Here is a 115343-nt window from a genome sequence, read left to right as displayed (position 1 = left end):
CTAAGTGCAACAGATATGTGACTCTTTTTGGAGAGGTAAAGAAAATAGACGGCAACTTCTTATTGATGATACGGGAAGTATGTAATAATGCCTTGCAAAAGGGCAGCAGTGTTATAGCAATGGCTTTAAAAACTTTAGATTATTTTGATAACGTGGATTATGATAGTGAGTCCAAAGAGGGATATATTTTGTTAAGTCTAATTATTCTTGAAAACCTACCAAGAAAAGAAGCTGGGTTCGTTCTTAGGAAGCTAAAAGAGGCTGGTTTGAGATGCCTTATGCTAACTGGGGATATTACTGCGACAGCGCAGCGCATTGCTGAAGAAGTTGGCTTTAAAAATACAGGCAAGTATTTAATTACGGGTAAAGATATAGAAAAAATGAGCATATCCGAAGTCTCTTTACAAAGTGATGATGTTGAATTATTTACAAGGCTTTCCCCTTCTCAAAAGGGAATTGTGGTTGAGGCGTTAAAAAGGAAAGGACATCGTGTTGCCATGATAGGAGATGGAGTTAACGATGTAATTGCATTAAAACTTGCTGATATAAGTATTTCTTTTAAAGAAAAAAGTTCAGTTTTGGCGCAAAAAACCTCGAAAGTGTTGATAAACAACGATCTTAGAGATGTGCTGCAATTGATAATGACAGGGAAGAAAATCGGTAACAAAATAAAGATCACCAATTATTTAAGGATTATTGTTCAAGTATTGCTTTTAGTTTTGGTTTATTATATTAGTATTAGTGTGAATGTTACAAAACCTTTAGCATTAAATTCCCTTAATGTTATAAATTTTACTATGTCGGCCGCTTTTCTAATTATAATATTTTTTTCGATTATATGAGTCCTTGTAGAATAGAAAATAAAATTAAATTATGGACACAGCAAAAGGTTAAAGTTCCCTGCTTTTTGGGCATGCTATGGGAGTGCTTAAGTACCGCCTGCTGGGAATGGGCACTCTCTAAAAAGGCGGAATATAAATAGCCCAGCCGTCTAAACTTGTGCGGTTTGCACAGTTTAGATGAACAGGATTCCGGTATGAAGATTTACGATCTGCCTACACCGGCGTTTCTGGTCAACCTAGATATTATGGAACAAAACATCAAAGAAATCGCAGATTTTGCTAAGAATAACAAAAAACGCCTCTGGCCCATGGTAAAGACCCACAAGAGCGCTGAAATCGCTGCAATGCAGAAGGCGGCCGGTGCCGAAGGTTTCCTAGTAGGGACCCTCTTGGAGGCGGAAAAACTGGTTGAGAAAGGGTTTACAAACATCATGGTGGCATATCCGGTGGCGGGAAAAGAAAATATAAAAAAAGTTGTAAGCCTGGCGAAAAAAGCTCGCATAATACTCAGCTTAGACTGCATAAACGCGGCGGAACAAATCCACGCTTTACTTGAAGAAAATGGGATTACTCTTGAATACTTGCTAATCGTGGATAGCGGCCTGAAACGGTTTGGAGTTATCCCAGAGGATTCGGCAAAACTTGCTAAAAAGCTTTTAGCTTTTAAAAGTTTGAAGCTTATAGGCATAGCCACCCACCCGGGGCACGTGTACGGAGTAAGTAATCCGGAAGAAGTAAGGAAGATAGCGTCAGAAGAAGTAAATGCCTTAAAAACTGCTGCGGAGCTTCTTGAAAAAGAAGGATTTTGTTTGGAGATCATTGCCAGCGGAAGCACGCCTACGTTTAGATATGTTCTAGAGGACGAAAAAATAAACGTCTTAAGGCCGGGTAATTATGTGTTTTACGATTCCATTCAGGTAGCACTTGGAGTCGTGCCTTTTGAAAGATGTGCCTTTTTTGTAATGGGCACCGTAATTTCAAATCCGAGGCCCGGCAACCTGATTGTAGATGTGGGAAGCAAATGTCTTGGCTTAGATCGGGGAGCCCATGGGACATCTCTTTTAAAGGGATACGGCACCGTTGTCGGCCATCCGGAGCTTACTTTGGTGAGCCTTTCGGAAGAAGTGGGCAAATTGGAAGTGGAAGGAGAAACTGCCGTCAAAGTCGGAGAAAAGTTAAGGATAATTCCCAACCATGCGTGCTCTGCGTGCAATATGACAAGCTTTCTTGTAGGTTTTCGGGGTGAAGAAGTGGAGAGAATAATAGAAGTTGACATGAGGAATGGCATGTGCAGGCCGAAAATTAGCCTATAAAAATGAACTAAAGATAGTACATAAAATCCGCAAATTTTGCCATAAGGCGGGTTTTATGTACCTTTTTTTATACAGTAGTTATCGCAATTTCTCCGTATAATAAGGATTTTAAAATATTGTAAAATTGGCATGAGAATTGCTAAATTATATTTTCAAAAATAAAAAACTTAACGAATGCTGAAAGGAGGAGTTATAGTGCCAAAAACATATAAGATAGGCATAATAGGAGCGGGAACGATGGGCAGCGGCATAGCCCAGAAGATGGCTCAAGAAGGATTAATGGTTACGATGGTGGATGTAAAAGATGAATTTGTCGAGAGAGGCTTTAGCAGAATAAGAGAATTATTGCAGGAAGCTATAGAACGCGGGATATTCAATGAAGATCAGGTCAAGGAGATAATGTCGAGGATTCGGGGAACTACAGATATTAAGGAAGTGGCGGATGCAGACTTGGTCATAGAGGCGGTATTTGAAGACGAAAAGTTAAAGTGCGAGGTTTTCAAAAAGCTGGACGAAATATGTAAGCCAGAAACAATACTTGCGACGAATACTTCTAGCTTTTACGTCAAGAACCTTGCAAAATGCACAAACCGTCCAGACAGAGTCCTGGGTATGCATTACTTCTATCACCCGGCCAAAAACCGCCTCCTTGAAATAGTGCCTCACGAGGGGACTAGCAAGGAAACGGTGGAAAAAGCGCTGTTTATTGCTAAGCTCCACGGTAAGACGACAATTGTAGTCAAAGACTCACCGGGGTTCTGCGTAAATAGATTTTTCATTCCATGGTACGTGGAAGCCATCCGGATGCTGGAAGAAGGAGTGGCCAACATACCAACTATTGATGCGGCTTCAAAGAAGGCTTTTGGGATAACACTGGGTGTATTTGAGCTAATGAACGTCAGCGGAGTTCCCATTGGACTCCATGCCGCAAGGACGCTCAGCAGGGAGAAAGGACCGTTTTATGCTCCGCCCGAGACATTGCGCAGACAGGTAGAGGACTTGAAGCAGGACTGGGACCTCAGCGGAGAAGTGGATGAGTCAAAGTTTGATATAATAACGGAGCGCCTGTACGGGACGGTGATGGGAGTTGCTGCACAGCTTGTAGAAGAAGGAGTTGCAAGCATAGAAGATACGGACAGGGGTGCAAAGGTGGGTCTCAGGTGGAGGTATGGGCCTTTTGAACTCATGAACCGAGTAGGCATAGACAAAGCTTACGAACTGGTCAAAAAGGTGAAGGAGCGTCATCCTTATTTTGAAATTCCGGAACTGTTAAAGAAGCAGTATGAAAAGGGCGTGCCCTTTGAATTCAAGTTCGTGGAGCTTGAAGTAAAGGATGGTATAGCATGGATAACGATTAACCGCCCAGAGGCAATGAATGCACTCAATCCCACCGTTATGGATCAGTTGGAAAAGAAATTCGATGAAGCTGAGCGGAACGAAAATGTAAAAGCTGTAGTATTTCGCGGCAGCGGAAAGGCCTTCATTGCAGGTGCCGATATAAAATTTTTCGTTGACAACATAAAAAACAATAGACTAGATAAGACTTACGATTTTACGAAAAAAGGGCACGAACTTCTACTCAGGTTAGAAAATTCGCCTAAAATGACGATTGCGTTGCTAGACGGGCTCTCGTTGGGAGGCGGGAGTGAGGTAGCTTTAGCATGCCAGGCAATCATTGCGACGCCGCAAGGCTCTTTTGGATTCCCTGAGACTGGAATAGGTATTTTCCCAGGGCTTGGTGGTTTGATAAGGCTCGAAAGGCATCTTGGGCCAGAACTGGCGAAGTATTTTATATTTACCGGCAAAACGATAAGCGCCAAAGAAGCCTTGGAACTTGGAATAGTTACGAAGTTGGTGGAGCCTGATGAAATAGAGAAAGCCGTAAATGAAGTGGTAGAAGCAGGTAAATTTGACAAATACCGCCCGAGGCCCATACCCGAAAAATATAACGAGATTAAGATTGCTTTCAGCAAAGAAAATGTAGAAAGAATGCTCAAAGGAGAGCCGATAAAAGGGGTATCGCCAGAACTCGCCAGGGAGATAGCCGATATAGTTTCCAAAAAAGCCCCGATAGCTTTGAGGATGACCCACGAATTGATAGAGGCCCAATCGAAGGTTTCGATAAAAGAAGCTATCGAGATAGAACTTTCGAAGTTGTACGATATCTTCTCCACGCAGGATGCCCTAGCAGGTTTACAGTCACCCGGACGCCCGCCGAAATTTATAGGCGCTTGATAGGGGGGATAAAGGTGCAATTTACCAAAGCTTTTATCCCTTATAAGGGTTATTACAGTTCGCCATTCTGCAAATGGCAGGGGAGCATGCAGCACGACAACGCAATAGAATTGGGAGGCAAGACCAGCAAGAGATGGTTTGAAAGTAAAGGGATTAATCCAAATGAGGTAATCGACTACGTTTATTTAGGAATTACTGTGGGGCAGCACAGGGTATTCCATGGCGCTCAGTGGGCGGCCGTATTGATGGGAGCGCCCGATATTCCTGGAATGACTATAATGCAGGCGTGTTCTACCGCTACTACTTCCGTGTTTACTGCTAGCATGGCGGTTGAGGTTGGAAATGTGGAAACTGCTTATTGCCTCATGGTTGATAGGACATCGAACGGACCCCATACTATCTGGCCCAATCCTCTTGGGCCGGGAGGAGAGGTTATCTCCGAGAACTGGAATATGGACAACATGAAAGCCGATCCCGCAACGGGCCTGGGCATGATAATGACCGCAGAAAACGTAGCAAGGGAGCACGGTTTTACTCGAGAACAGGCAGATGAACTGGTAGTAGTTCGGTACAACCAGTATAAGGAAGCCCTTGCCAATGACAGAGAGTTTCAAAAAAGGTATATGTTTCCCGTAGAGGTTACCGTATCGCGAAAAGAGACTAAAATTGTGGAGGAAGACGAGGGAGTATTTCTCGATACAACGTTGGAAGGATTGAAAAAATTAAAACCGCAGATTGAAGGGGGCATACACACTTTTGGTTCCCAGACTCACCCCGCAGATGGGAATGCTGGTATAATCGTTACAACCAAGGAAAAGGCTAAAGAGTTGAGTGAAGATCCGAATATCCCGATTCAGGTGATTTCTTACGGCTTTGCCAGGGCAAGAAAGGCTTTCATGCCGGAAGCGCCGGTTTATGCATCTAGGATGGCATTAGAAAGGGTGGGGTTAAAGGCAAAGGATATGGTAGCCATAAAATGCCACGATCCCTTTATAGCGAATGATTTGGTACTGGCAAAAGGTCTCGAGATTCCTCCTGAATCCTTTAACAATTATGGCAGTTCTTTAGTTTATGGCCACCCTCAAGCTCCTACCGTTGCGAGGCTATTGATTGAAGCGATAGAAGAAGCGGTAATAAAAGGCGGGGGTTACGTATTAGTTACTGGATGTGCTGCAGGAGATACCGGTGCTACGTTGATATTAAAGGTTGGATAAAAGTTTAATAAAAAAGATTTATAGGGGCTGTTTAAAAAGAAAAAAACAGCCCCTTTTAATTTTTAACCTTTAAATTCTTTTTTCTCTATCCCGTATTCCTTCAGCTTCCGATACAGTACAGTTCTGAATATGCCTAGCTTCTTTGCGGTTACTCCTACTTTACCGCCGCTTTCGCTCAAGACATGCCTGATATACATTTTTTCCACTTTTTTCAGCACATCTTTTAATGTACCGCTTAAACCCAGTAGCTTTACATAATCATATTGAAGTAAGTCTTTACCGGGAGTATCTGGGATATTTGGGATGTCTTCTTCGTTATATTTATTCATATTAATAATTACGCTTCTTTCTATAACATTTCTAAGTTCTCTAACATTTCCGGGCCAATCGTACTCAAGATAGGATTTTATCGTATCTGGGTCTAATTTGAAATCGGTTCCATATTTTTTATTAAAATGTTCAACAAACATCTTCGATAAGGCCACTATGTCTTCCGGCCTTTCTCGTAATGGGGGAATTGTTATAGTAACGACGTTAATCCTGTAAAAAAGATCTCTCCTGAATGTGCCTTCCTCAACCATTTTTTCAAGGTTTTTATTGGTAGCGCAGATAAGCCTGAAATCGACGGTGCGCTCGAGGCTGCTCCCTATGCGCCTTATGGTCTTTGTCTCCAGCACTCTGAGCAGCTTTGCCTGTTGAGGAAGCGGCAGTTCCGAAATTTCATCCAGGAACAAAGTGCCGCCGTTTGCAGCTTCGAACAATCCTATCTTTCCCTTTTCGGAGGAACCCGTAAAAGCCCCTTTTTCGTATCCAAAAAGCTCGGATTCGACGAGTGTCTCTGGCAGGGCTGCACAGTTTACTGCTATGAATGGCCCTTCAGCTCTTTTGCTGTGCTTATGGATGTACTTGGCGAGGACTTCTTTTCCTGTGCCTGTCTCCCCGCAGAGCAATACTACGCTGTCTGTTTGAGCCGCGGTATGGGCAGTGAGCAGTACCCTTTTCATTGTTTTACTTTCTGCTACGATGGCCTCCTCGTTAAATACATAGCTTCGCAAGTAATCTATCTCCCTCTTCTGTCTTTCATCCAAGTCAGGATTTTTGCTAGAATTTTTCTTGTCTCTCTTTGTGCCGCATGTTACGACTATTACGTTACCCTTTCTGTCGAAGACTGGTGTGCTGATGGTATCGTAAGTGATACCCAGGCAGGTGGTTATCTCGCCTCTTACGACTTCTTTTTTCTCCGCTGCCTGTAGGGCGTAAGAAAAATTGTAATAACCATTTTTTATAAGTTCTTTTAAATTGGATTTTAAAAATTGGTCCAGGGAGATCCCCATGGAATAAGCCGTTGCTGAATTGGAAAGCAAAACATTGCCTTCAGAATCGGTTAAAAATATTGGGTCGGGGAGGTTTTCGAGAATTTGTTCGAAATACGAAGGCGAACCGGCGGGCCTATCCCGGCTTTTTTTAACGGGCAAAGTACCACCTCCGGATGATAGAAAATTTTCTGTTATATATAAGATTCCAATATATCAATTCTATAAAAAATCATTGATTCCTCCTCAAAATACAATGTTCTCAAAAAAGTACAAATAAAAAATTAATTCTCTACTCAAAGTACCGCTGCAGGTTCATTGTTTTTAATGCAAAATGATAAAATAGGGACTTCGTAAGAACATCAATTGTGGCATATAATTTGCAATATTTTATATAACAGAAAAATACAAGAATTATAACGAAGGATAAAATAATGCAGCGAGGTGATGATAATGTCAAAAGTTATAACCGCCGAACGGGCTGCTGAATTGATTAAAGATGGAGACATTGTCGGCGCCAGCGTTATGGGACTTGCCGGTTGGCCGGAGGAGGTTGCCATCGCAGTCGAAGAAAGATTTCTAAAAACAGGACATCCAAGAGATTTGACTTTCGTGCACAGTTGTACATGCGGTGACCACAAAAGCAAGGGTGCTACTCATTTTGCTCACGAAGGGATGGTAAAAAGGCTGATATGCGGCCATACCGGGGCTTCCAACGAAATGGCAAGCCTCGTTGAGCAAAATAAGATAGAATGTTATCTGCTTCCGCAAGGAGTAATTTGCCAGCTTTGGAGGGCAATTGCTTCGAGAAAGCCTGGAGTGATAACAAAAGTAGGGCTTGGAACTTATGTGGACCCCAGGCTTCAGGGAGGGAAAATAAGCCCGAGAACTAAAGAAGATATAGTGCATTTGATCGAGTTGGATGGGGAGGAATGGCTTTTTTATAAGAAATTCCCTATTAACGTAGCTTTAATCCGCGGAACTTATGCAGATGAGCACGGCAACCTGACGATGGAAAAGGAAATGGGCATCTTGGAAGCACTGTACCTGGCAATGGCGGCCAAAAACAGTGGGGGAATAGTGATTGCGCAGGTACTTGGGGTAGCGAAAGCCCATACGTTCAATCCAAAAAATGTCAGGGTCCCCGGGGTACTTGTTGACTACATCGTGATAGCAAAACCCGAAAATCACATGCAGACTGAAGTAACGTTGTACAATCCCGCCTTGTCGGGGGAAATAAAAGCTCCTTTGGAGCAAATTCCGTCGCTTCCGCTTGATGCGAGAAAAATTATTGCCCGCCGTGCAGCTATGGAATTGGCTCCAAATACGGTCATAAACTTAGGGATAGGAATTCCTGCGGGAGTGGCAAGCGTTGCGGCGGAAGAGGGAGTTATAGACCAGGTGACCATGACTACGGAGCTCGGGAATTTCGGCGGGATTCCAGCTTACGGGGGGGATTTTGGAGGCTGTTATAACAGTGAGGCGACTATTGACCACGCTTCGATGTTCGACTTTTACGATGGTGGAGGACTGGATGCAACGTTCCTGGGCCTTGCCCAGGTAGACAGGTTCGGAAACGTCAATGTTAGCAAGTTCGGCAAAAGGGTGATTGGCCCGGGAGGTTTCATAAACATAAGTCAAAATGCCAAGAAAATTGTGTTTTGTGGTACCTTCATGAACGGTGCTGAAATTGCAGTTGAAGGTGGTCGGATTAAAATCGTAAAAGAAGGCGAGCAAAAAAAATTTGTAAATGAAGTCGAGCAGGTGACCTTCAGCGGCAATTACGCAAGATCAACCAAGTTGCCGGTTCTCTACGTTACCGAAAGATGCGTATTTTCTCTGGAGTCGGAAGGTCTAACATTGATCGAAATTGCTCCGGGGATTGATTTAGAAAAAGATATACTCTCCATGATGGAGTTTACTCCAAGAATATCGCCAAACCTTAAGACGATGGATGAGGCCATATTTAGAGAAAAATGGGGTATGCTCAAAAAGATAATGGAGAGTAATGTGAAATAATTTTAATTTTAGTTAAAAAAGGAGGATGCATTTTATGGTTGATGGCAATGGAAACAATGTGAGCTGGCCTTACACTTACAAGAAGCTCGACCCTGATGTGGCGGCAAAAAGGGCTTATGAAAATTGCAAGGCGAAAAAATCGTGTAGTTACGGTACTGCAGCGGGCCTTATCGGTTACTTAGCAGAGGAGGTAGGTCATCCTTTCAATCTTATACCGCCAGAAGTCATTCAAGGATTTAAAGGAGGTGTTCCGGGTCACTCATCCATCTGCGGCGCCATAGTAGGTGCTGCCCTGGCTATAGGACTTGTTACGGATGTGAAGACGCAAGATAAACTACTGAATGAATTGATGGTGTGGTACAAAAACTTCGAATTTCCCAAATTCGTTCCAGAAGGAAAAAATGAAATGGTGACGAGTATCAGCAATTCGGAGCTGTGTCTTCATTCCGTAGGCAATTGGTGTAAAGCTTCAGGTTTCGAGCCCTTATCCCCTGAGATGCATGAAAGATGCGCCAGGCTTTGTGCAGATGTAGCAAGGTTTGTCGTTGAAAGACTAAATGAAACGCTTACTTAAAATTTGATAGGCAAAAGGAGGTGTTAATGTCAGTAATTTATGATTTAGTTGAACCTCAGGAAAATTAAAAAAAGCAGGAGGTCATCTGTTATGTCGATAATGAGCGTAGGCTTTGGATTGTGGCCCAACAAAGTAGTAAAGGGAGTAGGTGCCGTAAAGACAGTTGGCAGCGAGCTCAAAGAATTGGGAGCGAAAGAGAGGGTAATTGTTTTTACCGATGAGACTTTGAAGACTTTACCGATGGTTACTGAACTAGTAGAACTTCTTAAAAAGGATGGATTTTCGGTTTCCGTATTTTCCGGGATCAGCCCCAATCCGACGGAAGAACAGGTGATGAATGCGGTTGAAATGATGAAAGACGGAAAACCCGAAGCTGTTGTTGCTATAGGAGGAGGAAGTTCCATTGACGCAGCGAAAGCTGCAAATGTTACATACACCCACGGTGGATATGTAGGAGACTACAGCATCGAAATTGGAGGCATAACGAAGATAGGACCAAAAGTGCTTCCGCTCGTTGCTATTCCAACTACTGCAGGCACCGGTACTGAAGTTACAATGGTTAGCGTTATAACCGATACAAAAAGACACGTGAAATATGGCGTTTTGAGCCCCTTTATAGTGCCCAATGTGTCCATACTAGACCCTGAATTAACGGTGTCATTGCCACCTGCTGCAACGGCTTATACCGGGATAGATGCCCTTACTCACGCCATAGAATCTTACGTTTCAGTGGTGGATTTTGAAGCTGCAAATGGTGCGGCGCTTCAGGCAATTAGGATGATTTCTAAAAATCTCAGGAGAGCTGTAAAGGACGGCAAGGATATAAATGCTAGGGCTGCTATGTTGGAAGCTTCGATGATGGCAGGGTTTGCCTTCAACGTAAACGGACTGGGTTTATGCCACCAAACGGCACACCAACTGAGTGCCCAATTCGGCATACCCCACGGCCTGGCGAATGCCATAATGCTGCCCCATACGATGAGGTTTAACATGGATGCCTGCTATCAAAAATATGCTGATATCGCAATGTTTATGGGAGCAGATATTCGCGACCTTTCTGTAGAAAAAGCTGCAGAAAAGTCAGTAGAGCTTGTGGAGCAGTTGATTTCAGACTTAGGAATTCCTAAATATTTGGATGATGTAAATGTAACAAAGGATAAAGTACCTGCTATGGTTAAGGAAGCCGTTCGCGACAATTCAGGGATGAATAATCCCAAAAAGACCACCGAAGAAGAATGCGAAAAAGTTTATCTTGGTGCATTTAGGAGTTAATATTAGGAGGCTTTTGCCTCCTAATAGAGCCCTCGTAAGTCTTTAAAAAATTTGATGGGGGGTATCGTTTATGGAACAATCTAAAGGCATGGTAAAGCTTGCTATTTTCAGCGTGGGTATTTTGATGATGGGGGCAATGGCCATAGCAAGCGGGCTTGCAGTCATAGGGCAGCACTTCAGCGATGTACCTCAGACTTCCATACAGCTTTTAATCACAATACCTTGCTTGGTAATAATAGTGGCAACGCCAATAATTGGTAAACTTCAGGAGTACGTGCCAATTAAAACTTTAGTTCTAGTGGGAGTACTCTGTTTCTTGGTTGGAGGAATAGTCCCTGCATTTATGAATTCTTTCTCAGCGATACTGGTTATGAGAGCAATTTTCGGGTTTGGAGTAGCGGCAGCGCAGGCTTTATCCCCGGCAATGGTGGCTGCCAATTTCGAAGGTGACGAAAGGGCAAATGTCATGGGGCAATTGACTTCTGCCCAGATGTTAGGTTGCGCAGCAATGGTGTTGATAAGCGGATACCTTGCCATGATGGGTTGGAATATGACATTTTTCGTGCACTTAATAGCATTGATTTCACTTATCTGCGTTGCAGCCTGGCTACCTAATGTTAAGCCGATGAGGGCTGCAGGAGGGCAGGAAGGAAAAGCGCCGGAAAAAGTTAACGTAGCAGGAGCTTATGGTTGGATATTCACGATGTTTGCTTACTTTATTTCGGGAATGATTTTAGCTACTTACCTGGCATTTTTGATTAGCGAAAAGAACGTCGGCACTGCAGCGGATGCAGGTCAAGCTACAATGATCTTCGCTATCGGAGGATTCTTAATGGGATTTGTATTCGGAAAGCTGATGCAGGCGGCAAAGAATATCAGCCTTGCGATAGGATTTTTCATGGGTGTTTTATCGTATCTAATTATAGCTTATGCAAGCAACATTTTCATGGTTTACGTTGGAAGTCTAATTTATGGTTTTGCAGTTACTACTATATTTGCAAGTATAATGGTTGGCACTAGTTCTTCTGTTAACCCGGCTTCCGTTCCAATGGCGATATCTCTGGTTACCGCCGGGCAGAACCTAGGCTCTTTCCTTTGCCCCTATTTTATAACCCCATTGGCTGCTATGTTGGGAAGCAACATTAATACTAACGCATTTATAGTTGGGGCTATCCACTTTGCAATAATGGGATTGATAGCTTTCTTCTGGGGAGTCTCTAAAAATGCAAAAACGAAAGCATCTTTGAAAGTTGATGCTTAACGTTAAATAACTGATTTATCTAGGAAAAAAATTTTAAAAATATGGAGGTAGATAAAAAATGTATGGCGGATACTGGGGCAAGGTTCTTAGGGTAAATTTGACGAACAAAACTTACAAAGTTGAACCGTTGTCCGAAAAAGTTGCAAAGGATTTTATAGGCGGTGCAGGCGTTGGAATTAAATATCTTTACGATGAAGTACCTGCGGGAACGGATCCTTTGAGCCCGGAAAACAAGCTTATTTTTGCTACCGGGCCTCTTACCGGAACCAGGACACCTTCTACCAGCAGATTGGCTTTGGCGACCAAGTCTCCTTTGACAGGGATAGTGTGTTTGTCGCTCTCTGGCGGGCATTTTCCGGTGGAATTCAAAAATACCGGACATGATGTGCTGATAATCGAAGGGAAATCAGAAGAGCCGGTATACCTATATATAAAAGATGACCAGGTGGAATTCAGGCCGGCAGACAAACTGTGGGGCACTACCACCCATGATTGCGAGCATCTCATAAAGACTTGGCTAAATGACCACAACATAAGGGTTGCATCAATAGGCCCGGCTGCGGAAAATATGTCCAAGATTGCTTCGATAATGAATGATAGAAATCGTGCTTTCGGTCGGCGTGGAACCGGAACTGTAATGGCTTCTAAAAATCTGAAAGCCATAGCAGTAAAAGGTACAAAGAAGGTATCAATTGCCTCGGAAGATGCCTTTAAGGAAGTTCACGCAAAAATGTTAAAAGCATTCAAGGAAGCACCAGGTCTTTACCCGGCCCTGGGTCAACACGGAACATCCTCAGTCATAGAAATTCTTTGGGGATTGGGTGCTTGCCCCGCTAAAAACTTCAGCGCTACCGGTGAGTGGAATCCCGTCCCAGGCCTTGGAATAGCTACACTGTCTGCGAAAAAGATAGGAAAAGAGCCTTGCTACGGTTGTCCGGTAGCTTGTACCCAGGTAAGGCTGGTCAAAGAAGGGCGGTATAAAGGGACAGTATCGCCTCCGGAGTATGAAACCGTATTCGCATTAGGAGCACAGTGCGGAATAGACAACGTGGACGCCATTATATACGGAGACAGGCTGTGCAACGAATTGGGGCTTGACAGCATTTCGACCGGTGTAACTATAGGTTTTGCTATGGAACTATATGAAAGAGGAATTATTACAAAAGAGGACACGGGCGGATTGGAATTGAAATTCGGAAATGAAGAAGCGATGCTGGAGCTTATTCGCCAGATGGCTTACAGGGAAGGTTTCGGTGCGGTACTTGCCGATGGTTCGAAAGCGGCTGCAGAAAAAATCGGAAGAGGAGCCGAAAAATACGCTATGATAATAAAGGGAATAGAAATGCCCGGATATGACCCGAGAGCTTTAAAGACCCATGGATTTAGCTTTGCGACGACTTATACCGGAGCGGACCACAACAAGGGTTATGCTTCGCAGGATGTATTTGGTTCGCCGGTTCCTGAGCCTGTAGATAGACTGGACCCGAAGGGCAAGGGAAGGATTACCAAGTGGAACCAGGATGCAAAGGCTGCCTGCTGCGATGCAGCAGTTATGTGCAACTTTGTATTTGACGCTCACTACATGCCCGGGCCATTAGAGCATATGGCAGAACTCTTCAACGCTGTATGCGGCTATGATTTCACCGCCGAAGATGTCATGAAGGTAGGCGAAAGGATAAATAACATTGCAAGGGCATTTAATGTGAGAGAAGGCATAAGCAGAAAGGACGACACTTTCCCTGAAAGGATACTTAAAGAGCCCTTGAAGGAAGGTGGCTCGAAGGGCTCCTACATCCCGCCAGAGCATCTAGATATGATGCTTGATGAATATTATGAGGCAAGAGGTTGGAACAAAAACGGAATTCCCACTGAAGAAAAGCTCAGAGAATTGGGCCTGGAATACGTTGCTGAGGACCTGAAAAAGTTGGGGTGTCTCTAATTGATAAAGATAAAGGTAATTACAGGTTCTGAAATCGCGAAGATCGTAGGTGCTCATGAAAAAATAATTTACTTGCCGGAAGGCGCTACAGTAAATGACTTTTTGACATACTTAAAAACGGAATACGGAGAACCGATGGAAAAATTCCTTTTCAAATCGAACAGGGAGCTTTCCCAGGTCGTAATGGTAAATGGCAAAAATATTGCCTTTTTGGAGGGGAAAGATACAAAACTAAAAGATGGCGACGAAATATTTTTGGTCCCAATAGCAGCAGGAGGATAGTGATTTAAGTAATATAAATAAATGATTTGATTTTAAAATGCCCACTGAGAAATTTATTACGCTCAGTGGGCATATTTTTGTATGAAAAGTTTTATTTACTTTTGAGAATAAAATAAGTTCCAACCGCTTTAGCGGCAATCTTGTTGTTTGCATTTATTATTTCACTTTCTGCTACACAGATATTTTCCCCGACTTTAATTACTTTTCCGTAAGCCTTCACTTTTTCTCCTAGATTTACGGGAATTAAGTAATTGATTTTCATTTCCACAGTGACCGAAGTTTTGCCCAATGTTTTTATTGAAATTCCCATCGCGGTATCACAAAGTGCTGCTGATACGCCCCCGTGTAGTATACCCATAATATTTAATAACACTTTACTCGGTCGGAATTCAATGGCTGAGATACCATTTCCTAATTCGATCAATTTAAAGCCCATTAACTGTGAAAAGGAAGAATTATTAAAATCTCGAATTATTTCTTCGAAGAGCTCTTGTCTTACCCCGTTATTTACTATTGATGCCATTATTTTCACTCCTAACTAGAGTCAGTATATAGCTATTATAATAATATTGTCGCTATGATTTCAATTAATTTATTGTAAAAACAATGAAAAGAAATTAAGTCCGCTGATATTTTTTGGTTATAAATGTGGAAATAAAATGCTAAAATAAAAGGAAGAATTATATTGTGTGACTTTATACAAAAAAGGAGGCTTTCTTATGAATTTTATTTTTTATCCTTTCGAGAGTGTTTTTAAGACGGTAAACTTCGTAATGCTACTTGTGGAGATCTTACTCATAGTTTTGTGGATAGGTTTTGCCGTTAACTCAAAGAGAACGTCCGTTATCGCTTTTACTTCGGCTATATCTGCTGTAATCTTCCTTGCTTCGCTTATGATGGGAAACCCCGTTGTGTCTTTTGTTTTACTTGCGGTGCTAATCTCGTTGATGACAAATACGATTAAAATCGTAAACGAGTACCAGCGGGGGGTTCTTTTGAGGTTTGGCAAATTCGCTTACGTAGTAGGGCCGGGTATAAACGTAATAATGCCTTTTGGGATAGACCGATTGCTGGTGGTCGACTTGAGGACTGCTACCATAGACGTGCCTCGACAGGAAATTATAACCAAGGACAATATCCCAGTATTAATTGACGCTGTCGTTTATTTTAATGTGTTACAACCGGAGCTTGCTGTTTTGAAAGTTCAAAATTACTTCAATGCAACCAGCCTCCTTGCTCAAACCATTTTGAGAGCGATATTGGGAAAATACGATTTGGACGATATATTGGCAAAGCGCCAAGAATTAAATGAAATGTTGAGGGAGGAATTGGACAGGGCAACAGACCCGTGGGGCGTTAAAGTAACAGCGACAGAAATTAAATCTATCGAGCTTCCGGAAGAGATGAAAAGGGCCATGGCAAAGCAGGCTGAAGCTGAAAGGGAAAGAAGAGCCAAGATAATAAGAGCAGAAGGTGAACTTCAGGCGGCAGAAAAGCTTTCGGAGGCAGCGAGTATTATTTCAAAAAACCCCGGAGCACTGCAGCTAAGACAGCTTCAAACTTTGAGCGAAATTGCGGTGGAAAAGAATTCCACGGTAATATTCCCCCTGCCAATGGAAATATTTAAATTTTTTGCGCAGAAGCAGGATGGCAGTGAAGGGTAAGAAAAAATTTTTGGCTCTTGAAATTTGAAAAATAATAATGTATAATAATAGAAAATAGTAATAATTACTATTAAGGAGGATGTTTCATGGAATTAAAAGGTACAAGAACTGAAAAAAATCTGTGGGAAGCTTTTGCCGGCGAATCTCAGGCAAGGAACAAATATACTTATTTTGCCTCTATAGCAAAAAAAGAAGGTTACGAGAAAATTGCCGCTATTTTTATGGAAACGGCAGAAAATGAGAAAGAACACGCAAAAGTGTGGGCAAAATATCTAGGACTCATCGGCGATACTGCCAAAAATTTACAAGAAGCTGCGGCAGGCGAGAACTACGAATGGACCAGCATGTACAAGGAATTTGCAAAAATTGCGAGAGAAGAGGGTTTTCATGAAATCGCCGAACGTTTTGAGAAAGTGGCAGAAGTTGAGAAGGTCCACGAGGAAAGATACCGCAAGCTGCTTTCTGAGCTGAAAGAGGGTACCCTTTTCAAGAGCGAAAAGCCGGTCAAATGGCGCTGCCGAAACTGCGGGTACATACATGAGGGAACAGAACCGCCGGAGAAATGCCCGGCATGCGACCATCCAAAAGGTTTTTACGAGAAGGTTGTCGAAGAATAATGACAAATCCGCTTTTAGGTTCAAGCCTAAAAGCGGATTTTTTTTGAATCAGTGTTTCGAATTATAATCCTCAATAAAAAATTCTATAGACCTATCGTAAGTCTTTTCGGCTTCCTTCGAAAAGTAACATGCGGGCAGTTCTCCATTTCTTCGGTGGTAATGCAAGCACTCGCAGCATCGTCCCTTGCGGGGGCATGGCTCGTAAGTACACGTACATAAAGCTTTATTTTTCGTTATGATGCATTTCAAAACCGTTCACCTCCATAAGAAATTTTAACCGATTTATTGAATAAATCAAGGTTATAACAACATATTGTTAAAATTCTGGTAATAAGTCAGTCCTTCAGCCTGAAATATTTTTTCCTAAAACAATAAGGAATGGTTGTTTTTTATGAAACATTTGTTACAATAATTTATGAAAACAAATGTTGCAATAAGGAGGTATTAAAGTGACCGATAGTGACCGGAAGTGGTTGATGCTTATCTACAGAGTGCCTGTAGAGCCGTCGACCCTCAGAGTAAAAGCCTGGCGCAAGATGAAGGAAATAGGGGCCCTTTACCTTCAACAATCAGCAGCTATATGCCCTTTGCTGGATAGTTTGAAAAAGGAGCTTTTGGATTTTGCCGGGGAGATCAGGTCTGCGGGAGGCGAAGCCCATCTATTCGAGGTAGAGACGGTATCGGAAGGTGACGTCGAAAATCTTATTAAATCCTTCAATGCCCAGCGGAATAAAGAGTACGAGGAGCTCATTGAAAAATGCGGCGACTTTTTTGCGGAACTCAAGAAAGAGACAGACCGGGAAAATTTCACCTTTGCAGAACTTGAAGAAAACGAAGAGGAGCTAGAAAAGCTCCTTCGATGGTTTGACAAAATAAAAGCGAGGGATTTTTTCGGAGCACCCTTAAGTGCAAGAGCACAAGAGATTCTGGAAGAGTGTAGAAGAGAATTTGCCGATTTTGCCCAGAAAGTTTACAAGATGGAGGGATCAATGTAATGTTCAACATAATTCTACTCGGTATTACAAGCCTTTTAACGGACATAAGCACGGAAATGGTCTATCCTTTGCTGCCCTTTTTTCTTACTACCAAGCTAGGAGCTACCCCACTTATTGTCGGGACCATCGAGGGAATTGCAGAAAGCCTGGCGAGTTTGCTGAAAGTTTTTTCAGGTTACTTCTCGGACAGGATAAAACGCCGCAAGCCCTTTGCCATAGCCGGGTACGGCGCTTCAACTTTGGGAAAGATTCTCCTTTACACAGCTTTTTCCTGGCCGGCAGTACTCGCAGGGAGAGTCATCGACAGATTCGGCAAGGGAATAAGAACCGCTCCCCGGGACGCCCTCATAGCCGAATCGTCTTCAGAAGAAACCCGCGGCAGGGCTTTCGGGCTCCACAGGACTATGGATACCCTTGGGGCGACGATTGGAGTTCTACTGGCCTATTACTTCATATCCAGACAGCATGTCGATTTCCGCCAGATATTCCTCTACTCCCTGATTCCGGCAATTATGGGCGTGATGGCTTTATTTTTCGTCCGGGAAAGGGGAGCTGCCAAAATAAGTAAAGAAAAGCCATCCCTTAACTGGAACGCCCTGGACCGCCGGTTGAAATCCTTTCTTGTCCTGATGTTCATATTCACCTTAGGCAACTCCTCGAACCAGTTCCTGCTTTTAAGGGCAAAAGATGTGGGATTTGATGCAAAAACTATACTCCTTCTTTACCTTACGTATAACCTGGTATACAATGCCGCTTCATATCCTGCGGGAGCTATTTCCGACCGAATTGGCAGGAAGGCATTGATAGTGGCCGGATATGTGGTTTACTGCCTAGTATACTTGGGTTTTGCACTGGCAAGCACGCCTGCCTCTATATGGGCGCTTTTTGCTGCTTACGGGCTTTACATGGCGTTTACCGAAGGCGTAGAAAAGGCCTTTATCTCCGATATAGCACCGGAAAACGTAAGAGGGACTATGATTGGGCTCCACGCCACTTTGGTGGGCATAGGCCTTTTGCCTGCTTCTCTAATAGCAGGAGCTTTGTGGAATGCCTTTGGAGCACAGGTGCCCTTTTATTTTGGTGGATTTATGGGGATTTTGGCCGCAGTCGGAATAGCACTTTTAATATAGGTTTTCAGCGAAAGCCTTGAAAACTTGCAAAAAATGGAGCAAAGGTGTAAAATGAATGAAAAGATTGGGAAAACTACCTAAGGAGTTTTGCAGAAAATTCATCGGAGGGGGATACAACACTGAAACTGAAGGATAAAATTCTTGAACTGATGAAAAGTGAAGGATATAGGCCTATGACCGAAGGGGAAATACTGGCAGCGTTGGATCTTGACATAAAGGAGGCGGACCTATTACTTAAGACCCTTCAGTCCATGGAAAAGGAAGGCCTTGTGGTTAAGAACAGAAAGGACAGGTACGGTCTTCCCGAAAGGATGAACCTGGTAGTAGGGCACTTGGAAGGCAACCCCAAAGGATATGCCTTTTTGATTCCGGACAATCCCGAAATGGAAGATATATACATCGGGCTGGAGAACCTGAACGGCGCTGTACACGGCGACCGAGTAATAGTCAGGCCGCTTTTCAAACCGTCCGAAGGGAGACTCGAAGGAGAAGTCGTCCGGATACTGAAAAGGGCGTCCACGAGGATTGTGGGCACTATCGAGTGCGGAAAGCAGTTTGCCTTTGTAACTCCGGACGACAAGAGATTTTACTTTGACGTTTTCGTGCCCAAAAGCGACACGGCGGGGGCAAAATCGGGCCAAAAAGTGGTGGTGAGCATAACAAGATGGCCCGAAGGGCGGCGAAACCCCGAAGGTCGCGTGACTGAGATATTGGGTTACGAGGACGAGCCGGGCATTGACGTGCTGGCGGTTATAAAAAAATACAACCTGCCTATGGAATTCCCGGAGAAAGTCCTTAGGCAGGCCGAACAGATATCGGAAGAAATAACCGATGAGGAACTAAAAGGAAGATTGGACTTAAGAAGCGAAAAAATAGTGACCATAGACGGCGAAGATGCGAAAGACCTTGATGACGCGGTATCGATAAAAAAAATAGCCGGCGGCTATAGATTGGGAGTCCACATAGCCGATGTAAGTTATTACGTAGAGGAAGACACTCCTTTGGATAAAGAAGCAAGAAAAAGGGGCTGCAGCGTGTACCTTGTGGACCGGGTGATACCGATGCTGCCTCCCAAACTTTCCAATGGGATATGCAGTCTAAATCCGAAGGTCCCGCGCCTTACGATGAGCGTAATCATCGATTTTGACGAGAGCGCCAGGGTAAAAAGTTACCAGATAACTCCGAGTGTCATCAGAACCTGCGAGCGCATGACCTATACTGCTGTCAACAAAATTTTGGAGGAAAATGACGAAGAAACCATAAAACGTTATGAGTACCTTCTTGAAGATTTTAAGCTGATGGAAGAACTCGCGGCAAAATTAAATCGTAAGCGGTTTGAAAGGGGAAGCTTGGACTTCAATTTCGAGGAAGCGAAAGTTATCCTGGACGAAAACGGACGTCCTGTGGAAATAAGGAAAGAGAAAAGGCGCACGGGAGAAAGAATAATTGAAGAGTTTATGCTGGCAGCCAATGAGGTCATAGCCGAGCATATCTACTGGCTGAAAGTCCCCTTTGTGTACAGGGTGCACGAGATACCTGACATGGAAAAGATGTACGCCCTGCAGGAGTTTTTGCACAATCTCGGATACTCGATAAAAGGCATAAAAAACATAAAGCCGAAAGCCCTGCAGCAGATTTTGGAGGCGGTGAAGGGGAAGCCCGAGGAGCGAGTGGTAAACACGGTGCTCTTAAGGTCACTTAAGAGAGCTCGTTACAGCGAAGAGAATTTAGGGCATTTCGGACTGGCGTCCCATTATTATACTCACTTTACATCACCGATTCGCCGTTATCCGGATCTGGTCATTCACCGCATCTTAAGGGAGCAACTGGAAGGCAAGTTGGATGAAGGGCGTATGGAGTACTTGAACGAGGTATTGGGTCGGATAGCAAAACATTCTTCAGAAAGGGAGCGGATAGCAGAAGAAGCGGAACGGGAGACCGTGGAACTCAAAATGGCGGAGTACATGGCAGGGAAAATAGGCGAAGTCTTCACCGGCATAATATCCAGCGTCACCCCTTTCGGCTTTTTTGTGGAGCTGGAAAACACCGTAGAAGGCCTGGTCCACGTAAGCACTTTGGAAGACGATTTTTACCGGTTCGACGAAAAATCAATAACCTTAAGAGGCGAAAGGACGAAAAAAGTTTTCAAGATAGGAGATCGTGTGAAAGTACGGGTTGCCAGGGTGAACAAAAATGAACGGCAGATAGACTTTATTTTTGAAGAGAAACTGGACTAGAAGGGGGCGAGAGATTTGAGAGAAAGGGCAAGCCGAGATTTGGTGACCAACCGGAAGGCAAGACACGATTACCATATTCTAGAGACTTATGAAGCCGGCATTGCACTTGCCGGGACTGAAGTAAAATCTTTGAGAGAAGGCAAGGCCAATTTGAAGGACAGCTTTGCGCGGGTGGAAAAAGGGGAGCTTTACCTCTATAACATGCACATAAGCCCGTATGAGAAGGGAAACATACACAACAAAGACCCATTAAGGCCCAGAAAGCTCCTGATGCACCGAAAAGAGATAGACAGGCTCTACGGTCTTGTCAAGGAAAAAGGAGTGACGTTGATACCCCTAAGGGTTTACTTGAATGAAAGGGGTCTTGTAAAGGTCGAATTGGCGGTCGCGAAAGGAAAAACGTTGTACGACAAAAGGGAAGATATAAAGCGCAGGGACGCCCAGAGGGAAATGGAGAAAGCGTTTAAGGAGTATTACAGATAGTTGACTATTAAATGAAAAAGCAAAGGGCAGGTGACTTGATTATGTACCTGCCTTAATGTTTGAACAAAATTATAAAAGAAGGTATAATAGACAACGGTGAGAAGATTATTTCTAAGGAATTGCTGAAAATATCTGAAACAGGGAAATAATAAAATGTGCAGTATAACCGGAAAGGAGTAAGGAGCATGAAGGTCATTTTTAAGATGCCGTTTCGAAAAGAAGTCGAGGTGAAGGGCATAAAAACAGTAAAGCAGTTGGCCGAAGAATTAAACTTCAGCCTCGAATCCAATCTGGTATTGAGAAACGGCAAAATGCTGACACCTGACGAAAAGCTAAACGAGGAAGATGTGGTTGAAGTGCTATCTGCGATATCCGGAGGATAAGGGGGGATTTGAGTGCTCTGCCGTAGGTGCAAGGAAAAGGCAGAAATATACTTGAAAAGGCATAACACGGCTTTTTGCAGCAATTGCTTTCGGATATATTATTCTGAACAGGTAAAGCGGAATGTCAAAAGGGAAAAAATGTTTAAGCCAAAGGACCGGATCCTTGTAGTGGTTTCCGGTGGGAAGGACAGCATGGCTTTATGGCATATATTATTAAAATTGGGATACAACGTAACGGGTATGTACATCAATCTCGGCATATCGGCCTATTCGGACAGGTCACAGGAAGTAGTAGAAAAATTTTCTCAAGCAAACAATGCGCCGGTCATTATAAAGAACATCGAAAAAGAATACGGTTTTAGCATCCCGGCTTTAGCGCGGGAAATCCGCCGCAGCACCTGCTCTTTGTGTGGGACGATAAAAAGGTATCTTTTTAACAAGGTTGCTCAAGACGGCGGATTTGACGCGGTGGCGACCGGTCACAATTTGGACGATGAGGCGGCAACCCTTCTCGGAAATGTACTGAGCTGGCAGGAGGGGTATCTTGCTCGTCAATCGCCAGTGCTTCCGAGCACCCATCCCAAGCTGGTAAAAAAGGTAAAGCCTTTATTCACGTTGACAGAAAGGGAAAATCTAGCCTATGTTTTATTTAACGGTATTGAATTCATCCACGAGGAGTGTCCCCATGCTTTAGGTGCAAGTTCGATATTGTACAAAGAAATTCTCAATAAATTGGAAGATGAAAGCCCAGGTACGAAACAGCGATTTCTTACAAATTTTTATAAGAAAGGAAGAAAATTTTTTGAAAAATATTCGGAGCCCGTTAAATTAAATGAATGCAAGATATGCGGGCAAGTTACCACATCTGAGATTTGTTCCTTCTGCCGTATTAGGCTTATGGTGGAAAAGAAGAAAGCTGATTCAATATTGCAAGAAGGCGATGGCTTTAATCTTATTTGAAAGCGGCGATATGATGGCTGAAGTGCTAACACTTTCGGTCTTTTCGTTTGTACTTATATTTTGCATTGCAAATAAAATATCGGTTTTTATTGCCCTCTTCGCGGGATTGATTCTTTTTGCGATTTATGCTCTATGTCAGAAGTTTTCTCTTAGGGAAGTCATGGTTATGATGCTTGCCGGCGTAAAAGAAGCCCGAATCATCCTCATTGTATTTACTCTAATCGGAATGCTAACAGCCCTTTGGCGAGCCGGTGGCACAGTTCCTTTCATAATCTATTATACAGTATCGGCGATTGACCCAAGATTTTTTATTTTATTTTCTTTCCTTCTGTGTTCGTTGGTATCTTTTCTGACGGGGACTGCATTTGGGACGGTCAGCACCATGGGAATTATCTGCATGATGACTGGAAAAGCCTTGGGCATTCAGGATTTTTATTTAGGAGGAGCCATCTTGTCGGGTGTATTTTTCGGAGACAGATGTTCTCCCATGTCATCAAGTGCCTTATTGGTGAGCGAACTTACTGGGACAAATATCAACAGGAACGTTGCCAACATGATGAAGACGGCAATAATACCTTTTATCTTCGCTGTAATCTTTTATGCCGCAAAAGGAAGCTTTGATGGGAGCTCGAAGATTACTGCAGAAAAACTCTCGTTTTTAGCTCAAACCTTTAATTTAACACCGGTAGTGCTCCTGCCCGCGGCGGTTATTTTATTATTTACAATGATGCGTTTTAACATAAAAGTGACGATTCTTTGCAGCATTATAACAAGCGTCTTGGTATGTATCTTTTGCCAAAAGGTAAGTGGTTACGAACTGATTAGATATATGTTGATGGGGTATCGCTCTGTGAATCCAGGACTCGGCCAATTGATAAACGGCGGCGGAATCATATCAATGTTCAATACGATGCTTATAATAGTTATTTCTTCTTCTTATTTCGGCATCTTCCGCAAGACCAATCTGCTGAACAAAATAAAGCGGTGGAGCTTTGCTTTGGCGCAATGCAGCACCGATTTTGCTGCAGTTTTGGTGGTTTCTGTGATAACAGTAGCTCTGAGTTGTAATCAGACCCTTGCCACTATGCTTACTTACGAGATAACTGAGGGGATGTTCAAAGACCGTGAAAAACTGGCAGTCTTTCTGGCAAACTCGGTAATTGTTATTAGTGCGCTCATACCATGGAGCATAGCTTCTGTTTTTCCTCTAACCACTATAGGTGCACCAAGAAGCAGCATTTTTTATGCCGTATATTTATACGCCCTACCTTTATGGAGTCTTTTTGTATCTTATGTGGATTGCCAAAGGTTTAAAAGCTTGAAAAATCTTATAAAGGCATTAAAGGTGTAAGATGATAAAAATAAAAACCCCCTTTTGAGTTTCCGGACTCTTTAAAGGGGGTTAATCCGTAAAAACCTTGATTTTCAAGCTTTGGTAGCCCTACGGGGACTCGAACCCCGGTTTCCGCCGTGAGAGGGCGGCGTCCTGGACCACTAGACGATAGGGCCATGGCTGCGGGACCAGGATTCGAACCTGGACAACATGATCCAGAGTCATGGGTGCTACCGTTACACCATCCCGCAGCGACTTGCATCAATTATGGTAGCATATTTTTCTCTACTAGTCAAGATACTGCTCCGTTATATTTTTTAGCAAAGATAGAAATGGGATTTTAGATTTTCTTAAAGCTTAATTTATTGTAATGTTCACTTAGGCCTTTCTGAACGACTTTTATCGGAAAGGTATTTGCGCAGTTTCCTCAGCAAAATGGAATCGATCATTCCTTCGATTTCGATTCCTTCGGGTCTGTATTCTTCCCGCTCCACCTTGCCGTTTTCGTAAATATCGTCGAGTAAAAAACCGTATTTGTATGGAATCATAATCGAAGCGTACATGCGGTTTTGAGGCAGAAGTTCGCATATTTTTTTTAGCAGTATATCTACGTTGGTTCCTTTAATGGCAGAAATCTCCACTGTGTTTTTGTCGTTAATTAAGGGCTTTAGTAAGTCTAAATTATCTATTTTATCCATTTTGTTAAGGGCCAGGATGGACGGGATATCCCCGGCTTGGATCTCTTTAAGCACCCTTCTTACGGTTTCAATCTCCTTTTCAACAAAGGAGCTGGATGCATCTGCAACGATTATAAGAAGGTCTGATTCCTTTACTTCTTCTAAAGTAGCTTTAAACGCTTCCACTATTTCGTGCGAAAGCTTCCTTATAAATCCAACCGTATCCGATAGCAGCACCTTCCGACCATCGGGAAGTACCAGTGCTCTAGTTGTAGTGTCAAGGGTGTCGAACAACCGGTCGTTGGCAGATACTCCGGCTCCCGTGAGAGCGTTCATCAATGTGGATTTTCCGGCATTGGTGTAACCGACAAGGCTTACAACTGGGTATTTTCTCGAGCTCCTTAAAAGTTCCCGATTTTTTCTTATCCTTTCAAGCTCCCTTTTTAAATAAGAAATTCTGCGCCGGATATGCCGCCGGTCCGTCTCCAGCTTCGTTTCGCCGGGGCCCCGGGTGCCTATACCGCCGCCTTCCCGGGAAAGTTCTACGCCCTTTCCGGTGAGCCTCGGCAGCAGGTGCTGAAGCTGGGCAAGTTCTACCTGGATTTTACCTTCCAAAGACCTTGCTCTTTGTGCAAAGATGTCCAGGATCAAGGTCGTTCTGTCGATTATTTGCGTCCCTATAATATCTTCGAGATTTCTGACCTGCACGGGGGTAAGGTCGTCGTCAAAGATAACCGCATTTGCGCCCAAGAGTTCCGCCGTTTGTGCAATTCCGCGGACCTTCCCGAGACCCAGGTAGTACGCCGGGTCCTTGCTGGGGCGCTTTTGGGCGACTTTCGCAAGCACTTCGGCCCCGGCAGTTTTAGCAAGAAGTGCAAGTTCCTCCAATGTTTGCTGCTCGGAACCTTCCGATATCAAACCAGCCAGGATAGCTCTTGTTGCGGGTTTTCTTGTTTCCAGAGGCATTTTTGCAAGGCCTCCCTGGATTTTATTTTCATTTAGATTATATCATTTTAGGGCTGTATAGATATACATTGATCCAAATTTATTATATAATCATATCGAATTGAAAAAACTAGGTGGAGGGATCTAAAATGCCGCTTGTTACGTCTAAAGAGATGTTCAAAAAAGCTTACGAAGGCGGGTATGCAATTGGAGCATTTAACGTCAATAACATGGAGATCATCCAGGGGATAGTGGAAGCCGCAAAGGAAGAAAGAGCGCCGCTGATATTGCAGGTATCGGCAGGAGCGAGAAAATACGCAAAGCCCGTTTACCTCAAGAAGCTGGTGGAAGCAGCGGCGCAAGATTCAGGACTTCCCATAGTACTTCACCTTGACCACGGCGAGGATTTTGAAATATGCAAGGCCTGCATCGATGATGGCTTTACTTCGGTGATGATCGACGGGTCTCGGCTTCCATTTGAAGAAAACATAGCGCTTACCAAAAGGGTGGTAGAGTATGCCCACGAAAGAGGAGTTATGGTGGAGGGCGAACTGGGTAGGCTGGCAGGGGTAGAAGATAACGTGAAAGTGAACGAAAGAGAAGCAACATTTACGGACCCGGATCAGGCTGTGGAGTTTGTTGAAAGAACAGGGGTGGATTCCCTCGCCATAGCGATAGGCACCAGCCATGGGGCTTACAAGTTCAAAGGCGAACCATATCTTGACTTTGAAAGGCTGAAAAAGATAACGGAAAAATTGCCGGGATTCCCGCTCGTGCTTCACGGTGCATCTTCGGTCCTGTCTGACTATGTTGAAATGTGTAACAAATATGGAGGTGATATACCGGGCGCTAAGGGAGTGCCTGAAGAAATGCTCAGAAAAGCGGCTACCATGGGAATTTGTAAGATAAACATTGATACGGACTTGCGCCTTGCGGTAACCGCGGTTTTGCGCAAATATTTAGCTGAAAACCCGGCGGAGTTCGACCCGAGGAAGTACTTGGGAGAGGCAAGGAATGCGGTAAAGAAGGTTGTGCAGCACAAAATCAGAAATGTCCTCGGTTGTAGCGGGAAGATATAAAAAGCGGGAGTGAAATCGCATGCGGGAGATAGCCGTGGGAATAGACCTTGGAGGCACAAAAATAGCCACTGGCGCCGTAGACGATAATGGTACTCTTCTTGCGAGGACCGAATTGCCCACCCTTGCCAGAGAGGGTCCCGTAAGGGTCATACAGAGGATGAAAGAGAGTGTGTACGGTGTGCTTCAAAAGTTGAGCCTGTCATTAACCGATATAGCGGGCATAGGCATAGGAGTTCCGGGACCCATGGATGCCCGAAGAGGTGTAGTTAAAAACCCGCCCAACCTTCCGGGATGGGACGACGTACCGCTCCTTTCGATAATGCAGGAAGAATTTAATATAAGGATATGCCTCGAAAACGATGCCAACGCCGCGGCTTTGGGAGAAAATCTTTTCGGTGCAGGAAAAGGTATAGAAAATCTCGTTTACATAACTGTAAGCACCGGCATCGGTGGAGGCGTCATTGCAGAAGGAAGGCTTTTGAGGGGCGATGGCGGGAATGCTGCAGAAATAGGGCACATCACCATAAATTTTGAAGGTCCGGTTTGCGGATGCGGCAACAAAGGATGCTTCGAAGCGTATGCTTCTGGCACTGCAATGGCAAGATTTGCAAAGGAAGGGATACTGTCCGGCAGGAAGACGATATTGAGGAGCTTTTATGAAAAGGAAGAGGTAAAGGCAGAGCATATCTTTGCAGCAGCAAAAGAAGGGGATGAGTTTGCAATGGAACTGGTTGAAAGAGAGGGCTTTTACCTGGGAGTAGGACTTGCAAGCGTTGTAAATGCGTATAACCCCAAGCGCATTGCCATTGGCGGTGGACTTACCAAAGAATGGGATATGTTTTATCAAAAGATGATAGAAGTTATGAGGAAAAGAGCCCTTACAGTCAACGTGGCACGCCTTGAAGTGGTAAAAGCAACCTTGGGATCGGATGTTGGGATAATAGGTGCCGCCTCGTTGATTTTCCAAAAAGAGAAGCCCATGTAACTGCGATGAAAAAGATAAAAAATTATTCTTAAGATAGATAAAACAGCACCATTATAAAAAATTTTTTTTATGGTAGAAGGATTTTATCATTTTGTGTAGAATATATTTTACGAGAGGATGTTAATAACAATGGGAAAAGGGAAGGGAGAAATATTAAAAAACTTCATACCTATCGTTGATTTCATCGCAGGCATTGCGGGTCCATTTTGTGAAGTAGTGCTGCATGATGTGAGCAATGTGGAGTCATCTATAGTGGCTATAAAAAACAATCATATAAGCGGCCGGCAAGTGGGAGGACCGTTGACTGACCTAGGACTTAAGCTTCTAAAAGAGAAGGCTTATAAGGAAAAGGATTACCTCTTGAACTATCCTGCTAAGACTAAGGACGGGAAGGTTCTTCGCTCTTCTACCTTTTTTATAAAGGATGAAAACGACGACATAGTGGGGATGCTGTGCGTTAATATCGACCTGAGCGAAGCTCATGCGGCGAAGAAATTCCTAGAAGATTTTATAATGGGAATAGACGGAAGGTCTGAGGAACAAAATACTGATAAAGACGACAAAGAATTGCCGGAACACTTGACTATATCGATTGAGGACCTGATGCATTCTTTGATCCAACAAACGATGGCAGAGATTGACGTTCCACCGGAGCGGATGTCGCCTAAGGAAAAAATGTGGGTTGTCCATAGATTGAGCGAGAAGGGCGTATTTATGCTAAAGGGAGCAGTGGCCGAAGTGGCCAAGTGCCTCAAGACCTCGGAAAATACCATATACCGTTATTTAAACAAAAAAATCGATGATGTGTAAATAAAAAATTACAAATAAAGAAAGGGGAATGCAAACAATGAAAAAAGTAATCAAAACTGACATGGCTCCTAAAGCTATAGGGCCATATTCTCAGGCTATTATGGTTGGGGATTTTCTATTTGCCTCCGGTCAGATAGCGATAAATCCGGTGACCGGTGAAATTGTGGAAGGCGGCATTGAAGCTCAGACAAGACAGGTTATGGAAAACGTAAAAAATATACTCCAGGCTGCCGGGATGGATTTCAGCAATGTGGTAAAGACTACCGTATTCATCACTAATATGGATAACTTCGGAAAAGTAAACGAAATTTATGCTGCTTACTTTGGCGAAAATCCTCCTGCCCGGTCTTGCGTTGAAGTGAGCAGGTTGCCGAAAGGAGCTTTAATTGAAGTTGAAGTAATTGCGCACAGGTAATATTGCCTGTGCGCTTAAAAATGAGGAGGCGAATACAATGCTGACTCTAGAGCACGTAAAGGAAGCAAAAGAGGTTCTAAAAAACGTCGTATATAAAACGGGATTGGTGCACAATACTACCTTAAGTGAGATGAGCGGCAATAGTGTGTATTTAAAAATGGAAAATCTCCAAAAGACAGGTTCTTTCAAGATTCGAGGGGCCTACAATAAAATAGCCCACCTCACGGAGGAAGAAAAGAAAAGAGGTGTAATTGCTTCTTCCGCTGGCAACCACGCTCAGGGGGTTGCACTCGGAGCAACATCTTACGGCATAAAGTCCACGATTGTCATGCCGAAACACGCGCCCCTTTCGAAGGTTTCCGCTACAAAAAAATACGGTGCCCAAGTAGTGCTGCACGGCAATGTATACGATGAAGCCTACGCAATGGCTAAAAAAATTCAAGAAGAAACGGGGGCGACATTCATACATCCCTTTAACGACCCGTACGTAATTGCAGGGCAGGGTACCATTGGCTTGGAGATTCTCGAAGACCTGCCGGATACCGATGTAATAGTGGTGCCGATAGGCGGCGGTGGCTTAATATCGGGAATCGCATTGGCAGCTAAGAACTTAAAACCGGAAGTCAAGATTATAGGGGTACAGACCCAAAATATGCCATCGATGGCGGTTTCCATTTCAAAAAATGAAGTAACCACCGTGGAAGGAATCCCGACGATAGCGGACGGTATAGCGGTGAAAACTCCTGGTGATCTGACTTTTGATATGGTTCAAAAGTACGTAGATGACGTAGTAACGGTTGATGAAGATGAAATTGCGAACGCCATTTTGATACTGTTGGAAAGGGCCAAGGTGGTGACGGAGGGTGCGGGAGCGGTATCAGTTGCTGCAATTTTAAACAGATTGACTCATGTAAAAAACAAAAAAGTAGTGACGGTTGTGAGCGGGGGCAATATCGATGTAAATATCCTGTCGAGAGTAATTGATAAGGGGCTTGTAAAAAGCGGACGCAAGATATTTGTGGATACCTTCATTCCGGACAGGCCTGGAACCCTGTGGAGGCTATTGAATTTGATTGCCGATACGGGGGCAAATGTCCTGTCGGTAACGCATGCCCGCTCTACCAAAGAAGTGCCTATTGGTTTTGCAAAAGTGGAGTTGGAACTGGAGACGGCCGACGAAGAGCATATACAAAGGCTAAAAGATGTGCTTATAAGGCACAATTACAGTATAAATATTCAATAAAATTCCAAGCACGGGGAGGTGAAAAGGGCAGGAGGTGATAATTTGGACATCTTCGATATCATAGGACCTGTCATGATAGGACCTTCCAGCTCCCATACGGCGGGTGCCGTGAGGCTGGGGAATCTTGCAAGAAAAATCCTGGGTGAGGAACCAAAAAAAGCAAAGATAATTCTTTTTAATTCCTTTGCCAGGACGGGCCGCGGCCATGGGACGGACAAAGCCGTAATTGCAGGTCTTCTGGGATTTACACCCGATGACGAGCGCATAAAAACGGCCTTCGAAGAGGCCCGCAGGAGAGGACTCGCATATCAATTGTTTACAGAAGAGATCGATGAAAGCCTCCATCCCAACACGGCAACTTTCGAACTAGAAGGAACTTCGAAAAAAACCCAAGTTACTGGCTGTTCAATTGGTGGAGGCAGGGTAAAGGTTACTGCGATCGACGGCTTTGATGTCGAATTTTCCGGAGAATATCCCACGATTATTACTGTTCATAAGGATAGACCAGGCATAGTAGCCAGCGTTACCGCTCATTTGGCGCAAGAAGGCATAAATATTGCTCAGATGCGAGTTTCGCGAAAGAAAAGGGGGCAAGAGGCGCTGATGGTAATTGAAACGGACGATAAATTGCCGGAGGCGATGAAAGAGATTTTAGAAAACATTAAAGACATCCACCGCGTAATAACATTTTCTGAATAAAGGTGAAAAAGATGACAAACACGATTGAGGAACTGGTTGTAACGGCTGAAAAACTAGGTTGCAGAATATCGACTTTAGTCAAGGAGCAGGAGGCGAAATCTAAGGGCTGCACCGAAGAAGAACTCTTCCTTAAGATGAAGTCCTATTTGGAAGTGATGAAGCAGGCGGCAAATAAAGGGGTGCAAAGTGAGATCAGCTCCATAAGCGGCATTACAGGCGGCGAGGGGAAAAAGTTGTGGGGCGCTGTAGGCAGGGCCCTTTCGGGAGAAACAGTGGCAAAGGCTGCTGCAAGGGCTATGGCTGTGTCTAACGTGAATGCTTCTATGGGCAGGATAGTTGCTGCACCTACGGCCGGCTCGTGCGGAATTGTGCCTGGGGCTGTTTTGACGGTGGGAGAAAAACTTTCAAAAACTGACGACGAAATTGTAGACTGTCTTTTTACCGCTGCCGCAGTTGGGAGAATAATAGCACTCAATGCCACACTTGCCGGCGCCGAAGGCGGTTGTCAGGCGGAGTGCGGGGCAGCTTCAGCTATGGCTGCCGCTGCTATAGTCGAGCTAGCCGGGGGAAGCCCAAGACAAGTATCGCATGCTGTTGCTATAGCGCTTAAAGCAGTGATGGGGCTTGTATGCGATCCTGTGGCAGGATTGGTAGAAGTGCCTTGCGTTAAGCGCAATGCCATGGGGGCTGCAGAGGCTATTTTGGCTGCCGATATGGCGTTGGCAGGGATTGAAAGCGTCATTCCCGCAGATGAAGTTATTTCGGCTATGAAGGAAGTAGGACGGATGATGTCAGATAAATTAAAGGAAACCGCTATGGGCGGCGTCGCTGCAACACCGACTGGGAAAAAATTGAACGAAAAAATACGCAATTTTTAAAGGAGGTATTTTCTTATGAAAAGCTTTAATCTGGGGTTGCTTCCTAGGCTCATCATAGCGATTATTTTGGGTATACTTATAGGTGCGTACACCCCAGCACCAATTGTTAGAATACTTGCTACTTTCAATTCGATTTTTGGGAACTTCCTTGGCTTTGTGATACCGTTAATAATCGTAGGTTTCGTGGCACCAGGTATTGCGGAACTTGGAAGCGGTGCAGGTAAACTTCTTTCCATAACCGCTGCCATAGCTTATATTTCCACACTTATCAGTGGATTTTTTGCTTACGGAGTTGCTACAAAAATACTTCCGAAGATAATTCATATAAGCAGTGAGATTTCCGCAACCAATCCTGAGGAGGCACTCCTAAAACCCTTTTTCACCATCGATATGCCGCCGCTCTTTGGAGTCATGTCAGCTCTGGTCATAGCATTTATATTGGGCATAGGCATGGCAGCGTTGAAGGAAAAAACTATGTTTAACTTTATGTCCGAATTCCAGCAGATAGTCCAAATGGTTATAACTAAAGTTATAATTCCGCTCTTGCCGGTTCACATCGCGGGTATATTTGCCAACATGACCCATGCTGGGGAAGTTGCGAGGATATTGTCTATCTTTGGAAAGGTTTTCGTTATAGTGATTGCGTCGCATTTAATAATAATATTATTCCAATTTACGATAGCCACCCTCTACAGCGGAAAGAGTTTGATCAAGGCCCTGAAAAACCAGATACCTGGCTACCTTACAGCTATAGGAACTCAGTCCTCGGCTGCCACCATTCCGGTTAACCTCGAATGCGCAAAGAATAATGGCGTATCGGAAGGAGTCCGGGAATTCGTTATTCCCCTGTGCGCCACCATACACCTTTCAGGAAGTACTATAACTCTTACAACCTGTGCCATTGCGGTGATGATGCTCAACGGCATGCCGGTTACCTTAGCTAAAATGGCAGGATTCATATTCATGCTAGGTGTCACCATGGTCGCAGCTCCCGGCGTTCCCGGCGGTGCCGTAATGGCAGCCTTGGGTATACTTCAAAGCATGCTGGGATTCAACGAATCGCAGCTTGCCTTGATGATAGCTCTCTATCTTACTCAGGACAGTTTCGGCACCGCTTGCAACGTATCAGGGGATAACGCGATTGCCTTAATAGTCGATAAAATTTCTCGGCAAATGCAGCTAAAGACCGCATAAAAAGCCTAAATGCCCTTGTTGCCTTCCCCCCGGAATGTTAAAATAATTACCGGGGGGTTTTGCTATGTCTAAAACGGGACTTTTGTCGTTGATTTGGGATGGAGAAAATCTTGAAATGCTGGATCAAAGGCTTTTGCCTTCCGAAATTAAGTACAGCAAAAAAACTACGGTTCAAGAAATATGGGAGAGCATAAGGTCCTTAGAGGTAAGGGGAGCTCCTGCTATAGGAATCGCGGCTGCTTACGGATTTTATTTTGCAGCACGGGAAGCTCCGGATACCGACTTTGAGTCTTTTTGGAAATATTTGAAGGAAAAGTCGGATTACCTGGCCTCCTCAAGGCCTACGGCTGTAAACCTCTTTTGGGCCTTGGAGCGGATGGAGAAAAAAGTGCTGGAGTCGAAGCACCTTCCGATTTCGGAAATAAAAAGATTGGTAAAAGAAGAAGCCGAGGCAATTCACCGGGAAGATGAGGAGATTTGCCGCAAAATCGGTGAATATGGTTTGACGCTTTTACGCGACGGAGTCGGAATTCTCACCCACTGCAATGCGGGACAACTTGCCACCGCACGCTACGGGACGGCTACGGCACCCATTTATCTTGCCCACGAAAAGGGGTGGAAGGTAAGGGTATTCGCCGATGAAACAAGACCCGTGAATCAGGGTTCCCGCCTTACGGCGTTGGAGCTTATGCAAGCTGGCATAGACGTGACCCTTATATGTGATAATATGGCCGCAATGGTGATGTCAAAGGGCTGGGTCGACGCGGTAATAGTGGGATGCGACAGGGTTGCGGCAAACGGCGATACTGCCAACAAGATAGGCACTCTAGGCCTTTCCATCCTGGCAAAATATTATGGCATACCTTTTTACGTAGCAGCTCCGACACCGACAATCGACCTTGGAACAAAGACGGGAAAAGATATTCCGATTGAAGAAAGAAACCCGAATGAAGTGACTTGCAGCTTCGGAAGAAAAACCGCCCCTGAGGGAGTCAAGGTTTACAATCCGGCTTTTGACGTAACTCCTGCCGAAAACATAACGGCCTTTATTACCGAAAAGGGAATCATATATCCCCCTTTTGAAGAAAATATTAGGGATGTGATAAATTGCTAAAAGCAGCAAAAGACCTATAGAAGGTCTTTTTTTTTCAGATTTTTATATGTTATATTAATTATAAAGGACGATATTACCAGCTCATTTAGGGGAAAATAAATCTGTAATGTACTATGGGGGGAATGGTATGGATAAGTATGGGGTTATCATGGCCGGAGGGGGGGGAACCCGCTTCTGGCCTTTGAGCCGGACATCTACCCCGAAGCAGTTTCTGAACATAACGGGCGACGATACCATGATAAATGACACAATAAAAAGGATACGGGACATCATCCCGCCGGAAAGAATCTTGATAGTTACCAATAAGGCTCAAGAAAAGATGTTGAAAAAGGTAATATGCGAGGATATCCCCCGCGAGAATATCCTGCTGGAGCCCGTTGGCAGGAACACCGCAGCCTGCATTGCCTATGCATCCCTGGTGATAAGAAAGAGGAGCGGCGATGCGGTGATGGGCGTTTTTCCGTCGGACCATTATATAAAAAACACCCAGGAATTTCAGAAGGTATTAAACGCGGCGTTTAGCCTTGCGGAAGGCTCGAACAAGTTGGTGACGATGGGAATTACGCCCACCTTTCCGTCCACCGGTTACGGTTATATAAACTTTGACCGGGAAAAGGTCATCCAGGTGGGGGATAAGGTCGCTTACGAGGTGATAGAATTTGTTGAAAAACCGGACGTTCCCAAAGCTAAGGCTTATATAGAAAGCGGGAACTATCTCTGGAACAGCGGCATGTTCGTCTGGAAAACATCCGTCATATTGTCGAACTTCGAAAGGTTTCTCCCCAGACTTTACGGCAAGTTAATCGAAGTGGAAGGACATATAGGTACACCTCAAGAAAAAGAAATTATCGAAAAGGTTTATCCTTCACTTCCGGACATTTCGATTGACTACGGCATAATGGAAAGGGCTGTTGATGTGGCGGTAATTCCCGGCGATTTCGGCTGGAGTGATGTGGGAAGCTGGGATTCTTTGGGCAGCGTGATTCCGCCGGATGAGAACGGGAATATCACAAGAGGAGATTATGTGGATATTGAAACGAGAAACAGCATAATATATTCAAGCGGTCGACTCATAGCGGCAGTGGGGCTCGAAGAGATGATTGTAGTAGAAACTGCCGATGCTATACTGGTGTGTCCAAAGAAAAAAGCTCAGGAAGTTAAAAAGGTAGTGGAACAGCTCAAAAAAATGGGAAGGAAGGACCTTATTTAATAGGCCCCAAGAGGCCTTATATAGCGTATAGGGAAGTGAATGGATGAAAAAAAATATAAAAGCTATATTGTTGGCGATGCCCGCGGTTTTGTTGGTTGCGGGGGTCTGTAGGGTGTATTTTGGGCTGAATATTCCTTATGTGACAAAGATGGTGGAAGTCGAAAGTCCAAGTTTGAAAGAGCCTGACAACACGGCGGTAGAGGAAAGTAAAAGAGTCACGCTGGTTGCCGTCGGCGATGTGATGATGCACATAGGTCAGATTTGGTCGGGATATGACGAAGAAAAAAAGGTATTTGACTATTCCGGATTTTTTGAGAAAGTAAGGGACGTAATAGACGGGGCAGACATAGCCATGGCTAACTTGGAAACAACTATGGCTGGACCGGAAGAAGTTTTTACAGGCTATCCCCGGTTCAATAGCCCGGATGAAATAGCAGATGCCCTGAAATACGCAGGTTTTGACATTATATTCACGTCCAACAACCATTCAATGGATAGAGGAGAGAAGGGTGTTATAAGAACCATCAAAGTGCTGAAAGATAGAGGACTTGTCCCGGTAGGTACGAACGAAACAAAAGAAGACCGGAATAATTTGACTATCAAGGAAGTTAATGGCATAAGGTTGGCTTTTTTGGCATATACTTACGGCACCAACGGGATACCGCTTCCAAAGGAAAAAGCTTTTCTGGTCAACCTTATAGATGAAGACGTCATATTAAAAGATATAAAGGCGGCTAGGGAAAGTGCTGATGCAATTGTGTTGTACTTGCATTTTGGTCAAGAATACTCTAAGGAACCGACGAAAAACCAGAGAATTTTGGCCCAGAAATTAATTTTAGCCGGGGCTGATCTTATTGTAGCAAGTCATCCTCACGTAGTACAGCCTGGTGAGTGGATAGAAATAGAAAACCCCTCAGGAAAATTAACTAAAAAATATATAGCCTTTTCTCTCGGCAATTTTATTTCAGCCCAAAACTTCCCTCACACAGACGAAGGGGTCATACTTAAGGTTACTCTCGAAAAAGGCAATAATGGCGATTCGATTTCTATAGTTGACCTTGAAGAAATACCTACGTGGGTTTCCAAGTACAAAGAAAAGGGGAGGATGAAGTACGTCGTAGAATTAGGTAAAAAACCTTAGGGTCACACCATGAGATAATGTTCCGATTCGCACACTTTCTTTACTTCATCTTTGCATGGAGGCTTTTTACCCCAAGCGCTAAAATCACAGTAACATATCGTGCCGTAACAGGTTTCCTCGCATTTTAAAAACGAACAAGCGGATATCTCTGTATAGTTAGCGTTTTCAGGTAATGTTTCTCGTTTTTGTAACATTAAAAGCACCTCCTTACATTGTCTATCTGGTATTGTCTATCTAGTATAATATTATTACATAATTTCATAAATTGCAATAAATAACAATAGTTCATTTTTTCACATAAAAGAGGTGAAATGAATGGAATTCCGGGACAAATATAAAATTCTACTTGCTGTTCTGATAGGAAGCCTTATGGGTCCGTTGGACGGTAGTGCTGTTAACGTCGCTATGCCTACCTTATCTGAATTTTTCAAAGCGGGGATGACGACTGTAAGCTGGGTTTCGATGGCTTACCTTCTGGTACTCAGCGGGCTACTCTTAACTTACGGTAAATTAGGCGACGTGATAGGCTACAAAAAACTTTTTTTGAGGGGGATGCTGCTTTTTACCATTGCATCAATTTTTTGCGGCATTTCGCCCTTGATAGGTATTTTAATAGCATCAAGAGCCCTTCAGGCAGCCGGCGCTGGGATGATGATGGCTGTGGCCCCCGCCATAATAACCACAACTTTTCCAAGGAATGAAATGGGGAGAGCCTTGGGGTTTAACGCGGTTGCAGTTGCTACCGGTTTATCCATAGGTCCTTCGGTCGGCGGCTTTCTACTTTACGCCTTCGGGTGGAGGGCTATTTTTTTCATAAATATCCCGATAGGCATTGCAGGATACTTTTGGGCGAAAAAGGTGCTGCCTGAAGGGCAGGTGCTAAAAAAAGCGACATTCGATGTCTTGGGAGCGTCGTTGGGCTTTATATTTTTAATGACGATTCTATTTTACATAAGCAAAGGTCAGGAGCTCGGATGGCATTCTTTGACTGCACGTATGCTCATTGCCGTTTCTATAATTGCTTTTATACTTTTTATAATAAATGAGAAAAGGACAAGCGAGCCGATGTTAGAACTAAAGCTATTTTCCAACCGGACTTTTGCTTTAGGGAATTTAAGCTGTCTTTTAAATTTTACTGCCCAGTATATAATGGTGTTTCTTACGCCCTTTTATCTTGAGAAGGCGGGTTTTTTGCCCGGTCAGGTGGGTGCGATCATGACTGCTTTTCCTCTTACGGTGCTCTTCGTCGCTCCGCTGAGCGGAATGCTCTCAGATAGACTAGATTCACTTTTGCTAAGCAGTGCGGGTGCCATTATATGCTCCATAGCCCTGTTTTTGATGGGTAAACTAGGATATGATTCCAGCATTTTTGATGTTGTATGGAGGCTTATGCTTTTTGGTTTGGGCAACGGTCTTTTTCAGACCCCCAACAACAGTTCTGTAATGGGCAGCGCTCCCAGGAATATGCAGGGTGTGGCCTCTGGAGTCTTGGCTACCATGCGCAATGTAGGAATGGTAGTAGGAGTTGCAGTTGGCAGTGGCTTTTTTACTTTTCGCAACAGTTATTATTTAACAATGCTTCCTTATACAGACGGTAGGCTTGCAGATGAAGCGTTTATAAGGGCACTGAGAGATGCTTACTTTTTAGCGGCATTCATAGATATTCTCTGTATGCTGGCTTTATTAGCAAGAGGGAAGAAAAATGAAACATTAAAAAGAAAAATGGAAGTTCACTGAGAAAAATACCGCTCTTGAGTTATCCGGAGCGGTGTTTTTAATTTTTAGCTATAACCACTTGTGCTGCATTGGCGGAAGCGCCTGAGAGTGCGTCGTTTTATTAATAATGCTCATATATCCCCCTTTAAAAAAATATTTTTATTTTAAAGAACACAAAAGAAGGGGGATACATATATGGGGAATAATCGGGGCAAATTTCCCGATTTTAAGGTGTTAATCCTTCTTTTTCTCCTGCTTGCGGCCGGTAATTTTTTGATTTTAAGATCGAGCAAGACTCTCCCTATTTTTTGGTTTTTTACGCCCCTATCGGGAAGGACTGTCGTCATCGATCCCGGACATGGTGGAATAGATGGCGGTGCATACCACAGCGACGGTATTTTAGAAAAGCACATAAACCTTTCGGTAGCATTAAAACTAAAAAGCGTATTAGAAAAAAACGGCGCGAAAGTAGTGTTGACTCGAGCTAAGGACGAATCTTTGGACTACATGAACAATAAAAGCAAATCCAGGCACAGAAGGGATTTAATTGCGCGGGCTGAGATCATAAATGAAGTAAATCCAGACATTTATCTTAGCCTTCACGTAAATGCGGAAAAAAGTTCTCCTGCTACCCGCGGCCCCATGGTTTTTTATCATACCTCGAGTCCGGAAAGCCGGCGTCTTGCCGAGCTAATACAGGCCCGCCTTGAAGAGGCCTATTACTCGGCAGGCCAGAGCGTGAGGAAGAGGAATCCCCTTGCCAATTCCACCCTTTTTCTTCTGTGCAATGCCAGGCCTCCGGGAGTCATAATCGAGATGGGATTTATGACAAATGCGGATGACCGGCGACTTTTGCGGAATCCCGATTTTCAAAACAAATTGGCTAATGCCATAGCGCTAGCCTTGAGAGAATATTTTTGATGGCTTTGTTTTTTTGTGTTATAATAAGTAAGTGCTGTTAAAAACGTTAAAACGGGTGATTGCATGAGACATGATTTAAAAAGAGAAATACTCGATTGGATAAAGTCAATAGCCTTTGCTTTGATAATAGCGTTTGCCATAAGGACTTATATATTTGAGCCCATGATAGTACCTACTGGTTCCATGATACCGACTATCCAAGTTGGCGACAGAATTCTTGTAAATAAATATATTTATAGATTTGAACCGGTAAAAAGAGGCGACATAGTGGTATTTAAGTATCCGGATGACACAAGGCAGACTTTCGTGAAAAGAGTAATCGGGCTAGGTGGCGATGAGATAGAAATTAAAGACGGCAAACTTTATGTCAATGGAAATCTTTTATTGGAGCCGTATTTGAAAGAACCGATGATAGGTGATTTTGGCCCCTATAAAGTTCCAGAAGGTCACTATTTCATGATGGGAGACAACAGGAACAATTCTAAAGACAGCCGCTTTTGGGAAAATATGTACGTTCCAAAAAAGCTCATTATGGGCAAAGCAGTATACCGGATATGGCCCCCTGGAAGGATTGGAAGATTGGAATAAATTCATTTTAAGGGCTTGCATTTTTTTGGGCTTTGGGTTATAATAAATCTTGCGTTCGGCAGAAAGCCAACGCACAAAACTCAGCTGAGAAAAGTGGGGACGTAGCTCAGCTGGGAGAGCGCTACATTCGCATTGTAGAGGCCGTGGGTTCAAGTCCCATCGTCTCCACCAGTAAACGTGGGCGCGTAGCTCAGTGGTATGAGCGCTTGACTCACATTCAAGAGGTCGCAGGTTCGATCCCTGCCGTGCCCACCAGTTGACATTAATAAAAAATTGTGTTATGCTTTTTATGGAGTGGGCGTGTAGCTCAGTTGGGAGAGCACCACAATGGCATTGTGGGGGTCACGAGTTCAAGTCTCGTCACGTCCACCAAATTCTACTCCACATAGTGATAAGGAGCTCAACTAAATTAAGCTGGATATAATATCCGGCTTAATTTATTATATAATAAATTCAGAATTATTACGCATTATTGGAAAAGAAGAATATATAAAGAATAATTAATTTGATAATTAGTATTGTGAATAAAGGAGGGAACACCAATGATAAATCCAATCGCATACAACATCAGACGCCTGAAAAAGTTACACAACATAACATCACGACAGTTAGCCAAGAAGCTCGGACTGTCCAAGGACACCGTAGACAGTTACGCTATAGGTCGCCTCACGCCAAAACCCAACACTCTCCAGAAAATTGCCGAGGTATTCGGAGTACCGGTAGAAGAACTGACCAAGCCACCAGAGGAAACCCTTCGCAGCTCTTACAAGGACTACGTAGAATCTACGAACCAGCTCAAGGCGGTATTCGATAAGCTCATGACGAATCCGGGCAATAAGGCAATATTAAAGGAAATAGAGTCTATTCAGAAGGAAGTGGAATCGAAACGTGCATTCTTCAATAATCTCGTGTCTGAAATTATCCCGGTAAAATACGTGCCGCTGTACGAAAACGCTGTTCAAGCAGGTAATCCGCTGGAATTATGCTCGGAAAACATTGTAAGTTGGCAACCGGTACCGCAGAGCATGGACGTAGACTGTGCGGTGAAGGGCATGGTTAACAGCCTTGCTGAGGCGGGAATCAGCGAAGGTGATGTTCTGCTCGTGAAACAGACTAACGTAGCTAACCAAGGCGACCTGATAATAGCGGCAAGTGACAATGGCTATACTGTAAAATACCTCGTGAAAAATGAGGACACATACCTGTTAAGACCAGCGAATTCAAAGTACAAAGACATCACATGGCAGAATGAAAACGCTAGAATTGTGGGTGTTGTTAAAGGTATCCTAAAGGTATCCTGAAAACTTATACAATCCTCAAAGAGCCGATAATGAAAATGCAGAGAAGTAAGAATCGGACGGACGATGAATAATAATAAATCATCGGGCTGACAAACAAGCGATGGGCAGTACAAATAACAATTAACGGCAAACGTTACTCATTTCGAGAAGGATAGGAAAGAAGCGTTACCAACTCCAGTAAGTATAAGCTTCATATTGGAGGAGCGAATTTCATTGGGCCGTATCCGGCTTTTTCTATTTTATGCGATTTTATCTTACATCTTGAAAATATTCTGCCTTATTGATACAATAAAACAAACTGCTCAATAATAAGCAAATGCTGAAAAATGAGCGTTTATTGGGGCATGAAATATAATTGTAAGGAGGTACATGATGGTAATGGGATGAGGAGTAAGATGCTGCTTTTTTTCTTTGTGGTCTTGCTCGTGCTTTTGTTTGCGATCCCTGCTATGGGAAATGGGGAACAAAAACAGCAACCTGAACATTATGGTTTTTGGTCTATTTTACCTCCTCTTTTGGCCATAAGCCTTTCGATTATTACCAAAGAAGTTTTAAGCTCCCTGGTTGTTGGAATCATGGTAGGTGCCATGATTCTGACCGGAGGCAATTTGATTAAAGCTTTCGAGAAGGCTATGGAGACTTTGATAACCACAGCAGGTGATCCCTCGTGGAATTTCAGGGTATTGATGTTTACTGCTCTACTTGGCTCTATTATAGGTATGATTTCGAGGGCCAATGGTCCGCAGGCTTTTGGACGTTGGGCGGAAAAAAATATAAAGTCGAGGAGTCTGTCGCTTTTCATTACCTGGCTTTTGGGAGTCTTAATATTTATGGATGATTATTTTAACTGTATGACCGTAGGCACCGCCTTGAGGCCGGTAACCGACAGGTTTCGGGTTTCCAGGGCAAAACTTTCTTTTATAATCGATTCGACGGCGGCGCCGGTTTGCACTTTAGTGCCCATTTCTACGTGGGTGGCCTATGTAGCGTCTTTGATGATACCGCTTTTCGAGCAATTTAATTTAAACTTAAATCCGTATACCGTTTACGTTCAGATGCTCCCCTACGATTTTTATCCCTGGCTCATAGTCCTAATGGTTCTCATTACCTCATTTACAAACCTAGAATACGGGCCGATGGCGCATTCAGAATATAGGGCGCTATCCGGTAAGGGTCTCTGGGATGAAAGTATTATGAAGACTCCACCGGGAGATGAGTTCGAGAACATGGAGAAATCGGAAAAAGGTTCTGCCATAGACATGGTTGCTCCGCTTTTAGGGTTAATAATAATAATGCTGGTTTGTATGGCTTACAGCGGTGGATTTTTCGAAGGCAAAACCGGATTTTTTGAAGCGGTAATGAATTCCGATTCGGCGACCGCTCTGGTCTGGGGAGCCACAATCACCCTTATTTTGACAGCGTGTTTTTATTCGCTGAGAGGAATAGTGAGAATTAAGGATTCGATGGAAGCCGTTATACAAGGGGCAAAATCGATGATGGTGGCGCTTTTTGTGTTATCCCTGGCCTGGACAATAGGGAGCATCTGCAAAGAATTGGGTACGGGATTGTATGTTTCTAGTATCATGTCGGATACATTCCCCGCCTGGGCGGTACCGTTTACGCTCTTCATATTGACGGCATTTATAGCTTTTTCAACAGGTACTTCATGGGGAACTTGGGCTATAATGATTCCTATAGCTGTGCCGCTTGCGGTTACCATGAAACTGGACCTGCTGCCGAGCATTGCGGCAGTACTTTCCGGAGGTGTATTCGGAGACCATTGTTCTCCAATTTCGGATACTACCATTATGTCTTCTACTGGGGGCGCATGTCCGCATATAGAGCATGTAAATACTCAACTGCCTTATGCTTTAACAGCGGCAGTCGCGTCAGCCGTAGGATTTTTAGTTACCGGATTTTTTGATAATGCCATAACGGTTTGGCTTTTGACAATTGCGGTGTTTTTTATAGCAGTTTTTGTACTCCACAGGATCTGGGGATGCTCCTCCTTTGCTGAGAAGCAAAAGCAAGAAGTGCAACCTGGGAATTAATGGCGGCTTGATATTTTTTTCCGGTTGTGCTAAAATCTAAGCGAACCGGAGGATTGTCACTAAAGATAATTGGGAGGATATTATGGGTTCCGACGAAGTCAAAAGGGTCTCCCTAGCTGTAATAAGAAGGTTGCCAAAATATCACAAATGTCTGGGAGAGCTTTTGCAAAAAAACGTTGAAAGGATTTCTTCGCAGGAACTTGGTCGGATTTTGGGTTTTACCGCTTCACAGGTGAGGCAGGATTTAAATAATTTTGGGGAATTTGGACAACAAGGATATGGTTACAATGTGGAACAGCTTTACAATGAGATAGCAAAGATTCTCGGGCTTAATACTGAACACAAGATGGTAATAGTTGGGGCGGGGAAATTGGGACAGGCGCTGGCCGGTTACCGCGATTTCGAAAGGCACGGATTTAAAATATTGGCCATGTTCGACGTCGATCCGCATCTTGTTGGTTCAAAGGTGCGTGACGTTCCCGTATACGACATGAATGAGCTCATATATTACGTGAACGAAAACGAAGTCGACATAGCGGTAATTGCAGTACCTCGTGAGAGAGCTCAGGAGGTAGCGGACATCCTGAGTAAAACTTTGGTAAAAGGAATATGGAACTTCGCCCCTGTCGAAGTCGATGCGGGGCCCAACATAATAGTTGAGAATGTGCATTTACTTGATAGTCTTTTGACGTTAAGTTACAGAATGAATGAAAGCAAGTTGATGGACCGCCTTGCCAGGAAAAATGAAAAAAAGTCTGGCCTTGCAAAAATCCCTGCTGAATAGACAGCAGGGATTTTTACATTTCTATTACGGTTTAGTTTTTCGGGAGGATTTGATGAGAAAAAGTCGAAGAATGTTATATCAGGAAGAAGTTGCTACGCAAGATATATAAACTATATGGAGGGAATTTTTAGCATGATTAAAAAAGTAACCTTCGCAGTTTTATTGGTGCTTATTCTTGAAAGTTCAATATGTGTTGCACAACCTGCATCGACTATAGAAATTTACATCAACAACCAAAAAGTGATTTCTGATGTACCTCCGGTCATTTACAAAGATAGAACGCTGGTGCCCATAAGAGTCATATCCGAGTATTTCGGAGCGACGGTCTTGTGGGACGATAAGGAAAAAACGGTGAAAGTATATTTAGAAGGAAGGCAGGTAATTCTTAAAATAAACGATACGAAGGCTCTTTTGGATCAGCAGACTGTAGTATTGGACGTTCCGGCTATGATAATAGATAACAGGACTATGGTCCCGCTCAGGTTTGTAGGCGAAGCCCTGATGGCGGAAGTTTCTTGGAACGAGAAATTGCGAAGGGTGGATGTGAAAAAACAGATTCCCCAGATAGTAGATTTTTCATATACAACGGTGAATAATATACCCGCTCTCCTTATAAAGGGAAATACTCCTTTGGAATATCAAGTTGCTGGTTATGATAGTGAAAGAGTTGCGGTGGATGTAAAGGCCCAGCTCAAAGCATCGAAAAACGTGATTAACGTCGAAGATAGCGTGTTGAAAAGGGTGGTAGTAAGCGAACTCAATGACGGCTCGGGACTTACTCGATTTGTACTGGAAATGGAAAAGGGTGCTTCATTTTACATAATTAAGCCTGACCAAAATTCAATAGCCATAACTATTACTAATGTATTGTCTTCGGTAGAATTAGAGGAAGATGGGACTTTGGTAGCCCGTTTAAAGACGGTTATTCCTGCCACATACAATTGCTTTACTTTAGGTTCTCCTGAAAAAGGCGATTACAGACTGGTAGTGGATATTACAAATGCCAGGCTTTCCGCATCGCTGCCCGTGGTTTTCGATAACGACTATATAAAAGGTCTGCGTGCGAGTCAGTTTACGGTAAACCCCTATGTGGTAAGGGTGGTTTTCGACCTTAAAGGAGATCTAAATTACAGGGTTTTCCAAAACGGCGATGAAATTTCGGTAGTATTCTCTTCCCGTAAGATTCCATCCCGAGGTGATGAAGATGGTTCATTGAAGAATAAAATAATAGTGATAGACCCGGGACACGGAGGCAGTGATCCAGGAGCCGTATACGCTGGCGTTTATGAAAAGGATTTGAACCTTGATATAGCTATGAGACTAAAAAAACTCCTCGAAGAAAGCGGAGCGAGGGTTTTGATGACGAGGGAGAGCGATATCTACGTAAGCCTCTACACTAGAGCTGACATAGCTAATCAGGTAGGAGCCCACCTTTTCGTAAGCATACACAACAATTCCAGCACCAATACCTCCACTTCAGGAACCATGACCTTATATTATCCGTCTCCTGAGAAAAAAGAGTTTGCACAAATACTCCACAAAGCGGTGGTTGAAACTCTGGGACTTCCCGATTTGGGCTTGTCGGAAAGGCCAAATTTAGTGGTTACGAGGGAAACAAAAATGCCGTCGGCCTTGGTGGAGGTAGCCTTTATGAGCAACGCCCGCGACCTTGAGCTGCTCAAGACTGACGAATTCAAGCAAAAAGCTGCTGAAGGGATATATAAGGGAATATTGAGGTATTTTTCCGCTATATGAGCCTTATTGACATAAAAACCCGGGTTTGATATGATACACTTGAATCATATCTGGGAGGTCTTGGCTTGGACGTATTTCTCGGTTATTTTTTCATTTTTATTGCTCGAGTTTGCGATGTATCTCTGGCTACGATACGAACTTTAATGGTCGTCAGAGGTAACCGGCTACAGGCGGCTACCATAGGCTTTTTCGAAGTCATAATATATATAACGGCCTTGAACCAGGTGGTAAATAAATTGGATAATCCTCTAAATTTAATCGTATATGCGTTTGGATTTGCTACAGGGAATTACGTAGGTAGCTTTCTCGAGGAAAAATTGGCGTTGGGACTTACTACGGTGCAGGTGATAACAAAAAATCCGGAACTTTCGGAAAGGGTTAGAAGTCTTGGATATGGAGTGACGGTGCTCAACGGTTCTGGCAAAGAGGGCAGTCGCCACGTACTCGTAATTTCCCTAGCGAGAAAAAACGTGCCAGACCTGATAAGTTATATAGAAAACGAAGACGAGTCGGCATTTATCACCATAATGGATACTAAATCGGTCAAGGGGGGATACTTTAAACAAGCTAAGTAACCCTAAAAGGCATAAAACGCCCCTTTTTTAAAATATCTATATAAATAAGAATTTAAAAGGGGGTTGTTTTATGCTTAAGAGAATCATGGAATTATTTATAGGGGCCCTTTTTGTTCTTGTTTTTTTATCGGCTTGTAGATTTTTGGGCGAGAAAGTCAAACCTTTATCTGAGGCATCTGATTCCACAAGAGAAACACAAGCTAATATGCGAAAGACCGTATTTTATTTTGTAAATGAACAAAATCTCTTAGTTCCGGTGGCAAAAGACATACCGTGGGTGGAAGGAATAGGCAAGGCTGCTTTGGAAAATTTAGTATATACACCGGAAAAGGAAAGGGAGCTGGAAGATAAGGGTCTAAAACCTCCTTTGCCTCCAGGGACTAGGGTTTTAGGTATGACTATAAGGGATGGGCTTGCAAAGGTAGATTTCAGCAGAGAGTTTTTGGATCTGACAGACAGGTTACAGGAGGAAAATGCCGTAAAAGCTGTGGTTTACACCCTTACCGAATTTCCAACTGTTCAACGGGTGCATTTAATGGTGGAAGGCAAACCGTTGAAAAGGTGTCCGAACGGAACTGTTTTAAGCGATGAATTAATGCGAGAAATGATAAACCTTGAAGAGAGGACAGTTGCAAAAACTAAGATCCCCGTGACATTGTATTTCACATCATCAAGCAAGACCGGGGCATTTTCATATTTTGTCCCGGTTACCCGAATGGTTGAAAAAAGTGACAATATAATGAAGACTGCTTTGGAAGAATTGATCAAGGGTCCGAAGGAAGGAATGGGCTTGAGCGCTGTTATCCCACCTGATACAAAGGTGCTGAATGTAAGTAGATACGGCAATGAAGTGATAGCAAATTTTTCCAAGGAAATAGAAGGTTACGGCGGGGGTGTTGAAATAGAACAGGCTTTGGTAAATACGATAGTTTTGACTCTTTACGAGTTTCCGGGAGTGGAGAAAGTTACTCTGCAGGTGGAGGGTGAAAGCGGGGTCTTACCTGAGGGCACAATGCTGGATGTTCCAATATTAAAGCCTGCTTACATTAACCCCGTCAATATCTAAGATCGGAGAGGATGATATTTTTGGCAAGGGTTGATGGTAGAGAATTCAACGAGATAAGACGGGTTAAGATAACAAGGCATTTCAACAAGTATGCTGAAGGTTCGGTCCTAATTGAAGCGGGAGATACCAAAGTAATATGTACAGCCACTATCGATGAAAAGGTCCCTCCTTTTTTAAGAGGTAAGGGACAAGGGTGGATTACTGCTGAATATTCCATGCTGCCTAGGGCTACGGAAATGCGCAATGTAAGAGAAACGTTGCGCCCGAGCGGCAGGACCATGGAAATACAAAGATTGATAGGAAGGGCCTTAAGGTCGGTCGTGGACCTTGCAGCAATGGGAGAAAGAACGGTTTGGCTGGACTGCGACGTGATACAGGCCGACGGAGGGACTCGCACAGCGGCTATAACCGGGGCTTTTGTCGCCCTAGTAGACGCTTTTAAGTTTATGAAAGATAAAGGGATTTTAGAGGTGATTCCTGTCAACAGTTTTGTTGCGGCAGTGAGCGTTGGAATAGTAGAAGGGCAGAAGTTGCTGGATTTAAATTTCGATGAAGACAGCAGAGCCCAGGTGGATATGAACGTGGTAATGACCGACAGGGGACAGATAGTCGAAATTCAGGGGACTGGCGAGGCCTTTCCCTTTACCCGCCAGGACCTAGACGAACTTCTTGACCTGGCGCAAAAAGGCGTGTTCGACCTCATTACCGTCCAAAAAGAGGTTCTGAAGGATATCTTGGGCGAGGTAGAAAAATAATGCGAAGTATAGTCATCGCTACCAAAAACCGAGGCAAGTTGAAGGAATTCAAAGAAATGCTTTCCGATATCCCCGTGGACATCCTTTCGCTTTGCGATTTTCCGGATATAGAAGTGGAAGAAAACGGAAAGACATTCGACGAAAACGCACTAATTAAAGCGAAAAAAGTTGTTCGACTGACCAAAGCCGCAGCTCTAAGCGACGATTCGGGGCTGGAAGTCGAGGTCTTAGGTGGGAGGCCTGGGGTGCACACTGCGAGGTTTGCAGGGCCATTTGCCAGCGACCGTGAAAATATCGAAAAATTACTAAATGAACTAAAAGGTGTTCCGGCGGAAAAAAGGAAAGCGAGATTCGTTTGCTGTCTATGCTTTGCTATGCCCGATGGGGGGGTTATTATCGAACACGGCTATTTGGAAGGGTTTATCACTTATGAGCCAAAGGGCACCATGGGATTCGGATACGATCCTGTTTTTTTTGTACCGGAGCTTGGGAAAACCTTGGCTGAAGCCACGCTAAAGGAGAAAAACGCCGTAAGCCATCGGGCCAGAGCTATGCAAAAAATGAAAAAACACCTGCTGCAATTTGTAAAAAGTGCTTTTGGAAGCGGAGGGTCAAGTATTGAGGATAGCGGTATTTAGCGATACGCACGGCTTTTTGCAGTTAATAGATAATGCTTTGGAAATTGCAGGTCCTGTAGATCTGGTGTTTCATGCAGGGGACGTATCACCGGACGCCGATTACATAAGGGAAGCGTATAGATACAGGGTTTATGGAGTTTTGGGAAACTGCGATACCTTTTCGGACTACCCGGCTGAACGGCTTATAAAGCTGGAAGGAAAGAAAATACTCCTTACCCACGGCCATGCGTACCGCGTGAAGTACGGATACGATAAGCTCTTTACCAGGGCTAAGGAACTTTCCGCCGATATAGTGGTCTTCGGCCACACCCACTGTCCCGAAAACGGCTGGAATAGCGGTATTCTTATTTTCAATCCGGGCAGCCTCGCCTTTCCCCGCTGCGGGAAAAGGCCTACTTTCGGCATTCTCGAAATAAATGAAGGTGAAATAAAAAGCTCGATAAATGAGCTTTGAAACCAGGGGGTGTTCTGAGGTCATGAAAAAAATCTTGTTTGGGCATAAAGTTTCCGAAAAACATCTCCAAAAAACAAAAGAAATTGCCCCCGATTGGAATGTAGTGATGAGCGAAGACCCGGAAGATAAATTAAAAGAGATAAAGGATGCGCATATATATGTGGACTGGGGTTTCAATATCGAAAGGCGTTTTATTGAAGCGGCAGAGCATCTCAGATGGATACAGGCCTTGACTGCGGGGGTTGACGGGCTTGCTTTTGACCTAGTAAGGGAAAAGGGCATAATTGTAACGACTACCAGCGGAATTCATAAAGTGCCGATTGCGGAGCTGGTGTTCGGCTACATGCTCATGTTTGCACGAGGGCTTACCCGGTTTTATGAACAGCAAAAAAAGAAGGTCTGGGACAAAAATGTAAGGACCGCGGAGCTTTTCGAAAAGACTCTGGGAATTGTGGGGGCAGGGAATATCGGAAGCGAGATAGCAAGGTTGGGCAAAGCCTTCGGCATGAGGGTTTTAGGCCTTAACAGAAGCAGCAGAATTCAGGGGAACTATTCGCAAATGTATGACGAAATGTACGGCATCGGCTCCCTCGTCGAGCTTCTTTCGAAATCCGACTTCGTGGTGTGCGCCGTCCCCCTTACCGCCGAAACCCGTCACCTGCTTAGGGAAGAACACTTTAAGGCGATGAAATCCACTGCTTACTTCATAAACATAGCCCGAGGCGCCGTAGTTGACGAAGAGGCCCTCATAAAGGCGCTGAAAGAAGGATGGATAGCAGGGGCGGCCCTGGATGTATTTGAAAAGGAGCCCCTGCCTCCGGAAAGTCCCCTGTGGGAAATGCCAAATGTTATAATAACCCCGCACATAGCAGGCAGTTCCGACCGTTACATGGAAAGGGCCATGAAGGTAGTGAACGAAAACCTGCGAAGGTACCTGCAGGGTGAGCCATTGATAAATATTGTCGACCCGGACAGGGGATACTGATTACAAAATTACAGTTTCACGAATACAGCATCTTTGAGATCCTCGATGGCCTTGATCTCCTTCAGCACGCTTTCCGGGATTTCTTCGTCCACGCTGAGGGCCATTAAAGCGTCGCCACGGTATGATTTCCTCCCCAACTGCATTGCTGCTATATTTATATCGTTCTTTCCGAGGATGGTACCGACTTTTCCAACTATTCCCGGTTTGTCCTTGTGGTTTGTGATGAGGACGTACCCTTCGGGGATTAGGTCAATTTTATAATCGTCTATCTTTGTAATTCTGGGGCTATCCTTTTCTAAAACGTATCCCGAAATAATCCCTACCTCTTTATCTGTCGTAACCCTCATGGTTACTGTGCCGGGTGCGTCCTCATCTTCTTTTATTTTCTTTTCAGTTATCTTTATTCCTCTGTCTCTTGCTATTATCGGCGCGTTTATAAGGTTAGCAGGTATCTGCAAAATATTAGACAAAAGCCCTTTTATGCCTGCTGTAGTGACCAGTTTAACGTCCGTATTTGCGAGTCTGCCGCCGTAAATCATCTCCACTTCCTGTATCCTGCCGTTTTTAAGCTGGGTGTATAAACACCCCATTTTTTCCGCAAGCCTTATATAGGGCAAAATAAAGCTGTATTCTTCTGGCCTTACGGACACCATATTTACGGGATTTTTTACGATTTCGCCCTTCAAAGCCCTTATGATGTCTTTGGCTACTTCTTCGGCCACGACGATTTGGGCTTCTGCGGTGGAAGCGCCCAGGTGAGGAGTCGCAATTACGTTATCCAGACTTAAAAGCGGGTTGTCTTCCGGTGGTTCCTTTTCAAATACATCTAACGCGCAACCTGCCACCTTGCCCGAAACGAGGGCGTCGTAAAGCGCCTTTTCATCTATGATTCCACCCCTTGCACAGTTTATTATATATACTCCGTCTTTCATAATCTTGAATTGTTCTTCTCCGATCATCTGGCGCGTGGTTTTGGTGAGAGGAACGTGGAACGTTATGAAGTCAGAAGTGCGCAAAACTTCATTTAGATCTGTGAGCATAATATTAAGATTTTCCACATTTTCTCTAGCAATATATGGATCATACCCGACCACGTTCATGCCGAGGGCCAAAGCCCTTTTTGCTACTTCTTTTCCTATACGCCCGAGGCCCACGATGCCCAGGGTCTTGCCGGAAAGTTGAACTCCGGTGAATTTGTTTCTTTCCCATCTTCCTGACTTAAGACTTGTTACGGCCTGGGGAATTTTGCGAGCCATGGCGAACATCATGGCAATGGTATGCTCGCAGGCGGCGATGGTATTTCCCTCAGGGGCATTTACAACGAGTATTCCCTTCATCGTCGCGGCTTCCACATCTATGTTGTCGACGCCCACACCTGCTCTTCCTATGACCTTTAAGTTGCTGCAATCGATTATTTCCTTCGTAACTTTTGTCTGGCTCCTCACGACTAGGGCATCGTAATCTTTGATAATTTCCTTCAGTTGCTCTGAAGTCAAATCCGTCCTTACATCTACTTCAAATTCGGACTTCAGAATGTCAATGCCTTCCTTTGCGATTTTATCCGACACCAGCACCCTCATAATGTTATACCTCCACTCCCTCATTAAAAACTTTTTCGGCAGCTTTTACTCCCTTTCCAAAAAGCTCCTCATCTGCCAATATCATTTCTATGGCGGAGAGCACGTTTATAATATCTAGTTCATCCACGTAACCGACATGACCTATTCTTATGATTTTACCTTTTAGCTTTTCCTGTCCGCCTGCTACCGTTATGTTAAATCTATTTTTCAAAGCTTTAGAGAAATTGATTTTTCCCTGGAAGTCCGAGATGTCTACTGCAGTAACCGTCGGCGATGCCCAGGAATCTTGTGCAAAAAGCCTGAATCCCAGATTTTTAAGACCTTCTCTTAAAGCCTTTGCCAGTAATTTGTGCCTCATTATTATATTTTCAAGCCCCTCATCAAAAATCTGTTTTAACGACTCCTCAAGGGCATATACCAGCGAAACCGCGGGGGTGTATGGTGTTTCACCCTTTTCCAAGCTCTTTTTTGCATTTTTAAAGTTCCAGTAATATTTGGGCATCTTGGAATCCTCTACAGCTTTCCACGCTCTTTCACTCACTGAAACAAGCCCGAGGCCGGGAGGAATCATCAAAGCTTTCTGCGAACCTGCGACTACCACATCTATTTGCCATTCATCGGTGTTAAGTTCCACGGCTCCTAGAGAACTTATGGCATCAACTATCACGAGTGCAGGGTGGTCTCCAACAGCTTCTCTTAGGCTCTTAATATCGTTGAGGACGCCTGTAGATGTTTCGTTATGGGTAAATAGCACCCCTTTTATTTCTTTTTTAGTATCTTTTGAAATCCTTTCCCTCACTATTTCATAGGTCACTGGTCTTCCCCATTCGACCTTGATTCTTTCTACTCTTGCACCAAAAGCTTCGGCTATGTCTGCGAATCTGTCGCCGAAGACTCCGCAACTGAAAGAAACTATCAGATCTCCGGGAGAAAAGAGGTTTGCAATAGCTGCCTCCATTGCTCCCGTTCCTGCAGAAGGGAATACCAACACGTCATTTTTTGTTTGAAAAACCTCTTTTATCTCTTCCGAGACTTTTTTAAACAGCGAGGTAAACTCCTCGCCCCTGTGGTTGATCATGGGGGCCTGCATAGCCCTTAGAACCTGTTCAGGGACCTCGGTTGGACCTGGAATCCTTAGATGATGCTTTTTCATTATAAAGCGGCCTCCTTTTGAATTTTTTTATATTTTTATATACAAAAAACCGCCCCATGAAGGGGCGGTTTTGTCCGCGGTGCCACCCTAAGCAGCAAATTTAAGTCCAAAGACTCATTTTTGTAACGGGCATCGCCCGGCCTGGCTCATCGCCGGCAGCTCTGGGGCGGAAATAAAGGGTTCCTGCCGGTTTGCACCGACCACCGGCTCTCTAAAAGGAATTCCCTTTAATTTTCCCCTTCACGGCTTGTTTGCGCAACAAATAATTTTCTTCACATTTTAAAACAATTTAGCGAAGATGTCAACACTTAAAATTTTAAATTATCCAGCCCTAAGGGGTTGTTTTTTTAACTATTTTGCGGTATAATGTCTCCCATCGATGTAAAAATGTATTTTTTACAAAGACGCCTAAAACAAGGGAGGGGTCAATAATTTGACGGGAGGCAGGGGATTTTACATAGTCAAGGAGGAGATTTTGCCTGAGATATTAAAAAAGACGGTAAAGGCCAAAGAGCTTTTAAAAAACGGTAAGGCAAAGACGGTAAACGAGGCTACAAAAATGGTCGGTATGAGCCGAAGTGCCTATTACAAATACAAGGATTATGTATTCCCTTTTTATGAGGCCAGTATGGGCAAGATAATTACAATATCTTTAATTTTGGAGCATAAACCGGGGGTTTTGTCATCAATTTTGGATGAAATAGCAAAAGCTAGAGGAAACATACTTACGATAAATCAAAATATTCCCCTGCAGGGTCTTGCAAACGTGACAATTTCTTTTGATACTAGCCAGATGACGAGAAATGTCGAAGAAGTGCTTGAAATCGTAGAAAAAAAGCAGGGAGTGGCGAAGATAGAAGTATTAGCTCAAGAGTGATAAAAGCTAGGCTAAGGGGAGGGAAAAATCATGATTAATATTGGGATTTTGGGGCTTGGCACAGTCGGAACAGGTGTGGTGGAGCTTCTTGAGAATAACCGTAAAGTGATAAAGCAAAGATTGGGTGAAGAGGTAAACGTTAAAAAAATACTGGTAAGGGACCTTTCAAAGAAAAGGACTCCTTACGCAGATGGTAAATTGACCGTGCAGGCCGATGATATATTGGATGATGAACAAATAAACATAGTCGTCGAGGTTTTGGGAGGGGAAGAACCGGCACTGAGCTATATAAAAAAGGCTTTGCAAAATAAAAAACATGTGGTTACGGCGAACAAAGAGGTAATATCTAAGCATGGAAAAGAACTTTTCGAGCTTGCTGAAAAGTCAGGAGTAGGCCTTTACTTCGAGGCCAGTGTGGGTGGGGGAATTCCGATAATAAGGCCAATGAAGCATTGTTTGGCTGCCAACCGCATCCTGAGAATTTCTGGGATACTAAATGGCACCACAAATTACATTTTAACACAAATGCAGGAAAAGAGAAGGAATTTTGAAGATGCTTTGCGTGAAGCGCAGAGGCTTGGATATGCGGAAAGCGACCCTTCAGATGATATTAAGGGTTTCGATGCAGCAAGAAAGCTTGCAATACTTTCTTCAATAGCATTCAATACGCGTATAACTCCAGATAAAGTCTACGTCGAGGGCATAGAGAATATAGAGCTCGAAGATATAAAATATGCTGGTGAATTGGGGTACACGGTAAAATTAGTGGCATCGGCTCGGAAAGTGGGAAAAAGCGAAGTAGAAGTCTTGGTGGCGCCAACGATGCTCAGTAAAAATCACCCTTTGAGTGCCGTAAGGGATGTCTATAATGCCATTCTTGTCGAAGGAGATGCAGTGGGAGAAGTCATGTTTTTTGGTCAAGGGGCAGGGAAGATGCCGACAGCCAGTGCGGTAGTGGCAGATATAATGGATGCAGCTCGCGAAGGGAAAAGGAGAATCTATTGCACTTGTTACGATGAATTGAAAGTTATAGATGTAGGTTCGTCGACAAGCCGGTTTTACATCCGCTTGAAGGCAAAGGACAAGCCTGGAGTGCTTTCTAAGATTAGCGGAGCTTTTGGGAGGAATGATATAAGCCTCCACATGGTAATACAAAAAGATGTAAAAGGTGATGTAGCAGAAATAGTAACGGTAACTCATCAGGTTCATTTCAACAACCTTAAAAAAGCCATAAATGAGATAAGGGATTTGAAGGATGTTGAGAGGGTAATCAATGTCATAAGAGTGGAGGAGGTATCTTCTAATGGCGTACATGGGGATAATTAGTAGATATTTCGATTTATTGCCAGTTAAAAGGAAAGAGTGCATCGTTACTTTGAAGGAAGGAAATACGCCGCTTATAAGGGCATACAATTTAGAGAATTACCTAGGATTAAACTTTGAATTGCACTTGAAATACGAAGGCGTCAACCCCACAGGTTCTTTTAAAGACAGGGGTATGACAGTGGCGGTTTCAGCGGCTCTGGAAAAGGGGTCTACTGCGGTAATTTGCGCTTCTACCGGAAATACTTCCGCTTCTGCGGCAGCTTATGCGGCAAGAGCCGGTTTAAAATGCGTAGTCCTCATACCGAAAAATGCCATTGCCGTGGGAAAACTTGCTCAGGCCATAGCTTATGGAGCTAAAGTTGTGGCCGTAGAAGGGAATTTTGACGATGCTCTGAAGATAGTGAGGGAATTTTCCAAAAAGCATCCGGTAACCCTGGTCAATTCCATAAACCCCAACCGCATAGAAGGTCAGAAAACGGCGGCTTTCGAAATATGCGACGAATTTTCCGCTGCCCCCGACTACCTTGCGATTCCTGTCGGAAATGCTGGGAACATCACGGCGTACTGGAAGGGTTTTAGAGAATACCATTCCATTGGGAAGATATCGAAGTTACCGAAAATGCTGGGGTTTCAGGCGGCTGGAGCGGCGCCGATAGTAGAAAAAAGGGTGATAGAAAATCCTAAAACAATAGCAACTGCCATTAGAATAGGAAATCCAGCGAGTTGGAAGACCGCGGAAGCTGCTGTAACTGAATCCGGTGGGCTCATAGATAAGGTGACCGACGAAGAAATACTAAATGCGTATCACCTTTTGGCAGAAAAAGAAGGTATTTTCGCAGAGCCGGCTTCGGCGGCGTCGTTGGCTGGAGTCATAAAGCATTTTAAGATGGGGTATTTTAAAGAAAATTCAAAAGTTGTATGCGTTTTAACAGGGCACGGTTTGAAAGACCCGGACACTGCGATAAGAACGGGCGTTTCTCCAGAGGTCATTCCTCCGGAAATTCATGCTTTAGAAAGAGTAATATACGGCAGGGAGTGAAGAATTTGGTAAGAGTCAGAGTTCCAGCGAGCATAGCCAATTTCGGCCCCGGTTTTGACTGTATTGGGACGGCGGTGAATTTGTATAACTTCATCGAAATGGAATTTTCTGACATTCCCAAAATAGAAGTGTCGGGTGAGGGCAAGGGGAAAATATCCTTGGGGGAAGATAACCTGGTGTACAGAGCAGCCAGCACTATTTTAAAGAAAGTGAACATCGAAAAAAAACTTTATATAAGATTGAAAAATGAAATACCGCTTGCGAGGGGATTGGGAAGCAGCGCCGCGTGTATTGCCGGTGGCATGATTGCTGCAAACTTGCTTTTGGGAAGCCCGTTCAGCAGGGAAGAAATAATAAATTTTGCCACCGAAATGGAAGGGCACCCGGATAATGTGGTCGCTGCCATCTTAGGAGGATTTACCATATCAGTAAAAGTAAATGACAGGGTTTTATATAAAAAATTATCCATGCCGCCTGATTTGAAGTTCGTAGTGGCAATTCCAGAATTCGAACTTAAAACTGAAAGAGCAAGGCAAGTGATTCCCAAAAATGTGAGCTTGGAGGATGCAGTATTCAACATAGGCAGGATAGCGCTGCTTGTGGCGGGTATAAGCGAAAGAGACCTTTCCGTGCTTCAAGTAGCAACCCAGGATGTTCTACATCAGCCGTACCGAATGTCGCTTGTGCCCGGATTGGAGGAAATATTGGAAAAAGCGCCGAAAATGGGCATGCTTGGCTGCTTCTTGAGCGGTGCTGGTCCTTCGGTGGTGGGAGTTGTGCTGGAAGAAAAATCGAAGGAAACAGGCGAATTTATGGTTGGTGTTTTCAAAGAAAAAGGGATAAAATCGCAATATGTAATTTTGGAATCTTGCAATGATGGAACTATCATAACGTAAAGTGTTTGAAAAACAGCAGAGGATTGTGTTAAAATAATCTTGACTCGAAGGTTAAATTAATGTATACTATACAATGTCCTGAAGACCGTGGCGAGGCATGGCGCAGTTTGGTAGCGCACATGGTTTGGGACCATGGGGTCGGGGGTTCGAGTCCCTCTGCCTCGACCATGCGGGCGGGAATAGCTCAGGTGGTAGAGCACCAGCCTTCCAAGCTGGGTGCCGCGGGTTCGAGTCCCGTTTCCCGCTCCATTTGCGCCCGTAGCTCAGCAGGACAGAGCAACGGACTTCTAATCCGTGGGCCAGAGGTTCGAATCCTCTCGGGCGCACCATTTGTGCGTGGTGGATATAGTTCAGATGGTTAGAACGCCAGATTGTGGCTCTGGAGGTCGTGGGTTCGAATCCCACTATCCACCCCAATTATTTTTTGTTGGGGCGTAGCCAAGAGGTAAGGCACGGGACTTTGGATCCTGCATCGTAGGTTCGAATCCTACCGCCCCAGCCAGAGAAGGGCCATTAGCTCAGGCGGTAGAGCACCTGACTTTTAATCAGGGTGTCGGAGGTTCGAGTCCTCCATGGCTCACCATGCGGGCGTGGCGGAACTGGCAGACGCGACGGACTTAGGATCCGTTGGGTTTCCCGTGGAGGTTCAAATCCTCTCGCCCGCACCAAAATCTTTCGAAAAAAAGCCTCGGTATTCAAGCCGGGGTATTGTTTTATTATCTATTTTTTTATGCTATAATAAAATGGCAAAAAAGGTTTAGCGTGTTTGTGAGGAGGAGCATAATGAAAGTTAATGTGGAAAAAATAGAAAATAATGTGGCGACTTTGAAAATCGAAGTTGAAGCTGGAGAATTTGAAAAGGCTGTAGAGCAGTCTTACAGAAAAAATGTAAGAAGGTTCAACATTCCAGGTTTCAGGCGGGGCAAGGCCCCAAGGAGTCTAATTGAAAGGTATTACGGCCCCGAAGTTTTCTATGAAGATGCAGCGGAGATAGTGCTTTCCGAGGCCTACAAAAAAGGAGTAGAAGAAAACAGTTTGGAGCCGGTGGACCACCCGCATTTTGACATAGACAAAATAGGAAAGGATATAGGGGTTGTCGCTACTGCCAAAGTGACGGTAAAACCTGAAGTTAAGTTGGGACAGTACAGGGGTTTAGAAGTGGAAAAAATGGTGTACAATGTTACCGAGGAGGATGTGGAAAAAGAGCTAAAAGATTTGCAGGAGAAAAATTCGAGACTTGTGTCCGTAGAACGACCTGCACAAAAGGGCGATGTGGTGTTGGTTGACCTCGAGGGTTTCGCAAACGGGGAACCTTTAAAGGATGCGAAGGTACAAAATTACCCCCTGGAGTTAGGTTCGAAAGTTCTGGTAGAGGATTTGGAAGAGAAGATAATCGGAATGAAGCCTGGTGAGACCAAGGAGGTTGCGGTTACATATCCTGCTGAACATCCGAACAAGGACCTGGCGGGAAAGGAAGTACTCTTTAAAGTTTCGCTAAAAGAAGTTAAGGAAAAAGAACTTCCGCAGTTGGATGATGAGTTTGCAAAGGACGTAAGTGAATTCGAAACCTTGGAGGAATTAAAGCAGGATATTAAGAATAGATTGGAAGAAAGGGCAAAATCGCTTTCCGAAAGCTCTCTTAGAGGCGCCATCCTCAAAAAAGTTGTGGAACAGGCTGAGGTCGACATTCCGCAGGTAATGGTAGATAGAGAGATAGAAAGGTTAATTATGGATTTTGCTTTCCAACTCAGGTTAAGAGGATTGGATTTAAAACAGTATCTGGAGATTTCCAAGCTTTCGCCTGAAGAGTTCAAAGGGAGGTTCCAGGAAAGGGCCTACAACAACGTAAAGACATCGCTGGTCCTGGAGGCTTTGGCAAAAGCAGAAAATATACAAGTCACCGATGAAGAAGTGGAAGAAGAGCTGACCAAGTACGCCGAAGCAGCTCAGAAGTCTTTGGCTGAATATCAAAAGAATCTGAAAGAAGAAGACTTGGAGCACATAAAAGACCACATACTCACGAGGAAGATATTCGACTTTTTGATATCCCAGGCGAAGGTCAACGAGAAAGTCGTGGAGAACGTTTCCCAAGGCGAAGAGGATGAAGAAGAACAAGCTTGATAAGGAGGGGCAAATTGATGAATCTCGTTCCTATAGTGATAGAGCAGACGAATCGGGGGGAGAGGGCTTACGATATATATTCAAGGCTGCTCAAAGATAGGATAGTATTCATAGGAACTCCCATCGACGATACGGTGGCAAGCCTTGTGATAGCTCAGCTATTGTTTTTAGAATCGGAAGACCCTGACAAAGACATCTACCTTTACATCAACTCGCCAGGCGGTTCCGTGACGGCAGGCCTTGCCATATACGACACCATGCAGTACATCAAACCGGATGTGGCCACAATATGTATCGGCATGGCGGCCAGCATGGGTGCGGTGCTCCTTGCGGGAGGGGCTGAAGGCAAGCGCTATGCTCTGCCGAATTCCAGGATAATGATACACCAGCCGTGGGGAGGTGTGCAGGGCAAGGCTCTGGATATCGAGACCCAGGCTAAAGAAATATTGAGGTTGCGGGAGGTACTAAACGACATTTTGGTAAAGCACACCAGGCAGCCGCTTGAGAAAATCGAGCGGGACACGGAAAGGGACTTTTTCATGTCGGCATCAGAAGCGAAAGAATACGGGCTCATCGATGAGGTGATATACAAACGGGTGAAAGCCGAAGAAAAGAGGTGATATTATGTTTAAATTCAACGACGAAAAAGGCCAGTTGAAATGCTCCTTTTGCGGCAAAACCCAGGACCAGGTGAGAAAGCTGGTTGCAGGCCCCGGTGTATATATCTGCGACGAGTGCATTGAGCTTTGCAACGAGATAATAGAGGAAGAATTCAGCGAAGAGGCAGAAATGGATTTTAGCGATATACCAAAGCCTAGAGAAATAAAGGAAATTTTGGATCAATACGTCATAGGTCAGGAGCAGGCTAAAAAGATACTTTCGGTTGCGGTGTACAACCACTATAAACGCATAAACTCCAATGTAAAATCCGATGATGTGGAACTCCAAAAGAGCAACATAATAATGCTGGGGCCGACGGGTAGCGGCAAGACCCTGCTGGCCCAGACTCTTGCAAAAATTTTAAATGTGCCTTTTGCTATCGCAGATGCTACTTCTTTGACTGAGGCCGGTTACGTAGGTGAAGACGTGGAAAATATACTGTTGAAATTGATTCAAGCTGCCGATTACGATGTGGAAAAGGCTGAAAAGGGCATAGTGTACATCGACGAAATAGACAAGATTGCAAGGAAATCCGAAAATCCATCGATAACCAGAGACGTATCCGGAGAAGGAGTGCAGCAGGCGCTTTTGAAAATCCTTGAAGGGACCATAGCCAGCGTGCCGCCTCAGGGGGGACGCAAGCACCCGCATCAGGAATTTATCCAAATAGATACAACCAACATCCTGTTCATCTGCGGAGGTGCCTTCGAAGGAATAGAAAAAATTATAGCCAACCGCATCGGGAAAAAATCCATAGGCTTTGGCGCAGAGATCCGAAGCAAGGAAGAAAAAAACGTAGGTGAACTCCTGAGGCAAATAATGCCGGAAGACCTTTTGAAATTTGGAATGATACCGGAATTTGTAGGAAGGGTGCCTATCATTGTAACATTGGATGCCCTTGATGAACAGGCTCTCGTAAGGATCTTGAAAGAGCCGAAGAACGCACTCGTAAAACAATATCAGAAATTATTTGAAATGGACAACGTGCAGCTTGAATTTACCGATGAGGCTTTGCAGGTTATTGCACAAGAAGCCTTGCGGCGAAAGACCGGAGCTAGGGGCTTAAGGGCGATACTGGAAGAAGTGATGATGGACGTAATGTACGAGATACCTTCGAGAAACGACATCACAAAGTGCGTAATAACCAAAGATGTGGTGTTGAAGCGGGAAGAGCCGATTATCGTAACTTCCGACAGGAAAAAGACAAAGAAAAAAGAAGTGACGGCTTGATGTAAAAGTGCAGCAAAACGCTGCACTTTTTTACTACCCTTTCCAGGATAAATTGAGGGCTTGGGGTAATAATATAAAAAGCCGAATCTGGAAAGGGGGGAATTTTGACTGTGACGGTAAATATTTTGAGCTTGATCCAGATAGCCTTGGCCATCGTTGTAGGGCTTTACTTTATAAATATGATGAAAAATCAGCAAGGAAGCAGGATGGTGGTGGACCGGGAGTCTAAAAAGGAATTGGAAAAATTGAGGAAAATGAGGGAGATATCCCTTACCGAGCCACTGACGGAAAAGACACGCCCCACTAAGTTCGAGGATATAATTGGTCAGGAGGAAGGAATTAAAGCTTTACGGGCGGCACTATGTGGACCTAACCCCCAGCACGTTATAATTTACGGTCCTCCAGGCATAGGAAAGACCGCAGCGGCTCGCCTGGTTCTGGAAGAAGCTAAAAGGACGCCGGGTTCTCCTTTCGGGCCAGATGCGAAATTCGTAGAAGTTGATGCTACTATAGCAAGGTTCGATGAAAGGGGGATAGCCGACCCACTCATCGGCTCGGTGCACGACCCGATATACCAGGGAGCTGGTCCTTTAGGTATTGCGGGAATACCGCAACCCAAACCCGGAGCGGTGACTAAAGCTCACGGCGGGGTGCTTTTTATAGATGAAATAGGGGAATTACATCCGGTGCAGATGAATAAACTTTTAAAAGTGTTGGAAGATAGGAAGGTCTTTTTGGAGAGCGCGTACTACAACAGCGAAGACCCCAACATCCCCCTTTATATTCATGAAATTTTTCAAAAGGGTCTTCCGGCTGACTTCAGGCTGATAGGTGCTACCACTAGAATGCCTCAGGAAATCCCTCCGGCCATTCGCTCCCGCTGCGTGGAGATTTTTTTTAAGCCCCTCACTCCGGAAAATATCGGGAAGATTGCAAGAAATGCAGCTTACAAAATTTCCTTCGATATCGAAGAAAGGGCTGTAGAGACGATAAAAAAATACGCCACAAACGGGCGGGAAGCGGTCAATATACTGCAAATGGCAGCGGGACTCGCACAAATAGAAAAAAGAAAAAAGATAGAGGCCAAGGATGTGGAGTGGGTGGTAAACAGCGGCCAGTATTCGCCGCGTCCGGAAAAGAGGGTGCACTCCTGTCCACAGGTAGGATGTGCTAACGGCCTTGCCGTTTACGGTCCCAACATGGGCACTCTGATAGAAATAGAAGCCATAGCAATACCCGTGGAGAAAGGGAAGGGCAAGCTCACTGTAACGGGAATTATGGAAGAAGAGGAAATGGGAGGAGAAACGCACAAACTGAGGCGAAAGGCTACCGCAAGAGGAGCTGTGGATAACTGTCTGACTGTACTTAAAAAGTATCTCGGATTGAGGCCGGAAGATTTCGACATACACATTAATTTTCCTGGAGGTACTCCCATAGACGGGCCGTCGGCTGGAATTACGGTAGCTACGGCTATATACTCAGCCATAACCAATATTCCGGTGAATAATTTGGTGGCTATGACAGGAGAACTGTCCATTCGGGGTTATGTAAAGCCGGTAGGTGGAATCGTGGCGAAAATAGAAGCTGCAAAGAGGGCTGGTGCGACGACTGTAATAATACCCCGGGAAAATTGGCAGGACCTTTTCAAAACTTGGGATGTGCGGATTATAGCCGTGGACAGGGTAGAAGAAGTGATAGAATATGCCCTGGTGAATTCGGAAGAAGAGCCGAAGAATGACGAAAAAATGGCCTTTGCGTTCGGAAGGAATTAAAAAGATTTTATCGAATAAGAAGTTAGGGAGAATATAACCCAATTATGTGAAAATATGCAGGGGGAAATTTTGTGAAAAGGGAAAAGAACATAAGAATCTTGCCGCTTCTGCCCCTTAGAGGCCTTCTGGTTTTCCCGAAAATGATACTTCATTTCGACGTAGGCAGGGACAAGTCCATCGAAGCCCTGGAAGAAGCTATGGTGGCTGACGAAAAAATTCTCCTTGTCGCCCAGAAAGATGCAAGAGTAGACTTCCCTGTGCCGGAAGACATATATGCGACAGGGACTGTGGCCAAGATAAAGCAGCTTTTGAAAATGCCGGGAGATACTATAAGGGTGATGGTGGAGGGGCTCAACCGGGCCCGAATAGAAGAATATATAAAGACCGAACCCTTTTTCAAAGTCAGGGTTACCGAAATATTGGAAGATGATATGGAGATTAGCCCGGAAGAAGAAGCTCTCATGCGAAGCATGATGAACCTTTTTGAAAATTACGCTGAATTAAACCACAAGGTGAGCCCGGAAGCTTTGATTTCGATAGGCAATATAAAAAATCCCGGCCGTTTTGCCGATGCCGTAGCATCTCACCTCAATCTGAAAATCGAAGACAAGCAAAAGATATTAGAGACTGTAGATGTTAAAGAAAGGCTCAGAATCCTCTTCGAGATTCTAACAAGAGAAATAGAAATCCTTGAGCTGGAAAAAAAGATTAATAACCGTGTGAAAAAGCAACTGGAAAAATCTCAAAAAGAATTCTACCTCAGGGAACAGATAAAAGCTATACAGCAGGAACTAGGGGAACAGGACGAAAAAACGCAGGAAGCCAACGAGTATCGAAAAAAGATAGAGGCTTTAAATCTTCCGGATGACCTTGAGCAAAAGGTATTAAAGGAAGTGGAAAGACTCGAGAGGACTCCTCCGGTGTCGGCGGAAGTGGCGGTCATAAGAAATTATCTGGACTGGATTGTCGCCCTTCCCTGGAACAACTTTACAGAGGACATCTTGGATGTCAAATCGGCACAAAAAGTATTGAACGAGGGCCACTACGGGCTTGAAAAGGTAAAGGAGCGAATTCTGGAATTTCTTGCGGTAAGAAAGCTCGCGGGAGCCATGAAATCGCCCATACTTTGCCTTGTGGGTCCTCCAGGTGTAGGCAAGACGTCCCTTGCCAAATCCATAGCGAAGGCCATGGGAAGAAAATTCGTAAGGGTGTCGCTCGGCGGAGTCAGGGATGAAGCAGAAATCCGCGGACACAGGAGAACCTATGTGGGGGCGCTTCCGGGCAGGATAATTCAAGGGATGAGACAGGCGGGGACCAAAAACCCCGTGTTCCTGCTCGATGAAGTCGATAAGATGAGCGCGGACTTTAGGGGAGACCCGACCGCTGCTTTGCTGGAAGTGCTTGACCCGGAGCAGAATCACAGCTTTTCCGACCACTACATAGAAATTCCTTTTGACCTTTCGAAAGTATTGTTTATAGCGACCGCCAATACATTGTTTAACATTCCGAGACCTCTCCTTGACCGCATGGAAGTCATATCGATTCCGGGGTATACCGAGTACGAGAAACTTCAAATAGCGAAGTTCCATTTAATTCCCCGGCAGATCGAAGAACACGGTCTAAGTGCCGAGAATATGGTGTTTTCCGATGAAGCCCTAGTGCACATTATCCGCAACTATACGCGAGAAGCCGGCGTGAGAAATTTAGAGCGGGAAATAGCAAGTATATGCCGCAAAGTTGCCAGGTCAGTGGTGGAAGGGGAAAAAAAGTCTGTAGATGTAGATGTTGAGATGGTCGAAAAATTTTTAGGAACTCCCAGGTTCCGGTATGGAGTCGTCGAGGAAACCGACCAAGTAGGGGTGGCGACCGGCCTTGCCTGGACGGAAATGGGGGGCGACATACTGAGTGTCGAAGCTACGGTCATGAAGGGAAAGGGAAAACTGATACTCACCGGTAAGCTAGGAGATATCATGCAGGAATCGGCACACGCGGGATACACCTACGTCAGATCTAAGGCGGCTGAGTTGGGGATAGATGAGGATTTCCACGAAAAGTACGACGTTCACATTCATGTGCCCGAAGGAGCCATACCGAAAGATGGTCCTTCTGCGGGAATAACCATGGCTTGTGCCTTGATTTCCGCCCTTTCAGGACGTCCTGTAGACAGGATGGTAGCCATGACGGGAGAAATAACGCTGCGGGGGAGGGTTTTGCCGGTCGGGGGAATAAAAGAAAAGGTATTGGCAGCCCACCGTGCTGGCATAAAGACCGTGATACTTCCCGAGGAAAATATAAAAGACCTTGAAGAAGTGCCTCAAAACGTAAAGGAAGACCTTTGTTTTGTCTTTGTAAAGACTATGGATGAGGTGATAAAAAGAGCGATAAAACCCATGGGCGATGGCATTACTCCGATGCGGGAAAGTGCGGAAAAAGCAGACGGCCTTTTTATTTCTCAGTAGACTTAGCGTGTTTATTGCTGAAAGTTTTATAATCATAGTATAATAGAATATAGAAGATAATTACACAGAACGAAAGGGGTTTGCCCATGGGTATTATTTTTGACCCCTCGGTGGAGCACAGGATTATGGTGTGCGTGACTCCACAGAAGAGCTGCGAAAGGTTGATAAAAAGGGGGGCGGCAAGGGCAAGAGAGCTAGGAGGGGAGTTTTGCGTAGTATACGTAAATAAATCGGAAGACTTGAACAAGGATTTAAAGCAGCACAAAATATTGTTGGAGCTTTTCGAAATGGCAAAGAATCTGGGAGGAACGGTTTCAATATTGGCAGGGAAAAAGGTATACCAGACTTTGGCAGATTACGCGAGAAATAATAGAATAACCCACATAATCGTCGGCAAATCCCTGCAATCAGCTTTTGGTGTGCAAAAAAACGGCGAAGTAATCAATCCCTTGATAAAAGCCGTTGAGAAGAAAGGCATAATGGTGGAAATAGTGGAGTAGGGGGTCGCCTTTTTTGAGAAGTTTCCTGGGTAAAATTATTGAGGGATTTCATCAAAAGGATAAAAATCTTTTTATGTACCTGAATCAAAGGATAAAATGCAGGCCTTTGGATGCGATAATGCCGCGCATAACCCATCTCGGCGGTGCCACATTTTCAGTGCTTTTGTGTGCCTTTCTTTATATCTTTGGCAAAGAGGAAGCTAGGATAGCTGCAAGCGAAGCCTTTTTCGCCCTCACGGGAAGTCAGGGAATAGTCCAAATCTTCAAAAAGAGCATTTACAGAAAAAGGCCGTATATGGTTTTGCCCAACGTGAACACATTTTGGAGAAAGCTTCTAAAAGACCATTCCTTTCCTTCCGGGCACACGGTTGCGGGCTTTTGTCTGGCTGTAGTATTTTCCCTTTATTTTCCTGCCTATAGGTATGCCATATATTCGCTGGCTACATTGGTGGGATTTTCCAGGATATACACAGGGATGCACTACCCATCCGATGTGCTCAGCGGTGCTTTTCTGGGTACTACATTTGCGTTATTGACGCATGCCATAAAGAAACTTATAGTAAGCTGAAGTTAATTTTTTTATCGCTTGTTAAAAAGGGAGGGGTTTTATTTATGAACATTGAAAAGGCCATAGAACTTAATGGGAAGTCTCTGATAAAATCGGTTTGCGAAATAATCAGGATACGGAGTGTTGAAGAACCGCCGCTTGAAGGGAAGCCTTTCGGAGAAGGAGTGGCACAGGCCCTTGATTATGCTTTAAACCTTGCCAAGAGTTTCGGCTTCAGGACCAAAAACCTGGACAACTACGTGGGATGGGCCGAGTGGGGCGAAGGAGACGAAATGGTGGGGATACTGGTTCACCTGGATGTGGTGCCGGAAGGCTCGGGCTGGACCTACCCTCCCTACGGCGGGGAAATCCACGATGGAAAAATCTACGGCAGAGGGGCATCTGACAACAAAGGGCCTGCCATGACGGCTCTTTATGCTTTAAAAACGTTGAAGGATGCGGGAGTGAAATTCAACCGGCGGGTTAGAGTGATATTCGGTACCAACGAGGAAAGCGGAATGAAATGCATAAAATATTACTTGGAACACGACGAAGAGCCCACCATGGCTTTTTCGCCAGATGCGGAATATCCGATTATAAACGGCGAAAAGGGCATCCTTACATTCTCTTTGACGAGCGATTTTGAAAATGACAGGAAAGCGAAAGAAGGAGGAGTAACGCTCGTCTCCTTGAAAGGCGGCCACAGACCCAACATGGTGCCGGATTATGCTGAGGCAGTTTTGAAGGGTGATACCGCATACATAGAAGAAAGGTTCAGACAATTCAAAGAAAGAACCGGGTACAATATGGAGCTTTCAAAGGTCGATGACAAGTATGCTATTAAATCTCACGGCGTTTCCGCCCATGGAAGCATACCCCACAAGGGGAAAAATGCGGTAATGCAGCTCATAACTTTTCTTTCGGAACTCGACATCGATGATGAAGGACAGCGGCGATTCATTCTTTTCCTGAACGAGAAAATAGGCCTTGATACTACGGGCAGGGGATTGGGAATCGATTTTTCCGACGATACATCAGGGCCGCTTACCTTTAATGTGGGAGTAATCCGGATGGATGAAAAATCCGGCGAGGTCGTCGTAAACATCAGGTATCCCATAAAGTATAAAGGGGAAGAGGTGATTTCGAAAATAAGGGAAAGTCTCATCGAGGGAGTTCGAGTTGAAAAGATATCCGACAATCCGCCCCATTACGTCCCTGAGGATAGCGCTATAGTTAGGAGCTTGAAAGCGGCTTACGAAAAGGTTACCGGAGAAAAGGCCTACTGTTTTTCAATAGGCGGCGGAACGTACGCGAGGATGTTCAAAAACGCGGTGGCTTTCGGACCTGGTTTTCCGGGGAAACCAGAAGTTGCCCACGAAAAGGACGAGTACATCGAGATTGAAGACCTTTTGAAAAACTTGAGGATTTATACCAATGTGCTTTTAGAACTCGTAAGTTAAATTTTTTAATTGTGGAGTGATAAAATGCAACTCCAGAGGTTGGCCGACCCGGCCATTGATAGGCTCTTTGAAGCAATAGCGCTTTTGAGGACGAAAGAAGAATGCTATCGCTTTTTCGAGGATATTTGCACCATTGCAGAAGTAAAGGCCATGGCCCAGCGGCTTCAGGTGGCCGAGATGCTGGAAGCCGGATTTACATATAGCGATATTGCCGAAAAAACGGGAGCCAGCACTGCCACCATAAGCAGGGTCAAGCGTTTTTTGAACTACGGCGCCGATGGCTATAAGATGATTTTGGAAAGATTAAAGGAGCTTGATGAGAAAAAAAAGTAGCGTGGAACCCACGCTACTTTTCTGTAGGAGGTAAAAATGAATTTTTTATCCGAACTAAACGAAGAGCAAAGGAAAGCCGTGACACATCCGGGGGGCCCTCTTCTTGTCCTGGCGGGGGCGGGAAGCGGCAAGACCCGGGTGTTGACATACAGAATTGCTTATCTGATTGAATACAAAGGTGTGGACCCGAGCAGCATAATGGCCATAACCTTTACTAATAAAGCTGCCGAGGAAATGAAAGAAAGAATCGAAAGGCTTATCCCCTGGGCGAAGGGGATGCTGGTCAGCACCTTCCATTCGGCGTGCGTCCGCATTTTGAGGTCAGACATTGAGAGATTGGGCTACAACAGGAACTTCGTAATATTCGACACCCAGGACCAGCAGGTTGTGGCAAAGGATTCCATTAAAGCTCTGGGGCTTGACGACAAAAAATACTCGCCTCAGGCAGTTTTGAATTTTATAGGAAGGGCCAAGGACAGGCTGCTTACGCCACAAGAGTGCTACGACAGGGCAAAGGACATAAGGGAAAAGACTTTGGCTAAGATATACGAACTTTATCAGAAAAAATTGAAAGAGCGGAACGCTCTGGATTTCGACGACCTCATAATGAAGACGGTCGAGCTTTTCAGAGAATGCCCCGAAGTTCTTTACCATTACCAGACGAAGTTCAAGCACATACTGGTAGATGAATACCAGGACACAAATAGAGCACAATACGTTCTGGTGAAGATGCTGGCCGAAAAACACAGGAACCTGTGCGTTGTGGGGGACGACGACCAGAGCATATACAGCTTCAGAGGTGCGGATATCCGGAATATCCTGGACTTTGAAGAGGATTTTCCGGATGCTACTGTCATAAGACTCGAACAAAATTACCGTTCGACTCAAAACATTCTCGATGCGGCAAACAACGTGATAAGCCACAATTTGGGCCGGAAAAAGAAGAATTTATGGACCGAAAACGGCAAAGGTGAAAAAATTTATCTTGTCACGCTGGAAAACGAGCATGAAGAGGCGTTCTTCATTGCCCGGGAAATAGAAAAGCTGGTCAACGCGCGGAAATTCAACTTTAAAGATTTTGCGGTGCTCTACCGAACCAATGCCCAGTCCCGCGTGCTGGAAGAGATGATGGTTAAGATGGGACTCCCCTACAAGATAGTGGGAGGTCTGAAATTTTATCAGCGGAAAGAAATAAAAGACCTACTGGCATACCTGAGGGTTGTGGCAAATCCTTCGGATGATGTGAGTCTTTTGAGAATTATAAACGTGCCTCGAAGGGGTATAGGCGAGGCTACAGTCTACGAACTGAAAAGGGTAGCGGAGGAAAATGAAAGGTCCGTATATGACATAATAAAAGAGGAGGCTTACAATTTCTCGTCGAGAGTATCTGCAAAACTTAAGAATTTTGTGAGCTTAATTGATGATTTTATAGAAAAACAAAATTCGCTTTCTATTCCGGAATTGATAGCTTATATTCTTGAAAAAACGGGATACATCGAAGAACTTGAAGCCGAGAATTCACCGGAGGCCCAGAGCAGGATAGAAAACCTGAAAGAAATGGTAGGTGTGGCCGAAGAATTTGAGAGGAAATATAAAGGAGCAAGCCTCCAGGATTTCCTCGCCGAAATTGCCCTGGTCTCCGATGTGGACGAGCTTGACGATAACAAAGATGCGGTGGTTTTGATGACACTCCATAGTGCGAAAGGCCTCGAGTTTCCCGTGGTTTTCTTAAGCGGCATGGATGAGGGTATATTCCCGCATTCCAGGTCGATGTTCAATGAAGATGAGCTGGAGGAAGAGCGAAGACTTTGCTATGTAGGGATAACCAGGGCCAAAAAAAGGCTTTACCTGACAAGAGCGTGGAGGCGAAATCTCTACGGCAACACCTCATTTTATTCGGCGTCAAGGTTCATCGACGAGATACCGGCAAGGCTTTTAAAGGAAATCGGTTCTGAAGATGATACTTTAGAGGAGGATAATGGAAAGACAAAAAAAGCAAAAACTGTGGTGCACTTCAAGCCTGCGATAAAACAATCATCAGAAACAGAGAAGCGAAAGGAGTTAAAATTAAACCCCGGCGACAGGGTGAAGCACTCCAAATGGGGTGAAGGTGTGGTAACTGCCGTATACGGTAAGGGAGAAGATGCGGAAATAGCGGTGAATTTTGCATCGGAAGGGACAAAACGCCTCATATTAAAGTACGCTCCTCTTGTGAAGATATAAAATGACAAAATGAAATTCTTCTATGAGAGGATGGAGTGTATGAAAAAGTCAGAAGCCGAAAAAAGGATAAAGGAATTGAGGGAGCTCATAAACTATCACAACAAGCAGTACTACGTATACGATAGCCCCGTGATTTCCGACGCGGAGTATGACAAATTGATGAGGGAACTAGAAGAGCTCGAAAGAAAGTTTCCCGAACTGGTAACGCCTGACTCTCCCACCCAGCGGGTTGGGGGAGAGCCTCTTCCCTATTTTACACAGGTGGTTCACCGCGTCCCCATGATGAGCCTTTCCAACGCTTTCGATGAAGGGGAACTGAGGGACTTCCACAGGAGGGTTACGGAAGTTGTAGGAAATGACGTGGAATATGTGGTGGAACTTAAGATAGACGGACTTGCGGTTTCGATAACTTACGAAAACGGCATCTACAAAACCGCTGCCACCAGGGGTGACGGCGAAGTAGGGGAGGATGTAACCCAAAACGTAAAGACTATAAAAAGCGTACCGCTTAAGCTTGATTTTCCACCCGATAAAAGCCCGGCTATTCTTGAAGTAAGAGGCGAGGTGTACCTGCCGAAAGAGGACTTCAGGAAATTGAACGAAGAGAGGGAAGAACAAGGGCTTGCGCTCTTCGCAAACCCTAGAAATGCGGCGGCGGGCTCTTTGAGACAGCTTGACCCAAAAGTTACGGCCAAAAGGCCCCTTTCCATTTTCATATATGGCTTGGGTTATGTAGAAGGGATAGAATTTAAGACCCACTATGAAGCTCTCCAGTTCTTCAAAAAGATAGGCCTGCGGGTAAATCCTCACATAGTGCTTTTCGATAAATTCGACGACGTCGTGGACTACTGCGTCAGTTGGAACGAAAAGCGCCACGAACTGCCCTACGAGATTGACGGGATGGTCATTAAAGTTAATTCCCTCGAGCAGCAAAGGCTCTTGGGTTCGACCGCAAAAAGCCCCCGTTGGGCTATAGCTTATAAGTTTCCTGCCGAACAGAAGACAACGGTGATTAAGGACATAATCGTAAGGGTTGGCAGGACGGGAGTGCTGACCCCCACCGCGGTTTTGGAGCCAGTAAGGATAGCCGGGTCTACGGTGAGCAAAGCCACATTGCACAATGAAGACTACATAAGGGAAAAAGACATAAAGATAGGTGATACAGTCATAGTCCACAAGGCCGGCGATGTGATTCCCGAAGTGGTGGGAGTTGTAAAAGAAAAGCGCACGGGGAAAGAGCGGGATTTCGAAATGCCCAACCGCTGCCCTGAGTGCGGTTCAGAAACAGTCAGGCTTCCGGGAGAAGCAGCGTACCGCTGCACCAACAGCGCCGGCTGTCCAGCCCAGATAAAAAGGAGCATCGAGCACTTCGCCTCCCGGGATGCCATGGACATAAGGGGGCTCGGCCCGGCCATAGTTTCACTACTGATATCGCAGGGGCTTATTAAGGATGCCGCTGACCTATACTACCTGAAGCGGGAGGACCTCCTTCCCTTAGAGCGCATGGGAGAAAAATCTGCCGCCAATCTGCTTTCTGCTATAGAGGAAAGCAAAAAAAGGCCTCTTGACCGGGTGATATACGCTCTTGGAATCCCCTTCGTGGGTTCCAGGACGGCGTCGCTTCTGGCCGATGCCTTCGGCTCGATGGAGGAGCTTGAAAAAGCTACCTATGAGGACCTGATAAAAGTTCCCGAAATAGGCGAGAAGATAGCAGAAAGTATCCTGGCGTTTTTCAGACAAGAGCAGACAAAAGCTCTCATTTCCCGCTTGAAAGCCGCCGGGGTCAACATGGAAGCAAAAAAGAAGAAAGAGGGGCCAAAGCCTTTAGAAGGACTTACCTTCGTCCTTACCGGGGCCTTGGAGAAATATACAAGGCAGCAAGCTACCGAACTAATAGAAAAACTCGGCGGTAAAGTAACCGGCAGCGTGAGCAAAAAGACCGACTATGTGGTAGTAGGAAAGGACCCGGGGTCCAAATACGAAAAAGCTCTGAAGTTGGGAATAAAAATCCTGAATGAGGCAGAGTTCGAGGAACTTCTAGAAAAAGGGAGAGAGTGATTAAAAAGAGCCATCTAGCTTATGGATGGCTCTTTAATTCTTTCTATCTCCCTTAATTCCTATTTCCACCATGTTCAGCGGTATATCTTTCCCGGAAAGATTTAACGCTTCTTCAGCAATTTTCACCAGACCGTAGCAGCAGGGTACTTCCGCATGGACAACGGTTACACTTTTTATGTGGTTGCGCTTGAAAATTTCTGCAAGCTTTTTTACATAGTAGTTGCCGTCATCGAGTTTGGGGCAGCCTATGACCACACTTTTGCCCTTTAAAAGTTCCAGGTGATAGTTGGGGTATGCAAAAGGCACGCAGTCTGCGGTTACCAAAAGGTCGGCCCCGTCGAAGTAAGGAGCGTCCACGGGCACCAGCATGAGCTGGACCGGCCAGTTCGAAAGCTGGGACTTGATTCTAATGGAGATATCGCCTTCGGAAAAGGATTTTTCCGGGACTTTTACGTTTTCTTTTGCGTTGGAACTTTGTTTTAAATCTATCACCCGGCTTCCAGGGCATGAAAATCCGTGATGGATATGGGTATGCACCTGGAATTCAGATTTGTTGCGGGAAAGGTGTTTCTTTACTGCCTCTTCGTCAAATTCTTCGGCTTCTCTTTCGATGATGGTAATGGCGCCCCTCGGGCACTCGCCAAGGCAGGCACCCAGCCCGTCGCAATACTTATCCGAGACGAGCCTTGCCTTTCCGTCTATAATCTGTATGGCACCTTCGGCGCAGGCCGGAACGCAAAGCCCGCAGCCGTTGCACTTTTTTTCATCGATATGAACTATTTTCCTTATTGCCATGTTCGAAACCTCCCTAATATCACGTGAATTTAATTTTATAATAGCAGGTTCTGTAATGTAATTCTGTGATTTAACTCACATTAGCTTTGACTAAACCTGATTATCTGACGTGATTTAACTAAATGCGTCGCACTAAAATCATTGAACCAATCTTCAAATACAACAAGTACAAAACTGCTTCGGCAAATACCCTGACTAGAGAAATCAATGTGCCGCATTTGATATTGCAATTTAACACCTGCTTTTATAAATGTAAACGTAAAAAATTTATTGAAATTTACACTTGTATATATTATAATATTGGCAAAAGTGATTACTTGAACAATTAATTTCCAGATACAGCCCATTTAACTAGCGGGCTGTATCTAAAAAACATTAAAAAGGGGGTCTTGTATGAATAAAAAATTATTTGCTGTAGCCCTTTTGGTACTCACCGCATTTATCGTATCTATTGTTGCACCGGTGCAGGTAGCAAAACTTTTCAAAGTTGACGCAGTATCGGCTGCTACTGATTCGTCGAATGATAAGCCTGCAGAAAATAAAACGCAAACGATGCCTGCCAAAACCAGTCAACCTGCAGCGGCTAAGACTGCCACGACTAAAACGACCTCCACTGCGGTGACTAGTGTAACTGGAATCAAAAGGCTCTTAGCTTACGGCTCTGTAGGACAGGATGTCAAATTGCTGCAGACATTGCTCAACCAGCATGGTTATAAGTTAAAGGTAGATGGGATATTTGGGCCTAAGACATTAGCTGCTGTAAAGGATTTTCAGAAAAAGAACGGACTTAAGGTGGACGGAATAGTAGGTCCCAAAACTTTAGCAAAATTGGCTCCCAAAGTAGCTGCATCAACTGAAAAACCGGCAACTCCACCTGTCCCGCAAGTTCCTGTGCAGACCCAGAAAGTTGCAGTAAAAATAGGGAAGGTTGATTATGCAGCCCATGGAACCAAGTGCTACACAGTTGCAGTAGCAGCTGTGGCTGGCGACAAGATAGTGGCTGCCTATATAGACGACTATCAGTTTATGAGCAAGGACGTAGCTAAAGGAGTACCCAATATGGATCAGGAATTTGGGACTTACGTGAAGGAAGGGTATGTACTCGCATCGAAGCTCACGAATGCTGATTATTACAGCAACAACATGAGGACGAGGGGCGGCGCGACTAAGACCGTAAGTGAGAACTTTGGCGGAATAGTGAAGTTTGTAAAGGGCAAGACCATAGCTGAACTCGAGGCTATGCTCGCGAGCAACGATAAGGAACAGATGAAGGAAAAAGTCGATGCAGTAACCGGAGCTACGCTCGAAGATACTTATGGCTACGTGAAGGCTATAGTCGAAGCTGCGAAAGTAGCAAATGCAGCGCCCGATGCGGATGCGATGCTGGTGGAAGAAAAAGATTTGGCAAATTTGAAGATCGGTAAGATAGATTATGCTGCTCATGGAACCAAGTGCTTCACCTTTGCGACTGCAGTTGTTTTGGGCGACAAGATAGTGGCTGCCTACATAGACGACTATCAGTTTATGAGCAAGGACGTAGCTAAAGGAGTACCCAATATGGATCAGGAATTTGGGACTTACGTGAAGGAAGGGTATGTACTCGCATCGAAGCTCACGAATGCTGATTATTACAGCAACAACATGAGGACGAGGGGCGGTGCGACTAAGACCGTAAGTGAGAACTTTGGCGGAATAGTGAAGTTTGTAAAGGGCAAGACCATAGCTGAACTCGAGGCTATGCTCGCGAGCAACGATAAGGAACAGATGAAGGAAAAAGTCGATGCAGTAACCGGAGCTACGCTCGAAGATACTTATGGCTACGTGAAGGCTATAGTCGAAGCTGCGAAAGTAGCGAAATAAAATCAGTCGGGAAATGAGAAAAGGTGGTTGATAGGCTTAAGCCTATCGGCCACCTTTTTTTATTTTATACTTTTCAGCTTTTGCCTCGAAGTATTGGAACGATGATGAGAGCCGGTGTATATCATTAATATAGGAAAACATAGATAAAATCTCAGACTTTATGAAAGCAAAGGATGGTGACAGCATGATTAAAAGTGATAATAATTTACGCCCACTTCCTCTAAATCCACGGCTGCTCATTATGCCAGGCTTTACTGAGCGCCAAATCCTTGAACATTACGAAGTGCTGTATAAAGGCTATATCAACAGGGTAAACGAGATCAGAAAACTTCTTCTTTCAGCCGACCGGAAAGATGCTAATGCGACTTATAGCTATTTTCGCGGGTTAAAAAAAGGGGAAACTTATGCAATAGACGGGGTTTTACTTCACGAACTTTATTTTGAAAACCTTGGTGGTCCCGGTGGGATGCCTCATGGAGAGCTAATGAGACAGATAGCGAAGGACTTTGGTTCTTATGATGCATGGCTCGAGGACTTCAAAGCTACAGGTATGGCAGCTCGAGGGTGGGCTGTTTTAGTTTACGACAGAAGGAGCGGTAAGCTTATCAATTATCTTTTAGATGCCCATGACCACGGTGTTGTTCAGGGTGCGGAGGCTGTTTTGGTTCTAGACGTTTACGAACATGCATATTTTATTGATTATGGAACTAGAAAAGCCGATTATATAAGGGCATTTATGAACAATGTAGATTGGAAAGTAGCGGAGAATAGATTTAATAGAATAAAAAATCTCCTGTAAATATGCGAGGACATCCCCGCATTTTTTTATATAAATAATAATGCACGAATTGTATTATAAAAATTAAAAAATAGATATATAAGAATATCTTGACATTTTACAATAGTATATATATACTAAAAGTACCGAGACTTGTATATACATATATAAAAGAGGGGGGTTTACTATGATAGATTTAAATGAATTGATCAAAGCCATAGGAGAACTAGATGAAAACACCGCGATAAAAATTCTGGAAGATTTCATCTCTGGCAATCCCACACAAGAAGAGGCTCAGAGAGTAGTGGAGGCGTGCCAAAGAGGAATGGAGATAGTTGGAGAAAAATTTGAATCAAAGGAGTACTTTGTGGGAGACTTAATTTTCGCGGGAGATTTGCTTGCAAGGGCTATAGAGATGCTAAAGCCATACATAGGCACAAAAGGCAAAAAAGGCTCGGGGAAAATAGTTTTAGGGACGGTGCAAGGGGACCTTCACGACATAGGCAAAAACATATTCAAAAGCATGGCGGAAGCTGCAGGATTTGAGGTTCATGACCTTGGAATAGACCAGCCTCCTGAAAACTTTGTAAGTAAAGTAAAAGAAGTAAAACCTCAAATAGTAGGGTTAAGTGGACTCCTTACGCTGGCTATCGAGTCTATGAAAAAGACCGTGGATGCCCTATCGGAAGCGGGGCTTAGAGACGGCTTAAAAGTTATAATTGGTGGAAATGCGGTAAATGGCGAGGCCTGTGCGTACATAGGGGCTGATGCATGGACCATCAACGCCGCCGAGGGTGTAAAGTTTTGTAGGGAGTGGGTCGGCTAAGGGGATTATTTTGTTAAGATGTACTTTTTAAAAACTAAGGGGGGTACTTTATGCTCGGTGGCCAAGGGGCGGTACCTAATAAGGTTATAAATAGTTATGCGTTAGTAGATTTTACTTTCAACCTAATGATGATGGTTGCAGTCACCTATTATGCTTATTTTTTGACCGATGTTGCTATGATTGAAGCAGCCTTTATGGGAACTATCCTTCTCATCGCCAGGATTTGCGACATGATTTCTGTTCCAATAACTGGGGGAATCATACAAAACTCCCATCTAAAATGGGGCAAGTATAGGTCGTGGATTTTAATAGCACCTCCTTTTACCGCCACTTTTTTCATCCTCATGTTCACAAACCCTCCATTAAATCAGATAAGTAAGGCCGTATTTCTCGGAGCGTGTTATGTTGTTGCCCATGTCTGCGTGAATTTTGCCTACAACGGCCACATAAGCATGATGAGCATTCTAGGAAGAACCCCGCAAGACAGGCTCAGACTCTCCCAACGAAAAATGCAATTCATGACAGCATCCAGTCTCGTTTTTTCCTTAACCTGCATGCCCTTAATAAATTTATTAGGAAGGGGCAATGAAGGAAGAGGATTTTTCCTCACCGTAGCTTTGTTTGCCTTGATACAGGTGCTCGGATATTGGAACTTATTCCGCCAAAGTGAAGGCTACGATGTCTATGAAAAAGACAAAGCAGCAATTAAGGGTAGCACTAAGGCTTCGGCAGGAGAGATGTTTGTGAACATGCTTTCCAATGGTCCGCTGATGGCGCTTTTTGTGAGCGGGATCATCGGAAATACCAGCTTGTTTGTCATCTCTTCGCTGCTCACTTACTATTACAAGTATGTTGCCGGGAATCTGGGCATGATAACGATCCACCTTACGAGTCAGTCTGTGTTTAGCTTTTTGGGAAGCTTAATAGCTCCGTTTATTGTGGCAAAACTTGGGAAAAGGTCCACATTTATATTTGCTTCCTTGTTAAACCCGGTCCTTTACACAATACTTTTTCTCTCGGGAGGAAGAAATCCATACTTGTTTATTGCTTTAAGCAGCATTGGCGCTTTTTTAGGAGCAAGCAGCATGTCGATAGGCCCTGCGCTTTATGTAGATACTGCTGAATACGGCAAGTGGAAAACAGGGAAAGACCTTACTGCTTTCATAATGTCCATGTCTGCAATGCCTATAAAAATTGGGGTTGCTTTGAGTGGCGCTGTAGTGGGTTATGGCCTTGCTATAATTGGATATAATCCCCTTGCTGAACCTACAGAAGCTTTGATACGAGGGATTATAAACCTTGTGACTTTAATACCTATATCCTGTGGGTTAACTGCTGCTATAATTTTCATACTCTTTTATAAGCTAACCGATGAGAAGGTAATGGAAATTATGAGTGCAAACCAGGTGAGATAAATTATTAAGAAGGCAGAGGGGGGCCATTTATGGATGCCAAGAAATTGAGAGATTACCGTGAAAAGCTCTTTAGAGACGTATATTCCGGCGTTATTCCCGATAGATTTCCTGTCAGCGACGGTCTGAGCCCCGAGTTTTTGATTGAATACGCAGGTAAGGACTTTTTGATTACCCAGTACCAGTACACTGCAGAACTCTTGATAGAAATTGGCGAAAAAGCGATGGAGCTCGTTCGAGGCGACAACTTTGCGATGGCTTGGGCGAGGAATCCCATCTCACTTATGTTTCAAAAATCAAAGTCATTTGTGATGAGCAAGACAGGAATGATTCAGCACCCCGAAATATCGGGCTTGGAAGAAGAAGAATACGATGAGTTCATCAAAAATCCCTTCGATTTTATTGTAGAAAAAATCATGCCCCGCTATAACGCCGCCCTGGATGCGGACCCGGTAACAAGATCCATAAATTTTACGAGGATAGTCTTTGCGCAGATGGATCAACAAAGGGCTTTTGACATAGCTAACAATTACCTTATTGAAAAATACGGATTCTTTTCACCTCCACCTGGTACGATGGGGCTTCAGATGATACCCTTTGATTTTCTTGCAGATTTCTGCAGGGGCTTTACAAAGATCGTACTAGATATAAAGCGCTGTCCTGAAAAGGTCCTCGAGGCTGTGGAAGCATTGATGCCTATGGCGATTTGGATGGGAATGACGCCTGAAGTCTCTATATTTGGTGCAAACATGATAATGACGCACATGCCTACATTTTTAAACCAAAAGGACTTTGAAAAATTTTACTGGCCGACCTTTTATAAACTATGTTACATCTGTGCTGAAAGAGGGCAAGCAGTTTGGATATTCTGCGAGGACGATTGGACACGCTATATAGATTATCTCCAGGAATTGCCACCTGGCACGCGCCTGCACATGGAATACGGCGATCCGAAACTATTTAAGGAAAAGTTAGGCAAAAAAATGGTATTGAGCGGTTTTTATCCGATAACATTATTGAAAACCGGGACTAAGCAGCAATGCATAGATAAGGCTAAGGAGCTCATAGATATATTGGCTCCGGGCGGCAACTACATCTTTGGATTTGATAAACACGCAATGAGTATCAACGACATTAACCCTGAGAATTATGTAGCAGTTATGGAATACGTACTGGAAAATGCCAAATATGAAAATCCAGGTCGGCCGGTTACTACCGAAAAGAGAGAAGATGCAGTTAAAAAGTTTTCCCATGAGTATCCTCCCTTTAAGTCCAAATATATTGTCCCATTTGAAGAATTTATAAAGGACTACCCCGTTGTAGATGAAAGAGTTGTTCCATACATGAAAACTGCTTACGAAAAGTATACCGGCATGGTCATACCGTATTTGTTCATCCTATGAATTAAAAATATAAAATTTTATGACAGGAGGTAATTTAGGATGACGAAAGACCCAAAAAAACTTGCTGAAGAAAGACTTGCTCGTTTCGAGGCGGCCATTAACCTTCAGGAACCAGACAGGGTCCCGTGTTCAGGAATAGGCGGAGACATCATACCAAAATATGCGGGAATTACCCAATATGAAATGTGCTACGACTATGAGAAAGCAATGAAAGCATCGGAAAAATTTATGAGGGATTTTCCGTTCGACATGGCCATGGCGGGTACCCCTGGGCTGGATGGAAGGGTATTTTGCCTTGCTTTTATAGAGTTCCCCGATATATCTCCTGCTCTGACCTTAATAACTGGCCCACTGCATGATATATTGGGTGACAAATACTACAGATATCCAGGAAGAGAAATTAGCGAGAACACCTCGCCGCAGTTTATAGGAGGAACTTTCATGGAAGCCGACGAATACGATAAGCTCATAGAAGACCCTGTAAAATTTGTGGCTGAGACTGTCCTTCCGAGGGCTTGCAGGAATCTGGAGACTCCTCGCAAGGCTATGGCTACTTGGGTGCGGTTGGGGATGGAACTTTCAAGAAGTGCCGGGTATGCCTTTCAATTCGGAAAAATAGCCGCTGAACTTGGTTACCCGGCCATACCCATGGGCTGGGGCTATGCGCCTCTTGACATGATTGGAGACTTCTTGAGAGGGGTTGAAAACTTAATATTGGATATACGAAGGTATCCGGATAAAGTTAAAAAAGCTGCTGAAGCGCTGGTTGAACCTTTGATAAACTACTCGTTGTCTTTTAAGGCTATGGGAGCAAAATATGCCATGTTCCCTCTCCACCTCAATGAATACCTTTCGCCCGAACTTTACAAGGAGTTTTACTGGCCGTACCTAAAGGCCATTATACTCAAGCTGTTAGATGAAGGCATTAAATCATGGGTGTTTTTCGAAGGACGTCATGATGCCCATCTAGAAACGATTTTGGAACTGCCTAAAGGATGGGGAATAGCTTATTTTGAAAAAACCGATGTGGTAAAAGCAAAACAACTCCTCAAAGGTCATACCTGCGTGATGGGTGGAATTCCCATAGGACTGCTGGTTGGAGGAACCCCAGATAGTATAAAGGAATACATTAAAAACTTGCTTGAGCAGGTAAAACCCGGAGGAGGCTTCATACTAGCAGCAGGAGTGGCTTCTGCACCGGCAGATACTCCGGTGGAAAACATTAAAGCGGTAATAGAAGCTGTTGAACTGTATGGTTGATTTAGAAAGGCGCTGACAGCAAGTCGGCGCCGATTTTTTTCTTCTAAAATAAACTTTTGAAAAATGATTTTTAAGAATATAATCTATATTCGAGGTGTATATTTTGAAGGCAATCTTTGGAGATGAGGTAAAAAAACAAAATATATTTTATCAAATCGATGGTCGCGTAAAGTTAATCTCAGCAATTACGTACATTCCCATTTTGACTACCATCGGTATATTGGCCCAAAACTTTGAGTGTTTTGCAAGAGAGCTTCTTATAAATAGTTTGGGCCTCCGAGAGAAATTTTCATTGTTTTTTTAACTGAAAATAGTATAATAGTATGGCAGGATTAAAATAAAAACAAGAAGTTTAAAAACAATTATAAATTTTTAAGAAATGAGATGGAGGCACATTTTTATGTCTGAAATTGTAAGGCCGAGATATGAGTATATTGCTTTTGATATTGCTAAAAGAATTGTAGAGGGAGAGTTTAATGAGGATGAGAGATTATACGGTAGGTCAAATCTTGCAGGGCTATACAAAGTTTCACCTGAAACAATACGGCGTGCTATTTCCCTTTTACAAGACATGGGAGTAGTTGTTTCAGAACAAGGTAAAGGGGTAATTGTTAAATCGAAAGAAGCGGCACGAAGATATATAAATCAATTTAATGAAAAAAAAACCTTAGAGGTCTTAAAAAATGAATTGGTTAAAATCGTCGAAGAAAGAAAAAAACTTGATGAAAGGTTGGAAAATATTTTGCTAAAATTTATAGAATACGCTAATAGATTAAAAAATATAAATGACTTTAATCCTGTTGAAATTCGCGTTAATGAGAAAAGCGATGCTGTAGGTAAGACTTTGGCTGAGTTAAGATTTTGGGATGTTACAGGTGCAACCGTAATAGCTATAAAGAGAGGAGAAGACGTAATTATTTCTCCTGGTCCCAATGAGAAAATTAAAGGTGGAGATTATTTAGTTCTTATAGGAAGTAAGGAGGCTTTCAAAAAAAGTATATCTCTAGTCGATAACTATACTGATATTAATTTTCCCTAGCAACAACAATAGTTGCTAGGTTTTTTTGTAATCTCTTTTATTGACACACTGACAACTTTATTATATAATATGGGTTGTCACCTGCAAGGAGGTGTGGGAGTATTGATAAGATTTGAAAATATAGTTAAAACATATGGAGAAACTGAAATACTAAAAGGAATAAATTTAGAAATAAAAGATAACGAATTGGTGGTTTTGATAGGACCGAGTGGTTGTGGGAAAACCACTTCGTTGAAAATGATAAATCGCTTAATTAAACCAACTTCTGGTAAGATATTTATAAACGGCCAAGATATTTCTCAGATAAATCCAATCCAACTTCGCAGGAATATTGGATACGTGATTCAGCAAATTGGTTTACTTCCCCACATGACAGTTGGGCAAAATATAGAATTAGTTCCTTTGCTTAAAAATTGGCCAAAAAAGAAGAGAATTGAAAAAGTAAAGGAATTAATGCATCTTGTAGGAATGCCTCCAGAAGAATATATGAATAGATACCCAAAAGAATTATCCGGTGGACAACAACAGAGGATAGGAGTTGCACGGGCTTTGGCTGCAGATCCACACATCATTTTAATGGATGAACCTTTTAGTGCACTGGACCCTATTACAAGGTCTCAGTTACAAGAAGAACTTTATGAATTGCAGCAAAAGTTGCAAAAAACCATTGTATTTGTAACTCACGATATGGATGAGGCGTTAAAATTAGGTGACAGGATCTGTATAATGAAAGATGGAAAAGTAGTGCAATTTGATACTCCCGAAGAAATATTAAAAAATCCGGCAGATGAATTTGTGGAGAATTTTATAGGAAAAAGACGAATGTGGATACAATCAGAGTATGTTTTAGCAAAAGATATTATGATTACCAATCCAATAAAGGCTCTTCCTTCCAGGACTCTTGCACAAGCAATAGAAATTATGAGTAATAGTGGTGTTGATAGTATTTTAGTGGTAAATAAAGAAAATCAACTTTTAGGCATAGTAACAGTGGAGGATATAAGGGCTAATAAAAACACTGCAAAACGGATAGAAGAGATTTATACTCGAAATGTTTATACAGTTAAACCTGATGATTCAATTTTAGATGTCCTTAAATTGATGGCGCAAAAAAATATAGGTTATGTACCAGTAGTGGATGAAGATAGTTTGCTCCAAGGTTTGATTACGCGAAGTGCCCTGGTAAATTATTTAGGTGCAAATTATGCAGAATAGGAAGGAGGACTTTTAAATAGTGTTGGTAGAGTATATAAATTTTATGAAAGATAGAGCTGACGATATTTTAGTTTTAACAACTCAGCATATTCAATTATCTGTTATGGCTCTGATTATAGCTATAGCTATAGGAGTACCATTAGGTATCTTGATTGCAAAATTTCCTAAAACTTCTTCATTTATCATTGGGTTAGCCAATGCTGTACAGGCAATTCCTAGTTTAGCTTTATTGGGATTTTTAGTGCCTTTTTTAGGTATAGGTTCAACTCCTTCAATAGTTATGATAGTTATGTATACGTTACTACCAATTATAAAAAATACCTATACTGGTCTTGTCAATATAGATAAAGCTATTCTCGAAGCAGGTAAAGGTATGGGAATGACGGAGGTACAATTAATGAGGATGGTACAACTGCCATTAGCTTTACCTGTTATAATGGCAGGTATTCGAATAGCAGCTGTGACAGCCGTTGGATTTACTACTTTAGCAGCGTTGATTGGAGCCGGTGGTTTAGGACAATTGATTTACAGAGGTATATCTATGGTGAATAACCATATGATACTAGCAGGTGCAATACCGGCAATGATTTTGGCGCTTTTGATAGACTATATTTTACTCTTAGTTGAGAAACTAGTGACTCCAAAGGGGATAAAGTAAAGGAGGAGATTTTAAATGAAGAGAATTTTGTTATTCGGTTTGGTTTTTATTTTAACTGTTACTTTCGTGACATCTTGCGGTGTTGGAAATTCTCAAAGGGATGCAAGTGATACTATAGTTGTAGGATCAAAAAATTTCACAGAGCAAATTATCGTAGCTAATATGGTGGCTGACATGATTGAAGCACATACTAATCTAAAAGTAGTACGAAAACTAAACCTTGGCGGTACAAATGTAAACTTTGAAGCGATAAAAAGGGGAGGTGCGAATAACGGAATAGATATTTATGTTGAATATACAGGGACAGGCTTGGTGGACATATTAGGGATGGGACCTACTACTGATCCAGAAAAAGCTTATGAAACAGTGAAGAAAGAATATAAAGACAAATGGAATATAGTATGGTTGAAGCCCTTGGGATTCAATAATACCTATACATTAGCTGTTAAGGATGAATTGGCAAGGCAATATAATTTGAAGACTTTTTCAGATTTAGCTAAAATTAGCGATAAATTTATTCTGGGAGCTTCAATGGAGTTTTTGGAAAGACCTGATGGCTATCCTGGTTTACAAAAAGTGTATGATTTTAAGTTTAAAGATGCAAAATCCATGGATATAGGTATAAGATATACAGCGATAGATAATAACGAAGTCCAGGTTATTGATGCTTTTGCTACTGATGGATTGCTGGTATCTCATAAACTAAAAATACTAGAAGATGATAAACACTTTTTCCCGCCTTATTATGCTGCACCAATTATTAGGCAAGATGTGCTAGACAAACACCCTGAATTAGAGTATGTTCTCAACAAATTGGCAAATAAGATTTCTGATGAAGAAATGCAAAAACTTAATTACAAGGTCGATGGTGAAGGACAAGATCCCGCGAAGGTAGCAAAAGAATTTTTAAAAGAAAAGGGATTAATTTAGCGGCATAAATGCAAAGCTTCCTGAATCCTTGGTCAATCAGGAAGCTTTATTATGTGTGCCCAACAGCGATAACTGGGCGATGGGTCTTGGATAGTTTCATCAAAGGAAGAAAATAGCCTTATTTTATCAAGTTCTTTATTCAATTCGGTATCATCAGATTTGATCATGTATTTACTTTTACGGCGAAAGCAGGTATTACGGGGACTTTAATCACCCTGGCTTTTGCATGGGGATGTATAAAGCTAATTGCTAAGAGTGAGAAATGTACAAGGGAATAATAAGCAAACACTTGAAAAAAATACTTTGTATTTTAAAATAGTACTGAAGGATTTTGAGGAGGGATAAGAAGATGGATTGTGAAAACGAAAAAGAAATAGAAACCTTGCGGGTTTTACTCGCACATTGGATTGAGCACAATCGGTCTCATGAAGAAAACTTCCGCAGTTGGGCAGAAAAGTCAAGAAGGCTCGGCAAAATGGAAGCTTCTGAGATGATTGAAAAAGCGGCTGATGCCTTAAAAACGGCTGGTGAATTTCTATTTGAAGCTAAAAAGTTAATATAGGGAGTGAACACTGTGTGTGAATCGAGGGTGTACCTTTACGAAAAGGGCGAAGAAAAGGAGATAATGGACAATGTGATTTTTATAGAGCCACAGGGTGACAAAATCTTTATGTATAATCTCTTGGGAGAACAAAAAATTCTAGATGCCCAAATAAAAGAAATAAAGCTCCTGGAACATAAGATTATACTGGAAAGCAGGAAAGATGAAAAATGATAATAGCAGTTGTGGATGGGATGGGGGTGGTATAGGTAGCCAAATTGTATCGTTGTTAAGGCAGGATTTGCCTCCTGAACTAAAAATATACGCCTTAGGGACCAATTCAGTCGCAACTTTGAGTATGATGAAAGAAAAAGCTAACAAGGGTGCAACAGGGGAAAACGCAATCCTCTACAATATAAATAAAGTTGATGTGATTGTAGGCTCCTTGGGAATAGTAATCCCGAATTGTATGATGGGAGAGATAACGCCTAAAATCGCGGAAGCCATAGCATCCTGCAGGGCAAAAAAAATCCTGATACCCCTTATAGACAATGAAGATATAACTGTTCTAGGAATAGAAAAAAAAGCCGCTTTTTCTTGCTATTAAGGAGGCTATAGAAAAAAATAAAAGGACTTTTAGAAATGGAAAAATGAGGCCCCATATAAGGGGCTTGTTTTACAATTTTGAAAGGGGATACGAGACATGTTAAAAATTAGTGTACTTCAGATGGATGTGGTTTATGGGGAGCCTGAGGAAAACCGAAAAAAAGTTGAGAAATTGCTTAAAGAAGCTTTAAAGGTAAAGGTGAAACCTGATATCATTTTACTTCCGGAAATGTGGAATACCGGCTATGCTCTGGAAAGGCTCTCGGATATAGCCGACAGGGAAGGAAATCCCACTATAGATTGGATGAAAAAAGTTGCAAAGGAAAACCGCATTAATATAATAGCCGGCTCGATAGCAGACATAAGAGGTGAGGGATCTGATGAGGTTAAAAGGGTTTACAATACGGCTTATGCAATAAATAGAAGCGGAGAGGTAGTGGCGCGCTATGATAAGGTACATAGGTTCAGGTTAATGAATGAAGAAAAATACTTTTCACCGGGAGAAAAGGTGGTAACCTTCGAATTAGACGGAATAAAGTGCGGAATTGCTATATGTTACGATATAAGGTTTCCCGAATTTATAAGGAAAATTGCCCTGCTCGGGGCCCAAATCCTTTTTGTGCCGGCCCAGTGGCCTAAGCCTCGGGAGATGCACTGGAGGCTTCTGAACATTGTGAGGGCCATAGAAAATCAGTTTTTCGTGGTGGGAGCAAACCGGGTAGGGAGGGAAGGCAAAGCAGAATTTCCCGGGTGCTCCATCGTCGTTGACCCCTGGGGTGAAGTGCTGCTGGAAGCCGACGAAAGGGAGGGCGTTTTCGAGGCTGTAATTGACCTGTCGGCGGTAGAACAAGTGAGGAAACGCATACCCATTTTTGAAGATCGAAGGCCCGATGTATATTAATGGCAAATGAGCAAAATATATAAATGCCGGGGAAGGGCTGGGGGATGAAGGGAGGATTTTTGGTGAATTCCAAAACCATAATGGCCATTTTACAGGGGAATAGGAAAGTTTCTGCGCCTAAAGTCCAGGAGGTGCTGACAAAATACGGTGACAACATAAAAATGAGGCTCGGGATTCACGACACCGATGAAAACCATTCTTCCGATGAAGGACTCATTATCCTCCAGCTCTGCGGCTCCGATGAAGAAACAGGGAGACTAGAAATGGAGCTGAATTCCATAGAAGGTGTCAAGGCGAAAAAAATTATCCTTTCATTCAGCGATGAAGTCGAACAGTTTATACAAAATATAGAAGTGTAGCGTCCGGGAAGTATTCCCGGATTTTTAATTCAAAGAATTCCTTGAGTTCCCTCATCTTGTCAGGAGGGTACACGTATTTTCCGTAGCCGAACTGGCCGAATTTGAAAACTCTTTCTTCCTCATCGAGGGGAACCTTGGTTTTTGGAAAAACGGCAAGTATGTTCTTTTTTGCCCTCGCCGTGAACCGGTGGGTTATAAGTTCAAATTCTATTGCTTTTTTTGCACTTTCCGAAAGTCCCAGACTTAATTTTTCAAGCATTTCGCCATAATCGTATTTCCAACCGGGGTAATAAAAAATTGGGCCGATGATAAAGCCTAAGTGATAGTCGGCAAGGGCTACCTTTTTGGCAGCTCGAATTCTTTCTTCCAAGGGCGGGGTATTGTGCTCAAATTTTTTTATTATGTTTTCGGAATTGATGCTAAAACGAAAAGTGGTTTTCCCGCCGTGCTCGGCATCGAGTAGCGAATCTATATTAGTAAATTTTGTCACGAACCGAAAAAAGCCCTTTTCCTGTATAGCGAAAAACTCGATGGTTTTTTTAAGGGCGCCGGTATAAGGTTCTACAGGCAAAGGGTCCGAAGTGGCAGACCCTTCGAAGATGGTGACCTCAGGTGACCTTTCTTCTATATATTTTTTCGCCCGTTCCAGGATTTCGTCCAGGTTCACATAGACCCTTAAGTAAGGCTTTTTACCAAGAGTGGTGTTGAGGTAACAATATTCACATTCACCTATGCAGCTAGTCACGAGCGGCAACTGGTAATGGGCGGAAGGTTTACATGTTTCAAATTCTAAAGTTTTGCGCACACCTACTACCAGGGTCCTTTTGGCTTCCATGTAAGCTTCCTGGGGCGTTTTACCGGGGATGCCCAAAACTTTGTTGTGGGAAGTAGTGAAGTTTACGTCAACACCCATCTCCTGAAGTTTGTAGTAAATATTCCTGCCTAATGGATAATTTAAAGCTTCGCGCTCAAAGTAGGCCCTTTTGGGGATAAAGGGTAACATTTTCATCACCTCTTTATTTATTTTTCCCAAGAAAGGGTTTTAATTGGGATGTCCCGTTGAATAGGAAGGGCTTGAAATGATAGACTTATGATATGAAAACTTGAAACGAAAAATACAATTAGGATGATTAATAAAAAAAGCAATAAGCAAAAATGGTTTATATAATTGATTGATTGGAGCGTGAAGTTCGATGAAGGAAAAATTAAAACTTGTATCGACAAATTGCTATTCTTTTACTAATAGCGAAACGAACGTTGAAATCAACGTATACCTCAACCCCAGGCTGTTTCAGGATTTTGTGGAAGATGAGGCCATAAACCAGCTTTACAATGCGTCGCTACTTCCCGGAGTGGTAAGCCCGGTTATAGGGATGCCAGACATCCACACCGGGTTTGGGCTTCCTATTGGAGGCGTAATGGCTACCGATTACGAAAAGGGCGTGGTTTCGGCAGGGGCCGTCGGGATGGACATTAATTGCGGCGTAAGGCTTATTACTACAAAGATTGATGCCAACGAAATTGATAAGGAGAAAATATCAAAAATATTAAACAAAATTTCTTCTCGGGTACCTTCGGGAGTTGGCAAATCTAGTGCTCTTAAGTCTTTGCGAAAGCCGGATTTAGATGCAATTGCAAACCTGGGTGTGGAGTATTTTCTTAGGGCGGGTTACGGCAGGAAGGAAGATCTTGAAAGGATAGAGGATAAGGGTTGCATAAAAGGGGCAGATGCGGGGGCTATACCTAAGTCGGCCCGCGAAAGAGCTGACCAGCTTGCAACCATCGGCGGCGGGAATCACTTCATAGAAATCGGAAGGGTTTCAAAGGTTTTCGACGAGGAACTATCGTCGCGTTTCGGACTTTTTAAAAATATGATGTATGTGCTAATTCACACCGGCAGCCGAGGACTAGGACACCAGATTTGCACCGATTACTCGAGGATTATGTGGGAACATTCGGAGAAAAACGGAACCAGGGCACCGGTGAAGGGCCTTGCCTGCGCGCCGGTTTTTTCGGAAGATGGTCAGAACTACCTGAAAGCAATGGCATGCGCTGCCAATTATGCTTTCTGCAACCGCCAACTCATAACCCATTTCGTGCGGGAGGCATTTGTGGAAATCTTGAAAAGGCCCGAATCGGAACTTGGTCTGGACCTTCTTTACGATGTGGCCCATAATATTGCGAAAAAAGAAAAGCACGGCAAAAAATGGCTCCTGGTCCACCGTAAAGGAGCCACCAGGGCGCTTCCCGCTGGGCACGCTGATAATCCTACTTGTTACCGCGATACAGGCCATCCGGCCATAATTCCGGGCAGTATGGGCACAGCTTCCTACGTGCTTGTCGGCCTTTCTGAAATATATCGAACGTTCTGTTCGGTAAATCACGGGGCTGGCAGGGTTATGTCCCGGCGAAGAGCGAAAAGCGAATTTACAAAAGAGGAGCTTCTCGAGCAGACCAAAAACGTGGTAATAGCGTCAAGCAATCTGAAAGCCCTGCTCGATGAAGCCCCCCTGGCCTATAAGGACATCGACGAAGTGGTATTTACATTGGTTGATGCAGGACTTACAAAGCCCGTGGTGAAATTAAAACCGATGGGGGTTTTAAAAGGAGAGGGCGAAGAATCATAAGAATTTGCCGCTTTAAAATATAACTAATTTTGTACGACTATTATGTGTTATAATAAAAATATAAAAAATACTTTTTTCGGGTGTGATTTTATGAAAGAGACTGTCAGGGCGTTATTGAACAAAAAAATAATAAAAACGGCAGATTGCGAAGCTTCAAGGTATATGGGCGACAATTCAATATATTGCGATTATATAATTGAAACAAAAAACGGCAGAGCAGGAAAAATCTATGATGCAAAAAAATGCCGGGTTATAGAAGATTTTGTGGTTGTCAGAGAAGAAGAAATTGTAAATCTGGAAAATTATAATGGTGAAACATTTCTCGCAGTAAATGAAAAGGGCGAAATCGTAGGAGTTATATCAATAAGAGAAATAATTTCTTTCATGAACGAATATATAAAGAACCTGAGAAATGAACTAGATATGGTAAAAACTGACTTAGAAGCATTTATGGCGTGTTCTGATGACCTTGCCTGCATTACCGATGGTTCAGGGTCAAAGGTGAGGATAAGTTCATCGTGCGAGAAGATATATGGAGTAAAGCCCGAAAGCCTGATAGGCAAAAACGTAAAAGACCTCGAGAAAAATGGGATGTATTTTCCATCGGCAACGAGGATGGTTATTGAAGAAAAAAAGCCTGTGACGATAACGCAAAAGACCAAAACAGGTCGGAAGCTGCTTGTCATGGCAACGCCGGTTTTTGACGAAAACGGCAGGATAAAAAGGGTAGTGAGCATATCAAAAGATATTACCGACGAGGAAAAACTCAAAGCAGAACTTTATCATACCAAAGAACTTCTGCAAAAATACGAGAGGGAATTGATTGCCCTGAGAACGGCCAATACCGCTAACTCCCACATAATTTACAGGAGCAGGGCAATGGAAAAATTGATGGAGACGGTAAACAAAATAGCCATGGTGGAATCTACGGTCTTAATATATGGGGAAACGGGTGTAGGAAAGGAAGTTTTAGCAAAATACATCCACAATATAAGCGGAAGGAGCGAAAGACCATTTGTAAAAATAAATTGCGGTGCAATTCCTGAAAACCTTCTTGAAGCAGAGCTTTTCGGATATGAAAAAGGGGCATTTACTGGAGCAAGAAGCGAAGGTAAGCCTGGACTTTTCGAAGTAGCGGATGGAGGGACGCTGCTGCTCGACGAGATCAGCGAGCTTCCCCTGCCGCTGCAGGTTAAGTTATTGAGGGTCTTGCAGGAAAAAGAATTTATTAGGGTTGGTGGAATTAAGACGATCAAGGTAGATGTGAGGATAATCGCTGCTTCAAACAAAGACTTAAAGGAACTGGTAAAAGAGGGAAAATTCCGGCAAGACCTCTATTACAGGCTCAATGTGGTCCCGATTACAATACCGCCGTTGAGGGAAAGGACCGAGGATATACCCATTCTTGCTCATCATTTCCTGAACAAATACAATGAAAAATACGGCCGTTCAAAGCAATTGACCAACGAAGTAATAGAAGCATTCTTGAAATATTCTTGGCCGGGTAACGTGCGCGAGCTAGAGCACGTTATCGAAAGGCTGGTCGTTATTTCGGAAGAAAATTTGATTACAAAAAAGGACCTCCCTTCCGAATTGTTAAACGGTGAGGGCACTTATGATTCTGAAGGCGTCTATGTAGCAGAAATCATGCCTTTGAAGAAAGCAAGTGCCCTTGTAGAATATCAATTGATAAAGCGCGCGATGGAAATTGGGGGAAGCACCTATAAAGCTGCAGAAATGTTAGGGGTGGATCAGTCCACGATAATAAGGAAGCTCAAAAAGTATGAGGCGCTGATGGATGCAGAGGATATGAGGTAATGCAGTTTTGCATCGGATATTCTTAGAATTGCATACGGAAACTCGATTTGCCATTTAATGTAAAAAGCCTGGAAACCTGCAAAAATCAAGGAGGAATAAGCCTTGCGATTTTATCGCAAGGGCTTATTTTTTTTTGGCACGAAAGTTGCTCTAACTTTTTCTCCAAAAGAAGAGGATTAATAGTGAGGGGGTTTTCTAAAAAAAATGAATCGCAATATTTATAAAGAAAGCGCTATGGAAAGACTTGCCGCTTTATCGGAAAAAATGGAACTTTGGTGGGATTCAAATCCGCTAATCTTCGAAAATTGGCGCGACGATTTTGTGGCTTCTGTAGAAAATGATTTAAAAGAGATCTTCGATATTCAGCTCAAGAAATTATGGGACGAGAAGGCCGACCCCGATGAATGGGTCTTAAAAGGCGTTACCACCAATCCGCCACTTACAAAGGCTGTATTCGATATTTTAAGGCCGGAATGGGAGAAAGTGATAAAAGATATAATTAAGGCAAATCCGGGTATGGACTATAAAGAGATGACGTGGGAAGCCTATAAAGAAGCGTGTAAAAGAGGGGCGGAAAAGTATCTTCCATTGTTTGAAAAATCAAATTACAAATATGGTTATGTGTCTGCCCAGGTAGATCCGAGGCTTTTTACTGACGAAAAGGAAATGTTAAGACAGGCTCTGGAATTAAAAGCGCTACAGCCCAACATAATGGTAAAAATTCCGACTACGAGGGCAGGGGTTTTGGCTATCTTTATACTTACATCTCTCGGAATTCCCACAAATGCCACGCTTTGCTTTACACTTCCCCAGATAATGGCGGTTGCAGAGGCAGTAAAGAACGGAAAGGCAATAGGTGAAAAGTACGGCGTTGACTATACTAGGTGGAGATCAGTCATAACCATTATGATAGGTAGGTTTGAAGATGCCAAGGTTTTCGAACAGCAGGCAAAAGAAAGAGGCATAGAACTTACCGAAGAGATGAAGAGATGGGCAGGAATAGCAGTTACCAAGAAGGCATGTAAGATTTTAAAAGAAAGGAATTATCCGAGCAAGATGCTGGTTGCATCCAGCAGGGTAAGCCCGAAGATAGATGGAGTTCAATATATATGGCACATTGAAAAGCTGGCAGGATGCGACCTTGTTTATACGATGAATCCGGAACTCATTAAATCCTTCATGACGCTTTATTTAGATAGGCCCGTGGAAAATAAATGCAGTGAACCTGTGCCTGATGATGTTATGGAAAAACTGCTCAAGATACCTTATTTTGCGGAAGGATATGGAGAGGATACGATAAGACCCGAAGACTTTGAAAAGTTGGAACCAACACTTACGACCTACAACCAATTTTCAAAAGCAGTGATGGAACTTGAGGAATATGTAAAGTCGCTTTTTTAGAAAAAGGGAGTGAGCAATTTGAATCTAACCGAGGATAAAATTGGCGCTATAATGAAGGCAGCTGAGAGAATTCGCAAGGACTGTATCTGGATGAGTACAAGAGCCGGGACCGGGCATCTGGGGCCCGCTTTATCGATAGCAGATATACTTGCAACCTTGTATATAGGGGTAATGAAAGTAGATCCCAAAAACCCAAAATGGCCCGACAGGGATCGATTGATACTAAGCAAAGGCCATGGTTGCCTTGCTCTCTATTCTATACTTTCGCAGGTTGGATTTTTTGACAGGAAATATTTAGGAGATTTCTGCACCAAATGCGACACTTTGCTTCCCGGGCATCCCGAATTAAAACTTCCGGGAGTGGAGGCAAATACGGGGTCTTTAGGACACGGTATTGCAATTGGAATGGGAATGGCTTTGGCTGCAAAACTGGATGGAAAGCAATACAGAGTTTTCGTGGTAACCGGTGATGGAGAATTGCAGGAAGGCAGCAACTGGGAGGCGGCGATGGCGGCAGCTCACCACAAACTGGACAATTTAGTGGTAATTGTGGATAGAAATAGACTGCAGCTTGGGGATCTTACAGAGAATATAAGCAAACTCGAGCCTCTTGAAGAAAAATGGAAGTCTTTCGGATGGAGAGTAAAGAGCATCAACGGCCATGATATAAAAGAGCTGCTTTCAACATTGAATGATGTTCCTTTTTCGATAGGGAAGCCTACTGCTATTATAGCCCATACTGTAAAAGGAAAAGGACTTAAAATTGCTGAAAACAAGGTAGAATGGCACTATAAGGTTTTAACGAAAGAACAATACGAAGAATTGAAAGAAGAATTGGCACTGGAGGAACTTCAAGATGAGTGAATTTAAAAAATCTACGAGGACATCTTTTGCAAAAGCTATTGTAGAGGTAGGGAATGAATATAAAGATGTGGTGGCCGTTGCAGCGGATTCGGCGTCTAGGTATGGAGATTTTGTAAAGAAATTTCCGGAAAGATGTTTTAATGTGGGGATAGCAGAGCAGACGATGATTGGTGTGGCTGCTGGTCTTGCGCTTTGCGGAAAAATTCCTGTAGTAACTTCTTATGCAAATTTCCTTGCATTTCGCGCCATAGAGCAAGTGCGGGTAGACATAGCAACGGCAGGCTTGAATGTAAAAATGGTGGGGACAGATACGAGTTTCTCTTCGGCGTGGTTAGGGTTTACCCATCTAGCCTTGGAAGATATAGCAGCTATAAGGTCGATACCCAATATAGTAATAATAGACCCTGCAGATGCTACAGAAGCGTATTTGGCGACAAAAGCGATGTTCGAATACAACGGGCCTGTGTACATGCGCTTACGCGGCAGGAAAGATGAGCCGGTATTGTTTGGCAAGGATTATGTTTTTAAGATAGGTAAAGGGAACGTTTTAAGAGAAGGGAAGGATGTGTTGATCGTCTCTTCGGGAAGCGCTGTATACGAGAGTTTGATTGCCTGGGAGATCTTAAGACAAAAAGGGATAGCGGCAGCAGTTGTGAATATGGCGACGATAAGGCCCTTGGACGAAGCCCTGCTTCTAGAAATGACCTCTTTAACAAAAAAAGTGGTTACTGTTGAACACCACAACATCACCGGTGGATTAGGGAGCGCTGTAGCAGAACTTCTTGCAGAAAAAAGGCCGAATGTAAAATTACTGAGAATGGGTGTGAAAGATACATTCGGAACTGCAGGCTCGGAGGAAATGTTAAAAGGCTATTTTGGCCTTGATGCAAAGGCGATAGCTGAAAGGGTGGAAAGCTTTTTAAAAAATGATTATAAAAGCGAGGTGAATTGACCGTGAAGGTAATAATTGGGAGCGATCATTTCGGATTTAAGTTGAAGGAAGTCATAAAAGAGCATATAGAAGCTAAGGGTATAGAGGTTGTCGATATAGGGGTTTATGACGAAAGCCCTGTTGATTATCCAGACGTTGGAGTAGCGCTGGCGGAAAGGGTTGCTTCAGGGGAATTCGAAAGGGGAATACTGATATGCGGGACCGGAATAGGTATGGCAATAGTTGCCAATAAAGTTCCGGGAGTTAGGGCTGCCGTTTGCCATGATGTATATTCTGCGGAAAGGGCGAGGAAGAGCAACGATGCCCAGGTCATGGCGATGGGTGCTCAAATAGTGGGCCCGGAACTTGCCAAAAAACTGGTAGATATATGGCTCGAGTCCGAGTTTCAGGGAGGAAGGTCACTGCCCAAAGTAGAAAAAATTAATAAGATAGACGAAAAATACAGGTGCAAGACTGCTTAAATTGGCAAAACCAGGAAGGAAGGGAAAGGTGGTGTGGGATGAGGTACGATTGCGATTTACACTGCCATACCGTGCGCTCCGACGGATACGATACCCCCGAGGAACTGATAATTAATGCAAAAGAAGCGGGGTTGAAAGTTGTAGCGATAACCGACCACGACATACAGCCGCCTCTTTATGTAGAAACTGATGGGGAAAAGCTTGATATAAGGCTGTACGCCAAGAAGTACGGGCTCGAGTTGGTTCTGGGATATGAATTTTCCTGCGACACTTACGTAGACGATGTTCACATCCTGGGATACAAAATGGATTTTGAAAGCCCTCTCTTACAAGAAGAAGTGGAGAGGGCAAAAAGGAGTAAGTCCGATGCTTATAGGGAACTTTGCGAGATTCTGACGTCAAAAGGCATGCCTATAGATTACGAAAATGAGATACTTAGGTATACGGACGAAGAAGGAAACGTACGGTACAGAGATCCGGATGAGGTTCAGAGAAAACATATTTTTGAGGTAATGGCTAAAAAAGGATACGCTCCTACCTGGCAGGAAGCGAAAATACTGGTCAGAGATGACCCGGAGCTTAACGTGAGGAGAAAAAAGATAAGTCCTTTTGATGCGATAGATTTGATTAAAGCTTGCGGAGGCACAGCGGTACTTGCCCACCCATTCCTCATAGATGAAGTCATAACATACCCCGATGGCAGGAATTTGACCAGGAAGGAGTATATAGACAGGTTGGTAAAACATGGATTGGACGGAATAGAGGCCTGCTATACCTACAGCAAGACCAGCTATAAAGGTTCTTTAAGTGATGACGAGATCGAAAGAATTGTAAAAGAAGAGTATAAAGGGAGGGTAAAATTCTTTACTGGCGGTTCTGATTACCACGCTGACCACAAAAAAGGAGTGGAAAACCCCAGGTATTTGGGAGAGCGAGGGATTTCCTTAAGGGAATTCGAAGAAATAAGAGATTACCTTGTTGGAGAGTGATATTATGCCTCTAATAGATAGCAAGGGCATGTTAATATATGCCATGGAAAATAAGTTTGCTGTGGGCGCTTTTAACGCCAACAACCTCGAGACAGCACAGGCGATAATTGAGGCTGCAGAGGAAGAAAATGCGCCCGTAATAGTCCAGATAAGCCAGGGTGCCATTGATTATGCGGGTGAAGATTGTTTCTTTGCCATAGTTAAAACTCTTGCGCAAAAAGCGTCGGTTCCCGTGGTGTGCCACTTGGACCATGGTGTGGACTTCGGCACGGTAATTAGGGCATTGAGGGCCGGATTCACTTCTCTTATGTTCGACGGTTCTTCACTGCCTTTTGAGGAGAATGTGAAGATTACGAAGATGCTTGTAGAGATAGCCCACGCCTCAGGAGTCCCACTTGAAGCGGAGATAGGCAAGGTCCCGGATGCAGCGAAAGGTCCTCTTTCTCCGGAAGAGGTCAAAAAATACCTGACAACTCCGGAAGAAGCACAAGAGTTTTGCGAAAAGACGGGTGTTGACTCGCTGGCAGTAGCAGTGGGGAGTGCCCACAGGATGAAAGTCCAATCGGTAAGACTTGACATTGAAAGGATTGCGAATATAAGAGAGCGAGTTGGGGTCCCGTTGGTGTTGCACGGAGCATCGGGGGTAATGGACGAATCGGTAATAGAGGCGATTAAAGCGGGTATCAGCAAGATAAACTTTGCAACAGAGCTTAACAAGGCTTTTACGAATGCGATAAAAGAAAAATTACAAGCAGAGCCGGAACTCGTGGACGTAAGAAAATACGGTGCTTATGCAAGAGAACGGGTGAAAAAAGTGGTGAAAGAAAAAATAAAGCTGTTAAATTCCACGGGGAAAGCTGAAGAAATAATGGATTTTATAAATAAGAACAGGTATTTTGAGAAAAAGAGCGATACATCGAAAATAGTAGAGTAATTAAGCGATTATCGGGGGATAAGAAATGCTGAAAAAGGAAGAACTCGTGTATCTAAAAGAGATGGCAAAAAAGATAAGATGTCACATAATTGAGATGATAGCCGAGGCAGGGTCTGGCCATCCTGGAGGCTCCCTTTCTTGTACAGATATACTAGTTGCTCTTTATTTCCATGAGATGAGAATTGACCCCTCAAATCCAAATTGGCAGGATAGGGACAGATTCGTGCTTTCAAAAGGACACGCTGCCCCTGCCCTGTATGCAGTTCTAGCCGAAAGGGGATATTTCCCAATGGAAGAATTGAAAACTTTAAGAAAAACTGGCTCAATGCTCCAAGGGCATCCGGATATGAAAAAGACGCCGGGAGTTGATATGACTACCGGTTCGTTAGGGCAGGGGCTTTCGGCGGCCAATGGAATGGCTATAGCCGGAAAGCTAGACGGCAAGGATTATCGCGTATACGTGCTTTTAGGCGATGGAGAACTGGAAGAAGGCCAGGTATGGGAAGCGGCTATGGCTGCAGCCCACTACAAACTGGATAACCTGACAGCTTTTGTAGATCACAACGGCTTGCAGATAGATGGCCCTATAACTGATGTAATGTCGCCAGAAATAATACAGGAGAAATTCAAAGCTTTTGGATGGCACGTTATTGAAATAAATGGACACGACTTCGAAGATATAATCAGTGCAATAAAGCAGGCAAAGAAAATAAAAGGCAAACCGACGGTAATAGTAGCAAATACGGTAAAGGGGAAAGGCGTCCCATATATGGAAAACAAAGTTGACTGGCACGGCAAAGCACCTACGAAAGAGCAGGCACAGGAAGCTCTAAAAGCTCTTAGAGGCTAAATTAAACCAATAATGTCATAAAAGAGTGGAGGTAATAAAATGGCAAAGATTGCAACGAGAGAAGCTTACGGGGAAGCTCTTGCCGAGCTGGGAGAAGAGATGAAAGACATAATAGTTTTGGACGCGGACCTGTCGAAATCTACAAAGACGAGTGTTTTTGCAAAAAAATTTCCGGAACGATTTTTCAATGTAGGAATAGCAGAGCAGAACTTGATGGGCACCGCAGCGGGTCTTGCTACATGCGGGAAGATACCTTTTGCCAGCACCTTTGCAGTATTTGCCTGCGGGAGGGCTTTCGAACAAATAAGAAACTCTATATGCTATCCTAATCTGAACGTCAAAATTGCAGCGACTCATGCAGGGATCACCGTAGGAGAAGACGGGGCTACGCACCAATCCGTAGAAGATATAGCTCTTATGAGGTCGTTGCCCAACATGACCGTGATTAGTCCTGCGGATGCAGTAGAGACCAAAAAAGCGGTGCGCGCTGCAGCAAAGCTCAAAGGGCCGGTTTATCTGCGACTGGGGAGGCACCCTGTAGAAACAATATTCGATGATAGTTATGAATTTGAAGTAGGAAAGGGAGTCGTATTGGGGGATGGCAGGGATGTTGCATTGATAGCGACGGGAATAATGGTAGGTGAGTCGCTTAAGGCGGCGGAAATTTTGGCCAAAGAAGGCATAGATGCTATGGTAGTAAACATCCACACAATAAAACCTATAGATGAGGAAGCGATATTAAAAGCTGCAGAATGCGGTGCTATAGTTACTGCAGAAGAGCATACAGTCATAGGCGGGTTAGGGAGTGCAGTGGCGGAGATAATTGCCGAGAAAAAGCCTGTTCGGATGAAAAAAGTAGGTATTAGGGATGTGTTTGGGATGTCAGGCAAGCCGGAGGAATTGATGAAAGCTTACGGCATAACTGCCGAAGATATAGTAAATGCTGCAAAATCGCTTTTATCGACTGACTAAAATGCATTTTTGCAATACACTTATAAATTATTTATGCAATTATGCATTATAATACTTAGCTAAATTAGAGTGACATTGAGGGAAATCGGAAGATTTTGTGATGAGATTTTTTGGTATAAATCTTGCTAATGAAAAAATTTTGGAGTTGCTTTCTGTGAAAGGAGAGCATTTACAGTGAATATTTTATCTGTAGATTTTGGAACATCTTCAGTTAAAATGGCTATTCTAAATAAAAATTTAGAAGTACTTGCAACTACAAAATTTGAATATAATTACGAAGTTATAGAAAAATTCAAGATACAATTAGATGCGGAAACGATTTTCAAAGCATTTTTAGAAGGTCTAAAGTCTTTTGAAAATTACCTTAAGAAAATAGATGTATTAGTTTTCTGTGTTTTTTCTCCGTGTTTGATAGCTATGGACAAGGAAGGTAGGCCTCTATATCCGGCCATAATTCATTTAGATAGGAGGAGTTATCCTCAATCAAAATATGCAATAAAGGTAGTAGGAAAAAATAACTTTTTGAAAATCAATGGGAATCTGCCGTTCCCTGGAGGAATTTCATGTACTAGCATTTTGTGGATAAAAGATAACTGTGAAGATATATACAAAAAAACTTATAAATTTGGGCATTTAAATACATTTATACATCGGTGTTTAGTAGGGAAGTGGATAATTGACCCCTCAAATGCTTCTTTTACAGGTCTCTATGAAACGTTAAAACTGAACGGTACTTGGTCAGATGATATTTGTAATGCATTAGGTATAGACACGAATAAGTTGCCAGACGTTGTCCCTTCGTTGAGCATAGCTGGAAAGTTGTCAAAAGAAGCGGCCTCACTTACTGGCCTGCGAGAAGGTATACCAGTTGCAGTTGGCGCGAACGACACTACAAGTGCTGCCTACGGTGCAGGTGCGGTTGAAAAAGGGGATATATTGAATATTTCGGGTAGCAGTGAAATCGTGACGATTACGACTGATGATCCTAAGCCCCATGAAAAGTATTACGTAAGGGTTTCTATGGAAAACGGGAAATGGCTTTATCTTGCTATTACTGTGGGAGGATTCGCTCTAGAGTGGTTCAGGAAAGAGTTTTATAAAGAAATGGATAAAAAATATTTCTACGAAGTATATTTGCCGGAAGTTTTAAAGAAAAATATCAAGACTGATGTAAAATTTAAACCCTATCTTGCTGGGGACAGGCACAGTTTAGCGAAGAAAAAGGGTGCGTTTACCGGACTTACGTTTGATACGACGAGAGAAGATTTTCTGATAGGTCTACTCATAGGGACATACGAGCCCGTATTTAATGCAATAAATATATGCAAAAAACAGATGAAACTCAATACTACAATATATTGGACTGGCGGTATGATAAGCGATGCTTATCTAGAGTTCAAAAAAAGGATATTTAAGGGATTTAACTTCGACATGAAAAAAGATTGCACAATAATAGGAAACGGTAAAGTAGCATTAAAGCTATTATGCTAAAAGTCGAAAATCTATAAATAGAAAGGATGTTGCTCAAATGTCTGAAATAAAAAACAAATTGACAGGTGTTTTCATTCCCGTAGTGACGCCTTTCGTTGACCAAAAAATTGATTATAAGGGCTTTGAAGAAAATATAGAAAAGTGGAATAAAAGCAAAGTAAAAGGATATATGCCTTTAGGAAGCAACGGAGAATTCAGAAGTTTGACAGACGAAGAGGCTTTAAAGTTGGTAGAAATTATTGCTAAAAAAAGAGCAAAAGACAAGACACTAATAGTAGGCGCAGGGCGAGAATCGGCATGGGCGACAATAGAGTTTATAAAAAAGATAGCGGAATTTGGGATAGATTTCGCAAGTGTCATAACTCCTCACTATTTTGCATCCAAGATGAATGATGAAGCTCTGATACGGTTCTATACAGAAGTGGCCGATAAATCGCCGATTCCTGTTATGATATACTGCATACCAAGGTCGGCAAATGGCGTGCTGATATCGCAAAAGGCTATTTCTGCTCTATCTTGCCACCCAAATATTGCTGGCATTAAGGACTCTTCTAAAGAAGATATAGGTATGTTTGTAAATGCAGTGCCTGAAGGTGCAGAATTCTACGTATTGTCTGGCTCTATAAACAAATTTTTAGATGGACTGGAAAAAGGGGCGATAGGCGGAGTCCTTTCGATGGCCAACTACCTGCCGGACTTATGCTGCAAGATACAGGAACTGTTTGATGCCGGTAAGATTGATGAGGCAAAAACGCTGAGCGACAGGCTATGTAATATAAACGAAAAAGTATCCGGGCATGGCGGGGTTGCAGCAGTAAAGGCGGCTATGGATATACTGGGGTACTTTGGAGGGGAACCGAGGATACCTTTGCTTCCGTTGAAAGAAAATGAAGTAGAGGAAATAAGGAAAATTTTGAAGGAAGAGGGACTGTTAAATGATTAAGGTGCTGCTTTCTCAGGAAATCCATCCGGAAGGAAGAAAACTGTTAGAAGGCAAGTTTGATGTTAGGATTGCTCCAAGTGCCGCTGAAGCCGATTTGATAGAAGCCGCAAAAGATGTTGAAGCGATTATATTGAGGACTAACGCAAAAATAACGAGAAAAATAATAGAAAGCGCCCCAAAACTAAAGATTATATCTAGAACAGGTGCAGGAGTCGACAACGTAGATGTAGATGCTGCAACTGAAAAAGGTATTCTTGTCTGCAATTTGCCTGCTGTAAACAATGTATCGGTAGCAGAACATGCTGTAGCCCTAATAATGCACCTAGCAAAGCAACTTAGCGCTATGGATAGAGCTGTACGTGAAGGCAAATGGAGTATCAGAAATTCAAATATAGCGGTAGAATTGGAAGGTAAGATCCTCGGAGTAATAGGGATGGGAAGCATTGGAGCCCTTGTGGCGAAAAAGTGCCATGATGGATTGGGGATGAAGATTTTAGCCTACGATCCCTATACTAAAGAAAAGTTCAAAGACTGCGACTACGAATTTGTAGGTGATTTAAAAGAGTTGTTCAGGCGGGCAGATTTTGTGACGCTCCACTGTCCCGACACTCCGCAAACGCGGGGCATGGTCACAAGGGATTTGATATATTCCATGAAGCCTACAGCTTATATCGTTAACACTGCAAGAGGAACTTTGATAGATGAAAAGGCGTTGATTGATGCCCTTAAGGAAAGAAGTATTGCAGGGGCGGGGCTTGATGTATTCACTGAAGAGCCTCCTGATAAAGACAATGAATTGCTGAAATTGGACAACGTAGTGCTTTCGCCTCATTCTGCTGCGATGACAAAAGAGGCAACAACCCGAATGTCCACAGAGGCTGCTCAGGCAGTGGTCGATTACTTTGAAGGAAGACAGCCGAGATATATTTTCAATATCAAGGGACTAATAGAAAAAGGCGTTGAGTTATCTTATAAATCACGATTTTAAAACAGGAGGAAAATGATGGATAAATACGGTCTTAAGATAGATTTTGAACCCATTATAAATTTGGTAGATGATGTAATTATACCCAAGATGTATAAAATCAGACAGCATTTTGAGACTCCGAGGCTTACGGATCCGATAAAGAAATTGCATAAAGAACTTCTAAGAAAAAGTGACCAGTTAAAAAGCCTAAGGGATAAAAGAGTCTGCATAGCGGTGGGAAGCAGGGGTATAAACAACATTTCGATATATGTCAGAGAACTTGTAAAGCTTGTTACAGAATATGGGGGAAAGCCGTTTATTATACCCGCCATGGGAAGCCACGGCGGTGCTACCCCGGAAGGGCAAAGGAAAGTATTAGAAGAATTGGGAATAACAGACGACGAGGTAGGGGCACCCGTTATATCTAATCTTGATGTGGAATACTTGGGGGATACCGAAGAAGGAATTCCGGTTTATACGAGCCTTGATGCGCTCAATTCTGATGCTGTAATTCTCATAAACAGGGTCAAACCCCATACGTCCTTCAGAGGCGATATTGAAAGCGGATTGATAAAGATGGCTGTCATCGGGCTTGGAAAACAAAAAGGAGCAGACCTTTGCCACAAAATGGGGTTTTACAGATTTGCTGATAGGTTAAAATCGATGGCGAGGATGGTACTTTCAAAAGTTCCGGTGGCCTTCGGAGTAGCCCTCCTGGAAAACGCTTACGATGAAACGGCGGATATAAAGGTACTCTTGCCGCAAGAGTTTTTTGAGGAAGAGCCCAAACTTTTAGAAAAAGCAAAATCGTGGATGCCGAGGCTCCCTGTAGATAACATCGACGTCTTGATAGTAGATGAAATCGGTAAAGACATTAGCGGAGACGGAATGGACCCAAATATAACCGGCAGGTTTGCCTCGGAATTCGTAAAAGGAGACAAGAATGTCAACAGGATAGTCGTCCTTCGTTTGACCGAAAGGACAAAAGGAAATGCCAATGGAATTGGCGTTGCTGATGTTACGACTCTAAAAGTCCTTGGAGAGTCGGATTTGACAAAAGGCTATATAAATTCAATAACCGCGGCAATACCGCCGACAGTAAGGATACCTATGGTGATGCCTAATGATTATTATGCGATAAAAGCGGCGATAAAGACGGCAAACAACCTGGACTATAGTGGCGAAAAAACGCGTATTGTGAGGATTAAAAACACTTTACAGCTTGAATATTTATATATATCTAAGGCATTAATAAGTGAGATAAGAGACAATAGTGATATTGAAATAGTTGAGGGGCCGATAACTTTTAAATTTGACATTAATGGAAATCTATTGACGTGGTGGTAATAATTTGGATGAAAATTATTAGCATGAATAAATAAAGTTATACTCTAAAAAGTTTAACTAGGGAGGAAATATTGTGTATATATTTTCAGTAGATTTTGGAACGTCATCATTGAAAAGTGCAATTATTGATGAAGATATGAATATAATTGCAACTGCAAAAAAAGATTATGAACTTAAAGTTACTGAAGGAGACAAGGTTGAGTTAGACCCTGAACAGATTTTCAAATCTTTTGTTAAGGCTGCTCAAGAATTAAATAAATATATGAACGATGTAGAAATCATAGCTTTTGATCATCTTTCTCCTTCTGTGATGTTTTTAGATGATGAAGGGAATCCATTGTATCCAATAATTACTCACCTTGATAGGCGGAGTTTAAAACAAACGCAAGAAATTGTTAGTAAGATGGGAGAAGATGAATTTCAGAAAATTACAGGAGTGCTTCCTTTTGCAGGTGGAGTGTCAATAACTAGCATATTATGGATAAAAGAGAATTTACCGGAAATATTTAAAAAATCTTATAAAATAGGTCATTTTAATACATATTTTTGCAAAAAGCTTACGGGTAAATGGGCTATAGATCCTGTTAATGCATCTATGATGGGGTTATATGAAACAATAACAGAGAGTGGATGGTCTAAGGAAATAACTAGTATATTTGGTATACCAGTTGAGAAACTACCCGAAATTATGCCAGCTGGAACCATATTAGGAGGATTATGCAGAGAAGTCTCAAATTTAACTGGCTTAAAGGAAGGTATTCCGGTAATTTTAGGATCTAATGATGCTGCTACTGCTCAAATCGGAGCTAATAATGTAAACGCGGGAGATGTATTAAATATTTCAGGAAGTAGTGAAATACTATCAATTATTACGGATAAACCAATATTGAATAAAAAATACTACATTAGAAAGGCAATAAACCCTGGAAAATGGCAGGTATTTGCGATTGTTACGGGGGGCTTTGCAATAGAATGGTTTAGAAAGGAATTCTGCCGTGAAATGGATATAAATGAGTATTATAATGAGTATATTCCTAATTTAATTAAAAATAGAGCAAAAAAAGAAGAAGTTGAATTTTTACCATATTTAACTGGTGATAGACATAGTCTTGAAAAAAAGAGGGGAGGGTTTATAGGTTTAACCTTAGATACAACTAGAGAAGATCTATTGCTCTCAATATTATATGGTATACACAACCCTCTTATCGAAGTTTTTAAACTGGCAGGAGAATTTTTAACCCTAAACAAAACGATAAAAATAACTGGAGGATTAACGAAAGATGATAGTATTATTCATTTAAAAGAAAAGATTTTTAAAGGATTTAATTTCGAAATAGTTAACGATTGTCCGTTAATAGGGGCAGCGAAGTTAGCCATGAATTCTTTAAAAGGCAATTAAAATAGAGGTGGGAAAGATGTCAAAAAATATAGTAATAATGAATGCAAAAGATAATGTAGCGACAGCAATTAAAAATATAAGTAAAGGAGAAAAATTGTTAGAAGAAAAAGTTTTAGACGTAAAAACAAAGCAAAATATTCCCTTTGGACATAAAGTAGCTTTAAGAGATATTAAAAAGGGGGAAATTGTTATAAAGTATGGAGACCCTATAGGGGTAGCGATTAAAGACATTTTAGTAGGTGAGCATGTTCATATCCATAATATGGAAGGACTTAGAGGAAGAGGAGATAAAAAGGGAGGAAAAATTAAAGAATGTTATGGGGATTTTTAAGACAAGATGGACAGGTAGGAATTAGAAATTATTTATTAATAATATCGTCTGTGGTGTGTGCCAATAGAGTGACAGAACTTATAGCACAAGCGGTGCCTGGTGCAATACCAATAACTCATCAGCATGGATGTGCACAAATTGGCGAAGATATGGAAATAGTATTCCGAACATTAGAGGGAACGGGGAAAAATCCTAATGTAGGAGCAGTTTTGGTTGTTGGTTTAGGTTGTGAAAGCGTAAATGCAGAAGAGCTAGCGATAAAAATTAGTAAAAGCAACAAGATGGTTGACTGTGTTTCAATACAAAAAGTAGGAGGCACTGCAAAAGCAATTGAAGAAGGTATAAAAAAAGCTAAGAAAATGTTACAGGAATTAAAAGTTATCAAAAGAGAACCTTTTGGGTGGGAGAAAATTATTTTGGGTACTGAATGTGGAGGTTCTGATACGACTTCTGGAATTGCTGCAAATCCAGCAGTAGGTCGTGTGGCAGATAGAATTGTAAAATTGGGGGGTACTGTGATCTTATCAGAAACTACTGAAATTATTGGAGCAGAACATATATTGGCAAAACGTGCTGTAACTAACGAATTAGGGGAAAGACTAATAGATTTGATAAAAAGAGTAGAAGAAAGATATTCGAAGTTGGGTGTGGATTTCAGGGGGGGTAATCCTGCGCCGGGAAATGTAGAAGGTGGGATAACAACATTGGAAGAAAAATCACTTGGAGCTATACATAAGGCAGGCACAAGTATATTTCAGGAAATATTAGATTATGCTCAAAAACCATCAAAAAAAGGTTTAGTTATTATGGATACTCCTGGACATGATGTTGAATCGATGACTGGTATGGTAGCAGGGGGCTGTCAAGTGATTCTCTTTACAACGGGCAGGGGGACTCCAACAGGACATCCAATTTGTCCAGTTATAAAAATTACAGGAAATCCTCAAACATGGGAAAAAATGCAGGATGACATTGATATAAATGCAAGTCCTATCGTTTTAGGGGAGAAAACATTGGATGAAATCGGGGAAGAAATTTTTAAATATTTAATTGATGTTATAAATGGTAAATTAGCAAAAGCGGAGGTGATGGGACATAGAGAATTTGGAATAACAAGAATATCGATGTCTTTATAAAAATTAAAATTTGAAGGAGGTATATTTGTGAAAAATCAAGAGAATAAAAGAGAAGTGGTTATTACTTATCTAGAACCGCCAGAAGATTTAAAAGAAGGCAATTTTCTTAAGCTGTTAAAATATTTTGGCCCTGGTGCAATACTCACTTCAATTACTATTGGTAGCGGTGAAGTGTTTTTCTCATCAAGAGGTGGAGCTGTATTTGGCTATAGTATTTTATGGTGTTTCATTTTAGGAGCTATAATGAAATGTATTCAGACTTACGCTGCAAATAGATATATAACACTTACTGGAGAACACCCGATGACACGTTGGGCCTATATGTTTCCTGGTCCTAAAGGATGGTTCCCGCTACTATTAGGCGTAATTAGTATAATGTGTTTCCCATTCTGGGAAGGGGGAGTTTCTGGGCTTTTGGCGAATATGCTTTATAACAATACAAAAATTTTAAGTCAAGCAATCTGGGCTACTATACTAATATGGGGAGCTTTTGCGCTGTTTATGGCTGGTGGATATGATACAATGGAAAAAGCTCAGACAGCGATAGTAGGGACAATGGTTGTATGTATATTGGCTGCAGTAGTTGCTTCAAAGCCTGATTGGTTGCAAGTAATAATTGGTAGTCTAATTCCTCGCATACCTTCGTATGAACCGTGGATTGCAGAAAAATATCCTAGTATTGCAGCACGTCCAATTTGGGTAGAGATAATCACGTATATGGGTGCTATTGGTGGTGGAACATACGATTATATTGGGTACACGGGAATGCTGCGAGAAAAAGGATGGGGGACCTTAGGTAGAGAGGATTTGGATGAAATAAGAGAATACCTTGTTAGTTTAAAAAATGAACGCATTCCTTTGAGCGAAGATCCTGCTGAAGTTAAAAAAGGGCTGGCATGGGCAAAAGCTGCATTTATGGACAACATAGTTTCGTATGGGTTACTTGTTATTTTTACGATAGGGTTCATGGTAAATGGAGCTGTTATATTACATCCGGCTCATTTAGTACCTGCTGATAATGAAATGTTAACTCATCAGGCTAAGTTTTTAACAGTGATACATCCAATGCTGGTTTATCTATACTATGTTGCAGTTTTCTTTGCGCTGTTCGGTACAGTGTACGGTATTTATATGGGCTATGTTTATACTACTTATGAAACTTTGTCACCTGTTATAAGAAAAATTAGAGAAATAGGACCATCAGGATTAAAATTACCTGTTGCTCTCTATGTTGCAATAGGTGGAACCATAGCTGTTTGGACAAAACTTAATCCTACTGTTATCATCACTCCGGCTTCTATAATCGGTGGAGTATTGACTGGTGGAATTTGGTGTTTAGCTATGTATTGGACTGATAAAAAAATGCTTCCGAAGCCTTATCAACTTAGTCCTATTGGCTCTGTACTATTAATTGTTTCAGGTGTTGTTATGACTTTTATGGGACTGGTTGCAGTTCTCCAATTCTTTAAAGTTATATAAAAAGTCTTTAGGGCAAAAGTCAATAAAAATGTCAATATTGGCTTTTGCCCTACTAATTGAATTTTTTTAATCGAAGACATGAAAAGGAGTAATTTTTTATGAGGTGGAATAATCTAATTGCAAGTGTAAGTCTATTTATACTATTATATATAAAAATTGTTCAAGGGAAAATATGGATGTCAATAGTATTAGGGTTCCTTGGAATTTTTTATTTGTTTAGGTTTTTCAAGTCTATCGTAATAAATAAAAAGAATTATAATTATAAAAGACAAGTTTCTCAAAAAAAGCCGGGAAAGGAAAAATTGTTGGAATATATTAAACTAAATGAGAAATTAGCTAAAAATTGGCTCATACTATCTGTAAGTGCTGGTGTATTTGGAATTGTAGGGTTTTCAATTTTAAAGTATCCTCCTTTTAGTTTACTTATGATTATAATAGGTCTATATTGTACAATTCGTTATAGGAAAATTGTTAATATAATTAAAAAAGGAAAATTTGCATTAAATATTAACAAAGAATAAAGAGGAGTAATTATGAAGAAAGGAGCGAAATAAACAATGATTAACGGTAAGATTCAAAACGCAAAAAAAGTAAGAGATATTTGGCCACAATCAGATGCTTTAAGGTTGGGAACTAATTGGAGCGAAGAAGATCTAGATAAATACCAAATATTAGTAGATGATGTTTGGGGAGAAAGTCATCCCGGTAGCATACATCTGAATCAACTAAGCGAACAGGCTGCAATCGGTATATGGGAAAGTGGAGCAAGACCTGCACATTTTCATGTAACGGATATATGTGATGGATGGGCTCAGGGTCATGATGGAATGAATTATGTTTTGGCGTCTAGAGAGATAATGGCTGATATGGTAGAAATTCATGGTTCAGTGTGGCCGTGGGATGGTATCATACTTATTTCTTCTTGTGATAAGTCTATTCCAGCACACTTAATGGCTGCTGCCAGATTGAATCTTCCGGCGATACATGTCCCTGGAGGAAGTATGCGTCCAGGACCTAGAATGAGTAATACAATTTTAGGAGATTGTTCTATCAAGAAAAAAGAAGGAAAAATAACAGACGAAGAAGTAAGAAAGTTGCAAAGGACTGCAGCGCCAACATGTGGAGCATGTCAATTTATGGGTACAGCGAGTACGATGCAGTGTATGTCGGAGGCTTTAGGTATGGCTTTGCCAGGAAGCGCATTGGCACCAGCAACAATGAGTGTTATACAACATATAGCTAGGAAGTCGGGACAGGCGGTTGTAAATTTAGTAAAAAAAGGAATAAAACCTTCGGATATTTTAACTAAAGAGGCATTCGAAAATGCTATTGCAATTCATGCTGCAATCGGAGGTTCCACAAATGCATTATTGCATTTACCAGCAATTGCAAGAGAATTAAACATTGAAATTTCTTTAGATGTTTTTGATAAATACAATCGAATTATACCTCATCTAGCTTGGGTTCAACCAAATGGCCCGTATCCAAGCGAGTTGTTTTGGTTTGCTGGAGGAATACCATTAGTTCAATGGTATCTTAAGGACTATTTGCATTTAGACGTAATGACAGTTACGGGCGAAACATTAAGAGAAAATCTAAATAAACTTAAATCAAGTGGATTTTTTGATCAATATATAGGATTTTTAGACAATTATAATGTATCTAGGGATGAAATAATAAATCCACCTGAAAAGGCGACGATGATGGGTTCGATAGCAGTGTTATTTGGCAATCTAGCGCCAAAAGGAGCAGTTGTAAAGTATTCGGCAGTTAATAAAGAAATGCTAATACATAAAGGTCCTGCTCGTGTATTTAACAGTGAAGAAGAAGCTTGTGACGCCGTGGTTTCAAATAAAATAAAACCTGGTGACGTTGTTATCATTAGATATGAAGGTTTTTTGGGCAGTGGGATGCCAGAAATGCTTATGACAACGGAAGCATTAGCGCTAAAACCTGAATTGTCAAAGACCACAGCTCTTGTGACTGATGGGAGATTTTCTGGAGGAACTAGAGGGCCTTGCATTGGTCATGTATCGCCTGAAGCAGCCGAGGGTGGACCAATTGCGCTAGTGGAAAATAATGATATCATTGAAATAAATATTCCTGAACGAAGATTGAATATAGTTGGAATTGAAGGTAAGTATTTAAACGAAGAAGAAATAATTAAATGTTTAAATGAAAGAAGGAAGAAATGGGAACCTCCAAAATCAAGATTTAATAAAGGCGTTATGAAAAAGCTTAGAGGTAAAAATTAATATTAAACTTTACTTTTTGAAAAAATTATCAACTGTTGGATTTGTAGCAGGAAAGCCAGAAGAAATAGCTGAAGTTATATTTTTCTTAGCCTCAGAAAGGGCGAGCTATATCACGGGAGCCAACATCATGGTCGATGGAGGATGGACGGCATTTTAGTTAGTAAAGAGGGGTGCCAAAATGACAAACAAGGTGCCTCTCTTTTTTAATCGCTTTGATATCAAAATAAAGGACTTTTTTTCTTAATGAATGTTCTCAAATTAAATGATAAAATAAAAACTATATATAATATTTTTATCATTAACCGAAAGGAGAACAGTAAAATGGAAATGTTACCTCCAGCGAATATAGGGAAGATGGCTCTTTTCCTTGCGCTAACTTCTACTGCTGAAGAAGAGGAGAAACTGAAAAGAGAATATAAAGAAAGTGGATATCTTTGTGGGGTAACTGGTATAGGCGGCGATTGCGATGAACTAAAAAGGAAAATTAATATTGCAGCCATCGGGGCGTGCTTAAATAATAATATAATTAACAAAACCCCAAAAGAGATTCATGCTGTAATACATGCTTCGCTTGAAGCTAAAGAAGGATTATTGCTCAGCGCTCCGAGTGGAGGAAACTTTGCAGGCAAGATAGCCGTAGTGAGATACGGTGATTGGTTAGCTGTTGCGATATACGGGCACTCGGCTATGCATGCGATGACAAATCACGAAAGAGTCGGATTAGGAATTATGCACGTATGAATAGCATGACAAGATTATATTAATTGACGGGCAACAAAAGGAGTGGCGATGTAATTGGAAGGGAGAGGTTTTTTACATCTAAGGGATGAATTAAATCTTTTAGAAAAATACCTGGAAATTGAAAGGACAAAAACTTATATTTTAGAAAGCATACTTATGGATAGTCCTGAAGGTATAATTGTAATTGATGCCGAAGGCTATGTTGCGTTTATCAATAGAGCTTATATCCTGTTGTCATGTAATAGGATGAAAGATGCTATAGTTGGAAAGAGAATAGATGAAGTTTTTAAAGATTCGCGATTGATAAGTGTTATAAAAACTGGGAAAGGGGAAATTGTCGAAGATTCTAACATTATAAAAGTAATTGAACCAATTTTGAAGGAAGGAAGAATAGTTGGGGCAATAGAAAGGCTCATAGATAAGAAAAGGATTTGTGATTTTAAAAGCAATCCTCTTAATGAAAATAAAGGTTTGGTTTTATCAGAAAGCCTAAATTATGAAAAGGGATTAATTGATCCTTTAGATAAAATAATAGGGTGTAGTAATGTTATAAAAGAATTAAAAAGTAAAATTGCAAAAATAGCAAATACTGATTCTACGGTCCTAATTACTGGGGAAAGTGGTACAGGGAAAGAAGTGGTGGCAAATGTAATTCATGAATTGAGTCCAAGAAAGGGAAATAATTTAGTAAAAATAAATTGTGCGGCAATACCAGCTAATATTTTAGAATCTGAATTATTCGGATATGAAGATGGCGCTTTTACAGGAGCCAGAAAAGGAGGCAAAGCAGGTAAATTTGAGTTAGCGGATAAAGGAACAATCTTTTTAGACGAGATCGGCGAAATGTGCGTCGAGATGCAAGCCAAATTACTTAGGGTTTTGCAGGAAAGGGAGATAGAGAGGATTGGGGGGAGTTCGCCTAAAAAGGTGGATGTCCGAATAATTGCAGCAACAAATCAGGATTTAGAACAGAAGGTCAGCAAGGGAGAATTTAGAGAAGACCTTTACTACAGGTTGAATGTAGTAAGAATTCACCTCCCACCGTTGCGGGAAAGGGTTGAGGATATCCCGTTGATTTGTAATCATCTATTAAAAAAGTACAGTAAAAAGTTCGGCAAGAAGGTAGATGGGATAGAAGAAAAGGCCATGGAATATCTTAAAAATTACAGTTGGCCGGGAAATGTTAGGGAATTGGAGAATGTGATAGAAAGGGCCTTTAATTTTATAGAAGAAGGCACAATAAAGTTAGAGCACTTGCCGGAATATATTTTGAAAGGAATGCTTTTAAATTGTATAAAAGTGAAAAGCAAGGACTATAACCACACAACCTTAAGTGAGATTGAGAAACAGAGCTTAATAAATGCTTTGAAGGTATGTAACGGCAATAAAAGTAGAGCGGCAAGAATGCTGGGTATAAGCAGGGCGGGCTTATATCAAAAGTTAAGAAAATATGGCATAGAAATGTTATAAAAATAGACAGTGTAAATAATATATACAATAATGAAATTGGCTTTATTCATGGCGAAATGATAAAACCTATCTATGTAATATGTAAAAGAGATTAACACTTATAAGAATTAAAATTCCCAGATTTATTCCATGATCGAACTTGGCATGTAAATTGCATAATTGACCTAATAAGCAAAATCAATATTGATAAATTTGAGTGAATGAGTGAGAGAGTGGGCCGTTCCAATTAAAGGCTCATTTTTCTTTTAATGGGACTAGAAGTTTATTTGGAGGTGATAGAAAATCTTAAAGCTTTGTTTTTACGTTTTTTAACAACATAATTCTGGGAGGTAGAAAGATGAAGCCACTAGAAGGATTAAAAGTTTTGGACTTATCACGAGTTTTAGCGGGACCTTTCGCTACAATGATATTGGGAGACTTGGGAGCAGAAATTATTAAGATTGAGATTCCTGGAGTGGGAGATGATTCTAGGAGTTTTGGTCCCTTTATAAAAAATGAAAGCGCATATTTTATGAGTATCAATAGAAATAAAAAAAGTATTACTTTGAACTTGAAGAAAAAAGAAGGAATAGAAATCCTAAAAAAATTGGTTGAAAAATGCGATGTATTAGTTGAGAATTTCAGGCCTGGGACTATGGAAAAGTTAGGAATAGGTTATGATGAATTAAAGAAGATAAATCCTAGGATTATATATGCAGCTTGTTCGGGATTTGGACATACCGGACCATATAGCCAGAGACCTGCCTATGATGTAATAGTTCAGGGGATGGGGGGAATTATGAGCATAACCGGCCAACCCGGTGGGCCACCCACGAGAGTTGGAGCATCGATTGGAGATATAACTGCGGCACTTTTCCTTGTGATAGGTATTCTGGCTGCACTAAATGTTAGAGAAAAAACAGGTTTGGGACAGAAAATAGATGTGGCTATGTTAGACTGCCAAGTTGCAATTCTTGAAAATGCTATTGCCAGGTATTTTGTAACCGGAAAATCTCCTCAACCTATAGGCAATAGACATCCTTCAATCACTCCGTTTTCTTCGTTTAAAACGAAAGATGGTTTTGTTATAATAGCAGTGGGAAATGACAATTTGTGGGCTAAGTTTTGCAATGTCGTAGGAAGGTCAGAATTAATTGACGACGAGAGGTTTAGGACCAATCCTGACAGGACAAAAAATTGGGAAGAGTTAGAGCCGATTTTAAACGAAATCTTCAGCGAAAAGACTACTGATGAATGGCTGGAAATTTTAGAAAAAGCAGGTATACCGTGTGGACCTATAAATAACATAGAAAGGATCGTAAACGACCCACAGGTAAGGGCTAGAGAAATGCTCGTAGAGCTTGAGCATCCCGTGGCAGGAAAAATGAAGGTTCCAGGAATTCCCATTAAATTCTCCGAAACACCGGGTAAAGTTGAAAGTCCTGCACCTCTGTTGGGGCAGCATACCAAGGAGGTTTTAAAAGAAATGTTAGGCTTTACTGAAGAGCAGATAGAAACTCTGAGGGCAAATGAAGCGATTTGAGAAAGGAGTAGATTGTATGGAGATATATGGACTTGGGATTATTGCCTTTTGCATGTTTGCAGGTACTTTTATAGGAAACCTGCTAGGGGAATTATTGGGAGTCAAAGGAGATGTAGGTGGCGTAGGAATTGCAATGTTATTTCTGGTGCTTATAAGCAACTACCTTGAGGCGAAAGGAAAGCCCTTTCCAGAAAAAACTGCAAAAGGCATAGAGTTTGTGAGTTCACTTTATATTCCAATAGTGGTAGCTATGTCCTCAATCCAAAATGTTGTAGCGGCTTTTTCTGGAGGTGCAGTAGCATTCCTTGCAGGGGGACTTGCGACAATTGGTTCGATGCTCTTGATCCCCCTTATTTCAAAAATCGGGACGACTCAAGAGAGCAAGAAATAAATAAAAGGAGCTGAAAGAGTATGGTTGCTAACATAATCACCAAACTTTTCACGTCTTATGGTTTGGTAGGGGCTATAGGCATAGTAGCGCTTATAATGTTCATCGCATATTCCATAGCAGATGCCATTGGGCAAAAGAGGATGGGTTCAGCATTTGCCATAATAATCGGTCTTATTTTGGCTTATATTGCTGGCAAGTATACTGGAGGGGAAAAAGGTCTATCCGATATAAAGCTTTTTGCAGGCCTTGGACTCTTAGGCGGCGGGATGCTTAGAGACTATGCCATAATCTCTACTGCTTACGGTGTAAAGCTTGAAAACTTAAAAAAAGCGGGACTTGTAGGCGTTATTTCCTTATTGGTTGGTGTTGCCTTCTCATTCGTGGTTGGGGCTATTGTTGCTGTTGCTTTAGGATTTAAAAATCCTGTGGATATAACTACTATAGGAGCGGGAGCAGTGACGTTCATAGTTGGTCCGGTAACGGGGAGTGCCCTTGGAGCAAGTTCTGAAGTAATTGCGCTTTCAATAGCAGCCGGAGTTGTAAAATCAGTGTTAACAATGATCATTACGCCTATAATAGCGCCAGTTATAGGTTTGAATAATCCAACGGCAGCCATGGTATACGGAGGACTTCTTGGAACGACTAGCGGCGTTGCAGGAGGGCTTGCTGCTACTGATCCAAAACTGGTACCTTATGGTGCAATGACGGCTACTTTTTACACGGGTTTAGGAACTCTTCTTGTTCCATCCGTAGGCTTTCTTATAATAAGAGCTATATTTGGTTAAAAATAAATAATTAATAGCGGGCGTAGTGTATGAGTGTTTTTGTGAGGGCCCTAATATAGATGGAGATTAATCTATTAGGGCCCTCATGCTTTGATTGAATATTGTGAAGTTTAAAAGGAGTGGGATGCCATGGAAACGATGGAACAAAAACTTGAAGAGCTAAGGCAAAGAAGGGAACAAATAAGGCAAGGCGGCGGAGAAAAGAGGATAAAAAAGCAGCACGAAAGCGGAAAACTTACAGCAAGAGAAAGGATAGAAAAACTGCTCGACGAAGGGAGCTTCGTGGAAATCGACGCCTTTGTAGAACACCGCTGCATAGACTTCGACATGGCCCAAGAAAAAGCCCCCGGCGAAGG

At 42.9% G+C, this 115343-nt stretch carries 108 protein-coding genes, 12 tRNA genes and 1 pseudogene (1 of these 121 running past the window's edge); 110 read left to right on the top strand and 11 right to left on the bottom strand.

Annotation, left to right across the window (positions count from 1 at the left end; translation table 11 throughout):
- The 4 genes from BUB66_RS03295 to BUB66_RS03280 form a co-directional block, all read left to right on the top strand.
- Nucleotides 1-842, top strand: the final stretch of a protein-coding gene (locus BUB66_RS03295; protein WP_073254607.1) for an HAD-IC family P-type ATPase. 1036 nt of this gene lie to the left of the window's left edge; only the last 842 of its 1878 coding nucleotides appear in the window; its start codon lies beyond the left edge, outside the window; its stop codon occupies nt 840-842.
- Nucleotides 843-1036: 194 nt separating this feature from the next.
- Nucleotides 1037-2155 carry an alanine racemase gene (locus BUB66_RS03290; RefSeq protein WP_073254602.1) on the top strand — a complete coding sequence of 373 codons (1119 nt, stop codon included), beginning with the start codon at nt 1037-1039 and terminating at the stop codon, nt 2153-2155.
- Nucleotides 2156-2350: 195 nt separating this feature from the next.
- Entirely contained in the window at nt 2351-4390 is a 2040-nt protein-coding gene (locus BUB66_RS03285) for a 3-hydroxyacyl-CoA dehydrogenase/enoyl-CoA hydratase family protein (protein ID WP_073254599.1), read from the top strand.
- 14 nt (nt 4391-4404) lie between these two features.
- Nucleotides 4405-5604, top strand: a complete 1200-nt coding sequence (locus BUB66_RS03280) for a thiolase family protein (RefSeq protein WP_073254596.1) — start codon at nt 4405-4407, stop codon at nt 5602-5604.
- A gap of 62 nt (nt 5605-5666) precedes the next feature.
- Here the strand turns inward: BUB66_RS03280 and BUB66_RS03275 are convergent, their stop codons facing one another.
- Nucleotides 5667-7079: a sigma-54 interaction domain-containing protein gene (locus BUB66_RS03275; RefSeq protein WP_073254593.1), complete on the bottom strand. Its 1413-nt coding sequence runs from the start codon at nt 7077-7079 to the stop codon at nt 5667-5669.
- A gap of 291 nt (nt 7080-7370) precedes the next feature.
- Here BUB66_RS03275 and BUB66_RS03270 point away from each other — a divergent pair, with 291 nt between their 5' ends.
- The 6 genes from BUB66_RS03270 (at nt 7371) to BUB66_RS03245 (ending at nt 14264) form a co-directional block, all read left to right on the top strand.
- On the top strand, nt 7371-8936 hold the full coding sequence (locus BUB66_RS03270; protein WP_073254590.1) for an acyl CoA:acetate/3-ketoacid CoA transferase: 1566 nt from the start codon (nt 7371-7373) through the stop codon (nt 8934-8936).
- 34 nt (nt 8937-8970) lie between these two features.
- Nucleotides 8971-9510: a C-GCAxxG-C-C family protein gene (locus BUB66_RS03265; protein WP_073254587.1), complete on the top strand. Its 540-nt coding sequence runs from the start codon at nt 8971-8973 to the stop codon at nt 9508-9510.
- A gap of 90 nt (nt 9511-9600) precedes the next feature.
- A complete protein-coding gene (locus BUB66_RS03260; RefSeq protein ID WP_084098671.1) occupies nt 9601-10782 on the top strand; it encodes an iron-containing alcohol dehydrogenase in 1182 nt (393 codons plus the stop codon).
- Between the two features lie 70 nt (nt 10783-10852).
- Nucleotides 10853-12043, top strand: a complete 1191-nt coding sequence (locus BUB66_RS03255; RefSeq protein WP_073254584.1) for an MFS transporter — start codon at nt 10853-10855, stop codon at nt 12041-12043.
- A gap of 58 nt (nt 12044-12101) precedes the next feature.
- Nucleotides 12102-13982, top strand: coding sequence for an aldehyde ferredoxin oxidoreductase family protein (locus BUB66_RS03250; protein ID WP_073254581.1), 1881 nt, complete (start codon nt 12102-12104; stop codon nt 13980-13982).
- Nucleotides 13983-14264: a MoaD/ThiS family protein gene (locus BUB66_RS03245; protein WP_073254578.1), complete on the top strand. Its 282-nt coding sequence runs from the start codon at nt 13983-13985 to the stop codon at nt 14262-14264.
- A 91-nt stretch (nt 14265-14355) separates the two neighbouring features.
- Here the strand turns inward: BUB66_RS03245 and BUB66_RS03240 are convergent, their stop codons facing one another.
- Nucleotides 14356-14787 (bottom strand): PaaI family thioesterase, encoded by a 432-nt coding sequence (locus tag BUB66_RS03240; protein ID WP_073254575.1) that lies wholly within the window; start codon nt 14785-14787, stop codon nt 14356-14358.
- Nucleotides 14788-14983: 196 nt separating this feature from the next.
- On the opposite strand from BUB66_RS03240, the gene BUB66_RS03235 reads away from it, so the two are divergent.
- A complete protein-coding gene (locus tag BUB66_RS03235) occupies nt 14984-15928 on the top strand; it encodes a slipin family protein (protein WP_073254572.1) in 945 nt (314 codons plus the stop codon).
- An 86-nt stretch (nt 15929-16014) separates the two neighbouring features.
- Complete coding sequence (rbr, locus tag BUB66_RS03230) at nt 16015-16545, top strand: rubrerythrin (RefSeq protein WP_073254569.1); 531 nt, start codon at nt 16015-16017, stop codon at nt 16543-16545.
- Nucleotides 16546-16593: 48 nt separating this feature from the next.
- Here rbr and BUB66_RS12490 read toward each other — a convergent pair whose 3' ends face one another.
- Nucleotides 16594-16794, bottom strand: coding sequence for a DUF6485 family protein (locus BUB66_RS12490; protein ID WP_073254566.1), 201 nt, complete (start codon nt 16792-16794; stop codon nt 16594-16596).
- Between the two features lie 200 nt (nt 16795-16994).
- Between BUB66_RS12490 and BUB66_RS03220 the strand changes: the two genes are divergently transcribed.
- The 7 genes from BUB66_RS03220 (at nt 16995) to BUB66_RS03190 (ending at nt 24084) form a co-directional block, all read left to right on the top strand.
- Complete coding sequence (locus tag BUB66_RS03220; protein WP_084098668.1) at nt 16995-17540, top strand: Chromate resistance protein ChrB; 546 nt, start codon at nt 16995-16997, stop codon at nt 17538-17540.
- Nucleotides 17540-18670, top strand: coding sequence for an MFS transporter (locus tag BUB66_RS03215; RefSeq protein ID WP_073254563.1), 1131 nt, complete (start codon nt 17540-17542; stop codon nt 18668-18670). The genes BUB66_RS03220 and BUB66_RS03215 overlap by 1 nt, the downstream gene beginning before the upstream one ends.
- Nucleotides 18671-18789: 119 nt before the next feature.
- Entirely contained in the window at nt 18790-20907 is a 2118-nt protein-coding gene (gene rnr / locus BUB66_RS03210; RefSeq protein ID WP_073254560.1) for a ribonuclease R, read from the top strand.
- A 15-nt stretch (nt 20908-20922) separates the two neighbouring features.
- Nucleotides 20923-21390, top strand: coding sequence for an SsrA-binding protein SmpB (smpB, locus tag BUB66_RS03205; RefSeq protein WP_073254557.1), 468 nt, complete (start codon nt 20923-20925; stop codon nt 21388-21390).
- A 185-nt stretch (nt 21391-21575) separates the two neighbouring features.
- The gene (locus BUB66_RS03200; protein ID WP_073254554.1) at nt 21576-21773 is read left to right on the top strand and encodes a MoaD/ThiS family protein; all 198 of its coding nucleotides are present in this window, start codon (nt 21576-21578) and stop codon (nt 21771-21773) included.
- A gap of 12 nt (nt 21774-21785) precedes the next feature.
- Nucleotides 21786-22733 (top strand): PP-loop family protein, encoded by a 948-nt coding sequence (locus BUB66_RS03195; RefSeq protein ID WP_073254551.1) that lies wholly within the window; start codon nt 21786-21788, stop codon nt 22731-22733.
- Entirely contained in the window at nt 22714-24084 is a 1371-nt protein-coding gene (locus BUB66_RS03190; protein ID WP_159431496.1) for a Na+/H+ antiporter NhaC family protein, read from the top strand. Before BUB66_RS03195 ends, BUB66_RS03190 begins: the two co-directional genes overlap by 20 nt.
- Before the next feature lie 82 nt (nt 24085-24166).
- On the opposite strand, the gene BUB66_RS03185 is transcribed toward BUB66_RS03190, so the two are convergent.
- The 3 genes from BUB66_RS03185 to hflX all read right to left on the bottom strand — a co-directional run bounded on the left by BUB66_RS03185 (nt 24167) and on the right by hflX (nt 25709).
- Nucleotides 24167-24242: transfer RNA gene (locus BUB66_RS03185), tRNA-Glu, on the bottom strand.
- Between the two features lies 1 nt (nt 24243).
- A tRNA-Gln gene (locus BUB66_RS03180) sits at nt 24244-24317 on the bottom strand.
- 123 nt (nt 24318-24440) lie between these two features.
- Nucleotides 24441-25709 carry a GTPase HflX gene (gene hflX, locus BUB66_RS03175; RefSeq protein ID WP_073254548.1) on the bottom strand — a complete coding sequence of 423 codons (1269 nt, stop codon included), beginning with the start codon at nt 25707-25709 and terminating at the stop codon, nt 24441-24443.
- 128 nt (nt 25710-25837) lie between these two features.
- On the opposite strand from hflX, the gene fba reads away from it, so the two are divergent.
- From fba to BUB66_RS03120, 11 genes are all read left to right on the top strand, one after another.
- The gene (fba, locus tag BUB66_RS03170; protein WP_073254545.1) at nt 25838-26767 is read left to right on the top strand and encodes a class II fructose-1,6-bisphosphate aldolase; all 930 of its coding nucleotides are present in this window, start codon (nt 25838-25840) and stop codon (nt 26765-26767) included.
- A gap of 19 nt (nt 26768-26786) precedes the next feature.
- Nucleotides 26787-27752, top strand: coding sequence for an ROK family protein (locus tag BUB66_RS03165; protein ID WP_073254542.1), 966 nt, complete (start codon nt 26787-26789; stop codon nt 27750-27752).
- 129 nt (nt 27753-27881) lie between these two features.
- Nucleotides 27882-28562: a helix-turn-helix transcriptional regulator gene (locus BUB66_RS03160; RefSeq protein ID WP_073254529.1), complete on the top strand. Its 681-nt coding sequence runs from the start codon at nt 27882-27884 to the stop codon at nt 28560-28562.
- A 37-nt stretch (nt 28563-28599) separates the two neighbouring features.
- Entirely contained in the window at nt 28600-28977 is a 378-nt protein-coding gene (locus tag BUB66_RS03155) for a RidA family protein (RefSeq protein WP_073254526.1), read from the top strand.
- A gap of 37 nt (nt 28978-29014) precedes the next feature.
- A complete protein-coding gene (gene ilvA / locus BUB66_RS03150; protein WP_073254523.1) occupies nt 29015-30220 on the top strand; it encodes a threonine ammonia-lyase in 1206 nt (401 codons plus the stop codon).
- 42 nt (nt 30221-30262) lie between these two features.
- On the top strand, nt 30263-30919 hold the full coding sequence (gene sdaAB / locus BUB66_RS03145) for an L-serine ammonia-lyase, iron-sulfur-dependent subunit beta (protein ID WP_073254520.1): 657 nt from the start codon (nt 30263-30265) through the stop codon (nt 30917-30919).
- 11 nt (nt 30920-30930) lie between these two features.
- Nucleotides 30931-31797: an L-serine ammonia-lyase, iron-sulfur-dependent, subunit alpha gene (gene sdaAA, locus BUB66_RS03140; protein ID WP_143156191.1), complete on the top strand. Its 867-nt coding sequence runs from the start codon at nt 30931-30933 to the stop codon at nt 31795-31797.
- A 15-nt stretch (nt 31798-31812) separates the two neighbouring features.
- Entirely contained in the window at nt 31813-32991 is a 1179-nt protein-coding gene (locus tag BUB66_RS03135; protein ID WP_073254514.1) for a dicarboxylate/amino acid:cation symporter, read from the top strand.
- A 64-nt stretch (nt 32992-33055) separates the two neighbouring features.
- A complete protein-coding gene (gene mtnA, locus BUB66_RS03130) occupies nt 33056-34105 on the top strand; it encodes an S-methyl-5-thioribose-1-phosphate isomerase (RefSeq protein WP_073254511.1) in 1050 nt (349 codons plus the stop codon).
- A gap of 127 nt (nt 34106-34232) precedes the next feature.
- Complete coding sequence (locus BUB66_RS03125; RefSeq protein ID WP_073254508.1) at nt 34233-35315, top strand: mannose-1-phosphate guanylyltransferase; 1083 nt, start codon at nt 34233-34235, stop codon at nt 35313-35315.
- A 43-nt stretch (nt 35316-35358) separates the two neighbouring features.
- A complete protein-coding gene (locus BUB66_RS03120) occupies nt 35359-36456 on the top strand; it encodes a CapA family protein (RefSeq protein WP_073254505.1) in 1098 nt (365 codons plus the stop codon).
- A gap of 2 nt (nt 36457-36458) precedes the next feature.
- Here the strand turns inward: BUB66_RS03120 and BUB66_RS03115 are convergent, their stop codons facing one another.
- Nucleotides 36459-36650, bottom strand: coding sequence for a hypothetical protein (locus BUB66_RS03115; protein WP_073254502.1), 192 nt, complete (start codon nt 36648-36650; stop codon nt 36459-36461).
- Between the two features lie 121 nt (nt 36651-36771).
- Between BUB66_RS03115 and BUB66_RS03110 the strand changes: the two genes are divergently transcribed.
- The 16 genes from BUB66_RS03110 (at nt 36772) to BUB66_RS03035 (ending at nt 50045) form a co-directional block, all read left to right on the top strand.
- Entirely contained in the window at nt 36772-38193 is a 1422-nt protein-coding gene (locus BUB66_RS03110) for an MFS transporter (protein WP_073254499.1), read from the top strand.
- A gap of 174 nt (nt 38194-38367) precedes the next feature.
- Nucleotides 38368-39093: an N-acetylmuramoyl-L-alanine amidase family protein gene (locus BUB66_RS03105; RefSeq protein WP_073254495.1), complete on the top strand. Its 726-nt coding sequence runs from the start codon at nt 38368-38370 to the stop codon at nt 39091-39093.
- A 63-nt stretch (nt 39094-39156) separates the two neighbouring features.
- Nucleotides 39157-39681 carry a signal peptidase I gene (gene lepB, locus BUB66_RS03100; protein ID WP_073254492.1) on the top strand — a complete coding sequence of 175 codons (525 nt, stop codon included), beginning with the start codon at nt 39157-39159 and terminating at the stop codon, nt 39679-39681.
- 95 nt (nt 39682-39776) lie between these two features.
- Nucleotides 39777-39852, top strand: a tRNA-Ala gene (locus BUB66_RS03095).
- 8 nt (nt 39853-39860) lie between these two features.
- Nucleotides 39861-39936 (top strand) — tRNA-Val (locus tag BUB66_RS03090).
- Nucleotides 39937-39977: 41 nt separating this feature from the next.
- Nucleotides 39978-40053: transfer RNA gene (locus BUB66_RS03085), tRNA-Ala, on the top strand.
- Nucleotides 40054-40223: 170 nt separating this feature from the next.
- Nucleotides 40224-40982, top strand: a complete 759-nt coding sequence (locus tag BUB66_RS03080; protein ID WP_073254489.1) for a helix-turn-helix domain-containing protein — start codon at nt 40224-40226, stop codon at nt 40980-40982.
- Between the two features lie 395 nt (nt 40983-41377).
- Nucleotides 41378-43033: a Na+/H+ antiporter NhaC family protein gene (locus tag BUB66_RS03075; protein WP_159431495.1), complete on the top strand. Its 1656-nt coding sequence runs from the start codon at nt 41378-41380 to the stop codon at nt 43031-43033.
- An 82-nt stretch (nt 43034-43115) separates the two neighbouring features.
- Entirely contained in the window at nt 43116-43817 is a 702-nt protein-coding gene (locus BUB66_RS03070) for a redox-sensing transcriptional repressor Rex (RefSeq protein WP_073254486.1), read from the top strand.
- 132 nt (nt 43818-43949) lie between these two features.
- A complete protein-coding gene (locus BUB66_RS03065) occupies nt 43950-45572 on the top strand; it encodes an N-acetylmuramoyl-L-alanine amidase family protein (protein WP_073254483.1) in 1623 nt (540 codons plus the stop codon).
- Between the two features lie 65 nt (nt 45573-45637).
- Nucleotides 45638-46147, top strand: a complete 510-nt coding sequence (locus BUB66_RS03060; RefSeq protein ID WP_073254480.1) for a DUF2179 domain-containing protein — start codon at nt 45638-45640, stop codon at nt 46145-46147.
- Between the two features lie 70 nt (nt 46148-46217).
- Nucleotides 46218-47213, top strand: a complete 996-nt coding sequence (locus BUB66_RS03055; protein ID WP_073254476.1) for a GerMN domain-containing protein — start codon at nt 46218-46220, stop codon at nt 47211-47213.
- Nucleotides 47214-47233: 20 nt separating this feature from the next.
- Complete coding sequence (gene rph, locus BUB66_RS03050) at nt 47234-47968, top strand: ribonuclease PH (protein ID WP_073254473.1); 735 nt, start codon at nt 47234-47236, stop codon at nt 47966-47968.
- Complete coding sequence (locus BUB66_RS03045; RefSeq protein ID WP_073254470.1) at nt 47968-48606, top strand: XTP/dITP diphosphatase; 639 nt, start codon at nt 47968-47970, stop codon at nt 48604-48606. Before rph ends, BUB66_RS03045 begins: the two co-directional genes overlap by 1 nt.
- Entirely contained in the window at nt 48587-49060 is a 474-nt protein-coding gene (locus BUB66_RS03040; protein ID WP_073254467.1) for a metallophosphoesterase, read from the top strand. Before BUB66_RS03045 ends, BUB66_RS03040 begins: the two co-directional genes overlap by 20 nt.
- 22 nt (nt 49061-49082) lie before the next feature.
- The gene (locus BUB66_RS03035; protein WP_073254464.1) at nt 49083-50045 is read left to right on the top strand and encodes a D-2-hydroxyacid dehydrogenase; all 963 of its coding nucleotides are present in this window, start codon (nt 49083-49085) and stop codon (nt 50043-50045) included.
- 8 nt (nt 50046-50053) lie between these two features.
- Here BUB66_RS03035 and serA read toward each other — a convergent pair whose 3' ends face one another.
- Nucleotides 50054-51625 carry a phosphoglycerate dehydrogenase gene (gene serA, locus BUB66_RS03030; protein ID WP_073254461.1) on the bottom strand — a complete coding sequence of 524 codons (1572 nt, stop codon included), beginning with the start codon at nt 51623-51625 and terminating at the stop codon, nt 50054-50056.
- 4 nt (nt 51626-51629) lie between these two features.
- Entirely contained in the window at nt 51630-52778 is a 1149-nt protein-coding gene (locus BUB66_RS03025) for a pyridoxal-phosphate-dependent aminotransferase family protein (RefSeq protein WP_143156190.1), read from the bottom strand.
- Nucleotides 52779-53211: 433 nt separating this feature from the next.
- Between BUB66_RS03025 and BUB66_RS03020 the strand changes: the two genes are divergently transcribed.
- From BUB66_RS03020 to ligA, 22 genes are all read left to right on the top strand, one after another.
- Nucleotides 53212-53655: an ACT domain-containing protein gene (locus tag BUB66_RS03020; RefSeq protein WP_073254455.1), complete on the top strand. Its 444-nt coding sequence runs from the start codon at nt 53212-53214 to the stop codon at nt 53653-53655.
- A gap of 33 nt (nt 53656-53688) precedes the next feature.
- Complete coding sequence (locus BUB66_RS03015; protein WP_073254892.1) at nt 53689-54981, top strand: homoserine dehydrogenase; 1293 nt, start codon at nt 53689-53691, stop codon at nt 54979-54981.
- A complete protein-coding gene (thrC, locus tag BUB66_RS03010; RefSeq protein ID WP_073254452.1) occupies nt 54959-56020 on the top strand; it encodes a threonine synthase in 1062 nt (353 codons plus the stop codon). The genes BUB66_RS03015 and thrC overlap by 23 nt, the downstream gene beginning before the upstream one ends.
- Before the next feature lie 5 nt (nt 56021-56025).
- Nucleotides 56026-56916, top strand: a complete 891-nt coding sequence (gene thrB, locus BUB66_RS03005) for a homoserine kinase (RefSeq protein WP_073254449.1) — start codon at nt 56026-56028, stop codon at nt 56914-56916.
- 91 nt (nt 56917-57007) lie between these two features.
- Nucleotides 57008-57084, top strand: a tRNA-Pro gene (locus tag BUB66_RS03000).
- 5 nt (nt 57085-57089) lie between these two features.
- Nucleotides 57090-57165, top strand: a tRNA-Gly gene (locus BUB66_RS02995).
- 3 nt (nt 57166-57168) lie between these two features.
- Nucleotides 57169-57245, top strand: a tRNA-Arg gene (locus tag BUB66_RS02990).
- A gap of 10 nt (nt 57246-57255) precedes the next feature.
- Nucleotides 57256-57332: transfer RNA gene (locus tag BUB66_RS02985), tRNA-His, on the top strand.
- Between the two features lie 12 nt (nt 57333-57344).
- Nucleotides 57345-57418, top strand: a tRNA-Gln gene (locus BUB66_RS02980).
- Nucleotides 57419-57423: 5 nt separating this feature from the next.
- Nucleotides 57424-57499: transfer RNA gene (locus tag BUB66_RS02975), tRNA-Lys, on the top strand.
- A 1-nt stretch (nt 57500) separates the two neighbouring features.
- Nucleotides 57501-57584 (top strand) — tRNA-Leu (locus tag BUB66_RS02970).
- 115 nt (nt 57585-57699) lie between these two features.
- Nucleotides 57700-59037 carry a trigger factor gene (gene tig / locus BUB66_RS02965; RefSeq protein ID WP_073254445.1) on the top strand — a complete coding sequence of 446 codons (1338 nt, stop codon included), beginning with the start codon at nt 57700-57702 and terminating at the stop codon, nt 59035-59037.
- Between the two features lie 17 nt (nt 59038-59054).
- Nucleotides 59055-59657, top strand: a complete 603-nt coding sequence (gene clpP / locus BUB66_RS02960) for an ATP-dependent Clp endopeptidase proteolytic subunit ClpP (protein ID WP_073254442.1) — start codon at nt 59055-59057, stop codon at nt 59655-59657.
- Between the two features lie 4 nt (nt 59658-59661).
- Entirely contained in the window at nt 59662-60927 is a 1266-nt protein-coding gene (gene clpX / locus BUB66_RS02955) for an ATP-dependent Clp protease ATP-binding subunit ClpX (protein WP_073254439.1), read from the top strand.
- A 104-nt stretch (nt 60928-61031) separates the two neighbouring features.
- Complete coding sequence (lonB, locus tag BUB66_RS02950) at nt 61032-62699, top strand: ATP-dependent protease LonB (protein ID WP_073254436.1); 1668 nt, start codon at nt 61032-61034, stop codon at nt 62697-62699.
- Between the two features lie 140 nt (nt 62700-62839).
- The gene (gene lon / locus BUB66_RS02945; protein WP_425291865.1) at nt 62840-65158 is read left to right on the top strand and encodes an endopeptidase La; all 2319 of its coding nucleotides are present in this window, start codon (nt 62840-62842) and stop codon (nt 65156-65158) included.
- Nucleotides 65159-65244: 86 nt separating this feature from the next.
- On the top strand, nt 65245-65658 hold the full coding sequence (locus tag BUB66_RS02940; protein ID WP_073254430.1) for an adenine nucleotide alpha hydrolase family protein: 414 nt from the start codon (nt 65245-65247) through the stop codon (nt 65656-65658).
- A 73-nt stretch (nt 65659-65731) separates the two neighbouring features.
- The gene (locus tag BUB66_RS02935) at nt 65732-66226 is read left to right on the top strand and encodes a phosphatase PAP2 family protein (protein ID WP_073254889.1); all 495 of its coding nucleotides are present in this window, start codon (nt 65732-65734) and stop codon (nt 66224-66226) included.
- Between the two features lie 44 nt (nt 66227-66270).
- Nucleotides 66271-67665, top strand: coding sequence for a dipeptidase PepV (pepV, locus tag BUB66_RS02930; protein WP_073254427.1), 1395 nt, complete (start codon nt 66271-66273; stop codon nt 67663-67665).
- A gap of 24 nt (nt 67666-67689) precedes the next feature.
- Nucleotides 67690-67998 carry a YerC/YecD family TrpR-related protein gene (locus tag BUB66_RS02925; RefSeq protein WP_073254424.1) on the top strand — a complete coding sequence of 103 codons (309 nt, stop codon included), beginning with the start codon at nt 67690-67692 and terminating at the stop codon, nt 67996-67998.
- Between the two features lie 36 nt (nt 67999-68034).
- Nucleotides 68035-70221 carry a DNA helicase PcrA gene (gene pcrA, locus BUB66_RS02920; protein ID WP_073254405.1) on the top strand — a complete coding sequence of 729 codons (2187 nt, stop codon included), beginning with the start codon at nt 68035-68037 and terminating at the stop codon, nt 70219-70221.
- 39 nt (nt 70222-70260) lie between these two features.
- Nucleotides 70261-72279: an NAD-dependent DNA ligase LigA gene (gene ligA, locus BUB66_RS02915; RefSeq protein ID WP_073254402.1), complete on the top strand. Its 2019-nt coding sequence runs from the start codon at nt 70261-70263 to the stop codon at nt 72277-72279.
- Between the two features lie 33 nt (nt 72280-72312).
- Here the strand turns inward: ligA and BUB66_RS02910 are convergent, their stop codons facing one another.
- Entirely contained in the window at nt 72313-73074 is a 762-nt protein-coding gene (locus tag BUB66_RS02910; RefSeq protein WP_073254399.1) for an ATP-binding protein, read from the bottom strand.
- Between the two features lie 393 nt (nt 73075-73467).
- Between BUB66_RS02910 and BUB66_RS12600 the strand changes: the two genes are divergently transcribed.
- The 15 genes from BUB66_RS12600 to BUB66_RS02835 all read left to right on the top strand — a co-directional run bounded on the left by BUB66_RS12600 (nt 73468) and on the right by BUB66_RS02835 (nt 86862).
- Nucleotides 73468-74934, top strand: coding sequence for a peptidoglycan-binding domain-containing protein (locus BUB66_RS12600; RefSeq protein ID WP_073254396.1), 1467 nt, complete (start codon nt 73468-73470; stop codon nt 74932-74934).
- A 184-nt stretch (nt 74935-75118) separates the two neighbouring features.
- A complete protein-coding gene (locus BUB66_RS02900) occupies nt 75119-75733 on the top strand; it encodes a superoxide dismutase (RefSeq protein WP_073254393.1) in 615 nt (204 codons plus the stop codon).
- Nucleotides 75734-75899: 166 nt separating this feature from the next.
- Nucleotides 75900-76538, top strand: coding sequence for a cobalamin B12-binding domain-containing protein (locus BUB66_RS02895; protein ID WP_073254390.1), 639 nt, complete (start codon nt 75900-75902; stop codon nt 76536-76538).
- A 50-nt stretch (nt 76539-76588) separates the two neighbouring features.
- A complete protein-coding gene (locus BUB66_RS02890) occupies nt 76589-77953 on the top strand; it encodes an MFS transporter (RefSeq protein ID WP_073254387.1) in 1365 nt (454 codons plus the stop codon).
- Nucleotides 77954-77982: 29 nt separating this feature from the next.
- The gene (locus tag BUB66_RS02885; RefSeq protein ID WP_073254384.1) at nt 77983-79353 is read left to right on the top strand and encodes a uroporphyrinogen decarboxylase family protein; all 1371 of its coding nucleotides are present in this window, start codon (nt 77983-77985) and stop codon (nt 79351-79353) included.
- Between the two features lie 39 nt (nt 79354-79392).
- A complete protein-coding gene (locus BUB66_RS02880; RefSeq protein WP_073254381.1) occupies nt 79393-80613 on the top strand; it encodes a uroporphyrinogen decarboxylase family protein in 1221 nt (406 codons plus the stop codon).
- Nucleotides 80614-81013: 400 nt separating this feature from the next.
- On the top strand, nt 81014-81652 hold the full coding sequence (locus BUB66_RS02870) for a GntR family transcriptional regulator (RefSeq protein WP_073254373.1): 639 nt from the start codon (nt 81014-81016) through the stop codon (nt 81650-81652).
- Between the two features lie 102 nt (nt 81653-81754).
- Nucleotides 81755-82867 carry a betaine/proline/choline family ABC transporter ATP-binding protein gene (locus BUB66_RS02865; protein WP_073254370.1) on the top strand — a complete coding sequence of 371 codons (1113 nt, stop codon included), beginning with the start codon at nt 81755-81757 and terminating at the stop codon, nt 82865-82867.
- A 19-nt stretch (nt 82868-82886) separates the two neighbouring features.
- Nucleotides 82887-83525 carry an ABC transporter permease gene (locus tag BUB66_RS12290; RefSeq protein ID WP_244269730.1) on the top strand — a complete coding sequence of 213 codons (639 nt, stop codon included), beginning with the start codon at nt 82887-82889 and terminating at the stop codon, nt 83523-83525.
- Nucleotides 83526-83540: 15 nt separating this feature from the next.
- Nucleotides 83541-84455: a glycine betaine ABC transporter substrate-binding protein gene (locus tag BUB66_RS12285; protein WP_198409337.1), complete on the top strand. Its 915-nt coding sequence runs from the start codon at nt 83541-83543 to the stop codon at nt 84453-84455.
- 349 nt (nt 84456-84804) lie between these two features.
- Complete coding sequence (locus tag BUB66_RS02855; protein WP_073254367.1) at nt 84805-85017, top strand: DUF8180 domain-containing protein; 213 nt, start codon at nt 84805-84807, stop codon at nt 85015-85017.
- Nucleotides 85018-85029: 12 nt separating this feature from the next.
- A complete protein-coding gene (locus BUB66_RS02850) occupies nt 85030-85230 on the top strand; it encodes a CooT family nickel-binding protein (RefSeq protein WP_073254364.1) in 201 nt (66 codons plus the stop codon).
- The gene (locus BUB66_RS11880) at nt 85220-85603 is read left to right on the top strand and encodes a DUF3842 family protein (protein ID WP_244269729.1); all 384 of its coding nucleotides are present in this window, start codon (nt 85220-85222) and stop codon (nt 85601-85603) included. Before BUB66_RS02850 ends, BUB66_RS11880 begins: the two co-directional genes overlap by 11 nt.
- A 96-nt stretch (nt 85604-85699) precedes the next feature.
- Nucleotides 85700-86503: a carbon-nitrogen family hydrolase gene (locus BUB66_RS02840; protein WP_073254361.1), complete on the top strand. Its 804-nt coding sequence runs from the start codon at nt 85700-85702 to the stop codon at nt 86501-86503.
- Between the two features lie 62 nt (nt 86504-86565).
- Complete coding sequence (locus tag BUB66_RS02835; protein ID WP_198409336.1) at nt 86566-86862, top strand: CPF_0552 family protein; 297 nt, start codon at nt 86566-86568, stop codon at nt 86860-86862.
- On the opposite strand, the gene splB is transcribed toward BUB66_RS02835, so the two are convergent.
- A complete protein-coding gene (splB, locus tag BUB66_RS02830; RefSeq protein WP_073254355.1) occupies nt 86840-87865 on the bottom strand; it encodes a spore photoproduct lyase in 1026 nt (341 codons plus the stop codon). The two genes, BUB66_RS02835 and splB, sit on opposite strands and share 23 nt — an antisense overlap.
- 190 nt (nt 87866-88055) lie before the next feature.
- Between splB and BUB66_RS02825 the strand changes: the two genes are divergently transcribed.
- From BUB66_RS02825 to BUB66_RS02695, 27 genes and pseudogenes are all read left to right on the top strand, one after another.
- Nucleotides 88056-89489 carry an RtcB family protein gene (locus BUB66_RS02825; RefSeq protein WP_084098659.1) on the top strand — a complete coding sequence of 478 codons (1434 nt, stop codon included), beginning with the start codon at nt 88056-88058 and terminating at the stop codon, nt 89487-89489.
- Between the two features lie 90 nt (nt 89490-89579).
- A complete protein-coding gene (locus BUB66_RS02820; protein WP_073254351.1) occupies nt 89580-91307 on the top strand; it encodes a sigma-54 interaction domain-containing protein in 1728 nt (575 codons plus the stop codon).
- Between the two features lie 204 nt (nt 91308-91511).
- The gene (locus tag BUB66_RS02815; protein ID WP_073254348.1) at nt 91512-92708 is read left to right on the top strand and encodes a transaldolase family protein; all 1197 of its coding nucleotides are present in this window, start codon (nt 91512-91514) and stop codon (nt 92706-92708) included.
- A gap of 51 nt (nt 92709-92759) precedes the next feature.
- Nucleotides 92760-93572, top strand: a complete 813-nt coding sequence (locus tag BUB66_RS02810; protein ID WP_073254884.1) for a transketolase — start codon at nt 92760-92762, stop codon at nt 93570-93572.
- A complete protein-coding gene (locus BUB66_RS02805; protein WP_073254345.1) occupies nt 93565-94524 on the top strand; it encodes a transketolase family protein in 960 nt (319 codons plus the stop codon). Before BUB66_RS02810 ends, BUB66_RS02805 begins: the two co-directional genes overlap by 8 nt.
- A gap of 2 nt (nt 94525-94526) precedes the next feature.
- A complete protein-coding gene (gene rpiB / locus BUB66_RS02800; RefSeq protein WP_073254342.1) occupies nt 94527-94985 on the top strand; it encodes a ribose 5-phosphate isomerase B in 459 nt (152 codons plus the stop codon).
- Between the two features lie 38 nt (nt 94986-95023).
- Nucleotides 95024-95974, top strand: coding sequence for a PHP domain-containing protein (locus BUB66_RS02795; protein WP_143156189.1), 951 nt, complete (start codon nt 95024-95026; stop codon nt 95972-95974).
- 4 nt (nt 95975-95978) lie between these two features.
- Complete coding sequence (locus tag BUB66_RS02790; protein ID WP_073254336.1) at nt 95979-96908, top strand: class II fructose-bisphosphate aldolase; 930 nt, start codon at nt 95979-95981, stop codon at nt 96906-96908.
- 25 nt (nt 96909-96933) lie between these two features.
- Nucleotides 96934-97758 carry a transketolase gene (locus tag BUB66_RS02785; RefSeq protein ID WP_143156188.1) on the top strand — a complete coding sequence of 275 codons (825 nt, stop codon included), beginning with the start codon at nt 96934-96936 and terminating at the stop codon, nt 97756-97758.
- 39 nt (nt 97759-97797) lie between these two features.
- The gene (locus BUB66_RS02780; protein ID WP_073254333.1) at nt 97798-98730 is read left to right on the top strand and encodes a transketolase family protein; all 933 of its coding nucleotides are present in this window, start codon (nt 97798-97800) and stop codon (nt 98728-98730) included.
- Between the two features lie 174 nt (nt 98731-98904).
- The gene (locus tag BUB66_RS02775; protein WP_073254330.1) at nt 98905-100221 is read left to right on the top strand and encodes an FGGY-family carbohydrate kinase; all 1317 of its coding nucleotides are present in this window, start codon (nt 98905-98907) and stop codon (nt 100219-100221) included.
- A gap of 37 nt (nt 100222-100258) precedes the next feature.
- The gene (locus tag BUB66_RS02770; RefSeq protein ID WP_073254327.1) at nt 100259-101164 is read left to right on the top strand and encodes a dihydrodipicolinate synthase family protein; all 906 of its coding nucleotides are present in this window, start codon (nt 100259-100261) and stop codon (nt 101162-101164) included.
- On the top strand, nt 101157-102152 hold the full coding sequence (locus tag BUB66_RS02765) for a hydroxyacid dehydrogenase (protein ID WP_073254325.1): 996 nt from the start codon (nt 101157-101159) through the stop codon (nt 102150-102152). The genes BUB66_RS02770 and BUB66_RS02765 overlap by 8 nt, the downstream gene beginning before the upstream one ends.
- A 15-nt stretch (nt 102153-102167) precedes the next feature.
- Nucleotides 102168-103478 (top strand): nickel pincer cofactor-dependent isomerase, group 22, encoded by a 1311-nt coding sequence (locus BUB66_RS02760; RefSeq protein ID WP_073254322.1) that lies wholly within the window; start codon nt 102168-102170, stop codon nt 103476-103478.
- A gap of 73 nt (nt 103479-103551) precedes the next feature.
- On the top strand, nt 103552-104877 hold the full coding sequence (locus BUB66_RS02755) for an FGGY-family carbohydrate kinase (RefSeq protein WP_073254318.1): 1326 nt from the start codon (nt 103552-103554) through the stop codon (nt 104875-104877).
- A 16-nt stretch (nt 104878-104893) separates the two neighbouring features.
- Entirely contained in the window at nt 104894-105208 is a 315-nt protein-coding gene (locus BUB66_RS02750) for a UxaA family hydrolase (protein WP_073254315.1), read from the top strand.
- The gene (locus BUB66_RS02745; protein ID WP_073254312.1) at nt 105190-106344 is read left to right on the top strand and encodes a UxaA family hydrolase; all 1155 of its coding nucleotides are present in this window, start codon (nt 105190-105192) and stop codon (nt 106342-106344) included. The genes BUB66_RS02750 and BUB66_RS02745 overlap by 19 nt, the downstream gene beginning before the upstream one ends.
- Before the next feature lie 27 nt (nt 106345-106371).
- Nucleotides 106372-107823 (top strand): Nramp family divalent metal transporter, encoded by a 1452-nt coding sequence (locus BUB66_RS02740; protein ID WP_073254309.1) that lies wholly within the window; start codon nt 106372-106374, stop codon nt 107821-107823.
- A 98-nt stretch (nt 107824-107921) separates the two neighbouring features.
- Nucleotides 107922-108344: a hypothetical protein gene (locus tag BUB66_RS02735; protein WP_073254306.1), complete on the top strand. Its 423-nt coding sequence runs from the start codon at nt 107922-107924 to the stop codon at nt 108342-108344.
- A 36-nt stretch (nt 108345-108380) separates the two neighbouring features.
- The gene (ilvD, locus tag BUB66_RS02730; RefSeq protein ID WP_073254304.1) at nt 108381-110078 is read left to right on the top strand and encodes a dihydroxy-acid dehydratase; all 1698 of its coding nucleotides are present in this window, start codon (nt 108381-108383) and stop codon (nt 110076-110078) included.
- Between the two features lie 49 nt (nt 110079-110127).
- Nucleotides 110128-110235 (top strand): annotated as a pseudogene (locus BUB66_RS02725) (SDR family oxidoreductase); the annotation flags it as partial.
- Nucleotides 110236-110399: 164 nt separating this feature from the next.
- The gene (locus BUB66_RS02720; protein ID WP_073254301.1) at nt 110400-110819 is read left to right on the top strand and encodes a HutP family protein; all 420 of its coding nucleotides are present in this window, start codon (nt 110400-110402) and stop codon (nt 110817-110819) included.
- Between the two features lie 54 nt (nt 110820-110873).
- Nucleotides 110874-112289 (top strand): sigma-54 interaction domain-containing protein, encoded by a 1416-nt coding sequence (locus tag BUB66_RS02715; protein ID WP_073254298.1) that lies wholly within the window; start codon nt 110874-110876, stop codon nt 112287-112289.
- 337 nt (nt 112290-112626) lie between these two features.
- Nucleotides 112627-113811, top strand: a complete 1185-nt coding sequence (locus tag BUB66_RS02710) for a CaiB/BaiF CoA transferase family protein (protein ID WP_073254295.1) — start codon at nt 112627-112629, stop codon at nt 113809-113811.
- Between the two features lie 16 nt (nt 113812-113827).
- Nucleotides 113828-114202, top strand: coding sequence for a malonate transporter subunit MadL (gene madL / locus BUB66_RS02705; protein WP_073254293.1), 375 nt, complete (start codon nt 113828-113830; stop codon nt 114200-114202).
- Between the two features lie 20 nt (nt 114203-114222).
- On the top strand, nt 114223-114987 hold the full coding sequence (gene madM / locus BUB66_RS02700; RefSeq protein WP_073254290.1) for a malonate transporter subunit MadM: 765 nt from the start codon (nt 114223-114225) through the stop codon (nt 114985-114987).
- Between the two features lie 129 nt (nt 114988-115116).
- The coding region (locus tag BUB66_RS02695) for a carboxyl transferase domain-containing protein (protein WP_280144530.1) at nt 115117-115343 on the top strand (227 nt) is incomplete at its 3' end.

It is taken from the genome of Caldanaerovirga acetigignens, from assembly GCF_900142995.1.
Classification (GTDB): domain Bacteria; phylum Bacillota; class Thermosediminibacteria; order Thermosediminibacterales; family Thermosediminibacteraceae; genus Fervidicola; species Fervidicola acetigignens.
Note: the sequence above shows the minus strand (reverse complement) of the source record. Positions and strands in the feature narration are given on the sequence as shown.

Excerpts from the sequence above, each read along its gene's own strand:
- BUB66_RS02790 (WP_073254336.1), top strand. The coding sequence starts at position 95,979 with ATGCCTCTAATAGATAGCAAGGGCATGTTAATATATGCCATGGAAAAT.
- BUB66_RS03080 (WP_073254489.1), top strand. The coding sequence starts at position 40,224 with ATGATAAATCCAATCGCATACAACATCAGACGCCTGAAAAAGTTACAC.
- BUB66_RS12600 (WP_073254396.1), top strand. The coding sequence starts at position 73,468 with ATGAATAAAAAATTATTTGCTGTAGCCCTTTTGGTACTCACCGCATTT.
- BUB66_RS03290 (WP_073254602.1), top strand. The coding sequence starts at position 1,037 with ATGAAGATTTACGATCTGCCTACACCGGCGTTTCTGGTCAACCTAGAT.
- BUB66_RS02910 (WP_073254399.1), bottom strand. The coding sequence starts at position 73,074 with ATGGCAATAAGGAAAATAGTTCATATCGATGAAAAAAAGTGCAACGGC.
- BUB66_RS02940 (WP_073254430.1), top strand. The coding sequence starts at position 65,245 with ATGGGTATTATTTTTGACCCCTCGGTGGAGCACAGGATTATGGTGTGC.
- ilvD (WP_073254304.1), top strand. The coding sequence starts at position 108,381 with ATGATTAACGGTAAGATTCAAAACGCAAAAAAAGTAAGAGATATTTGG.
- lon (WP_425291865.1), top strand. The coding sequence starts at position 62,840 with ATGATACTTCATTTCGACGTAGGCAGGGACAAGTCCATCGAAGCCCTG.
- madM (WP_073254290.1), top strand. The coding sequence starts at position 114,223 with ATGGTTGCTAACATAATCACCAAACTTTTCACGTCTTATGGTTTGGTA.
- BUB66_RS03125 (WP_073254508.1), top strand. The coding sequence starts at position 34,233 with ATGGATAAGTATGGGGTTATCATGGCCGGAGGGGGGGGAACCCGCTTC.
- BUB66_RS02925 (WP_073254424.1), top strand. The coding sequence starts at position 67,690 with ATGCAACTCCAGAGGTTGGCCGACCCGGCCATTGATAGGCTCTTTGAA.
- BUB66_RS02825 (WP_084098659.1), top strand. The coding sequence starts at position 88,056 with ATGAAGGAAAAATTAAAACTTGTATCGACAAATTGCTATTCTTTTACT.
- BUB66_RS03025 (WP_143156190.1), bottom strand. The coding sequence starts at position 52,778 with ATGAAAAAGCATCATCTAAGGATTCCAGGTCCAACCGAGGTCCCTGAA.
- BUB66_RS02785 (WP_143156188.1), top strand. The coding sequence starts at position 96,934 with ATGCTGAAAAAGGAAGAACTCGTGTATCTAAAAGAGATGGCAAAAAAG.
- BUB66_RS03270 (WP_073254590.1), top strand. The coding sequence starts at position 7,371 with ATGTCAAAAGTTATAACCGCCGAACGGGCTGCTGAATTGATTAAAGAT.
- BUB66_RS03035 (WP_073254464.1), top strand. The coding sequence starts at position 49,083 with ATGAAAAAAATCTTGTTTGGGCATAAAGTTTCCGAAAAACATCTCCAA.
- BUB66_RS02895 (WP_073254390.1), top strand. The coding sequence starts at position 75,900 with ATGATAGATTTAAATGAATTGATCAAAGCCATAGGAGAACTAGATGAA.
- BUB66_RS03110 (WP_073254499.1), top strand. The coding sequence starts at position 36,772 with ATGGAATTCCGGGACAAATATAAAATTCTACTTGCTGTTCTGATAGGA.
- BUB66_RS03240 (WP_073254575.1), bottom strand. The coding sequence starts at position 14,787 with ATGGCATCAATAGTAAATAACGGGGTAAGACAAGAGCTCTTCGAAGAA.
- BUB66_RS03165 (WP_073254542.1), top strand. The coding sequence starts at position 26,787 with ATGCGGGAGATAGCCGTGGGAATAGACCTTGGAGGCACAAAAATAGCC.
- BUB66_RS02935 (WP_073254889.1), top strand. The coding sequence starts at position 65,732 with ATGTACCTGAATCAAAGGATAAAATGCAGGCCTTTGGATGCGATAATG.
- lepB (WP_073254492.1), top strand. The coding sequence starts at position 39,157 with ATGAGACATGATTTAAAAAGAGAAATACTCGATTGGATAAAGTCAATA.
- BUB66_RS02870 (WP_073254373.1), top strand. The coding sequence starts at position 81,014 with ATGTCTGAAATTGTAAGGCCGAGATATGAGTATATTGCTTTTGATATT.
- BUB66_RS02815 (WP_073254348.1), top strand. The coding sequence starts at position 91,512 with ATGAATCGCAATATTTATAAAGAAAGCGCTATGGAAAGACTTGCCGCT.
- fba (WP_073254545.1), top strand. The coding sequence starts at position 25,838 with ATGCCGCTTGTTACGTCTAAAGAGATGTTCAAAAAAGCTTACGAAGGC.
- BUB66_RS02820 (WP_073254351.1), top strand. The coding sequence starts at position 89,580 with ATGAAAGAGACTGTCAGGGCGTTATTGAACAAAAAAATAATAAAAACG.
- BUB66_RS02710 (WP_073254295.1), top strand. The coding sequence starts at position 112,627 with ATGAAGCCACTAGAAGGATTAAAAGTTTTGGACTTATCACGAGTTTTA.
- BUB66_RS02805 (WP_073254345.1), top strand. The coding sequence starts at position 93,565 with ATGAGTGAATTTAAAAAATCTACGAGGACATCTTTTGCAAAAGCTATT.
- mtnA (WP_073254511.1), top strand. The coding sequence starts at position 33,056 with ATGTCTAAAACGGGACTTTTGTCGTTGATTTGGGATGGAGAAAATCTT.
- hflX (WP_073254548.1), bottom strand. The coding sequence starts at position 25,709 with ATGCCTCTGGAAACAAGAAAACCCGCAACAAGAGCTATCCTGGCTGGT.
- BUB66_RS02880 (WP_073254381.1), top strand. The coding sequence starts at position 79,393 with ATGACGAAAGACCCAAAAAAACTTGCTGAAGAAAGACTTGCTCGTTTC.
- ilvA (WP_073254523.1), top strand. The coding sequence starts at position 29,015 with ATGCTGACTCTAGAGCACGTAAAGGAAGCAAAAGAGGTTCTAAAAAAC.
- clpX (WP_073254439.1), top strand. The coding sequence starts at position 59,662 with ATGTTTAAATTCAACGACGAAAAAGGCCAGTTGAAATGCTCCTTTTGC.
- BUB66_RS03190 (WP_159431496.1), top strand. The coding sequence starts at position 22,714 with ATGGCTTTAATCTTATTTGAAAGCGGCGATATGATGGCTGAAGTGCTA.
- BUB66_RS03055 (WP_073254476.1), top strand. The coding sequence starts at position 46,218 with ATGCTTAAGAGAATCATGGAATTATTTATAGGGGCCCTTTTTGTTCTT.
- BUB66_RS03215 (WP_073254563.1), top strand. The coding sequence starts at position 17,540 with ATGTTCAACATAATTCTACTCGGTATTACAAGCCTTTTAACGGACATA.
- serA (WP_073254461.1), bottom strand. The coding sequence starts at position 51,625 with ATGAGGGTGCTGGTGTCGGATAAAATCGCAAAGGAAGGCATTGACATT.
- BUB66_RS02840 (WP_073254361.1), top strand. The coding sequence starts at position 85,700 with ATGTTAAAAATTAGTGTACTTCAGATGGATGTGGTTTATGGGGAGCCT.
- BUB66_RS02900 (WP_073254393.1), top strand. The coding sequence starts at position 75,119 with ATGATTAAAAGTGATAATAATTTACGCCCACTTCCTCTAAATCCACGG.
- BUB66_RS02855 (WP_073254367.1), top strand. The coding sequence starts at position 84,805 with ATGGATTGTGAAAACGAAAAAGAAATAGAAACCTTGCGGGTTTTACTC.
- rbr (WP_073254569.1), top strand. The coding sequence starts at position 16,015 with ATGGAATTAAAAGGTACAAGAACTGAAAAAAATCTGTGGGAAGCTTTT.
- BUB66_RS11880 (WP_244269729.1), top strand. The coding sequence starts at position 85,220 with ATGAAAAATGATAATAGCAGTTGTGGATGGGATGGGGGTGGTATAGGT.
- BUB66_RS02890 (WP_073254387.1), top strand. The coding sequence starts at position 76,589 with ATGCTCGGTGGCCAAGGGGCGGTACCTAATAAGGTTATAAATAGTTAT.
- sdaAA (WP_143156191.1), top strand. The coding sequence starts at position 30,931 with ATGACAAACACGATTGAGGAACTGGTTGTAACGGCTGAAAAACTAGGT.
- BUB66_RS03235 (WP_073254572.1), top strand. The coding sequence starts at position 14,984 with ATGAATTTTATTTTTTATCCTTTCGAGAGTGTTTTTAAGACGGTAAAC.
- BUB66_RS03200 (WP_073254554.1), top strand. The coding sequence starts at position 21,576 with ATGAAGGTCATTTTTAAGATGCCGTTTCGAAAAGAAGTCGAGGTGAAG.
- BUB66_RS02810 (WP_073254884.1), top strand. The coding sequence starts at position 92,760 with ATGAAGGCAGCTGAGAGAATTCGCAAGGACTGTATCTGGATGAGTACA.
- BUB66_RS03155 (WP_073254526.1), top strand. The coding sequence starts at position 28,600 with ATGAAAAAAGTAATCAAAACTGACATGGCTCCTAAAGCTATAGGGCCA.
- BUB66_RS03255 (WP_073254584.1), top strand. The coding sequence starts at position 10,853 with ATGGAACAATCTAAAGGCATGGTAAAGCTTGCTATTTTCAGCGTGGGT.
- splB (WP_073254355.1), bottom strand. The coding sequence starts at position 87,865 with ATGTTACCCTTTATCCCCAAAAGGGCCTACTTTGAGCGCGAAGCTTTA.
- BUB66_RS03045 (WP_073254470.1), top strand. The coding sequence starts at position 47,968 with ATGCGAAGTATAGTCATCGCTACCAAAAACCGAGGCAAGTTGAAGGAA.
- madL (WP_073254293.1), top strand. The coding sequence starts at position 113,828 with ATGGAGATATATGGACTTGGGATTATTGCCTTTTGCATGTTTGCAGGT.
- BUB66_RS02770 (WP_073254327.1), top strand. The coding sequence starts at position 100,259 with ATGTCTGAAATAAAAAACAAATTGACAGGTGTTTTCATTCCCGTAGTG.
- tig (WP_073254445.1), top strand. The coding sequence starts at position 57,700 with ATGAAAGTTAATGTGGAAAAAATAGAAAATAATGTGGCGACTTTGAAA.
- BUB66_RS03120 (WP_073254505.1), top strand. The coding sequence starts at position 35,359 with ATGAAAAAAAATATAAAAGCTATATTGTTGGCGATGCCCGCGGTTTTG.
- BUB66_RS02735 (WP_073254306.1), top strand. The coding sequence starts at position 107,922 with ATGAGGTGGAATAATCTAATTGCAAGTGTAAGTCTATTTATACTATTA.
- BUB66_RS02765 (WP_073254325.1), top strand. The coding sequence starts at position 101,157 with ATGATTAAGGTGCTGCTTTCTCAGGAAATCCATCCGGAAGGAAGAAAA.
- BUB66_RS03250 (WP_073254581.1), top strand. The coding sequence starts at position 12,102 with ATGTATGGCGGATACTGGGGCAAGGTTCTTAGGGTAAATTTGACGAAC.
- pepV (WP_073254427.1), top strand. The coding sequence starts at position 66,271 with ATGAACATTGAAAAGGCCATAGAACTTAATGGGAAGTCTCTGATAAAA.
- BUB66_RS03260 (WP_084098671.1), top strand. The coding sequence starts at position 9,601 with ATGTCGATAATGAGCGTAGGCTTTGGATTGTGGCCCAACAAAGTAGTA.
- BUB66_RS02795 (WP_143156189.1), top strand. The coding sequence starts at position 95,024 with ATGAGGTACGATTGCGATTTACACTGCCATACCGTGCGCTCCGACGGA.
- clpP (WP_073254442.1), top strand. The coding sequence starts at position 59,055 with ATGAATCTCGTTCCTATAGTGATAGAGCAGACGAATCGGGGGGAGAGG.
- BUB66_RS02885 (WP_073254384.1), top strand. The coding sequence starts at position 77,983 with ATGGATGCCAAGAAATTGAGAGATTACCGTGAAAAGCTCTTTAGAGAC.
- BUB66_RS02760 (WP_073254322.1), top strand. The coding sequence starts at position 102,168 with ATGGATAAATACGGTCTTAAGATAGATTTTGAACCCATTATAAATTTG.
- BUB66_RS02745 (WP_073254312.1), top strand. The coding sequence starts at position 105,190 with ATGTTATGGGGATTTTTAAGACAAGATGGACAGGTAGGAATTAGAAAT.
- BUB66_RS03070 (WP_073254486.1), top strand. The coding sequence starts at position 43,116 with ATGGGTTCCGACGAAGTCAAAAGGGTCTCCCTAGCTGTAATAAGAAGG.
- thrC (WP_073254452.1), top strand. The coding sequence starts at position 54,959 with ATGGCGTACATGGGGATAATTAGTAGATATTTCGATTTATTGCCAGTT.
- BUB66_RS03160 (WP_073254529.1), top strand. The coding sequence starts at position 27,882 with ATGGGAAAAGGGAAGGGAGAAATATTAAAAAACTTCATACCTATCGTT.
- BUB66_RS03075 (WP_159431495.1), top strand. The coding sequence starts at position 41,378 with ATGCTGCTTTTTTTCTTTGTGGTCTTGCTCGTGCTTTTGTTTGCGATC.
- BUB66_RS02750 (WP_073254315.1), top strand. The coding sequence starts at position 104,894 with ATGTCAAAAAATATAGTAATAATGAATGCAAAAGATAATGTAGCGACA.
- ligA (WP_073254402.1), top strand. The coding sequence starts at position 70,261 with ATGAAAAAGTCAGAAGCCGAAAAAAGGATAAAGGAATTGAGGGAGCTC.
- BUB66_RS03265 (WP_073254587.1), top strand. The coding sequence starts at position 8,971 with ATGGTTGATGGCAATGGAAACAATGTGAGCTGGCCTTACACTTACAAG.
- BUB66_RS03115 (WP_073254502.1), bottom strand. The coding sequence starts at position 36,650 with ATGTTACAAAAACGAGAAACATTACCTGAAAACGCTAACTATACAGAG.
- BUB66_RS03135 (WP_073254514.1), top strand. The coding sequence starts at position 31,813 with ATGAAAAGCTTTAATCTGGGGTTGCTTCCTAGGCTCATCATAGCGATT.
- BUB66_RS02780 (WP_073254333.1), top strand. The coding sequence starts at position 97,798 with ATGGCAAAGATTGCAACGAGAGAAGCTTACGGGGAAGCTCTTGCCGAG.
- BUB66_RS03105 (WP_073254495.1), top strand. The coding sequence starts at position 38,368 with ATGGGGAATAATCGGGGCAAATTTCCCGATTTTAAGGTGTTAATCCTT.
- pcrA (WP_073254405.1), top strand. The coding sequence starts at position 68,035 with ATGAATTTTTTATCCGAACTAAACGAAGAGCAAAGGAAAGCCGTGACA.
- BUB66_RS02720 (WP_073254301.1), top strand. The coding sequence starts at position 110,400 with ATGGAAATGTTACCTCCAGCGAATATAGGGAAGATGGCTCTTTTCCTT.
- BUB66_RS12285 (WP_198409337.1), top strand. The coding sequence starts at position 83,541 with ATGAAGAGAATTTTGTTATTCGGTTTGGTTTTTATTTTAACTGTTACT.
- BUB66_RS03065 (WP_073254483.1), top strand. The coding sequence starts at position 43,950 with ATGATTAAAAAAGTAACCTTCGCAGTTTTATTGGTGCTTATTCTTGAA.